This window comes from Kaistia nematophila (genome assembly GCF_026343855.1).
Lineage (GTDB): Bacteria > Pseudomonadota > Alphaproteobacteria > Rhizobiales > Kaistiaceae > Kaistia > Kaistia nematophila.
In genome coordinates, this window is sequence record NZ_JAPKNK010000002.1 from 1 (window position 1) to 113,741 (window position 113,741).

General features: G+C 66.4%; 99 protein-coding genes, 7 tRNA genes and 1 riboswitch (1 of these 107 running past the window's edge). Of the genes, 69 read left to right on the plus strand and 37 right to left on the minus strand.

Annotated features, from left to right (window positions below; all coding sequences use genetic code 11):
• Positions 1-101: 101 nt before the first annotated feature.
• The 3 genes from OSH07_RS04275 to OSH07_RS04285 all read right to left on the minus strand — a co-directional run bounded on the left by OSH07_RS04275 (position 102) and on the right by OSH07_RS04285 (position 3,254).
• On the minus strand, positions 102-1,364 hold the full coding sequence (locus OSH07_RS04275; RefSeq protein ID WP_266338166.1) for a Glu/Leu/Phe/Val family dehydrogenase: 1,263 nt from the start codon (positions 1,362-1,364) through the stop codon (positions 102-104).
• Between the two features lie 239 nt (positions 1,365-1,603).
• Complete coding sequence (locus OSH07_RS04280; RefSeq protein ID WP_266337388.1) at positions 1,604-2,491, minus strand: NAD-dependent epimerase/dehydratase family protein; 888 nt, start codon at positions 2,489-2,491, stop codon at positions 1,604-1,606.
• Positions 2,492-2,522: 31 nt separating this feature from the next.
• The gene (locus tag OSH07_RS04285) at positions 2,523-3,254 is read right to left on the minus strand and encodes a GntR family transcriptional regulator (RefSeq protein WP_266337389.1); all 732 of its coding nucleotides are present in this window, start codon (positions 3,252-3,254) and stop codon (positions 2,523-2,525) included.
• 95 nt (positions 3,255-3,349) lie between these two features.
• Between OSH07_RS04285 and OSH07_RS04290 the strand changes: the two genes are divergently transcribed.
• Both OSH07_RS04290 and OSH07_RS04295 read left to right on the plus strand, forming a co-directional pair.
• A complete protein-coding gene (locus OSH07_RS04290; protein ID WP_266337390.1) occupies positions 3,350-4,051 on the plus strand; it encodes an SDR family NAD(P)-dependent oxidoreductase in 702 nt (233 codons plus the stop codon).
• Between the two features lie 17 nt (positions 4,052-4,068).
• Positions 4,069-4,623, plus strand: a complete 555-nt coding sequence (locus OSH07_RS04295; protein ID WP_266337391.1) for a 2,4'-dihydroxyacetophenone dioxygenase family protein — start codon at positions 4,069-4,071, stop codon at positions 4,621-4,623.
• Between the two features lie 211 nt (positions 4,624-4,834).
• Here the strand turns inward: OSH07_RS04295 and OSH07_RS04300 are convergent, their stop codons facing one another.
• The 7 genes from OSH07_RS04300 to OSH07_RS04330 form a co-directional block, all read right to left on the minus strand.
• Complete coding sequence (locus tag OSH07_RS04300; protein ID WP_266337392.1) at positions 4,835-5,866, minus strand: amino acid ABC transporter substrate-binding protein; 1,032 nt, start codon at positions 5,864-5,866, stop codon at positions 4,835-4,837.
• A gap of 64 nt (positions 5,867-5,930) precedes the next feature.
• On the minus strand, positions 5,931-6,572 hold the full coding sequence (locus OSH07_RS04305; RefSeq protein ID WP_266337393.1) for a L,D-transpeptidase: 642 nt from the start codon (positions 6,570-6,572) through the stop codon (positions 5,931-5,933).
• Positions 6,573-6,626: 54 nt separating this feature from the next.
• Entirely contained in the window at positions 6,627-7,181 is a 555-nt protein-coding gene (locus OSH07_RS04310; RefSeq protein WP_266337394.1) for a hypothetical protein, read from the minus strand.
• Between the two features lie 142 nt (positions 7,182-7,323).
• Positions 7,324-8,859 carry a helicase HerA domain-containing protein gene (locus OSH07_RS04315; RefSeq protein WP_266337395.1) on the minus strand — a complete coding sequence of 512 codons (1,536 nt, stop codon included), beginning with the start codon at positions 8,857-8,859 and terminating at the stop codon, positions 7,324-7,326.
• Positions 8,860-9,041: 182 nt separating this feature from the next.
• Positions 9,042-9,116: transfer RNA gene (locus tag OSH07_RS04320), tRNA-Glu, on the minus strand.
• Positions 9,117-9,196: 80 nt separating this feature from the next.
• Positions 9,197-9,271 (minus strand) — tRNA-Glu (locus tag OSH07_RS04325).
• Between the two features lie 119 nt (positions 9,272-9,390).
• Entirely contained in the window at positions 9,391-9,807 is a 417-nt protein-coding gene (locus tag OSH07_RS04330) for a VOC family protein (RefSeq protein WP_266337396.1), read from the minus strand.
• Between the two features lie 328 nt (positions 9,808-10,135).
• Here OSH07_RS04330 and OSH07_RS04335 point away from each other — a divergent pair, with 328 nt between their 5' ends.
• The gene (locus OSH07_RS04335; RefSeq protein ID WP_266337397.1) at positions 10,136-10,711 is read left to right on the plus strand and encodes a cold-shock protein; all 576 of its coding nucleotides are present in this window, start codon (positions 10,136-10,138) and stop codon (positions 10,709-10,711) included.
• A 77-nt stretch (positions 10,712-10,788) separates the two neighbouring features.
• On the plus strand, positions 10,789-11,184 hold the full coding sequence (locus tag OSH07_RS04340) for a DUF192 domain-containing protein (protein ID WP_266337398.1): 396 nt from the start codon (positions 10,789-10,791) through the stop codon (positions 11,182-11,184).
• Positions 11,185-11,406: 222 nt separating this feature from the next.
• Here the strand turns inward: OSH07_RS04340 and OSH07_RS04345 are convergent.
• From OSH07_RS04345 to efp, 5 genes are all read right to left on the minus strand, one after another.
• Positions 11,407-11,483, minus strand: a tRNA-Arg gene (locus tag OSH07_RS04345).
• A 43-nt stretch (positions 11,484-11,526) separates the two neighbouring features.
• Positions 11,527-11,832, minus strand: a complete 306-nt coding sequence (locus OSH07_RS04350) for an ETC complex I subunit (RefSeq protein WP_266337399.1) — start codon at positions 11,830-11,832, stop codon at positions 11,527-11,529.
• A 34-nt stretch (positions 11,833-11,866) separates the two neighbouring features.
• Positions 11,867-11,943, minus strand: a tRNA-Pro gene (locus OSH07_RS04355).
• A 113-nt stretch (positions 11,944-12,056) separates the two neighbouring features.
• Complete coding sequence (locus tag OSH07_RS04360; RefSeq protein WP_266337400.1) at positions 12,057-13,562, minus strand: putative bifunctional diguanylate cyclase/phosphodiesterase; 1,506 nt, start codon at positions 13,560-13,562, stop codon at positions 12,057-12,059.
• Positions 13,563-13,962: 400 nt separating this feature from the next.
• A complete protein-coding gene (gene efp, locus OSH07_RS04365) occupies positions 13,963-14,529 on the minus strand; it encodes an elongation factor P (protein ID WP_266337401.1) in 567 nt (188 codons plus the stop codon).
• Positions 14,530-14,670: 141 nt separating this feature from the next.
• On the opposite strand from efp, the gene epmA reads away from it, so the two are divergent.
• The 3 genes from epmA (at position 14,671) to OSH07_RS04380 (ending at position 17,514) form a co-directional block, all read left to right on the plus strand.
• Complete coding sequence (epmA, locus tag OSH07_RS04370) at positions 14,671-15,714, plus strand: EF-P lysine aminoacylase EpmA (protein WP_266337402.1); 1,044 nt, start codon at positions 14,671-14,673, stop codon at positions 15,712-15,714.
• A gap of 15 nt (positions 15,715-15,729) precedes the next feature.
• Positions 15,730-16,800, plus strand: a complete 1,071-nt coding sequence (locus OSH07_RS04375) for a lysine-2,3-aminomutase-like protein (protein WP_266337403.1) — start codon at positions 15,730-15,732, stop codon at positions 16,798-16,800.
• 78 nt (positions 16,801-16,878) lie between these two features.
• On the plus strand, positions 16,879-17,514 hold the full coding sequence (locus OSH07_RS04380) for an FMN-binding negative transcriptional regulator (protein ID WP_266337404.1): 636 nt from the start codon (positions 16,879-16,881) through the stop codon (positions 17,512-17,514).
• A gap of 15 nt (positions 17,515-17,529) precedes the next feature.
• On the opposite strand, the gene OSH07_RS04385 is transcribed toward OSH07_RS04380, so the two are convergent.
• A complete protein-coding gene (locus tag OSH07_RS04385; RefSeq protein ID WP_266337405.1) occupies positions 17,530-18,195 on the minus strand; it encodes a YitT family protein in 666 nt (221 codons plus the stop codon).
• Between the two features lie 185 nt (positions 18,196-18,380).
• Between OSH07_RS04385 and OSH07_RS04390 the strand changes: the two genes are divergently transcribed.
• Complete coding sequence (locus OSH07_RS04390; RefSeq protein ID WP_266337406.1) at positions 18,381-19,916, plus strand: amidohydrolase family protein; 1,536 nt, start codon at positions 18,381-18,383, stop codon at positions 19,914-19,916.
• On the opposite strand, the gene OSH07_RS04395 is transcribed toward OSH07_RS04390, so the two are convergent.
• From OSH07_RS04395 to OSH07_RS04405, 3 genes are all read right to left on the minus strand, one after another.
• The gene (locus OSH07_RS04395) at positions 19,856-20,800 is read right to left on the minus strand and encodes a protein-methionine-sulfoxide reductase heme-binding subunit MsrQ (RefSeq protein WP_266337407.1); all 945 of its coding nucleotides are present in this window, start codon (positions 20,798-20,800) and stop codon (positions 19,856-19,858) included. The genes OSH07_RS04390 and OSH07_RS04395 overlap by 61 nt on opposite strands.
• A 67-nt stretch (positions 20,801-20,867) precedes the next feature.
• Complete coding sequence (locus tag OSH07_RS04400; protein WP_266337408.1) at positions 20,868-21,527, minus strand: chloramphenicol phosphotransferase CPT family protein; 660 nt, start codon at positions 21,525-21,527, stop codon at positions 20,868-20,870.
• A gap of 9 nt (positions 21,528-21,536) precedes the next feature.
• Positions 21,537-22,472 carry a carbohydrate kinase family protein gene (locus tag OSH07_RS04405; protein ID WP_266337409.1) on the minus strand — a complete coding sequence of 312 codons (936 nt, stop codon included), beginning with the start codon at positions 22,470-22,472 and terminating at the stop codon, positions 21,537-21,539.
• 182 nt (positions 22,473-22,654) lie between these two features.
• Here OSH07_RS04405 and OSH07_RS04410 point away from each other — a divergent pair, with 182 nt between their 5' ends.
• The 4 genes from OSH07_RS04410 to OSH07_RS04425 all read left to right on the plus strand — a co-directional run bounded on the left by OSH07_RS04410 (position 22,655) and on the right by OSH07_RS04425 (position 27,684).
• Entirely contained in the window at positions 22,655-23,392 is a 738-nt protein-coding gene (locus OSH07_RS04410; protein WP_266337410.1) for a cytochrome c biogenesis CcdA family protein, read from the plus strand.
• Positions 23,393-23,510: 118 nt separating this feature from the next.
• Positions 23,511-24,866: a bifunctional UDP-N-acetylglucosamine diphosphorylase/glucosamine-1-phosphate N-acetyltransferase GlmU gene (gene glmU / locus OSH07_RS04415; protein ID WP_266337411.1), complete on the plus strand. Its 1,356-nt coding sequence runs from the start codon at positions 23,511-23,513 to the stop codon at positions 24,864-24,866.
• Between the two features lie 129 nt (positions 24,867-24,995).
• The gene (gene glmS / locus OSH07_RS04420) at positions 24,996-26,816 is read left to right on the plus strand and encodes a glutamine--fructose-6-phosphate transaminase (isomerizing) (RefSeq protein ID WP_266337412.1); all 1,821 of its coding nucleotides are present in this window, start codon (positions 24,996-24,998) and stop codon (positions 26,814-26,816) included.
• A 133-nt stretch (positions 26,817-26,949) separates the two neighbouring features.
• Positions 26,950-27,684 (plus strand): DUF502 domain-containing protein, encoded by a 735-nt coding sequence (locus tag OSH07_RS04425; RefSeq protein WP_266337413.1) that lies wholly within the window; start codon positions 26,950-26,952, stop codon positions 27,682-27,684.
• A 62-nt stretch (positions 27,685-27,746) separates the two neighbouring features.
• Here the strand turns inward: OSH07_RS04425 and OSH07_RS04430 are convergent, their stop codons facing one another.
• From OSH07_RS04430 to recG, 3 genes are all read right to left on the minus strand, one after another.
• Positions 27,747-28,544 carry an outer membrane protein gene (locus tag OSH07_RS04430; protein WP_266337414.1) on the minus strand — a complete coding sequence of 266 codons (798 nt, stop codon included), beginning with the start codon at positions 28,542-28,544 and terminating at the stop codon, positions 27,747-27,749.
• A gap of 128 nt (positions 28,545-28,672) precedes the next feature.
• The gene (locus OSH07_RS04435) at positions 28,673-30,409 is read right to left on the minus strand and encodes a chloride channel protein (protein ID WP_266337415.1); all 1,737 of its coding nucleotides are present in this window, start codon (positions 30,407-30,409) and stop codon (positions 28,673-28,675) included.
• Between the two features lie 122 nt (positions 30,410-30,531).
• Positions 30,532-32,724, minus strand: coding sequence for an ATP-dependent DNA helicase RecG (recG, locus tag OSH07_RS04440; RefSeq protein ID WP_266337416.1), 2,193 nt, complete (start codon positions 32,722-32,724; stop codon positions 30,532-30,534).
• An 18-nt stretch (positions 32,725-32,742) separates the two neighbouring features.
• On the opposite strand from recG, the gene OSH07_RS04445 reads away from it, so the two are divergent.
• Genes OSH07_RS04445 through OSH07_RS04455 form a run of 3 tightly spaced genes read left to right on the plus strand, consistent with a single transcriptional unit; the run spans position 32,743 to position 35,611 of the window.
• Positions 32,743-33,660 (plus strand): class I SAM-dependent methyltransferase, encoded by a 918-nt coding sequence (locus OSH07_RS04445; protein ID WP_266337417.1) that lies wholly within the window; start codon positions 32,743-32,745, stop codon positions 33,658-33,660.
• Positions 33,657-34,418 (plus strand): pseudouridine synthase, encoded by a 762-nt coding sequence (locus OSH07_RS04450; RefSeq protein ID WP_266337418.1) that lies wholly within the window; start codon positions 33,657-33,659, stop codon positions 34,416-34,418. The genes OSH07_RS04445 and OSH07_RS04450 overlap by 4 nt, the downstream gene beginning before the upstream one ends.
• A 56-nt stretch (positions 34,419-34,474) precedes the next feature.
• Positions 34,475-35,611: a BaiN/RdsA family NAD(P)/FAD-dependent oxidoreductase gene (locus tag OSH07_RS04455; protein ID WP_420909608.1), complete on the plus strand. Its 1,137-nt coding sequence runs from the start codon at positions 34,475-34,477 to the stop codon at positions 35,609-35,611.
• A 280-nt stretch (positions 35,612-35,891) separates the two neighbouring features.
• Here OSH07_RS04455 and gfa read toward each other — a convergent pair whose 3' ends face one another.
• The 4 genes from gfa to rplM all read right to left on the minus strand — a co-directional run bounded on the left by gfa (position 35,892) and on the right by rplM (position 38,700).
• Positions 35,892-36,467 (minus strand): S-(hydroxymethyl)glutathione synthase, encoded by a 576-nt coding sequence (gene gfa, locus OSH07_RS04460; protein WP_266337420.1) that lies wholly within the window; start codon positions 36,465-36,467, stop codon positions 35,892-35,894.
• Positions 36,468-36,656: 189 nt separating this feature from the next.
• On the minus strand, positions 36,657-37,607 hold the full coding sequence (gene argC, locus OSH07_RS04465; RefSeq protein ID WP_266337421.1) for an N-acetyl-gamma-glutamyl-phosphate reductase: 951 nt from the start codon (positions 37,605-37,607) through the stop codon (positions 36,657-36,659).
• Positions 37,608-37,762: 155 nt separating this feature from the next.
• On the minus strand, positions 37,763-38,233 hold the full coding sequence (gene rpsI / locus OSH07_RS04470; protein ID WP_266337422.1) for a 30S ribosomal protein S9: 471 nt from the start codon (positions 38,231-38,233) through the stop codon (positions 37,763-37,765).
• Positions 38,234-38,235: 2 nt separating this feature from the next.
• A complete protein-coding gene (gene rplM, locus OSH07_RS04475) occupies positions 38,236-38,700 on the minus strand; it encodes a 50S ribosomal protein L13 (RefSeq protein WP_266337423.1) in 465 nt (154 codons plus the stop codon).
• Positions 38,701-39,377: 677 nt separating this feature from the next.
• On the opposite strand from rplM, the gene OSH07_RS04480 reads away from it, so the two are divergent.
• From OSH07_RS04480 to OSH07_RS04495, 4 genes are all read left to right on the plus strand, one after another.
• Positions 39,378-39,827, plus strand: coding sequence for a VOC family protein (locus tag OSH07_RS04480; protein WP_266337424.1), 450 nt, complete (start codon positions 39,378-39,380; stop codon positions 39,825-39,827).
• A complete protein-coding gene (locus tag OSH07_RS04485) occupies positions 39,824-40,630 on the plus strand; it encodes an SH3 domain-containing protein (protein WP_266337425.1) in 807 nt (268 codons plus the stop codon). The genes OSH07_RS04480 and OSH07_RS04485 overlap by 4 nt, the downstream gene beginning before the upstream one ends.
• A gap of 3 nt (positions 40,631-40,633) precedes the next feature.
• Positions 40,634-41,062, plus strand: a complete 429-nt coding sequence (locus OSH07_RS04490; RefSeq protein ID WP_266337426.1) for a CoA-binding protein — start codon at positions 40,634-40,636, stop codon at positions 41,060-41,062.
• Positions 41,063-41,223: 161 nt separating this feature from the next.
• Positions 41,224-42,510: an O-acetylhomoserine aminocarboxypropyltransferase gene (locus OSH07_RS04495; RefSeq protein ID WP_266337427.1), complete on the plus strand. Its 1,287-nt coding sequence runs from the start codon at positions 41,224-41,226 to the stop codon at positions 42,508-42,510.
• 196 nt (positions 42,511-42,706) lie between these two features.
• Here OSH07_RS04495 and OSH07_RS04500 read toward each other — a convergent pair whose 3' ends face one another.
• Positions 42,707-44,539 (minus strand): PHA/PHB synthase family protein, encoded by a 1,833-nt coding sequence (locus OSH07_RS04500; protein WP_266337428.1) that lies wholly within the window; start codon positions 44,537-44,539, stop codon positions 42,707-42,709.
• A 127-nt stretch (positions 44,540-44,666) separates the two neighbouring features.
• Between OSH07_RS04500 and OSH07_RS04505 the strand changes: the two genes are divergently transcribed.
• The 16 genes from OSH07_RS04505 (at position 44,667) to mfd (ending at position 65,261) form a co-directional block, all read left to right on the plus strand.
• The gene (locus tag OSH07_RS04505; protein WP_266337429.1) at positions 44,667-45,071 is read left to right on the plus strand and encodes a hypothetical protein; all 405 of its coding nucleotides are present in this window, start codon (positions 44,667-44,669) and stop codon (positions 45,069-45,071) included.
• 90 nt (positions 45,072-45,161) lie between these two features.
• Positions 45,162-46,382, plus strand: coding sequence for an LL-diaminopimelate aminotransferase (locus OSH07_RS04510; protein ID WP_266337430.1), 1,221 nt, complete (start codon positions 45,162-45,164; stop codon positions 46,380-46,382).
• A 24-nt stretch (positions 46,383-46,406) separates the two neighbouring features.
• On the plus strand, positions 46,407-47,732 hold the full coding sequence (locus OSH07_RS04515; protein WP_266337431.1) for a homoserine dehydrogenase: 1,326 nt from the start codon (positions 46,407-46,409) through the stop codon (positions 47,730-47,732).
• A gap of 18 nt (positions 47,733-47,750) precedes the next feature.
• The gene (gene glpX, locus OSH07_RS04520; protein WP_266337432.1) at positions 47,751-48,752 is read left to right on the plus strand and encodes a class II fructose-bisphosphatase; all 1,002 of its coding nucleotides are present in this window, start codon (positions 47,751-47,753) and stop codon (positions 48,750-48,752) included.
• 10 nt (positions 48,753-48,762) lie between these two features.
• Entirely contained in the window at positions 48,763-50,577 is a 1,815-nt protein-coding gene (recJ, locus tag OSH07_RS04525; protein ID WP_266337433.1) for a single-stranded-DNA-specific exonuclease RecJ, read from the plus strand.
• Positions 50,578-50,973: 396 nt separating this feature from the next.
• Positions 50,974-51,642, plus strand: a complete 669-nt coding sequence (locus OSH07_RS04530) for a helix-turn-helix domain-containing protein (protein ID WP_266337434.1) — start codon at positions 50,974-50,976, stop codon at positions 51,640-51,642.
• Between the two features lie 4 nt (positions 51,643-51,646).
• Positions 51,647-53,245, plus strand: a complete 1,599-nt coding sequence (locus OSH07_RS04535) for an ABC transporter substrate-binding protein (RefSeq protein WP_266337435.1) — start codon at positions 51,647-51,649, stop codon at positions 53,243-53,245.
• Between the two features lie 92 nt (positions 53,246-53,337).
• The gene (locus OSH07_RS04540) at positions 53,338-54,366 is read left to right on the plus strand and encodes an ABC transporter permease (RefSeq protein WP_266337436.1); all 1,029 of its coding nucleotides are present in this window, start codon (positions 53,338-53,340) and stop codon (positions 54,364-54,366) included.
• 3 nt (positions 54,367-54,369) lie between these two features.
• Positions 54,370-55,242 carry an ABC transporter permease gene (locus tag OSH07_RS04545; protein WP_266337437.1) on the plus strand — a complete coding sequence of 291 codons (873 nt, stop codon included), beginning with the start codon at positions 54,370-54,372 and terminating at the stop codon, positions 55,240-55,242.
• Position 55,243: 1 nt separating this feature from the next.
• Positions 55,244-56,149 (plus strand): ABC transporter ATP-binding protein, encoded by a 906-nt coding sequence (locus OSH07_RS04550; protein WP_266337438.1) that lies wholly within the window; start codon positions 55,244-55,246, stop codon positions 56,147-56,149.
• On the plus strand, positions 56,146-56,979 hold the full coding sequence (locus OSH07_RS04555; protein WP_266337439.1) for an ABC transporter ATP-binding protein: 834 nt from the start codon (positions 56,146-56,148) through the stop codon (positions 56,977-56,979). The genes OSH07_RS04550 and OSH07_RS04555 overlap by 4 nt, the downstream gene beginning before the upstream one ends.
• A 9-nt stretch (positions 56,980-56,988) precedes the next feature.
• Positions 56,989-57,549, plus strand: coding sequence for a GAF domain-containing protein (locus OSH07_RS04560; RefSeq protein WP_266337440.1), 561 nt, complete (start codon positions 56,989-56,991; stop codon positions 57,547-57,549).
• A 1-nt stretch (position 57,550) separates the two neighbouring features.
• Positions 57,551-59,629 (plus strand): hydantoinase/oxoprolinase family protein, encoded by a 2,079-nt coding sequence (locus OSH07_RS04565; RefSeq protein WP_266337441.1) that lies wholly within the window; start codon positions 57,551-57,553, stop codon positions 59,627-59,629.
• Positions 59,629-61,290, plus strand: a complete 1,662-nt coding sequence (locus OSH07_RS04570) for a hydantoinase B/oxoprolinase family protein (RefSeq protein WP_266337442.1) — start codon at positions 59,629-59,631, stop codon at positions 61,288-61,290. Before OSH07_RS04565 ends, OSH07_RS04570 begins: the two co-directional genes overlap by 1 nt.
• A gap of 174 nt (positions 61,291-61,464) precedes the next feature.
• Positions 61,465-61,758: an FAD assembly factor SdhE gene (locus OSH07_RS04575; protein ID WP_266337443.1), complete on the plus strand. Its 294-nt coding sequence runs from the start codon at positions 61,465-61,467 to the stop codon at positions 61,756-61,758.
• Complete coding sequence (gene mfd / locus OSH07_RS04580) at positions 61,758-65,261, plus strand: transcription-repair coupling factor (RefSeq protein ID WP_266337444.1); 3,504 nt, start codon at positions 61,758-61,760, stop codon at positions 65,259-65,261. The genes OSH07_RS04575 and mfd overlap by 1 nt, the downstream gene beginning before the upstream one ends.
• A 307-nt stretch (positions 65,262-65,568) precedes the next feature.
• Here mfd and OSH07_RS04585 read toward each other — a convergent pair whose 3' ends face one another.
• A complete protein-coding gene (locus tag OSH07_RS04585) occupies positions 65,569-67,404 on the minus strand; it encodes an extracellular solute-binding protein (RefSeq protein WP_420909597.1) in 1,836 nt (611 codons plus the stop codon).
• Between the two features lie 251 nt (positions 67,405-67,655).
• Between OSH07_RS04585 and OSH07_RS04590 the strand changes: the two genes are divergently transcribed.
• The 16 genes from OSH07_RS04590 (at position 67,656) to OSH07_RS04665 (ending at position 84,256) form a co-directional block, all read left to right on the plus strand.
• Complete coding sequence (locus OSH07_RS04590) at positions 67,656-68,342, plus strand: invasion associated locus B family protein (protein ID WP_266337445.1); 687 nt, start codon at positions 67,656-67,658, stop codon at positions 68,340-68,342.
• A gap of 158 nt (positions 68,343-68,500) precedes the next feature.
• Positions 68,501-68,986 (plus strand): formate dehydrogenase subunit gamma, encoded by a 486-nt coding sequence (locus OSH07_RS04595; RefSeq protein WP_266337446.1) that lies wholly within the window; start codon positions 68,501-68,503, stop codon positions 68,984-68,986.
• Positions 68,983-70,539 (plus strand): formate dehydrogenase beta subunit, encoded by a 1,557-nt coding sequence (locus tag OSH07_RS04600; protein WP_266337447.1) that lies wholly within the window; start codon positions 68,983-68,985, stop codon positions 70,537-70,539. Before OSH07_RS04595 ends, OSH07_RS04600 begins: the two co-directional genes overlap by 4 nt.
• A gap of 9 nt (positions 70,540-70,548) precedes the next feature.
• Positions 70,549-73,395, plus strand: coding sequence for a formate dehydrogenase subunit alpha (gene fdhF, locus OSH07_RS04605; RefSeq protein ID WP_266337448.1), 2,847 nt, complete (start codon positions 70,549-70,551; stop codon positions 73,393-73,395).
• Positions 73,396-73,399: 4 nt separating this feature from the next.
• On the plus strand, positions 73,400-74,218 hold the full coding sequence (fdhD, locus tag OSH07_RS04610) for a formate dehydrogenase accessory sulfurtransferase FdhD (protein ID WP_266337449.1): 819 nt from the start codon (positions 73,400-73,402) through the stop codon (positions 74,216-74,218).
• Positions 74,208-74,441: a formate dehydrogenase subunit delta gene (locus OSH07_RS04615; RefSeq protein ID WP_266337450.1), complete on the plus strand. Its 234-nt coding sequence runs from the start codon at positions 74,208-74,210 to the stop codon at positions 74,439-74,441. Before fdhD ends, OSH07_RS04615 begins: the two co-directional genes overlap by 11 nt.
• Before the next feature lie 208 nt (positions 74,442-74,649).
• A tRNA-Asn gene (locus OSH07_RS04620) sits at positions 74,650-74,725 on the plus strand.
• A 90-nt stretch (positions 74,726-74,815) separates the two neighbouring features.
• A tRNA-Asn gene (locus tag OSH07_RS04625) sits at positions 74,816-74,891 on the plus strand.
• 215 nt (positions 74,892-75,106) lie between these two features.
• The gene (locus OSH07_RS04630; RefSeq protein WP_266337451.1) at positions 75,107-75,364 is read left to right on the plus strand and encodes a hypothetical protein; all 258 of its coding nucleotides are present in this window, start codon (positions 75,107-75,109) and stop codon (positions 75,362-75,364) included.
• Positions 75,365-75,394: 30 nt separating this feature from the next.
• A riboswitch (cobalamin riboswitch) is annotated at positions 75,395-75,612 on the plus strand.
• Between the two features lie 30 nt (positions 75,613-75,642).
• Positions 75,643-75,843 carry a CbtB domain-containing protein gene (locus tag OSH07_RS04635; protein WP_266337452.1) on the plus strand — a complete coding sequence of 67 codons (201 nt, stop codon included), beginning with the start codon at positions 75,643-75,645 and terminating at the stop codon, positions 75,841-75,843.
• 16 nt (positions 75,844-75,859) lie between these two features.
• Positions 75,860-76,603: a CbtA family protein gene (locus OSH07_RS04640; RefSeq protein ID WP_277614161.1), complete on the plus strand. Its 744-nt coding sequence runs from the start codon at positions 75,860-75,862 to the stop codon at positions 76,601-76,603.
• 4 nt (positions 76,604-76,607) lie between these two features.
• A complete protein-coding gene (cobU, locus tag OSH07_RS04645) occupies positions 76,608-77,156 on the plus strand; it encodes a bifunctional adenosylcobinamide kinase/adenosylcobinamide-phosphate guanylyltransferase (protein WP_266337453.1) in 549 nt (182 codons plus the stop codon).
• Entirely contained in the window at positions 77,153-78,169 is a 1,017-nt protein-coding gene (gene cobW, locus OSH07_RS04650) for a cobalamin biosynthesis protein CobW (RefSeq protein WP_266337454.1), read from the plus strand. The genes cobU and cobW overlap by 4 nt, the downstream gene beginning before the upstream one ends.
• A 3-nt stretch (positions 78,170-78,172) precedes the next feature.
• Positions 78,173-82,015: a cobaltochelatase subunit CobN gene (gene cobN, locus OSH07_RS04655; protein WP_266337455.1), complete on the plus strand. Its 3,843-nt coding sequence runs from the start codon at positions 78,173-78,175 to the stop codon at positions 82,013-82,015.
• Positions 82,012-82,635, plus strand: coding sequence for a cob(I)yrinic acid a,c-diamide adenosyltransferase (gene cobO / locus OSH07_RS04660; RefSeq protein WP_266337456.1), 624 nt, complete (start codon positions 82,012-82,014; stop codon positions 82,633-82,635). Before cobN ends, cobO begins: the two co-directional genes overlap by 4 nt.
• Before the next feature lie 160 nt (positions 82,636-82,795).
• Positions 82,796-84,256, plus strand: coding sequence for a cobyric acid synthase (locus OSH07_RS04665; protein ID WP_266337457.1), 1,461 nt, complete (start codon positions 82,796-82,798; stop codon positions 84,254-84,256).
• Here OSH07_RS04665 and cbiB read toward each other — a convergent pair.
• Complete coding sequence (gene cbiB / locus OSH07_RS04670) at positions 84,228-85,211, minus strand: adenosylcobinamide-phosphate synthase CbiB (protein WP_266337458.1); 984 nt, start codon at positions 85,209-85,211, stop codon at positions 84,228-84,230. The two genes, OSH07_RS04665 and cbiB, sit on opposite strands and share 29 nt — an antisense overlap.
• A 4-nt stretch (positions 85,212-85,215) precedes the next feature.
• Positions 85,216-86,049, minus strand: coding sequence for an ABC transporter substrate-binding protein (locus tag OSH07_RS04675; RefSeq protein ID WP_266337459.1), 834 nt, complete (start codon positions 86,047-86,049; stop codon positions 85,216-85,218).
• 280 nt (positions 86,050-86,329) lie between these two features.
• Between OSH07_RS04675 and OSH07_RS04680 the strand changes: the two genes are divergently transcribed.
• Genes OSH07_RS04680 through OSH07_RS04690 form a run of 3 tightly spaced genes read left to right on the plus strand, consistent with a single transcriptional unit; the run spans position 86,330 to position 89,936 of the window.
• Positions 86,330-88,129 (plus strand): TonB-dependent receptor plug domain-containing protein, encoded by a 1,800-nt coding sequence (locus tag OSH07_RS04680; RefSeq protein ID WP_266337460.1) that lies wholly within the window; start codon positions 86,330-86,332, stop codon positions 88,127-88,129.
• Positions 88,117-89,163, plus strand: a complete 1,047-nt coding sequence (locus tag OSH07_RS04685; RefSeq protein WP_266337461.1) for a FecCD family ABC transporter permease — start codon at positions 88,117-88,119, stop codon at positions 89,161-89,163. The genes OSH07_RS04680 and OSH07_RS04685 overlap by 13 nt, the downstream gene beginning before the upstream one ends.
• Complete coding sequence (locus OSH07_RS04690) at positions 89,163-89,936, plus strand: ABC transporter ATP-binding protein (RefSeq protein WP_266337462.1); 774 nt, start codon at positions 89,163-89,165, stop codon at positions 89,934-89,936. Before OSH07_RS04685 ends, OSH07_RS04690 begins: the two co-directional genes overlap by 1 nt.
• 22 nt (positions 89,937-89,958) lie before the next feature.
• On the opposite strand, the gene cobD is transcribed toward OSH07_RS04690, so the two are convergent.
• From cobD to OSH07_RS04705, 3 genes are all read right to left on the minus strand, one after another.
• On the minus strand, positions 89,959-90,963 hold the full coding sequence (gene cobD, locus OSH07_RS04695; RefSeq protein WP_266337463.1) for a threonine-phosphate decarboxylase CobD: 1,005 nt from the start codon (positions 90,961-90,963) through the stop codon (positions 89,959-89,961).
• A 178-nt stretch (positions 90,964-91,141) separates the two neighbouring features.
• Positions 91,142-91,215 (minus strand) — tRNA-Cys (locus OSH07_RS04700).
• Between the two features lie 272 nt (positions 91,216-91,487).
• Complete coding sequence (locus tag OSH07_RS04705) at positions 91,488-92,354, minus strand: hypothetical protein (RefSeq protein WP_266337464.1); 867 nt, start codon at positions 92,352-92,354, stop codon at positions 91,488-91,490.
• 246 nt (positions 92,355-92,600) lie between these two features.
• Here OSH07_RS04705 and OSH07_RS04710 point away from each other — a divergent pair, with 246 nt between their 5' ends.
• The 4 genes from OSH07_RS04710 to OSH07_RS04725 all read left to right on the plus strand — a co-directional run bounded on the left by OSH07_RS04710 (position 92,601) and on the right by OSH07_RS04725 (position 98,563).
• Positions 92,601-93,269 carry a protein-L-isoaspartate O-methyltransferase family protein gene (locus OSH07_RS04710; protein WP_266337465.1) on the plus strand — a complete coding sequence of 223 codons (669 nt, stop codon included), beginning with the start codon at positions 92,601-92,603 and terminating at the stop codon, positions 93,267-93,269.
• Between the two features lie 247 nt (positions 93,270-93,516).
• Positions 93,517-94,860, plus strand: a complete 1,344-nt coding sequence (locus OSH07_RS04715) for a TolC family outer membrane protein (RefSeq protein WP_266337466.1) — start codon at positions 93,517-93,519, stop codon at positions 94,858-94,860.
• A 160-nt stretch (positions 94,861-95,020) separates the two neighbouring features.
• Entirely contained in the window at positions 95,021-95,638 is a 618-nt protein-coding gene (locus OSH07_RS04720) for a PopZ family protein (RefSeq protein WP_266337468.1), read from the plus strand.
• A 174-nt stretch (positions 95,639-95,812) separates the two neighbouring features.
• A complete protein-coding gene (locus OSH07_RS04725) occupies positions 95,813-98,563 on the plus strand; it encodes a valine--tRNA ligase (RefSeq protein WP_266337469.1) in 2,751 nt (916 codons plus the stop codon).
• 138 nt (positions 98,564-98,701) lie between these two features.
• On the opposite strand, the gene OSH07_RS04730 is transcribed toward OSH07_RS04725, so the two are convergent.
• The gene (locus tag OSH07_RS04730; RefSeq protein ID WP_266337470.1) at positions 98,702-100,567 is read right to left on the minus strand and encodes a DEAD/DEAH box helicase; all 1,866 of its coding nucleotides are present in this window, start codon (positions 100,565-100,567) and stop codon (positions 98,702-98,704) included.
• A gap of 168 nt (positions 100,568-100,735) precedes the next feature.
• Here OSH07_RS04730 and OSH07_RS04735 point away from each other — a divergent pair, with 168 nt between their 5' ends.
• The 11 genes from OSH07_RS04735 (at position 100,736) to OSH07_RS04785 (ending at position 111,497) form a co-directional block, all read left to right on the plus strand.
• The gene (locus OSH07_RS04735) at positions 100,736-101,233 is read left to right on the plus strand and encodes an FtsB family cell division protein (protein WP_266337471.1); all 498 of its coding nucleotides are present in this window, start codon (positions 100,736-100,738) and stop codon (positions 101,231-101,233) included.
• A gap of 180 nt (positions 101,234-101,413) precedes the next feature.
• The gene (gene pdhA / locus OSH07_RS04740) at positions 101,414-102,472 is read left to right on the plus strand and encodes a pyruvate dehydrogenase (acetyl-transferring) E1 component subunit alpha (RefSeq protein WP_266337472.1); all 1,059 of its coding nucleotides are present in this window, start codon (positions 101,414-101,416) and stop codon (positions 102,470-102,472) included.
• Positions 102,473-102,487: 15 nt separating this feature from the next.
• Positions 102,488-103,876 carry a pyruvate dehydrogenase complex E1 component subunit beta gene (locus tag OSH07_RS04745; protein ID WP_266337473.1) on the plus strand — a complete coding sequence of 463 codons (1,389 nt, stop codon included), beginning with the start codon at positions 102,488-102,490 and terminating at the stop codon, positions 103,874-103,876.
• Positions 103,877-103,880: 4 nt separating this feature from the next.
• Positions 103,881-104,177, plus strand: coding sequence for a DUF5076 domain-containing protein (locus tag OSH07_RS04750; protein ID WP_266337474.1), 297 nt, complete (start codon positions 103,881-103,883; stop codon positions 104,175-104,177).
• A gap of 7 nt (positions 104,178-104,184) precedes the next feature.
• Complete coding sequence (locus OSH07_RS04755) at positions 104,185-105,546, plus strand: pyruvate dehydrogenase complex dihydrolipoamide acetyltransferase (RefSeq protein WP_266337475.1); 1,362 nt, start codon at positions 104,185-104,187, stop codon at positions 105,544-105,546.
• A gap of 75 nt (positions 105,547-105,621) precedes the next feature.
• Positions 105,622-107,031 carry a dihydrolipoyl dehydrogenase gene (gene lpdA, locus OSH07_RS04760; protein WP_266337476.1) on the plus strand — a complete coding sequence of 470 codons (1,410 nt, stop codon included), beginning with the start codon at positions 105,622-105,624 and terminating at the stop codon, positions 107,029-107,031.
• A 24-nt stretch (positions 107,032-107,055) separates the two neighbouring features.
• The gene (locus OSH07_RS04765) at positions 107,056-107,298 is read left to right on the plus strand and encodes a GlsB/YeaQ/YmgE family stress response membrane protein (protein ID WP_420909598.1); all 243 of its coding nucleotides are present in this window, start codon (positions 107,056-107,058) and stop codon (positions 107,296-107,298) included.
• Positions 107,291-107,626 (plus strand): GlsB/YeaQ/YmgE family stress response membrane protein, encoded by a 336-nt coding sequence (locus OSH07_RS04770; protein WP_266337478.1) that lies wholly within the window; start codon positions 107,291-107,293, stop codon positions 107,624-107,626. The genes OSH07_RS04765 and OSH07_RS04770 overlap by 8 nt, the downstream gene beginning before the upstream one ends.
• An 18-nt stretch (positions 107,627-107,644) precedes the next feature.
• Positions 107,645-108,607: a lipoyl synthase gene (gene lipA, locus OSH07_RS04775; protein WP_266337479.1), complete on the plus strand. Its 963-nt coding sequence runs from the start codon at positions 107,645-107,647 to the stop codon at positions 108,605-108,607.
• An 8-nt stretch (positions 108,608-108,615) separates the two neighbouring features.
• Complete coding sequence (locus OSH07_RS04780) at positions 108,616-109,083, plus strand: type II toxin-antitoxin system RatA family toxin (RefSeq protein ID WP_266337480.1); 468 nt, start codon at positions 108,616-108,618, stop codon at positions 109,081-109,083.
• A gap of 224 nt (positions 109,084-109,307) precedes the next feature.
• A complete protein-coding gene (locus OSH07_RS04785; protein ID WP_266337481.1) occupies positions 109,308-111,497 on the plus strand; it encodes a SulP family inorganic anion transporter in 2,190 nt (729 codons plus the stop codon).
• 6 nt (positions 111,498-111,503) lie between these two features.
• Here OSH07_RS04785 and OSH07_RS04790 read toward each other — a convergent pair whose 3' ends face one another.
• The 3 genes in view from OSH07_RS04790 to OSH07_RS04800 are tightly spaced (at most 4 nt apart) and all read right to left on the minus strand, a layout consistent with a single transcriptional unit that may run on beyond the window.
• The gene (locus OSH07_RS04790) at positions 111,504-112,418 is read right to left on the minus strand and encodes a bestrophin family protein (RefSeq protein ID WP_266337482.1); all 915 of its coding nucleotides are present in this window, start codon (positions 112,416-112,418) and stop codon (positions 111,504-111,506) included.
• A 4-nt stretch (positions 112,419-112,422) separates the two neighbouring features.
• Positions 112,423-112,926: a CinA family protein gene (locus OSH07_RS04795; RefSeq protein WP_266337483.1), complete on the minus strand. Its 504-nt coding sequence runs from the start codon at positions 112,924-112,926 to the stop codon at positions 112,423-112,425.
• Positions 112,923-113,741: the 3' portion of a bifunctional 2-C-methyl-D-erythritol 4-phosphate cytidylyltransferase/2-C-methyl-D-erythritol 2,4-cyclodiphosphate synthase gene (locus tag OSH07_RS04800; protein ID WP_266337484.1), read on the minus strand. The gene runs 393 nt beyond the window's last position; the window shows 819 of its 1,212 coding nt (coding positions 394-1,212); its start codon lies off the right edge, out of view — the gene reads right to left on this strand; the stop codon is at positions 112,923-112,925. Before OSH07_RS04800 ends, OSH07_RS04795 begins: the two co-directional genes overlap by 4 nt.

A 113,741-nucleotide genomic window follows, 5' to 3' on the forward strand; every position in this document is an offset into this window, starting at 1 on the left:
GCGGGCCCTCGATCCCAATCTTTGCCGGCTCACCCAATGGCTGCGACGGCGTAGCGCCGGGGCGCTCCCGCCAGCCGGCGGGAGCGGCACCCGATCGCGGATCAGCTCGCGAAGAAGCTCTGCGTGCCGTGCGCTTCGATGGCGCCGGCGACACGCGACAGCGCATGCACGTAGGCCGCGCTGCGAACCGTGATGCCGCGATGCTGCGCCAGGTTCCACACGGCGCGACCCTCGCGGTCCATGGTTTCCTGCAGGCGCGAACGAACCTCTTCCGCCGTCCAGTAGAAGCCCTGGCGGTTCTGCACCCATTCGAAATAGGAGACGGTGACGCCGCCGGCATTCGCCAGGATGTCGGGAAGGACGACGACGTTCTTCTCGGCCAGGATGAGGTCGGCCTCCGGGGTGATCGGGCCGTTGGCGAGTTCGAGGATGACGCGTGCCTTGATAGCGGCGGCATTGTCCTTGTGGATCAGGTCCTCGAGCGCGGCCGGCACCAGGATCTCGCAGTCGACCGCGGTGATCGCGTCGGCGTCGATCGCCTGGATGCCGTCCGAGCCGGCCAGGGAGACGACCGAGCCGCTCTTCTTGGACGCGAGCAGCTTGGCGACGTCGAGGCCGGCCTCGCTGTGGATCGCGCCGCGCGAGTCGGAGACGGCGACGATCTTGTAGCCGTCTGCGGCGAGCAGGCTGGCGATGTGCTGGCCGGCATTGCCGAAGCCCTGGATCGCAACGCGGGCGCCGGGCGTCAGGCCCAGCTCGGAAGCGAGGTTGCGGACGAGGTAGTAGCCGCCGCGGGCGGTGGCGTCGTCGCGGCCGAGCGAGCCGCCGAGCGCAATCGGCTTGCCGGTGATGACGGCCGGCGTCGACTGGCCGACGATGGAGGCGTATTCGTCCGCCATCCAGCCCATGATCATCGAGTTGGTGTAGACGTCGGGCGCCGGGATGTCGCGGTCGGGGCCGACGATCTTCGAGAAGGCCTGCATGTAGGCGCGCGACAGGCGCTCCAGTTCCGCCTTCGACAGCGAATGCGGGTCGACGCGCACCGCGCCCTTGCCGCCGCCATAGGGCAGGTTCATCACGGCGCACTTCATCGTCATCCAGAAGGCGAGCGTCTCGACTTCCTCGATGGTCGATTCCGGATGGAAGCGGATGCCGCCCTTGGTCGGGCCGCGCGTGTCGTCATAGCGGCAGCGCCAGGCCATGAACGACTTCCGCGAGCCATCGTCCATGCGGATCATCAGCCGCACCTTGGTGGTCTCGCGCGGGTACTTGAGCTTCTCCAGGACATCGCCGTCCAGATTGAGATGGGCTGCTGCGTCGTCAAGGCGCGTCAAGGCCTGGTCGAGCATGGTGGCGTCGGTCATCCCGGCATCGCTCCGCTGGTTGGTGGTCATGATTTTCCCGCGTGGGTTATGGCGGCGGTTATGACCCCTCGGCAAGCGGAGGGCAACAAAATGTGATGCAGATTAGAGCAGTTATTGCATTTTTTGTGCAGTAACCTGCCTATACGTAAGTCATATCGATTACGAATTGCCCTTCTTTCTCTATCTCGCTGCCGACGTCGGGGAATGCAGGGTTTTCCGGACGAGTCGCCTGCCTAGAATCAGGGCAATATCGGCGTTGCGTCGTTCAGCCGTTCGGCGGCGTCGTCACCCGGCACGAAGCCGAGCCAGTCGGCTGCGTTCTTCAGGTTCCAGGCCATGCCGGCATTGTTCGATACCGCATTGACGACGATGCCGGGCGCCGGCCATCCGGCTGCGTCGGCACGCAGCGCGGCAGCGAAGACGGCGACGAGGTCGCGGTTCGAGAGCCACATGCCGCGGAACCAGGCGAGGTCGTGCCGGGCCGCGTCGTCGAGCGTGTCGAGCCGGCTGTTCGGCGTGCCGGATGCCGAGATGGTCGAGGGGTGGTTATCGCCAGGCTGGCACCAGCCGATCCGTAGCGCCACCGCCGTCAGCCCGCCGCGCTCGGCCAGCGAACAGCAGAGCCGCTCGCCCATCAACTTGGCGACGGCATAGGGCGTGCTGTCATTGCTGCCGGCGTCGTTGCGCCAGCGCGTGCCCGGGAGCGGCGGCAGCGCCTCGGTGAGCGAGCCCGGAGTCGTCGCGATCTCGGTGTCCTTGTAGCCGCCCATGACGTGGTTGGAGCTGGCGAAGACGAACCGGCCGGCGCCCGCCCGGCCGGCGGCGCGCAGCAGCAGCGCGGTCATGTCGAGGGAGGCGGCCGAGTCGGTCCAGTCCGCTTCCGGATAGGGATTTTGCGCCGCGAGGTGGACGACGGCATCGACCGAGGCGACCGTATCGAGCCAGCGACTGTCGTCCGGCTGGCGCAGGTCCGCCTCGACGCAGGCGAGATCTGAATGCGCCGGCGGCTCGATTGGATCGAAACGCCGGTCGAGCGCCACGAGCGCGCTGCACCAAGGCTCGGCCCCGAGGCCGGCGATCAGCTTGCGGGCGAGGTTTCCGTTACCGCCGGTGATGGCAATGCGCATGGCGAGGATCCGGTTCGAGGGCGAGGGACGGCTAGAGGCGGCCGCCATCCTGCGCCAGGTTGGCGACGATGCGGTCCCGCGTGACGAAAATATGCGCCGACATCGCCGCTTCCGCCGCCGAGAGGTCGCCGGCGCGGACGGCGTCCAGGATGGCGCGATGATCGGCCTTGATACGGATAGCTGCTTCTAGCTCGCGGAAATAGTGCACGCGCATGATGTGCAGATGCACATGGAGGTTGCCGTAGAGCTCCTCCAGCCGGCGATTGCGGCTCGCGGTCACGATGGCGCGGTGGAAGGCGCGGTCCCATTCGGTGAACAGGTCGTAGTCGACATAGACGTCGCCGGCGGTAGCCGCCTCCATCGCCTCGCAGGCGGTCGCCAGCGCGTCGGCGAGGGCGGCGTGCCGACCCTCGCGGATCGCGACGCGGACGCCATGCAGTTCGATCGCCTCGCGCACCCCGAAGATCTCGCTGACATCGTCGTTCGTCAGCGCCCGGACATAGCAGCCGCGCCGGGCCCGGATCTCGACCAGCCCCTCGGCGGCGAGCCGCTTCATCGCGTCGAGCACAGGGGTGCGGCTGACGCCTAGCTCGGCGGCGACGATGTCGATCGGGATCTGCTGGCCGGTTTCCAACTCGCGTCGGAGGATGCGCCGGCGGATCGCCGCATAAGTCTGTTCGCCGAGATCGGCGTGCCGCAACGGCTCGAAGCCGATACCGGCCGGTGCCGCGTCAGGATCGGAGAAGGGTCTTTCGCGGGGCAAGTCGAGCCTGTGTCGCAGAGTGGATGTCGGCTTGACATGTAACATCTGAAATTTTACCGATCAACTCATCCGTCTTCCAGTCTAGGGACTCGATCTTGAAACAGGCACTTGTTACCGGCGGCGCGCGCGGGATCGGCTTCGGCGTCGCCGAGGCGCTGCTTGCCGCCGGCTATGCCGTCACCGTCACAGGCGTGAGCGAGGCGGAGGTTGCGGCCGTGCCGGCGCGCGACGGCATCGCTGCCGTCGTCCTCGACGTCACCGACCAGGCGTCGGTCGATGCCGTTCTGGCGCGCTTCGAGCAGCTGGACGCGCTCGTGAACTGCGCGGGCGTGATCTTCCGGGGGCGGGAATACGACATCGACGTGTTCCAGAAGGTGATCGACGTCAACCTGACCGGCACGATGCGGATGTGCGTCGGGGCGCGGCCCTTGCTGGCGAAGCAGGGCGGCGCGATCGTCAACACGGCGTCGATGCTGTCGACTTTTGGCGGCCCACTGGTCCCCGGCTACACCGCCTCCAAGGGGGGCGTCGCGCAGCTGACCAAGGCGCTCGGTGTCGCCTGGGCGGAAGAGGGCATCCGCGTCAACGCGGTGGCGCCCGGCTGGGTCGCGACCGAGGTGACGCGCGGCATCGTCGAGGATCCCGTCCGCTCCGCCGGCATCCTGGCGCGCACGCCCATGAAACGCTGGGGCGATCCGCGCGATATCGGCGACGTCGTCGCCTTCCTGTGCTCCGACGCCGCCCGCTTCATGACCGGCGCCATCGTGCCTGTCGACGGCGGCTATGCCTCGGTTTGAGATGAAAGAGTGAGACAATGAGCGACAACACCACGGTCAACCATGCCGGCCTTGAAACCGATCCGGACACGAAGCGCATTCCCTATCGGCACCCGCAGCCGAAGGAATCCTTCCCTGAGATCGTCATCCCCAACGCGATCCCGACGGATGAGCGGCTCTGGGTGCCGCAGCAGGAAAATGTCTGGTTCCGCCCGCTCTGCCTTTCGGCAAGCCGCGGCTACTGGATGAACCTGCTGCGCGTGCGCAAGTCCGGCGTGCTGTCGCGCCACCGCCATCCGCAGCCGGTGCATGGCTGGGTGCTGAAGGGCAGCTGGCACTATCTGGAGCACGACTGGACGGCGGAGGAAGGCTCCTACGTCTACGAGGCGCCGGGCGAGACCCACACGCTCGTCGTCGAGCCGCATGTGACCGAGATGATCACGCTGTTCCAGGTCAATGGCGCGATGATCTATGTCGATCCCGACGGCGCCGTGCAGGGCTATGAGGACGTCTTCACCAAGATCGACCTCTGCCGCAAGCACTATACCGAGATTGGCCTCGGCGAGGGCTATATCGACCAGTTCATCCGATAGGGAAGGTGGTGTCTTCACCTCTCTCTGAGGAGAGGTCCACGGCCGCAGTCCGGCCGGTGAGGGGTTGGCCTGCCTGGAGATGCCGCAGCTCCTCACCCGGCTCGTCAGCCGCCCCCCCCTGGGAAAGGTGAAGGGAGAAGCGTCTTCATCGCCAAATGAATAGGCCGGCGTCGCGAGACGCCGGCCTTTGTATTCTGCAGTCCAGGGGATCCTAGCGGATCGGCGGTGCGTACTGGATACCGCCGAGCGACCAGAGCTGGTTCAGGCCGCGCGGGATGCCGAGCTTGGAGCCGAGGCCGAGGTTGCGCTCGTAGATCTCGCCGTAATTGCCGACCGTCTTGACGACGTTGATGGCCCAGTCGTTCGAGAGGCCGAGCTTCGCGCCGAAGGCCCCATCGGTGCCGACCAGGCGCATGACGTCGGGCTTCTTCGAGGCCTTCGCCTCGTCGACCCGCTCGGACGAGACGCCGAGTTCCTCGGCGTTCAGAAGCGCGAAATGCACCCAGCCGACCAAGGCGCGCCACTTGGCATCGTCCTGACGGACGACCGGGCCGAGCGGCTCCTTCGAGATCACGTCGGGCAGGATGACATGGTCGGCGGCGTCGGCGAGCGTCGCGCGCTCGGAATAGAGCTGCGACACGTCGGTGGTGATGACGTCGCACTTGCCGGTCTTGTAGTTTTCCAGCGACTGCTCGGGGCTGTCGGCGGCGATGGTCGTGAACGTCATCGTGTTGGTGTTGAAGTAGTCGACGAAGTTCTGCTCGCTGGTGGTGCCGCTCTGGACGCAGACCTTCGAGCCGTCGAGCTCCAGCGCCGAGATCTTGCCGCTGTCGCGCTTCACCATGAAGCCCTGGCCGTCATAGTAGGTGACGCCGACGAAGGCGAGCGGCAGGTCCGTCTCGCGCGACATCGTCCAGGTGGAGTTGCGCGACAGGAGGTCGACCTTGCCGTCCTTGAGCGCGTCGAAGCGCTCGGCGGCGGACAGCGGGACGTAGGTCACCTTTTCGGCGTCGCCGAAGATGGCTGTCGCCACGGCGCGGCAGAAGTCGACGTCGAAGCCGCTCCATTTGCCGGAATCGTCCTTGGCCGAGAAGCCGAGCAGGCCCTGGCTGACGCCGCAGACGAGGTTGCCGCGCTGCTTCACCGTGTCGAGCGTGCCCGCCTCGGCGACGGCTGCGCCGCCGAGCGTGACGGCCAGGGCAAGGGCCGCCACGCGGCCATAGATCACCTTTGCAGGAAACATCGTGGTCGCTTTCCCGTTGAATGCTCTCGGAAGCCGCCCCGAAAGGAGCGACCGGAGGATGCTGTTAGAGCTTCGCCTGCTGGCGGACGATGACCTTGGTCCCGACAGGGACGCGCTCATAGAGGTCCATGACGTCGTTGTTCACCATGCGGAAGCAGCCCGAAGACAGCGCATGGCCGATCGTCTGCGGCTGGTTGGTGCCATGGATGCGGTAAATGGTGTCGCCGAGATAAAGGGCGCGGGCGCCCATCGGGTTGCCTTCGCCGCCGGCCATGAAGCGCGGCAGGTAGGGCTGGCGCTGGATCATTTCCGCCGGCGGGCGCCAGTCCGGCCATTCCGCCTTGCGGGAGATCTTCAGCAGGCCAGACCACTGGAATCCGTCGCGGCCGACGCCGACGCCGTAGCGGATGGCGCGATTGTCGGACTGGACGAGATAGAGGAAGCGCTCGTCCGTATTGATGATGATCGTGCCCGGCGGCTCGTTGGAGCGGAAATAGACCGGCTGCGGCCGGAACTCGGGCGGAAGCAGGGATTCCTGCTTCGTCGGCACCACACCGGGCTGCTCGTTGATGTTGAGCATGTCCCGAATGCCGGCTTCCGCCGGCACGGCCGGCGCCAGCGCGACGACGGCGGCGCAGCCAAGCAGGGCCAGCGACAGTGGGCTTTTCAGGACCTTGCGGAAAATTTGGACCGCTTTGTCACGCATGGGAACCTCGAATCTCAGAAGGCGGATCGGATGGGTTAGCGGGCGGTCCCGCCCTTAGCCGGAAGCTGCCGGTTTCGTGGCGGCCGGCGCGGCGGCCTGGCCGCAACGCACGAATACCATGGTGCCATAGCGCGCGGTGACGCTCGGATCGACCCAGGGCGCGACGATGACGCCGTCCTGGAAGGAGGTGATCTGGCGGTCTTTCGGCGTGCCGGCGGGGCCGGGCGGTCCGATATAGACGCGACCGCCGGAATTCTTCAGCACCAGTTCGCTCGGCGTCGACTGGTCGGCCAGATACATCATCACGCCGTTGTTCGGCCCGCGCGTGATGACATAGGGATTGCTGCAGTAGCGGCGCGCCTCGTTGATCGTGCGCGGCAGGTCGGCTTCCTGACGGAACGAGCCGAGGCCCCAGTTGCCGACGAGATCCTCCGTGGTGATCGAGACGGAGGGCGTGGCCGGCGCGACGGACGGGGCGACCTTGTCGGTCACGGAGGCGCAACCCGATACGGCGAGCAGCGCGGCGGCACCGGCGAGCCAGGTCGCCGTTCTACGGTTCAGGTGCCCGGCAGGCCCCGCGTCTCCCGTCGACGTTACGGTCTGTTCCATCCGCTTCCCCCGTTCGAAGCTGTTCCGGGCCGGATCGGCCGGACACGACCCTATCCGCGCTAAGCCAGCGCGTGATTCTGGGCAGCATGATGGCGGGCATGGGGCAGGGAAAGCAACTGCCTGATGTATCTTCCGCAGCGTCCTATTCGGCCGGCCGCGAGGAAGGCATCGTCAGCATCGGCGCTCGCCGCAGCGGATCGACCTTCCGGATCGGTCCGGCCTTGGGCGCGCCGGGCAGGGTGCGCCAGTTGACGCCGGCGATCGTGACGATTCGGCTGCCGCGAAAATCCTCTTCGCTGCGAATATGCCCGTGCTCCGACATATAGGTGAGCAGCCAACGCCCGCGCGACGGCGAGCGGCTGCCATAGGCATTGGCTAGCGCCTCGTCGGTGGGGCAGGGAGCTTCCTCGCGCGCGGCGCGGGCAAGCAGCAGGAACACGCCCTGCATCTCTTCGGGCAGGCTCTCGGCGACTGCGAGAACCTGTTCCCAGGCGTCATCGCCGCGATCCGAGCTGACGCCAGCCCGCGCCATCGCCAGGCGCTTGCGGAAGCTCGGCATGTCCTGTCCGAAGGTGCCGAGCTTCTTGATCCGGCAATGGAAAAGGAAATCCTGGTAGATCAGCGGCGCCGGGCGGAACGCCGTCTCCGGGTCCGACATGATCTCGGCGTAGACGGAATCGAGCAGCTCCTGCTTCTCGGCCTCGGTGCGCGTATCGGCCTCGACCTCCGGCGTCGAATCGAGCGGGCCGGAAGTCTCGATGTCGCGCAGCAGCTCGGCCGTGCCGCGGGCGCGCGAAACCGGCGCCGGCATCGGCAGCAGGTCGTCCTCGCCGCCGACGAAGATCAGGTCCTGCATCTCAGCCTGCGGCATTTCCGGCAGCGGCATCAGCACGGGACGGCCGCTGCGACCAGCCGTATCGACGGCGCCGATGCGCACGGGAACCGGGCGCCGCGACAGAGCCGGTCCGAGAGCGACGAACTGGCCGGGCTCGAGATCGCGGAACCCTTCCGCCTGGCGGCGATCCATGCCGAGCAGGTCGGCGGCGCGCGCCATGTCGATATCGAGGAAGGTGCGGCCCATCAGGAAGTTGGACGCCTCGGCCGCGACGTTCTTGGCGAGCTTGGCGAGGCGCTGCGTCGCGACGATGCCGGCGAGGCCGCGCTTGCGGCCGCGGCACATCAGGTTGGTCATCGCGCCGAGCGAGAGGCGCCGCGCCTCGTCCGATACCTCGCCGGCGACGGCGGGCGCGAAGATCTGCGCCTCGTCGACGGTGATCAGCATCGGATACCAGACGCTGCGATCGGCATCGAAAAGGCCGTTCAGGAAGGCGGCGGCGCAGCGCATCTGCTCCTCCGCGTCGAGACCTTCGAGATTGAGCACGACGGAGGCCCGGTGCTGGCGGATGCGCAGCGCGATCCGCTGCAGTTCGCTCGGGCTGCGCTCGGCATCGACGACCGTGTGGCCGAAGCGCTCGGAGAAGGAAACGAAGTCGCCTTCGGGATCGATGATCGCCTGCTGCACCATGCCGGCGCTCTGTTCGAGCAGGCGCCGCAGCAGATGGGACTTGCCGGAGCCGGAATTGCCCTGCACCAGCAGGCGCGTCGAAAGCAGTTCCTCGAGGTCGAGAAGCGCCGGCTGGCCGGTCGTGTTCGTCCCGAGTTCGATTCCAGCCTTCATAGTGCTCCACTAGCCTTTTCGCGTTGGCCGGACCCTATCACGGGAGGCCGAGGCGTCGGGCCGCCTCATCCGAACTCCACAGGAGATCGCGCGCGGAAGGCGCAATCCGCCGGATGCTGTCGCAGCCCGCGTTTCCAGGCGACGCATCGTCCGGGTCATCTCGGTGTTCGGCTGCAGAGGAATGGTACGCCCTAGGGGAGTCGAACCCCTCTCTCCACCGTGAAAGGGTGGCGTCCTAACCGATAGACGAAGGGCGCATACCGATGCGCGTTATAGGTAGTCCACCTGAGCCTGACAAGCTCAAGTCTCTATTCCACCATTCACTCTACCGAGGGAATGGTACGCCCTAGGGGAGTCGAACCCCTCTCTCCACCGTGAAAGGGTGGCGTCCTAACCGATAGACGAAGGGCGCAGCGGCGAGGCGGTTTATAGGGGGCAAGCCCCGGAGAGACAAGACCGTTCGCCGGTCAAGTTTTACGCCTGTGGATAGAGTGCCGCCTCATCGCTGAGACGGCACGAATTCGTTTCGTTCTACCACTTGCCCGTATTCGGCATCGAGGCCCACGGCTCCTGCGGCGGCAGCGGATCGCCGGCCTGGATCAGCTCGACCGAGATGTTGTCGGGCGAGCGGATGAAGGCCATATGGCCGTCGCGCGGCGGGCGGTTGATGACGATGCCGGCCTTCTGCAGCTTGTCGCAGAGCGCGTAGATGTCGTCGACGCGATAGGCGAGGTGGCCGAAATTGCGACCTTCGCCGTAAACCTCTGGATCCCAGTTGAAGGTCAGCTCAACCTGCGCGTCCTCGTCGCCCGGGGCGGCAAGGAAGTAGAGCGTGTAGCGACCCTTCTCGTTGTCGATGCGGCGCACCAGGTTCAGGCCCAGCTCGTTATAGAAGGCGATCGACTTGTCGACGTCGGTCACGCGGACCATGGTGTGAAGATACTTCATTGGCGCGTTGTCCTTTCCCAGATGTGTCCGATCGGAGGCTCGCGCTTCGGATCCGGCGCGGCCGTCATATGGCGCCGACACCATAGCGGTCAGCGCGGCAAACAGAAACCCGCGCGCAACCGCGACTGCGCGCCTTCCTTCGGCAAGATCGCATTCCTTAACCAGCGTTAAGGAAATCCGTGGTTGTGGCCGGGATGTCACTGGTCACGGTCGGATCCGATGTTATTCTCATGACGGGAATCGGTCGCAACATTGCCGTAATGACGGTTCTGCGCGATCTGCCATGTGAAATGACGGCCTGAGAGAAGGCCTATCGGGGGCCGGCAAGATGGGTTCCAAGAACAGCGCTGAACCATCGTCCGCCGCAGGGCGCGAGGACGACGGCGGGCTGGATCTGTTCGAAGTAGCGGGATCGATCAAATGGTTCGATGCCTCGAAGGGGTATGGATTCATCCTGCCGGATGATGGTTCGCCCGATATTCTGCTTCATGTAACCTGTCTTCGTCGCGACGGCTTCCAGACGGCCTATGAGGGATCGCGCATCGTCTGCGAGGTCACCCGTGGCCAGCGCGGGTTGCAGGCCTTCCGCATCCTCAGCATGGATGATTCGACCGCCGTGCATCCGGCGCAGGCCGGTCCGCCGCGCACCCACACCGTCATCGTCCCGACCAGCGGCCTCGAGCGTTGCATCGTGAAGTGGTTCAACCGCGTCAAGGGATATGGCTTCGTTACGCGCGGCGAGGGGACGGAGGATATCTTCGTCCATATGGAGACGCTGCGCCGCTACGGTCTGACCGAGCTGCGCCCCGGCCAGACTGTGCTCGTCCGCTTCGGCGATGGCGACAAGGGCCTCATGGCCGCCGAGATCCGTCCGGATGACGGCTCCGGACCGTCGTCGCACTGATCGCCGTGGCGACGCCCCGCTCCCGTTTCTCCCTCCTGCCCGCCCTGTTCGCCGCGCTCGTCTTCGGACTAGCGTCCGTGAGCGGAGCCGCTTCTGCCGAGAAGCCGGGCGAAATCCACGTCACCACCAGGACGGGCAAGCACCGGCTCAGCGTCGAATGGGCCGTGACGCCCGCTGAGCGCGAGCACGGGCTGATGGGGCGCGAAAAGATGGCGCAGAACCACGGCATGCTGTTCGATTTCGGCAGCGAGCAGCAGCTCTATTTCTGGATGAAGAATACGCCGCTGTCGCTCGACATGATCTTCATCAAGGCGGACGGTCGCACCTCGCGCATCGAACACAACGCGACGCCGTTCTCCGAGGCTCTGATTCCGGGCGGTGAACCGGCACGCTACGTACTGGAGCTCGTCGGCGGCAGTGCCGATCGGCTGGCGCTGGCGCCTGGCGACCGCTTTTCCATTCCGAAGCACTGAGATCGGGATCGGCCGGGGGGGGCGGCAGGCTTGATCGTGCGGCCACGTCGCGCGACAGGGCGCGACGACGCGTGGACGCGCGGCAATTCCTGGAAGATGTAGAGGTTGGTTGTCGCGCCGGCGGGGGCGGAGAATCGGCTGCGGGAAGTAGTCAGCCAAAGGGCGGTGGCCAGAATGCGCGCCGCGCTCCAAGCCAAGCGATCCGATCCGGGCGGAAGGCGTTGGCGACCCCGGCAGGGCTCGAACCTGCGACCTGCCGCTTAGAAGGCGGCTGCTCTATCCAGCTGAGCTACGGGGCCGATCGTCTCGGCCCGTGTGACGGTGCCGATGCGCGTTCGGCGCTCAATGCGTCCAGGACTGCAGGCGGCCGAACTTGAAATTGTCGGAGTAGGAGATCTTCTTGCGCGTGTCGTCCTGCGCCGTCAGCACCTGGTAGGGGATGCCGTTCTTCTCGGCGTAGGCGATTGCCTCTTCCTGCGTATCGAAGCTGAGCTTGATCTGCCGCTTCATGTCGGAGGACGAGGTGTAGCCCATCAGCGGCTCGACCGAAACCGGGACTTCCGGCTCGTAGGAGAGCGTCCAACGCTCGGTCTTCGCCTTACCCGACTGCATCGCAGTCCGCGCCGGCCTGAAGATACGCGCAACCATGTCAGCTCGCCTCCATCAAATCTCTTCGGTCGATTGGTCGGGGCAGTAAGATTCGAACTTACGACCCTCTGGTCCCAAACCAGATGCGCTACCAGGCTGCGCTATGCCCCGACATTCACGACAGGGGTGGATTACACGGTCCGTCTCCGGTCTTCAAGGCGTCCGGCCGCGACAAATGCCGGCCTCAACAGCGCAGCCGCATTGTGACGCCGGCATCCGGTCCGTCAGGAGGCGAGAGCGGTGGGCAACGGCCGGCCAAGCAGCCAGAGGCTGGTCTGTTCGGCGGAAATCGGCTTGCCGAAGAGGTAGCCCTGGCCGATGTCGCAGCCCAACTCGCGCAGCGTCGACAGGATCTCCGGTGCCTCGATGCCTTCCGCCGTCGTGGCAAGGTCGAAGGTGCCGGCGAGCTGCACGATGGCGCGGACGATTCGCCAGCCTTCCTCGTTGAGGCGGGCGCTCTCGACGAAGCCGCGGTCGATCTTCAGCCGGTCCACGGGCAGGTCGCTCAGGTGCCGCAGGCTCGAGTAGCCGGTGCCGAAATCGTCGAGCGCGACCGAGACGCCGACATTGCGCAGCGTGGTCAGGATCAGGCGGGCCGAGGAGACTTCATCCACCAGCGCGTTCTCGGTGATCTCAAGCTCCAGCCGTGCCGGCGCGAAATTCTCCTTGGCGAGAATGTCGAGGATGCGCGACGCCATCTGCGGCTCCGCGAACTGGGTCGGCGAGATATTGACCGACAGGCGCAGGTCCGAGGGCCAACTGCGGGCGTCGCTGCAGGCGCGCACCAGCAGCTTGTCGAACAACTCGCCGATTCGGCCGATCTCCTCGGCCAGCGGAATGAACGCCGCGGGCGGAATGAGGCCGCGGGTCGGGTGCTGCCAGCGCGCCAGTACCTCGAAGCCGATCAGCCGGTCGCCATCGAGCGCGATCAGCGGCTGGTAGAAGGGAACGATTTCGTCTTCATCGAGGGCACGTCGAAGGTCGACCTCGAGCGCGTGGCGCTCCTTGAGCGCTTCCTCCATGCCCGCCTCGAACCGGCGCAGCGAGCCGTGCAGGCCCCGCCGCGTTCCGCGAAGGGCCAGTTCGGCGGCGCGCAATAGTTCCTCGCCGCTCACCTGCCGCTTTTCGGCGGCGGCGATGCCGATAGTGGCGCTGATGCGCACATTGCCGTTCGGAACCTGCACCGGCGCCGCGATGTCGTCGAGCAGGCGATGGCCGATTGTTTCCGGCGTGGCGGCGTCGCCTTCGAGCAGCAGCGCGAACTCGTCGCCACCGACGCGGGCGACGGTGGTGCCGGCCTGCTTGGCGGCGGAGATCCGCCGCGCCATCTCGATCAGAACCTGGTCGCCCACAGCGTGCCCATGCGCGTCGTTGACGGGCATGAAGTTGAGGTCGACCAGCAAAACAGCAACGGAAGGGCCGCCGTTCTGCCGGCGCGCCAGCGCCTTGTCGAGCGCCCGCATGAAGCTGGCGCGATTGAACATGCCGGTGAGCGGGTCGATCCGCGCGGTGGCGGACATGCGACGCTGCTTGTGATGTGAGCGGGTCAGCGCTCGGCGAAGCCGAACGAGGTTGCGCTGCATCCAGAGGCCGATGGCGAGGAAAAGCGCGAGGGCAGCCGCGAGATAGAGGGGCGATATGGCCGCACCCAGGCCGAGTGGCACCGCAAACATGCCGATGACGGCCAAGATAATGGCGCTCAATCCCAGAAGAAGGATGCCGATCAACATGATAACTGCCTACCGCGCCCTGGGGCTGTCATGCGCAAACAACGCCCGAAACTTCGCTGCGTTGCCCAGGACCCCCAAGTCCGACCCAACATCAGAGTCACGGATAATATGTAAACAAGTCAATAGAAGAATACCGGCGTGGGTCCAGTTTGGACCATGCTTCAGCATATTTTGATAGATGAACGCTAAGCCGGGTCCAGATCGGCGCGCTCCGGGGCGCGTAGAGTTGCAGGAGAAGCGGAGAAGATTGGCCCGCGCGCTCCCGTTCCCGATGTCCATCGTCGCGATCGGGCAGGACCACACCATCGCTATGCCCCAAATGAAACGGCGCCGGACTGCTTGTCCGGCGCCGCTCGAAACGGGTCCCTCCGGCGCCCTGACGAGACGCCTGCCGTGCGGCTTAGTCCTTGGCGCGTTCCACGTAGGAACCGTCTTCCGTCAGGATGACGATGCGCGTGCCCGGTCCGATATGCGGGGGGACCATGGCGCGAACGCCGTTCGACAGGATCGCCGGCTTGTAGGACGAGGAAGCGGTCTGGCCCTTGGTGGTGGGCTCGGTCTCGACGACTTCGAGCGTCACGCGCTGCGGCAGGACGATGCCGACAGCCTGCTCTTCGAAGATCGACAGGCGGACGACCATGCCTTCCTGGAGATAGGGAGCGGCGTCGCCGACGACGGCGTTCGGCACGATCAACTGCTCGTAGTTCTCAGTGTTCATGAAGGTGAAGCCTTCACCGTCCTGGAACAGATAGGAGAAGTCACGATCCTCGACGAAGGCGCGCTCGACCTGCTCGGTCGTCTTGTAGCGGTTCGAGATCTTCACGCCGTCGGCCAGGCCGCGCATGTCGATCTGCGTCGTCGGCGTGCCCTTGCCGGGATGGAAGCTTTCAGCGATCAGGACGGAGTAGAGCTTGCCGTCGATCTCGAGAACATTGCCCTTGCGGACCTGGCTGGCGATAACCTTCACGAATTAACCCTCAGATTGGCGTCGGCGCCCGTACAAGGGCGCGATAATGGCGCGCACCATAGCGATTCCGCTGGTTCGCGCCAGTCGAATTTCGCCGAAGCCGGCAGCCCGGCGCGGCATCGATGACAGGAGAAGCCGAGAATGACCCGTGCATCCCCCTGGTGGACGCCGCATGTCCATGCGGATCGCCGCCCCTTCCTGATGAAGCGCGGGCGCATCAAGGCAGCGGTGCACAACTGGTTCCAGCAGCGCGATTTCGTCGAGGTCGAATGCGGCATCGTCCAGGTCTCGCCCGGCAACGAGGCGCATCTGCATGCCTTCGCGACCGAGCGCGTCTTCCCCGACGGGACGCGTCAGCCGCTCTACCTGCATACCTCGCCCGAATTTGCGGCGAAGAAGCTGCTCGCCGCCGGCGAGAGCCGCATCTATACGCTTGGCCCGGTGTTCCGGAACCGCGAGCTCGGGCCGCGCCACGCCTGTGAGTTCACCATGCTGGAGTGGTATCGCGCGGCCGAACCCTATGAGGCGCTGATGCGCGATTGCGCCGAGCTTCTCGCCGTCGCGGCCGACGCCGCCGAAACGCGGCGCTTCACCCATCGTGGCTTCGAATCGGATCCGTTCGCCGAGCCCGAGCGCGTGACGGTGGCCGAAGCGTTCCTGCGCCATGCCGGCATCGATCTGCTCGCAACGCTCGACGCGAACGGCTCGGCCGACCGCGATGCGCTGGCGGCGCAGGCGACGGCAACCGGCATCCGCATCGTCTTCGACGACAGCTGGAGCGACATCTTCAGCCGCATCATCGCCGAGAAGGTCGAGCCCAATCTGGGGCAGGGGCGGCCAACGGTTCTCTGCGAATATCCTGTTGTCGAGGCGGCTCTGGCGCGCCCGAAGGCGGGCGATCCGCGTGTCGCCGAACGCTTCGAGCTTTATTGCTGCGGCGTCGAGCTTGCCAACGGCTTCGGCGAGCTGACCGACCCGGCCGAGCAGCGTCGTCGCTTCGTCGCCGAGATGGACGAGAAGGAGCGTGTCTATGGCGACCGCTATCCGCTTGACGAGGATTTTCTAGCCGCTCTCGCCATCATGCCGGAGGCGTCCGGCATCGCGCTCGGATTCGACCGGTTGGTCATGCTGGCGACCGGCGCGCCGCGTCTCGACGTTGTGATCTGGACACCGGCGGCCGAATGACCGAAAGAGTGCGGAATGTCGCGCTCACCCGTCATTCCGCTCGAAAAATCACTGACCCTGCGCTCCTCGGCCGCCTTGGTCGAGGCTGGCCTTGTGCCGCCTTCGGCGCGCGAGGGGCTGGACCGCGTGGCGGAACGCTATGCGGTGGCGGTGACGCCGGCGATGGCGAAGCTGATCGAGGCGAGCGATCCCAACGACCCGATCGCGGCCCAGTTCGTGCCGACAACGGCCGAGCTGACGACGCTGCCGGAGGAGCGGGCCGACCCGATCGGCGATGATGCGCATAGTCCCGTGCCGGGACTGGTGCATCGCTATGCTGATCGCGTGCTGCTGAAGCTCGTGCATGTCTGCGCGGTCTATTGCCGCTTCTGCTTCCGGCGCGAGACCGTCGGTCCCGGCGGCCCGACCATGCTGGGCGAGCAGGAACTGGAAGCGGCGCTCGACTATATCCGCGCGCGTCCGGAGATCTGGGAGGTCGTCTTCACCGGCGGCGATCCCCTGGTGATTGCGCCGCGTCGGCTGGCCGAGCTGCTGGAGCGGTTCCGCACCATCGAGCATGTCCGGATCCTGCGCTTCCATACCCGCGTGCCGGTCGTCGACCCCGCGCGGATCACGGCCGAGATCGTCGCCGCGCTGCGCAACACCGGCAAGACCGTCTATGTCGCCATCCATGCCAACCATCCGCGGGAGTTGACGGCGGAGGCCAGGGCGGCGCTGGCGCGGCTCGCCGATGCCGGCATCGCCATGGTCAGCCAGACGGTTCTCCTGAAGGGCATCAATGACGATCCCGAGACGATGGCGGCGCTGATGCGCGGTTTCGTCGAGGCGCGGGTGAAGCCCTATTATCTGCACCATGGCGACCTCGCGCCCGGCACCAGCCATTTCCGCACCTCGATCGCCGAGGGGCAGGCGCTGATGCGCACCCTACGTGGCCGCCTCTCCGGCCTGGCGCAGCCGACCTATGTGCTCGATATTCCGGGCGGCTACGGCAAGGTGCCGATCGGGCCGGACTATGTCGGCGAGGACGACACCGTTACCGACCCGAATGGCGGCGAGCACGCCTATCGCTTCAACGACGCCGTCTGAGAGACCGCGTCGCCGCCGCTTGCGATCCAACGGCGCGCGGTGGCAGTGTCGCGAGATAATTCCGCATGAGGTTCCATCGTGTACCAGCCGCCCGCATTCCGTGAAGACCGGCTCGACGTCCTGCACGGGTTGATGCGCGCCCATCCGCTCGCCATGCTGGTGACGGCGGGCGAGGGCGGCCTGATGGCCAATCTGATCCCGTTCCTGATCGATCCGGCCGGCGCCGAGAAGGGCCTGCTGCGCGCGCATCTCGCTCGCGCCAACAACCAGCTGGCGGCTCTCCGGGCCGGCTCGGAAGCCATGGTGCTGTTCCAGGGGCCGAACGCCTATGTGACGCCGAACTGGTATGCGACCAAGGCCGAGACCCACAAGGTGGTGCCGACCTGGAACTACGCCACGGTGCATGCCTGGGGCACGCCGCGCATCCTCGAATCGACCGACTGGCTGCGCCAGCAGGTCGGCGAACTGACCGACGAGAGCGAGAAGACGCAGGCGCATGCCTGGCGCGTCGACGACGCGCCGGAGCCGTTCGTCGCGGCGCAGATGAAGGGCATCGTCGGGCTGGAGATCCCGATCGCCCGCATCGAGGGCAAGTGGAAGGTCAGCCAGAATCGTCCGGCGGCCGACCGCGAAGGCGTCATCGAGGGGTTGGGCCAGAGCAGGCACCCGATGGGCGAACTGGTGGCTGAGCGTTACCGCGAAACCTCGGAGTAGCCGCGCGGCGCGACCTCAGGCCTTTTCGGCGCGCGCCACGCTCGCCGCCTTGGCCCGCCGGCGCTCGAAGCGGGCGAAGCCGGCATAGCGGCCGGGCTTGTGGTAGAACGCCAGCACGATGTTGAGGCAGATCACCGCGAAGACGGAGAGCGCCACCTGGCTCGGCTGGAGCAGCAGGAACGCCGCCGCCATGACGGAAAGATCGGCCGCCATCAGCAGCTTGCCGGCGCGCCAGCCATAGCGGTCCTGCAGATAGACCGCCGCCGTCGCGAAGCCGCCGATGCCGGCCTGATGACGGATCAGCGACAGCATGCCCATGCCGATCAGCAACCCGCCCATCGCCGCCGCCAGCACCGGGTCGATATGGCCGAAGGTGAGGAAGGACGGCAGCAGCGTCGTTTCGAGCGAAAGCAGCGCCGTGGCGATCACCGAGCGCAGCAGGTAGAGGGGCCCGAAGGCGAGATAAGCGAAGATGAAGAACGGCACGTTGATGACGAAGAAGACGCTGCCGAAATCGAGGCCGGTCGCCTTGTTGGTGAGGAAGGCGATGCCGGCGGTGCCGCCGATGCCGAGACCGGCCGCCTTCAGCATGGCGAGGCCGAGCGCGATGAACAGCGTGCCGATCAGGAAGGCGAGCGCGTCGTCATAGAGCGAATGAGCAAGCTGCCGTTCGTCGTCCATTGGCCATCTCTCCGAGGCGCACCGATGAAATAGGACAGTAATACTGTCTTATATCGCCGGCAAGCGGATATTGCGGTGCAGCATCGATCGGGCGATGCTGACGCTGCTGACGGATCGCCGGCGACGATCTAGCATGGCCGGCAGCGATGGGCCGGATTGACCACAGCCAGCCACAGGGGAAATCGATGAGCGAATTCAGGATTATCCGGGGTGGGCGCCTGCTCGACGCGGCGGGGCGGGCGGCGCCGCTGCGCGATATCCTGATCCGCGACGGCGCCATCCTCGAGATCGGCGCTCCCGGTCTTGCCGCGCCGGACGACGCGGAAGTCATCGACGCCGGCCGGCATTTGCTGCATGCGGGTCTCGTCAACGGCCACACCCATGGCACCGGCGCGCTGACGCGCGGCTATCGCGACCGCTTCAATCTGGAGCTCCTGCTGCTGGCGACGCCGGCGCGCTTCGCCAACCAGTCGCTGGAGATGAAGTACCTGAACACCTATCTCGGCGCGGTCGAGATGGCGATGAAGGGCTGCACGCTGGCCTTCGACCTGACCTTCGGCCTGCCGGTCGCCTCCATCGAGGAACTGGAGGCGATGGGCCAGGCCTATCGCGACGCCGGCATTCGCGCCGTGATGGCGCCGATGCTGGCCGACACCACGTTCTATCGCGGCATTCCGGGGCTGGTCGAAAGCCTGCCGGACGATCTGCGCGCGCTGGCCAGGATCGATGGCGCCCCGGCGACCGAACGCGTGCTGGCGCTGATGGGCGAGGCGCTGAAGCGCTGGCCGCATGACCGCGACCACGTCAAGCTCGGCATCGCCCCCACCATTCCGCTGGTCTGTTCGGACGAGCTGATGCTCGGCTGCGACCGGCTGGCGCGCGAGCACGGCACCGTCATCCAGAGCCATATCGGCGAGGCCAAGATGCAGGCCGTCTCGGCCATCGAAAAATATGGCAAGACCATGCTGGCTCGCGTCGACGACCTCGGCGTGCTCGGGCCGCATTTCTCCATCGCCCACGGCATCTGGCTCGACGACGACGACCTCCGTCGGGTCGCCGAAAAGGGCTCGTCCATCTCCCACAATGCCGGTAGCAACATGCGCCTCGGCTCCGGCATCGCCGATGCCCGGCGGATGCTGGAATTCGGCATCAACCTCGCCATCGGCACGGATGGCGCCGTCTCGTCCGATAACCAGAACATGTATGAGGCGATGCGCGCCGCCGGCCAGGTCGCCGCCGTCCGCCAGCCCGATCACCGGCGCTGGCTGACCGCGCCGGAGATCATCGACGCGGCGACGCGAGGCGGGGCGCAGATGGCAGGCTTCGACCATGTCGGCGCCATCGCGGTCGGCAAGCGGGCCGATATCGTCTTCCTGAGCCTCGATCATCCCAACTGGATGCCGATCAACGATCCCTCGACGCAGCTGGTCTTCGCCGAGGATGCGACCGCCGTGCGCCATGTCATGGTCGATGGCCAGTTCATCGTCCGCGACGGCCGCCATCTCGCCTCCGACATGGCGTCGCTCGCCGACAAGGCCGAGGCGGCGCGCGACCGGATGCTGGAGCTGAACGCCGCCGAGATTGCCAAGGTCGAGACGCTGGAGGACGCGGTGACCGGCTTCTGTCGCGGGCTGTCGATGAAGCCCTATCGCGTCGAGCGCTACGCGGCGTTTCCCTGCGGCTGCGAGGAGGCCTCCGGCTTCGCGGCGACGCCGGCCTGACGCGCGGCAGAGCGGCGCGCCGACGTCTTCGCCGGCAGCAGGCGGCGGAAGATCGCCACGGCCAGCACGGCGAGCACGATGCCGCCGATGATCCAGGCGGGGCGGATGCCGGCGGCGGGATTGAAGTTGGTCGGCAGCACGCGGCTGAAGGCGACGCCGATCTTCAGATAATAGTAGAGCGCCTCGCCGAAGGCCGTCGCCACCGTCACGGCGGCGCCGAGGAGGAAGGTCGCCGGCAGCGTCGCGATCCGCGCCTCGCCGAGCCAGGCCGCCAGCAGCCGCCAGCCGAGCAGCCAGACCGCGATCGCCGTGATGACGATCGGCTCGGTGACGCCGAGCTTCGACTGCAGGAAGAAGTGCAGCGCGGCCAGCAGGATGATCGGGTAGACGAGGTGGTGCAGGCGGCGCCAGTTGAGGCCACCCATGCGCTTCATCATGCCATTGGTCGAGGTGATCGCCAGCGGCGTCAGCAGGATCAGCACCATCAGCCCGATGGTGAGATAGACGCGGGCGAAGATCTCGGAGACGACCTTCGGGACGTCCCAGGCGAGGTCGCCGGCATAGGCGACGAGGTGGATGATTCCATAGGCGAACACCGCATTGCCGAGGGTGCGGCGGACGAACACCAGCTCCGGCCAGCGCCAGACATGGCGCAGCGGCGTGACCGCCAGCGTCAGCAGCAGGAAGCGGACGGCCCAGAGGCCGGTCTGGTGGTTGATCTCGATCATCTGGCGCGGGCCGAGCGTGCCCATCAGTGCGCGCGCGACCAGCCAGAGGCCGGGCAGGAACACGCCGGCGAAAACGATCGCCTTCAGTGGCGAGAAATCGCCCTTCCTGTCCTGCCAGGGATAGAGGCGGGCGGCCGGCGCGGCGGATCGATTCATCGGGACCTCATGCAATCGCTGTCAGTCCTCTTACGTGACCAGACGGCGATTTGTGTCTCCGGCGTGATCAGCTTTCCGTGAGCGGGCGCATTTCGGCCAGTCGTTCGAAGGCGGTGGGACGCGGCGGTTCGAGGCTCAGATGCGCCCGAATCCGCGCCGCGCACTCGGCCGGGCTGAGGCGGGACGTGTCGACTTCGAGGTCGTAGATGCCGGGAACATGGACTGCGTGTTGCCAGCGCAGGACGGGGGCGGGAACAGGCTCTTCCGCCGTGCCGACCGCGTAGAGGCCCTCGCGCCCCACCTGTCCGGCATTGCGCCGCGCCATGATCGTTTCGATCGGGCAATGGACGCCGACGAAAAGCACCGGCAGACCGGCCAGCCGGCGGGCGCAATCCGGCAGGATATCGAGCGGCTGCGAATAGTCGTCGTGATGGGCGATATCGACGACGACGTCGAAGCCGAGCCGGCTATGCGCCGCGATCGACTTGTAGAGCGCCGCGTAGAAGCGCGGCACCAGCGGTTCGAGATCAGGCCGCTCGCCGCCGGGCCGCAATCCGAGGCCAGGCCGAAACGGCGGCGGGGTGATGGCGTTGATGTAGCCGTCGACGCCGAGGTTCATCCAGGGACGACGGGCGTCTTCCTGCAGGGCGGCCGCGATGCTCGATTTCCCGGATCGCGGCGCGCCGTTCAGGATGACGATCTGTCCAGGGGCAGAACCCGGCTTCACGACCGCTGCCTAGGCGTCGACGCCGACCAGTTCGCTGCGCCAGGGCGGATTCGCGCCGGCGCGCGAGCAGGTGATGGCGGCGACGCGGTTGGCGAAGTCGAGCGCGTCCTTCAGGGCCTCGGGGTCGATGTTGCGCACGCCATCGATGGTGAGGTGGCCCTTCTCCGAAAGCCGCGCCAGCAGGCCGCCGGTGAAGCTGTCGCCCGCGCCGACCGTATCGGCGATGGTGACGGGGATGACGGGGCTGAACACCGAGCCGGTAGGCGTATAGGCGGTGACGCCATTGCCGCCCCGCGTGACGACGACGAGACCGGTGCCGGCGGCAAGCCAGCCGGCCGCGACCGTCTCCGCCGCGACGCCCGGATAGAGCCATTCGAGGTCGGCGCCGGAGATCTTCACGATGTCGGCGCCATGCGCGAACTTCTCGACATTGGCGCAGAAGGCGTCGCGGTCGTGGATCAGCGTCGGGCGGACATTGGGATCGTAGCAGATCACCCGCTTGCCGCGATTGGCGTCCATGACGGCGGAGAGGCGGCTGACGATCGGTTCGGGAATGAGCGAGATCGAACCGAAATGGATCGCCTCGACCTCGTCGCCGATTGGCTCATGCGCGGCGGGATCGTGCAGGCGGCCGGCCGAATTCTCGTCGAAGAAGGCGTATTGCGGCTCGTCATGCAGCAGGCTCACGAAGGCAAGCGTCGTCGGGCGCGCCGACAGGCCGGTATATTTCAGGCTGACCTGCGAGCGCTTCAGTTCCTCAACCAGCATTTCGCCGAAGAAGTCGGTCGAGATACCGCCCAGGAATCCGGTCGGAATGCCGAGCCGGCCGGTGGTGAGCGCCACATTGTAGGGCGAGCCGCCGACCTTCGGCTGATAGGAATCGTTCCCGCCAGTATCCTTGACCGGCAAGAAGTCGATCAGTGCCTCGCCGCAACTCACGATCATTCGGTGATCCTCCCGCTGGTCTCTATCGCCCATGCCCATTAGCGGAAGCGCGTCGCGCCGCCAAGCGGGGAGGCTGCGATCCGATGTCCGCGTGTGTCGCCCGCGCCTTTGCCCTATAACGGCCTTGCGACGGTGGCATCCGCCGGTCGTCGAACCATTTTGCCGGAAACGACCGAAAAGCCATGCCGTCAGACGTTACGCTCTGGGGCGCCCTGATCGCGGGGTTGCTGTCCTTCATCTCGCCCTGCGTGCTGCCGCTCGTGCCGCCCTATCTCTGCTACGTCACCGGACTCAGCCTCGACGAGGTGGTGGGGACGAAGGCCGACGCCCGCATCCGTCGCATGGTGCTGCGCTCGTCCTTCGCTTTCGTGCTCGGCTTCACCACCGTCTTCGTGCTGCTCGGCGCCACCGCCTCGGTGCTCGGCCGCATGGTAGCGCGGCAGCAGGAGATCCTCTCCGTCGTCGCCGGCCTCGTCATCATCGTCATGGGCCTGCATTTCCTCGGCGTCTTCCGCATCGCCTTCCTGCAGCGCGAGGCGCGCGTCCAGGTCGCGAACCAGCCGGGCGGCCTGGTCGGCGCCTATGTCCTCGGCCTTGCCTTCGCTTTCGGCTGGACGCCCTGCATCGGTCCGGTGCTGGCGGCGATCCTCGCCGTCGCCGGATCGCAGGATACGGTTGGCCGCGGCGCCGGGTTGCTGGCGATCTATTCGCTCGGCCTCGGCATTCCCTTCATGATCGCCGCCGGCTTCGCCGAGCGCTTCATCGGCGGGCTGCGCCGCTTCCGCCGCCATATGCCGATGGTGGAGAAGGCGATGGGCCTGTTCCTGATCCTTGCCGGCGTTCTGTTCCTGACCGGCCAGATGACGGCGATGTCGTTCTGGCTGCTCGAAACCTTCCCGGCGCTGTCGCGAATCGGCTGAACCTGCCATCGGATGGCGTGTTCTCGCTCGTTCTTTGTCGCCCAACTCTGGCGGCAATGGCCGGTTAGGCAATTCGCTTCATAGCTACGCCCAAGCTCTTCGCCCTTTCGGAGGAAACATGCCGGATCGCACTTCGCTCGCCATCGTTCTCGCCGCAGGTGAGGGCACGCGCATGCGCTCGGCCCTGCCCAAGGTGATGCATCCGGTGGCAGGCCTGCCGATGATCGGTCATGTGCTGAAGACCGCGACCGGCGCCGGCATCGATCGTTTCGCTGTGGTCGTCGGCAATGGCGCGGGCGCGGTGCGCGACTTCGCCGCCAAGGCGGCGCCTTCCGCGGTCCTGGTCGAGCAGGTCGAGCGGCTCGGCACGGCCCATGCCGTGCTGGCGGCACGCGAGGCGCTCGAAATCGCAGCCGATGACGTCCTGGTGCTCTACGGCGACACGCCGCTCGTCACCGCCGAGACGCTGGCACGGATGCGGGCGGAGCTCGCCAAGGGCGCCAGCGTTGTGGTGCTCGGCTTCCGCCCGGAGGTTCCGACCGGCTATGGCCGCCTGATCGAGCGCGACGGGCAGTTGATCGCGATTCGCGAGGAGCGCGAGGCGAGCGACGACGAGCGGGCGATCGGCTTCTGCAATGCCGGCCTGATGGGCTTTCGCGGCGAGACGATCCTGGCGCTGCTCGACGCCGTCGGCAACGACAACGCCAAGGGCGAATTCTACCTGACCGACGCCGTCGAGATCGCCAATGCGCGCGGCCTCGGCGTCGTCGCCATCGAGGCGGACGCGGCCGAGGTCGGCGGCGTCAACACACGCGCCGAGCTCGCCGATGTCGAGCGCATCTGGCAGGGGCGGGCGCGGCAGGCGGCGCTGCTTGCCGGCGTCACCATGACGGCGCCGGAAACCGTGTTCCTGGCGCATGACACCAAGCTTTCACGCGACGTCGTCATCGAGCCGAACGTCTTCTTCGGTCCCGGTGTCACCGTCGATGAAGGCGTCGTCATCCACGCCTACTCGCACCTGACCGGCGCGCATCTGGAGCGCGGCGCCGAGATCGGCCCGTTCGCGCGGCTGCGCCCGGGCGCGCAGCTCGGCCCGAAGAGCAAGGTCGGCAATTTCGTCGAGGTGAAGAACGCCGAGATCGGCGCCGGCGCCAAGATCAGCCACCTGACCTATATCGGCGACGCCAAGGTTGGCGCCGAGGCGAATGTCGGCGCGGGAACGGTCACCGGCAACTACGATGGCTACGACAAGGCGCTGACCGTTATCGGCGAGGGCGCCTTCATCGGTTCGAACAGCGTTCTGGTCGCGCCGGTGACGATCGGCGACGGCGGCTATGTCGCCTCGGGCAGCGTCATCACCGAGGATGTGGCGCCGGATGCGCTGGCGATCGCGCGCGGGCGGCAGGTGGAGAAGCCCGGCTGGGCGGCCCGCTTCCGCGAGTTGAAGGCCAAGACGAAGCGGGTCCGCGTCTAGGGCTGCGCCTTTCGGTGTAGGCGCGAAACAGGAAGTGATTTCCGGCACTTGGCCCGAAAGGCTAAGAGGCGTCAGGATTTGACTTGGACTAGGGTGCCCGTTTGGGCGCCGCGAACGGGGATGAGCTACATGTGCGGAATTATCGGCATTCTGGGTCGGACGCCCGTCGCGCCTCTTTTGGTCGATGCGCTGAAGCGCCTGGAATATCGCGGCTATGATTCCGCCGGCATCGCGACCCTGGAAGACGGTCATCTCGACCGGCTGCGCGCCGAGGGCAAGCTGCGCAATCTCGACCTGAAGCTGGCCGGCTCGCCGCGCTTCGGCCTCGCCGGAATCGGCCACACCCGTTGGGCGACGCATGGAGCGCCCACGGAGCGCAATGCCCATCCGCACGCGACCGAGCGCCTCGCCGTCGTCCACAACGGCATCATCGAGAATTTCCGCGAGCTTCGGCTGGAGATGGAAGCGGCCGGCCGCACCTTCTCGTCCGATACGGACACCGAGGTGATCGCCCATCTGGTGACGGTCAATCTCGCCGCCGGGATGGCGCCGAGGGATGCCGTGCAGGCCGTTCTCGGCCGGCTCACCGGCGCCTTCTCGCTCGCGTTCCTGTTCGAGGGCGAGGGGGACCTGCTGATCGGCGCCCGTCGCGGCAGCCCGCTCGCAATCGGCTGGGGCGATGGCGAGATGTTCCTCGGCTCCGACGCCATCGCGCTCGGCCCGTTCACCGACGAGATCACCTATCTGAACGATGGCGACTGGGTCGTGCTGACGCGGTCGAGCGCCGAAATCTACGACGAGGCCGGCAACCCGGTGTCGCGCCCGCTGACGCAGTTGCATGGCACCACCCATGTCGTCGACAAGGGCAATCACCGCCATTTCATGGTCAAGGAAGTCCATGAGCAGCCCGAGGTCGTCGGCCACACGGTCGCGCACTACCTGGATCTCGTGAACGGCAGCGCCAAGGTGCCGGCCGGCATCGACTTCGCCGCCATTGACCGGCTGTCGATCACCGCCTGCGGCACGGCCTTCTATGCCGGTTTCGTCGCCAAGTACTGGTTCGAGCGCTATGCGCGCCTGCCGGTCGATATCGATATCGCTTCCGAGTTCCGCTATCGCGAGCAGCCGCTCTCGAAGGATGGCCTCTCCATCGTCATCTCCCAGTCGGGCGAGACGGCGGATACGCTGGCGTCGCTGCGCTATGCGAAGGGCGAGGGCCAGAAGATCGCGGCCATCGTCAACGTGCGCGAATCGACCATCGCCCGCGAGGCCGATTTCGTGCTGCCGACGCTCGCCGGCCCCGAGATCGGCGTCGCCTCGACCAAGGCCTTCACCGCCCAGCTCTCCGTGCTTGCCGCGACGGCGGTAGCGGCCGGCAAGGCGCGCGGCGTGCTCTCCGGCGACGAGGAACACGCGCTCGTGCGCGCGCTCAGCGAGGTGCCGCGCCTGATGCACGAGGCGCTGAAGCTGGAGGATCAGATCGAGGCGCTCGCGCGCGACCTCGCCAAGGTCAAGCATTGCCTTTATCTCGGCCGCGGCACCAGCTATCCGATCGCGCTCGAAGGCGCGCTGAAGCTGAAGGAAATCTCCTATATCCATGCCGAGGGCTATGCGGCCGGCGAGCTGAAGCATGGTCCGATCGCGCTGATCGACGAGGACATGCCGGTCGTCGTCATCGCCCCTTTCGACCACATCTTCGAGAAGACCGTCTCGAACATGCAGGAAGTCGCGGCGCGCGGCGGCCGAATCATCCTGATCACCGACAGGAAGGGTGCCGAGGCCGCCGCCATGGATACGATGGCGACGATCATCCTGCCGGAAATGCCGGCCAGCGTGACGGCCCTCGTCTACACGATCCCGGTGCAGCTGCTCGCCTATCATACGGCGGTGTTCATGGGCACGGACGTCGACCAGCCGCGCAATCTGGCGAAGTCGGTTACCGTCGAATAGCGCGCGGCGTAGGGGAGCCTCGCCGGAACGAATCCTCCGACGAGGCCGTTGCTAACGAGTATCTTCTGGTCATCCGTATGCCAGCCGTCATAATGGCGGAGGGCAGGCAGGAATCAGGCGCGCGGGCGGTGGAATGAGCCTTCAGGATCCTCAACTCCCTCCGGTCGGCGAGACGGGCGGCAGTCGGCTGATCAAGCGGCTGCGAAACTACTTCCTTACCGGCCTCGTCATCGCGGCGCCGATCTCGATCACGATCTACCTGACCTGGTCGCTGATCAAATGGATCGACGGCTGGGTGAAGCCGGTCATTCCGCTAGAATACAGCCCGGACGCCTATCTGCCGTTTTCCGTGCCCGGCTTCGGCGTGTTCGTCGCTGTGGTGGCGCTGACGCTGCTCGGCTTCCTGACGGCGAATTTCGTCGGCCGCTCGCTTGTCCGCTTCGGCGAGCAGCTGCTGAACCACACGCCGCTCGTGCGCAATCTCTACAGCGCGCTGAAGCAGTTGTTCGAAACGGTGCTGTCCGGCAAGGGCGGCAAGTCGTTCCAGAAGGCGGCGCTGTTCGAATTCCCGCGAAAGGGTGTGTGGTCGATCGTCTTCATCGCGACGGAGACCAAGGGCGAGATCCGCCAGCGGATCAGTGAGAATGGCGAGGAATGGGTCACCGTCTTCCTGCCGCCAACGCCGGCGCCGACGGCCGGCTTCATGATGTTTGTCCGGCGCTCCGAACTGATCGAGCTCGACATGACGGTGGAAGAGGCGGCGAAGCTCGTCATTTCGGCCGGGCTCGTCGCCCCTGATTACGAGCCACCGGACCGCGTGCCGGTCGATCCGCCGGCTCCCGTGCTGACAAGGCGATCCGGCGGTTGATTGCAGAAACAAAGGAGGGCCCGGTCGATGACCGGGCCCTCCTTGTTTGGATCGCTCCGCGATCAGAAGCGGTAGTTGAGACCTGCGCGGACGATGCTGGCCGAGACGTCGCCACGGCTCGATGCCTTGTCGCCGGCGCCGAAATCAAAGTCGAACGTCTTCGAGCCGAAGTCGGTGTAGAGGTATTCCGCCTTGACCGACCAGTTGCTGTGGGCGATCGCCCATTCCGCGCCGGCGCCGATGGCGTAGCCGACCATGGTCTTGCTGTTCGACTGCGAGAATTCCGGTCCGGTGAAGGCGCCGGGAACGCCGCCCTGGACGCTGAGGCCGGCCTTGGCCTGGCCGACGGCGAGACCGCCGGTGCCGTAGATCAGGACGTTGTCGATGGCGTAGCCGACGCGGGCGCGCAGCGTGCCGAACGACTGTAGCTCGGCGGAGGTCTGGTAGTACGGGCCCTGCACCGAACCGAGGAAGCTGGACGACGTCTTCAGGTCGGCGGCCTGATAATCGGCCTCCGCGCCGAACACCCAGCTGTCCACCTGGTAGTTGTAGCCGATCTGCGCGCCGCCGAGGATGCCGTCGACGCTGGACGAGCTGTCCGCGCCCGGGAAGGTCTGGGCGGGATTGAAGGTGCCCTGGCCGATGCCGACGAGCCGGCCGGTGGTGGTCATCGAGTTTTCGGTGGTGTCGATGTCGCCCCAGCCATAGCCGGCGTTGAGACCGATGTAGAAGCCGGTCCAGGAGAACGGGGCGGCCGCTGCCACCGGCGCCGCTGCCGGCTCATAGGTGAGGTCGGCGGCCAGCGCGGGCGAGGCGACGAGCAGGGTCGTGGCGAGCAGGGCGAGCTTGGAGGCGGTCATGGCGGGTTCCCAGCAATTGTGTGAACCAACCCTAGCGAAACTCATTCAAAATGCTGTTGCATCTGCGCAACTGAATCGCTGGCAATATCATATGGTTGACGAAATATTTCAGTCGACCTGAGGCTGGGTCAGCCCTCGCCGGCCAGGCTCCGGCGGGCCTTGTCCAGCTCTTCGGCATAGCGCCGGAACAGATGCGCCTCTGTCAGCAGGCCGACGACGTGCCGGCTGGACGCGTCGTCGACGACGACCAGTTCTTCGCTCTCGGCCTCGTCGAACACCTTGGCCGCCGTCTGCGCGCTCATGTTCGGAAACAGCATCTTGTCGGGTTGTCGGCAGAAGGGCTGGATCGTCGCGTCCTCCGCTTCGTCGGGCAGCGGCGTCGAATGGATCTCGGCCACCAGGATGATGCCGGCATAGCGCCCGCTCGTGTCGGTGACGATGACGCGCTGGGTCGAGCCGAGCGGGAACAGGCTGCGGAAGGCGTCGACGGGCATGGTCGCGAGCACGCTGCGCACGTCGGTTCGCATCATCCGCCCGACGGTCAGGCCGCGCAACCAGCCGACGTCGATGGCGCTGCGGATCGTCTCGCCGCGCAGGTGCAGGCGCCAGGTCGAGAACGAATAGCCGAAGAATTCGCGCACGGTGATTGCCGAGAGGATCGAGGCGGCCAGCACGATGCCGGTGATGGCGAGGTCGCCGGTCGCCTCCAGCGCCAGGAAGGTCATGGTGAGCGGGCCGCCGACGATGCCGACGCCAAGCGCGCTCATGCCGACGATGGCGGCGGCGATGGGGTCGACCCCGGCCGAGGGCGCCAGCCAGGTCACCAGCATGGCGAACAGCTTGCCGACGATGACGCCGAGGAACAGCGAGGCGAAGAACATGCCGCCGCGAAAGCCGGATCCGAGCGAGATCGACACGCCGGCGATCTTGAGCGCAAGGACTGTCAGCAGCAGACCGACCGGCACGACCTCGACCAGGTTGAGGTGCATGGCGCCATGGCCGGCGGCGAGCACCTGCGGGCTGTAGAGGGCGAGCGCGCCGATGATGGCGCCGCCGACCGCCGGGCGAATGGCCCGGGGAAGACGGCTCTTCTGGAAGGCCAGTTCGACCAGCGTCACCAGCCGCATGATGCCGATGGCGGCGAAGCCGGCGACGACGCCGAGAACGAGATAGGGCGGATAGTCGGCCGCATGCATCGTCAGCGCGTTCGGCACCTCGATCGAGTAGGCCGCGGCGCCGAGGCCCTGCGCCACGAGGAACCCGGCGATCGAGGCGGTCATGACCGGCGCGATGTTCGCCACCGTATAGACGCCGATGATCAGCTCGAAGCCGTAGAAGGCGCCGGTCAGCGGCGCGCTGAAGGCAGCCGCGATGGCGCCGGCGGCGCCGCAGCCGACGACGGTGCGCAGGTCCGTGCGGCGCAGGTGCAGCCGCTGGCCCAGGCGCGAGGCGATGGCGCTGCCGACCTGGGTGTAGCCGGCCTCGAGGCCCACCGAGGCGCCGGAGCCGTTGGAGATGATGGCTTCCACCGCGACGCGCAGGCTGTCGCGTAGCGACATGCGTCCGCCGTGCAGCGCATTGGCCTCGATCGGGTCGACGATCTGGCGGGCGCGGCGGAAGAACAGAAGGTAGAGCGCGCCCAGCAGCAGGCCGCCGCCGGCCGTGGCGGCGGCGCGCCAGGGCGGAGAGATCAACGCCGAGGCGCTGAGATAGCCGTCCGGCGCGATATCGAACAGGAGGACGTGCAGCCATTGCGCCAGCCGGCTCATCACCGTCACCGCAATGCCCGCGAGGCTGCCGATCAGCGCCGCGACGATCAGCAGCGACGGTTCGCGCGTGCGGATCAGGGCGCGTGCGCGGCTCATGGCTCGTTCGGGGAGGGTGGAAAGTCCCATGTCCGTCGGGATTTCTCGGTGATGACGTCCGTTGATAGCCGCGCGCCGGTTGATACGCACGCTTGATGTCACAATCACGCTGCGAAACGGCTTCAGCCGGCGCGCAGCAGCTTGATCGCCTCGTCGCGGCCGAAGAGATAGAGCAGAAGCTGCAGCGCCTTGCCGCGCGGCGATTGCAGTGCCGGATCCTTCTCGACGATCAGGCGCGCATCGTCGCGGGCGATCTCGAGCAGGTTTGCATGATGCTCGAAGCGGGCGATCTTGAAGCCCGGCGTACCCGACTGGCGCGTGCCGAGCAGCTCGCCTTCGCCGCGCAGGCGCAGGTCCTCCTCGGCGATGCGGAAGCCGTCCTCGGTGTCGCGCATGATGGCGAGGCGATCATGCGCCACTTCGCCAAGCGGACCCTTGTAGAGCAGCAGGCAGGTCGACGCCTTCGAGCCGCGTCCCACGCGGCCGCGCAGCTGGTGCAACTGGGCGAGGCCGAAGCGCTCGGCGTGCTCGATTACCATGATGGTCGCGTCCGGCACGTCGACGCCGACCTCGATCACCGTGGTGGCGACGAGGATGCGGGTTTCGCCGCGCTGGAAGCGCTTCATCGCCTCGTCCTTCTCGGCCGCCTTCATCCGGCCGTGGACGAGGCCGACGACGGGTCCGAGCGCGGCCTGTAGATCGACGAAACGATCCTGCGCGGCGGCGGCGTCGACTTCTTCCGATTCCTCGACCAGCGGGCAGACCCAATAGGCCTTGGCGCCCTCGGCGATGGCGGCGCGGATGCGCTCCACCACCTGGTCGAGGCGCTCCAGCGGCACGGTGCGGGTTTCGATCGGCTGGCGGCCGGCCGGCTTGTCGGGCAGTTTCGACACGTCCATGTCGCCGAAGGCGGTCAGCACCAGCGTGCGCGGGATCGGCGTCGCCGTCATCACGAGGATGTCGGTGGCAGCGCCCTTGGCGGAAAGGGCGAGGCGCTGATGCACGCCGAAGCGGTGCTGCTCGTCGACGATCGCCAGCGCAAGGTCGTGGAACTCGACGCCGGCCTGGAACACGGCATGGGTGCCGACAACGAGATCGATGCTGCCGTCATCCAGTCCGGCGAGGATCTCGGCCCGCTCCTTGCCCTTCTCTCGGCCGGTGAGGATCGCCATGCGGATGCCGGCGGAGTCGGCGAGCGGCTGCAGCGTCTTGGCGTGCTGGCGGGCGAGAAGCTCGGTTGGCGCCATCAGCGCGGCTTGGCTGCCGGCCTCGATGACGATCGCCGCCGCCATCAGACCGACCATGGTCTTGCCGGAGCCGACGTCGCCCTGCAGCAGGCGCAGCATCCGTTCGCCGGAAGCAAGATCCTTCTCGATGTCGGCGATCGCCGCCTGCTGGCTGCCGGTGAGCGAAAAGGGCAGGGCGGCGGTGATGGCGCGGCGCATCCGTCCGTCGCCGACCCGCGCGCGTCCGGCGGCGCGGCGCAGATTGGCGCGCGTCAGCATCAGCGCCAGCTGGTTGGCGAGGAATTCGTCATAGGCGAGGCGGCTGATCGCCGGCCCCTCCGGCGCCAGCTCGGCCGGCGTCGCCGGCGTGTGCACGGTTTCGAGCGTCGGCTTGAAGGCGGCCCAGCGCTGGCGCGACATCAAGGTGGGGTCGAGCCATTCCGGCAGTTCGGGCAGGCTGTCGAGCGCCCCGCGCAAGGCGCGGCCAAGCGTCTTGCGCGCCAAGCCGGCGGTCATCGGATAGACCGGCTCGACCATCGGCAGCTGTTCGAACGCCTCGCGGTCGACGATATGGTCGGGATGGACCATTTGCGGCCGGCCGTTGAACCATTCGACCTTGCCGCTGACGAAACGCGTCTCGCCGACCGGCATGGTGCGTTCGAGGAAGCTGTTGTCGCTGCGGAAGAAGACGAGCGCGATCTCGCCCGTGTCGTCATGCGCCATGACCCGATAGGGCACGCGCCGGTTGCCGCGCGGCGCCGGCATGTGGCGGTCGATGCGGACTTCGAGCGTGACGATGGCGCCTTCCGGCGACAGCGCGATGCCGGGCTGGTTGCGGCGGTCGATCAGGCCGACGGGGATATGCAGCAGCAGGTCCGCGACGCGGGGCGGTTCCGGCGCGTCGCCGCCGACGAGCAGGCGCCCCATCGCCTCGCCGATCTTCGGGCCGACCCCGGCCAGGCTGGTGACGGGGCGGAACAGCGGATTCAGGATTTCGGGACGCATCGCGGCATGATTCTCCTCGGCCGGGAGATTAGAACGTTCTGGCAACCTTTCGCCATGGCGGAGGGCAGGGTAGGAACAGCACAAATTGTGCGTGAGAGACCGATGAATCAGGAAGCAACCACCGGCGTCTATGGCAACCCACCGGCTGAGCTGGCGGACGTGCCGCGCGAGGCCGTCCAGTTTTCGCCGCTGATGCCGGGCAGCGCGGCGCTCGAGCGCTGCGCGGAGGGTTCGCTCGCCGGCATGGTGATGCTGGCGCCGCCCGGCACGATCGAGCGCCGGCACGACATCGCGCTGGCGCTGCGCGCGTTGCAGCCCGGCGCCCAGCTGACCGTGATGGCGCCGAAGGACAAGGGCGGCTCCCGGCTCGCCAAGGAGCTGAAGGCTTTCGGCTGCGAGATGAGCGAGACGGCGCTGCGCCATCACCGCATCCTAGTCGGTCCCCGGCCGGAGGATCTCTCGCTTCTCGCCGAAGCGATCGCGGAAGGCTCGATGCGGCTGGTGGAGGAGACCGGGCTCTGGTCGCAGCCGGGCGTGTTCTCGTGGAACCGCGTCGATCCCGGCAGCGCCCTGCTCCTGAAGCACTTGCCGCAGCTTTCCGGCCGCGGCGCCGATCTCGGTTGCGGCGTCGGTTATCTGGCGCGCGCCGTGATGGAGATGCCGGCCGTCGAATTGCTTGCCATGGTCGATATCGACCGGCGCGCCGTCGAGGCGGCGGCGAAGAACATCACCGATCCCCGCGCCACCATGACGTGGGCGGACGTGCGCAAGGCCGGAACGATCCCGGAAGGCCTCGATTTCATCGTCATGAACCCGCCCTTCCACGACGGCGGCGCCGAGGACCGCTCGCTCGGCCAGGCCTTCGTCCGGCGCGCCGCCGAGAGCCTGCGCAAGGGTGGCCGCCTCTGGCTGACGGCCAACCGGCACCTGCCGTATGAGGACCATCTGAAGACGCTGTTCGCCCGGGCCGATCTGGTCGCCGAAGCGGAAGGCTTCAAGATCTACGAGGCACGCAAATGAACAAGTCCGGCGGCAAGGCAAGCTTCCCGACGGCCCGGCTCGACCGGCTACTCGCCAATCTCGGCTATGGTTCGCGGCGCGAGGTGCAGGGCCTGATCCAGGGCGGTCGTGTCATCCTGGATGGCGAGGCGGAGACCGATCCGGCCCAGCATGTCTATGTGAAGCCCGATCTCGCCACTCGCATGACGGTGGCGGGCGAACCGCTCGATCCGCCGCCCGGCATGGCGCTGATGATCCACAAGCCGCTCGGCGTCACCTGCTCGCACAAGGAAACCGGCGCGCTGATCTATTCGCTGCTGCCGGAACGCTGGCGCCGCCGCGATCCCGTCATCTCCACCGTCGGCCGTCTCGACAAGGAGACGTCGGGCCTGCTGCTGATGACCGATGACGGCGCGCTGCTCCATCGCATCATTTCGCCGCGCCACCATGTGCCCAAGCGCTACCAGGTGACGCTCGACCGGCCGCTCAATGGCGACGAGGCGGCGCTGTTTGCGGCCGGTGGGCTGATGCTCGAGGGCGAGGACAAGCCGCTGCTGCCGGCCGAGATGGAGAGCGCCGGCCCGAAGCAGGCGACGCTGACCCTGCATGAGGGCCGCTATCATCAGGTCCGCCGCATGTTCGCCGCCGTCGGCAACCATGTCGTGGCGCTGCATCGCGACCGCATCGGCCTGCTCGACCTGCCGGCGGATCTGGAAGCCGGCTCGTACCGTCTTCTGACCGCCGCCGACATCGACGCGGTGTTCGGAGCCTCGGCGTGACCCTTCCCGGTTCGAAATTCTACGACGTCGTCGTGCTCGGCGCCGGAGCCGCCGGCATGATGTGCGCCATCGAGGCGGGCAAGCGCGGCCGCTCCGTCGCCATCGTCGACCATTCGCCCTCGGCCGGCGACAAGATCCGCATTTCCGGCGGCGGCCGCTGCAACTTCACCAACATCAACGCGTCGGCGAAAAACTTCATCTCGAAGAATCCGCGCTTCGCCATCTCGGCGCTGTCGCGCTATACGCAGCGCGATTTCATCGCCCTCGTCGAGCGCTACGGCATCGCCTATCACGAGAAGACGCTGGGCCAGCTCTTCTGCGACGGCTCGGCCAAGCAGATCATCGAGATGCTGGTTGCCGAGATGCTGCGCCATGGAGTCGAGCTGCGGCTGGGCACCGAGATCAAGCGCGTCGAGCACCGCGTCGATGGCGGCTTCCGCGTGGCGCTTTCGACCGGCGACGTCGTCTGCAAATCGCTGGTGATCGCCACCGGCGGCAAGTCGATCCCGAAGATGGGTGCCACCGGCTTCGGCTACGAAATCGCCAGCCAGTTTGGCCTGAAGCTGGTCGAGACGCGGCCCGGCCTGGTGCCGCTCACCTTCGACCCGGCGACATTGGCGCGCCTGGAGCCGCTTTCCGGCATCGCCGTTGACGCCGTCGCCCAGCATGGCAAGACGCGTTTCGCCGAGGCGATGCTCTTCACCCATCGCGGCCTTTCCGGGCCTGCGATCCTGCAGATCTCGTCCTATTGGCGGGAGGGCGACGAGATCACGCTCTCCATGCTGCCCGGTATCGACGTATTCGCAACGCTGAAGGCGGCGAAGGCGGAGCGCGGCAAGCAGGCGCTGCAGACCGTTCTCGCGACGCTGTTGCCGAAACGGCTGGCGCAGCTGATCGCCGAGGCGGAGCAGGGGCCGGCCAACCTCGCCGACTTTTCCGACAAGGCGCTCCGCCGTGTCGAGGCGGCGACCAATGCCTGGCGCGTTAAGCCGCTGGGCTCCGAGGGCTACCGCACCGCCGAAGTGACCCTCGGCGGCGTCGACACCGACGAACTGGACCCGAAGACGATGGCGGCGAAGGCGGTTCCGGGCCTCCATTTCATCGGCGAGGTCGTCGATGTCACGGGTTGGCTCGGCGGGTACAATTTCCAGTGGGCCTGGTCGTCCGGCTGGGTGGCGGGGCAGGCGGTTTAGGGTCCGTACTCCATTGGGAATGAGGCAGCGTTGGGCCAAAATCGCGCGCGGGCAGGAGCCGACCACAGCCGATGGCTGTCCATCGGCGCGGATCGGCGACGCACCCGCGCACGATTTTCGCCCAACCCGAAGGGCTTGACGGAAACCGGGCCATTTCGGCGTCGCTACCGGCTTGTTGGGTGAGGCCCAACGTCGCCGTCATCTCCTTGAACTGACCCGATTTCCATCAAGCGCTGCCTCGTTCCCAATGGAGTACGGACCCTGGCCTGCCCCTTTTCATTCATTCGGCGAGAACTCCGGATTTCTTCGCCGCGAAAATCGCCAGCGCGTCCATCAGCGGCGGCGACAGGCAGTCATAGGGTTCGAGGCCGAGTTCACGGATGCGCGCGCGGACCGCGCCCATGCTGTCCGGCTTCACGCCTCCCTCGATCAGCGACGAGATGAAGGCGCCGAACTGCGGCGCCTGCCAGCCTTCCTCGCGCGAAAGCTCGGTATGGACGAAGGTCAGGCCCTTGAAGGCATGATCCTTTTCGACCGGCCCGTGCATGTGCACGCCGCAGACCTTGCAGGCATGGCGCAGGATGGTGGCGGCCGGATTGACGATGGCGAGCTTGTCGCCGTTCTCCGCCACGCGGACATCGGCGGTCGGCGCGACAGCGACGATCGAGACAATGGCGCCCTCGGGCTTCCAGCACTGGGTGCAGCCACAGGCATGGTTGTGGGCGACCTGGCCCTTGATCTCGACCTTCACCGGCTTGTCGAGACAGTGGCAGACCAGCGTTCCGCCGGCGAAATCGTCCGCGCCCTTGCGGAGGCCGTGATCGATGGCGGGGTGCAGAAGGACCGTGGCAGGCATTTCAGGCTCCCTCGTTCGTTCTTGCCGGAGGATCCGGTTCGAGCAAGGTAGCGCTGACGTAGCGTCAAGGAAACGGGTTGGCAGTCGGCCCGCGAAGAATTGCATGCGCGGGCGCGCAGACGAAAACGGCCATGCCGGGGGGCGAAGCTCCGCGACATGGCCGTTGAAGTGTCGTCCAGTGAGGCCGACCTAGCTCAGGCCGCTCGCCTCGTCGAGGCCGAGAACCAGGTTCAGGTTCTGCACGGCGGCGCCCGAGGCTCCCTTGCCGAGATTGTCGAGCAGGGCGACGAGGCGCGCCTGACCGGCGCCTTCGGTGCCGAAGGTGAAGAGCTTCATCCGGTTGGTGCTGTTCAGCCCTTCGGGATCGAGGCCTGTCATGGCGCCCGATTCCGCGAGGCTAGCGACGGTGACGAAGCGCTCGCCGGCATAGTGGGCGGAAAGCGCCTCGTTCAGCGCGGCCAGCGACGGCTTGCCGGGGATCAGGTCCAGATGCAGCGGGATCTCGACGATCATGCCCTGCGCATAGCGGCCGACGGAGGGCGCGAAGATCGGGCGCAGCTCAAGCTGGCCATGCTTCTGGATCTCCGGAACATGCTTGTGCTGCAGCGGCAGCGCATAGATGCGGAAATTCTCCTGCGTGTAGTTCGGCGCGTTCGGATCCTCGAACTCGGCGATCATCGACTTGCCGCCGCCGGAATAGCCCGAGACGGCGTTGATGGTCACCGGCCAGGAGCCGGGCAGGAGACCTGCCGACACCAGCGGCCGCAGCAGCGCGATGGCGCCGGTGGCGTAGCAGCCCGGGTTGGAGATCCGCGTCGAGCCGGCGATCTTCGCCCGCTGCGCCTTGTCCAGCTCGGCAAAGCCATACGTCCAGTCGGCAGCCGTCCGGTAGGCGGTCGACGCGTCGATCACCTTGACCGCCGGATTGTCGATGAGGCTGACGGCTTCCTTGGCCGCGGCATCCGGCAGGCAGAGGATGATGGCGTCGGCGCCGTTCAGCAGCTCTGCCCTGGCCGCCGTCTCCTTGCGACGCTCGGGCGCGATCGACAAAAGCTGGATGTCGTCGCGGCCTTCCAGGCGCTGGCGGATCTGCAGACCCGTCGTGCCGGCTTCGCCGTCGATGAAGACCTTGGATACCATGGGCTTGTCTCCGTTCAGGCACCAGAAGATGGGGGCTTCAGCGCCACCCGCAAGAATGCCGCGTCAGCATGACCCTGCGATGAAGCAGGACCGCATAGAAAAAGGGCGCTGCGGTTGCCCGAAGCGCCCTTTCGAAAACGTCGCGAGGACGCTGATTAGCGCTTCGAGAACTGGAAGCTGCGGCGGGCCTTGGCGTGGCCGTACTTCTTGCGCTCGACGACGCGGCTGTCGCGGGTCAGGAAGCCGCCCTTCTTGAGGACAGTGCGCAGCTCGGGCTCGTAATAGGTCAGAGCCTTCGAGATGCCGTGACGGAGCGCGCCGGCCTGGCCGGAAAGACCGCCGCCGGCGACCGTCGCGTTGATGTCGTACTGGTCGGTACGCGAGGCAACGCCGATCGGCTGCTGGACGAGCATCTGCAGAACCGGGCGAGCGAAGTAGCCGCGGTATTCCTTGCCGTTCACGGTGATCTTGCCGGTGCCCGGCTTGATCCAGACGCGGGCAATGGCGTTCTTGCGCTTGCCGGTCGCGTAGGCGCGGCCCTGGGCGTCAAGCTTCTGCACATGGACAGGAGCCGCGTTCTCGGTCGAGATGACGGCGAGGTCCTGGAGGGACTGGAGATCAGCCATGTTCAGGCAATCCTCTTGTTCTTGGCATTCAGGGCGCCGACGTCCAGCACTTCCGGCTGCTGGGCTTCATGCGGATGCTCCGAGCCGGCATAGACGCGCAGGTTCTTGAGCTGGCGACGGCCGAGCGGACCCTCGGGGATCATGCGCTCGATGGCCTTCTCCAGAACGCGCTCGGGGAACTTGCCCTCGATGATCTGGCGCGGGCTGCGCTCCTTGATGCCGCCGATGTAGCCGGTGTGCCAGTAGTACCGCTTGTCGGTGTACTTGGCGCCGGTGAAGACGACCTTGTCGGCATTGATGACGATGACGTTGTCGCCGTCGTCGACATGCGGGGTGAAGCTGGCCTTGTGCTTGCCGCGAAGGCGGTTCGCCACGACGACGGCGAGACGGCCAACGACCAGCCCTTCAGCGTCGATCAGAATCCACTTCTTCTCGACATCCGCCGGCTTGGTGGAAATGGTGCTCATTGTTGAACTCGTTTTCTCGTGCCCTTCGCGGGCAGGATTAGCGGCAACAGGACGCGTGGTCCTGTCGTTCGTGGCCGGTGTTTAGCTTGGAGCACGGATTCCGTCAAGCATCGCGGAAAAGTCGATGTTTGAAATAGACGTTTGATATCAATGGTTTGCGTATGTGGTATTATTTTACCCTATAGCGCGATCCGTTTGCGCCGTCTAAGCGGGCTCAATCTATCGCGGATGAGCGTGGCGGGCACCCGAAATGCGCGAAGTCGGAGGATAGCCGGCGAGGGGGCGCAGCCGCCATCGCGAAGCGTGCTATGGGATGGTTCGGGGTGAGCCGCGTCGGCTCGCAAGGCTTTTGGGGGATTGGATCATGTGGACGGTCTGGAAGCATCCGCTGGTGAAGTGGATCGTGTTGCTGGTGCTGCTGGGCGCGACCGGCGCCTTCATTCTCGCGACGACGTAGCGGGGAGGCGGGCTTCCCGCTCCATCCGGCGCCGTCCAGGCGGGACGGTGCCGGTCGGGCGGATTGTCGCGTGGCGGAGCTGGTTGACCGAAGGGGCCGGCCACCGGCCGCGCGAACGTCACGCTGTCATGCTGCTGTGCGGTGAATGACGGAGAACGGACCCTGTACCCGGCGGGCTGATCGGCTATGCTGCCGGCCGTATCGTGACGGGGAAGACCAGATGACGGATGTAGGCCTCGCACCAAGGCTCAGCATTGTGACGCTCGGTGTCGCCAACGTGCAGAAGGCACGGGCATTCTACGAATCGCTTGGCTGGCAGGCTTCGGCAGTGAGCCAGGAAGAGATCGTGTTCTTCCAGCTTTCCGGCGTGGTGCTGGCTCTTTTCCAGCGCAACGCCCTTGCCGACGACGCGAATGTCTCGCCGGCCGGCGACGGTTTTCGCGGCGTGACGCTGGCGCATAATGTGGAGAGCGAAGCCGAGGTCGATGCGGCGCTGGCGCATGCCGAGAATTGCGGCGCGCGCATCATGAAGCCGGCCACCAAAGTGTTCTGGGGCGGCTATTCCGGGTATTTTTCCGATCCGGACGGCCATCTCTGGGAGGTGGCCTACAATCCCTTCTTCCCGTTTGATGAGGCCGGTCGCCTCGCACTGCCAGGGCCCCAGTCATGAAGCATCTTCTTTGCAGTTGCGCGTTCGTCGCCCTTTTCGGTTCGGCCGCCTTCGCCGCCGAGGATCCGGCCAACCAGGCCAAGCCCTATGAGGCGGTCACCGTCACCTATGACACCACGGGAACGGACGACGCCGAGCTGAAGGCGCTCGTCGAAACGCTGAAGACGGCGATCTCCACCGGCGACGTCGGCACGCTCAAGGCCAATGCCGCGCCGGAGGTGAAGATCTATTCGCCGATGATCGGATTTCCCGACGCGACCCCGCCGGCGGCGCTGCCGGACCCGGAGAAGCATCCGGGCGACCAGCGGCTCGACGAGGCCGCGACGCTGACGGCGACGGGCGATGTCGACTACAGCCGCGAGGATCTCGACGGGCTGGTCGTCGACCTGTTTGGCAATGCGCTCGATTCGGGAACGATCGGCCATTCCAAGACGGCGGGCGGCGCCATCTGCTCGCCGGCCGAGCCGATCTTCGACCGCGACAAGGCGATCGCCGTGGCGGATGCCGCCGGCGTGCCGTCCGGCAATCTCTGGATCCTGTCGGAAGATACCGAGTTCCACGAAAAGCCTTCCGAGACTTCTGCCGTGCTGGTGAAGCTGCCGGCCGGCACCATCGTGCCGTTCGTCGAGGGCTCGGTCGATGGCGAGGATGGCGATGCCGACTGGTATTCCGTGGCGCTGCCGTCCGGCAAGATCGGCTACTCGACCAATGACATCTCGCTCGGCTTCCAGGCGACCAGCGTCTGCTACGGCAAGGTCGACGGTAAGTGGATGGTCACCGCCGTGGTTGTGCCCGGTCTCTGACGCATGGACCATGATCACTACGACGACGCCTATCTTCGCGACATCCTGACCGCGACGAAGACGATCGCCCTGATCGGCGCCAGTCCGAACCCGGCCCGTGCCAGCCATGGCGTGCTGGGCTACCTGACGCGCGAGGGCTACGAGACCTATCCGATCAATCCCGGCATCGCCGGGCGGGAACTGTTCGGCCGCATGGTCTATCCGCGCCTGGCCGACGTGCCGGTTGCGATCGACATGGTCGATGTCTTTCGCAATTCGGAGGCGATCGGCGGCGTCGTCGACGAGATCCTGGCGCTTCCGGTGCTGCCTAAGGTCATGTGGCTGCAACTCGGCATCCGCAATGATGCGCAGGCGGCCCGACTGGAGGCGAGGGGCGTCCGGGTCGTCATGAACCGTTGCCCGGCGATCGAGCGACCGCGTCTGATCGGCTGAAGGATTTTTGCGGCCGGGGCCGCGATGGGAGGATGAATTTTCGACGGGCGCGGCTTCCCGGCGAAATGCATGGCTGCGATTTGCAACTCTGCCGGGTTATCGGTGGAGTTGAGGACCGTTCCGGCGGAACCATCAAAATCAAGAGAGTGGAGGAGACAAGAATGTCTGAAGACAGGCTTCCCGGTTTCGCGACGCTGGCAGTCCATGCCGGCGCCCAGCCCGACCCGACCACGGGCGCGCGCATAACGCCGATCTACCAGACGAGCTCGTTCGTCTTCGAGAATGTCGACCATGCGGCGTCGCTGTTCGGCCTGCAGGCCTTCGGCAACATCTATACGCGCATCACCAATCCGACGACCGCCGTGCTCGAGGAGCGCGTCGCGGCGCTGGAAGGCGGCACCGCCGCGCTCGCCGTTGCCTCCGGCCATGCCGCGCAGCTTCTTGTGTTCCACACGCTGCTGCAGCCGGGCGACGAGTTCATCGCCTCGACCAAGCTCTATGGCGGCTCGATCAACCAGTTCAATCACTCGTTCAAGAGCTTCGGCTGGAATGTCGTCTGGGCCGATCCCGACGACATCGCCTCGTTCGAGCGGGCGATCACCCCGAAGACCAAGGCGATCTTCATCGAGTCGATCGCCAATCCCGGCGGCATCGTCGTTGACATCGCCGCGATCGCCGCGGTCGCCAAGCGCGCGGGCGTGCCGCTGATCGTCGACAACACGCTGGCGACGCCGTATCTCTGCAAGCCGTTCGAGCACGGCGCCGACATCGTCGTGCATTCGCTGACGAAATTCCTCGGCGGCCATGGCAATTCCATGGGCGGCGTCATCGTCGACGGCGGCCGGTTCAACTGGACGCGCGAGGCGCGCTACCCGAAGCTGTCGCAGCCGCTGGCCGAATATAACGGCATCGTGCTTGCCGAGACCTTCGGCAATTTCGCCTTCGCGATCGCCTGCCGCGTGCTCGGCCTGCGCGACCTCGGCCCGGCCATCTCGCCGCAGAATTCGTTCCTGATCCTGACCGGCATCGAGACGCTGCCGCTGCGCATGCAGAGGCATTCCGACAATGCCCGCGCCGTCGCCGAACACCTGATCGACCACCCGGCCGTGGCCTGGGTGAGCTATGCCGGCCTGCCGGGCGACCGCTACCACAATCTCGCCCGCCGCTACGTGCCGAAGGGCGCAGGCGCGGTTCTTACCTTCGGTCTGAAGGGCGGCTACGACGCCGGCGTGAAGGTCGTCTCGACCGTCAAGCTCTTCTCGCATCTCGCGAATATCGGCGATACGCGCTCGCTCATCATCCATCCGGCCTCCACCACGCACCGCCAGCTGAGTGACTCGCAGAAGGTGCTGGCCGGCGCCGGCCCGGACGTTGTCCGCCTGTCGATCGGCATCGAGGACAAGGAAGACATCATCGCGGATCTCGACCAGGCGCTTGCCGCCACCTGATCCGGCTCGAGGTCCAGAAGACCCTCACCCCAACCCTCTCCCGCAAGCGGGAGAGGGAGTTCTGCCCACCCCGTCGGGCTTGGGGTGTTTCCCAAAATGTCCTCGAAAATGGCTCGCTGGCCGGATGGCACGCAGGCTTAAAACCCTCGCCCGCTTGCGGGAGAGGGCAGGGTGAGGGGCTTACTCTACCCTCGCCCTACGCCATCACCTTCACATAGCTTCCCGGCGCGTCCTCGATAGCCTTGACCTTGCGGCCGCCGGGCGTGCGTGCCTTGACGCGCGTATTGTCCTGCGCCTCGATCCAGGCCTGCCAGTGCGGCCACCATGAACCCGGCTGCTCCTTGGCGTGGCCGAGCCAGTCCTCCAGGGCGTCGCCATGCGGTGCTCGACCGGTCCAGTACTGGTACTTGCCGCGCGAGGGTGGGTTGATCACGCCGGCGATATGGCCGGATCCGGCCAGCACGAAAGTGACGGGACCGCCGAAGAAGGATGAGCCGTAGAAGACGGAGCGTGGCGGCGCGATGTGGTCGTCGCGGGTGGCGAGGTTATAGATCGGTATCGTCACGTCGCCGAGCGACAGCGGCTTGCCGTCGACCGTGAGTTCGCCCTCGGCCAGCTTGTTGTCGAGATAGCAGTTGCGCAGATAGAAGGAGTGGTTCGCTGCCGGCATGCGCGTGGCGTCGGAGTTCCAGTAGAGCAGGTCGAACGGGATCGGTTCCTTGCCGCGGAAATAGTTGTTCACGACATAGGACCAGATCAGGTCGTTGGAACGCAGCATGTTGAAGGAGGCGGTCATGTTCTTCCCCTCCAGATAGCCACGCACGCTCATCTTCTTCTCGACGGCCTCGATCTGTTCCTCGTCGATGAAGACCTTCAGGTCGCCGGCATGGGTGAAGTCGACCTGGGTGGCGAACAGGGTCGCCGAGGCGATCCGCGTGTCGCCGACGCCCGCCATGTAGGCGAGCGTATAGGAGAGCAGGGTGCCGCCGACGCAATAGCCGATGGCATTGATCTCCGTCTCCCCGGTGATCTTCTGCACCGTGTCGAGCGAGGCGAGGATGCCCTCGCGCATGTAGTTCTCGAAGCTCTTCTCGGACTGCCTTTCGTCCGGATTGATCCAGGAGATCACGAAGACCGTATGGCCCTGCTCCACCGCCCAGCGGACGAAGGATTTTTCCGGGTTGAGGTCGAGGATGTAGAACTTGTTGATCCAGGGGGGCACGATCAAAAGCGGCCGCTTCAGCACGTCCTTGGTGTTCGGCTTGTACTGGATCAGTTGGCAGACATCGTTCTGCAGGATGACCTTGCCGGGTGACAGCGCCAGGTTCTTGCCGATGGCGAAGTGCGAGTTGTCGGACTGGCGGATGATCAGCTCGCCATTTCCCGCCGCGATGTCCTCGGCCAGCATATCCATGCCGCGCACGAGATTGTCGGCGCTCGAATCAAGCGTATCGCGCAGGATCTCGGGATTGGTGAACAGGAAATTCGACGGCGAAACCGCATTGGCGATCTGGCGGACATAGAAACCGGCCTTGAGCCGTATATGCGGATCGAGGTCGTCGGCGCGCTCGACCATCTCCTCCGCCCAGCGCGTCGTGATCAGGTAGAACTGCTTCACGAAATCGAAGAACTGGTTCTGCGTCCACTGCGGGTCCTTGAAGCGACGGTCGCGCGGGTCTGGCACGGCGACAGGCGGCATCTGCACGCCGCTCATGCGCTGCATCGTGCTCGTCCACAGCATGAAATATTGGCCGTAGAGCTTTGATTGCGCTTGTATGCTTCGGCCAGGTTCGGCGGTCCAGTACTCGATCACCTTGGCAAGCGTGCGGACGATCTCGGCGATCTCGTCGGTCAGGTCAGCCGAGAGTCGGCCGTCTTCCCGGGGTTTCAGGAAGGCGTTGGCGGCCTTGGTCATGCCCTCGATCATCTTCGCGATGTTCTGGGCGAATTTCTCGGGATCTTTGATGATCAGGCTGATCGGGGCTCCGTCGGAGGTCGTGCGGTCGCTTCCGGTCTTGTCTTTGGCCATCATGTCCCCGAATGCCATTCTACCATCGGGAAGGCTGCGCTGCTTTCCCCGACGCGCGGAGTGTAATAGCTTCGCCCTCACAGGGATATGATGCGCATGCTATCGGCCCGCTTACCACAATGAGTTCATGATGAATCCGATCGGAATCAAGCGGTCTCGTTCCGCGTCGCTCTCTTTCATGCTGGCGCTGTCGGTTTCGCTGGCGGCGTGCTCGCCGCAGCTATCGAGGACGCTCGACAACACGCCCGATCCGGAGTTGACCCGCCAGGGTGCGTTCCCGAACATCAACGTCGCCGGCCAGCAGCCGCCCGGCAAGCTGATGACGCCGGACGAACTCAAGCAGGCGACAGCGAGCCTGAAGGCCCAAAGCGCCCGCAACAACCCGCAGGCGGCGCAGGCGGCGCTGAAGCAGAGCGCGGCCTCCAACGCCGCGCTGGAGAAGACCGCGGCGACCCATGCCAAGAAAACCTTGTCGGAAATTCAGGAGCGATGTGGCGAACCGGGAGCAGACGCCACGAAATGCCCTCAATAAGGGTGCTTTCATAGTTCGCGGTTCGGTGTAGAACCGCCCTGCGCCAGGTGAGGCGCATCATAACTATCCAAGAGAGATGGATTCGGAGCGATGAGCGAGTTCCACAGCGTGCGGCGTCTGCCGCAGTACGTCTTTGAGCAGGTCAACCGGCTTAAGGCGAGCGCTCGAGCCGCAGGCGCCGATATCATCGATCTGGGCATGGGCAATCCCGACCTTCCGACGCCGCAGCATATCGTCCAGAAGCTCGCCGAGACGGCGGGCCGGCCGGACGTCCACGGCTATTCGGCGTCGCGCGGCATCAACGGTCTTCGCAAGGCCCAGGCTGCCTATTACGAGCGCCGTTTCGGCGTGAAGCTCGATCCCAACACGCAGATCGTCGCGACGATCGGCTCGAAGGAAGGCTTCGCCAACATGGCGCAGGCGATCACGGCGCCGGGCGACGTGATTCTGGTCCCCAATCCGAGCTACCCGATTCATGCCTTCGGCTTCCTGATGGCAGGCGGCGTGATCCGCTCGGTGCCGGTCGAGCCGGGTCCAGAGTTCTTCCATGCGATGGAACGTGCCGTCATGCACTCCATCCCGAAGCCGCTCGCGGTCGTCCTCTGCTACCCGTCCAATCCGACGGCGCATGTTGCGGACCTTGACTTCTATCGTGACGTCGTCGCCTTCGCCCGCAAGCACGACCTTTTCGTGCTGTCGGATCTCGCCTACGCCGAAATCTACTTCGACGATTTCCCGCCGCCCTCGATCCTGCAGGTTCCGGGCGCGATGGACGTCGCGGTCGAGTTCACCTCGATGTCGAAGACCTATTCGATGGCCGGCTGGCGCATGGGCTTCGCGGTCGGCAATGAGCGCCTGATCGCCGCGCTGTCGCGCGTGAAATCCTACCTGGACTATGGCGCCTATACGCCGATCCAGGTCGCGGCAACCACCGCGCTGAACGGCCCGCAGGACTGCATCGAGGAGATGCGCCAGATCTACAAGCATCGCCGCGACGTGCTGGTCGACAGCTTCGGCCGTGCCGGCTGGCAGATCCCGGCGCCGCGCGCCAGCATGTTCGCCTGGGTTCCGATCCCGGACGCGTTCAAGTCGATGGGCAGCCTCGAATTCTCGAAGCTCCTGATCGAGAAGGCCGACGTTGCCGTGGCCCCGGGCGTCGGCTTCGGCGAGCATGGCGACGACTATGTGCGCATCGCCCTCGTCGAAAACGAGCAGCGTATTCGGCAGGCCGCGCGCAATGTCCGTCGCTTCCTTGAAACGGCGGACAAAACGTTGCACAACGTCGTCCCGATCAGCAGCGCCCGGCGATAAGCCGGGCCCCCCTGGGGCGTTTATATGAATCAAGCACTTCGGCTGGGTGTCGCCGGCCTCGGCACCGTCGGCGCGTCCCTGCTGCAACTGACGCAGCGCCATGCCGATGAACTGGCGCTGCGTTGCGGCCGCCCGGTCGTCGTGACCGCCGTCACGGCCCGCGATCGCTTCCGCGATCGCGGCGTCGATCTGTCTGCCGTCGCCTGGTACGACGACCCGATCTCGCTGGCCCAGTCTCCCGACATCGACGTCTTCGTCGAACTCATGGGCGGCGCCGACGGCTCGGCTGCTGATTCCGTGCGCGCCGCGCTCGACGCCGGCAAGCATGTCGTCACCGCCAACAAGGCCCTTCTCGCCAAGCACGGGACGGAGCTGGCTCGCCGCGCCGAGCAGAACAGCGTCTCGCTGAATTTCGAGGCGGCCGCCGCCGGCGGCATCCCGATCATCAAGACGCTGCGCGAGTCGCTTGCCGGCAATCGGGTCGGCCGCGTCTATGGCATCCTCAACGGCACCTGCAATTACATCCTCACGCGCATGGAGCGGGAAGGCATCGCGTTCGACGTCTGTCTCGCCGAGGCGCAGCGGCTCGGCTATGCCGAGGCCGATCCGACCTTCGACGTCGACGGTTTCGATACGGCCCACAAGCTGGCGCTGCTGACGGCGATCGCCTTTGGCACCGAGATCAATGCCGACGCCATCTATGTCGAGGGCATCCGCTCGATCTCGACGGCGGACATCGAGGCGGCCGACGAGCTAGGCTACCGCATCAAGCTGCTTGGCGTCGCCACCCGCACGGAGAGCGGAATCGAGCAGCGCGTCCATCCGACCATGGTGCCGAAGTCCTCGCCGATCGCCCGCGTCGATGGCGTCACCAACGCTGTGGCGGTCGAGGCCGATTTCGTTGGCCGGCTGGTTCTGTCGGGCCCGGGCGCCGGTGGTGATGCGACCGCCTCGGCCGTGATGAGCGACATCGCGGATCTCGCCCGCGGCGACGTGGTCGGCACGTTCGGCCGGCCCGCCCACACGCTGAAGCCCTATCAGCAGGCCGTCATGCGTTCGCATGCCGGCGGCTACTATATCCGCCTTGCGGTCTATGACCGGCCGGGTGCCTTCGCCTCCATCGCCAAGCGCATGGCGGAGAACAACATCTCGCTGGAATCGATCGTGCAGCGGCGCCGGGCCCCCAAGGCCGATGCTCCGGAACATCCGCAGCCGCAGGCGCCACAACCGGTTATGCTCATTACCTACGAGACGACCGAGTCGCAGGTCAAGGAAGCGCTCGATCGGATTACGGCGGACGGTCATATTGCGGAGAAGCCGCAGATGATACGCATCGAACAACTGGCCTGACAGCGGAGCAGCAACACCATGGCGATGACGGGGAACGCGAAGGCAGCGGGTCTGGACCGGATCCTGACGCTCGAGCTCGTGCGCGTGACGGAGCGCGCGGCCGTTGCGGCGGCGCGCTGGCGCGGGCGCGGCGACGAGATGGCCGCCGACCAGGCCGCCGTCGACGCCATGCGCCGCGAGCTCAACCGCTTGCCAATCGAGGGCACCGTCGTCATCGGCGAGGGCGAACGCGACGAAGCGCCGATGCTCTATATCGGCGAGAAGGTCGGCAAGGGTTCCGGCCCGAAGGTCGACATCGCGCTTGATCCACTCGAAGGCACGACGATCTGCGCCAAGAACCAGCCCAATTCGCTGGCCGTGATCGCCATCGCCGAAGGCGGCAGCCTGCTCTACGCGCCCGACGTCTACATGCAGAAGATCGCCATCGGCCCCGGCTATGCCAAGGGCGTCGTCGATCTCGACGCGTCGCCGCTGGAGAACATCCAGGCCCTGGCGGCCGCCAAGGGCGTTCCGGTCAACGAGATCACCGCCTGCATCCTCGACCGCCCCCGTCATGCCAAGCTGATCGAGGACGTGCGCGCCACCGGCGCCGCGCTCCGCCTGATCGGCGACGGCGACGTCGCCGGCGTCATTCACACGACCAATCCGGACGAGACCGGCATCGACATCTATCTCGGCATCGGCGGCGCGCCCGAGGGCGTGCTGGCTGCGGCGGCGCTCCGTTGCATCGGCGGCCAGATGCAGGGCCGCCTCGTCACCCAGTCGGACGCGCAGCGCGAGCGTGCCGCCAAGATGGGCGTCAAGGACTTCGACAAGAAGTTCACCCATGACGAGATGGCCAAGGGCGACGTGCTGTTCGCCGCGACCGGCGTGACCGACGGCAACCTGCTTTCCGGCGTCCGCTTCGCCCGCAATGGCGAGATCACCACCGACACGGTCGTGATGCGTTCTTCGTCCGGCACGGTTCGCTGGATCAAGGCGACGCACCGCGATCTCGAGAAGTTCGACAACGAGGGCTGATCCGGCTCCCATGTCCATGACATCCAGCGACGCACGGCGCGCCTTTCTCGGCGTTGAGGGATCCGTGACGGGGCGCCGCTGGACCGAGCGGGTCGACGCGACCTCCAGCTTGGCCGCGACCGCCATGGCGCAGCGCCATGAGATCCCCGAGTTGGTTGCGCGCGTGCTGGCCGGCCGGGGCGTCGCCATCGACGACGCGGCGCATTTCCTCGATCCGAGCCTGCGCCGCCTCATGCCGGATCCTTCGGTGCTCGCCGACATGGATGCGGCAGCGGCTCGCATCGCCGACGCCGTGGAGGCCGGCGAGCATGTCGCGATCTTCGGTGACTACGACGTCGACGGGGCGACGTCTTCGGCGTTGCTCGCCCGCTTTCTGCGCCATCAGGGCGTCGAGACGCGGATCTACATTCCCGACCGCATTTTCGAGGGCTACGGCCCCAACCCCGACGCCATCCGCACTCTGGTGGAGGAAGGCGCCGGCCTCATCGTTACTGTCGATTGCGGCTCGACCAGTCACGAGGCGCTCGGCGTCGCCCGCGATCTCGGTCGCCTCGCCGTTGTGCTCGACCATCACCAGATGGGCGCGGAACTGCCGCCGGCGCTCGCCGTAGTCAATCCGAACCGGCAGGACGACCTGTCTGGCCTCGGCCATCTCGCCGCCGTCGGCATCACCTTCCTCTCCATCGTTGCCGTCAATCGGGAACTGCGCAGGCGAGGCTGGTATGGCGAGAGCCGGCCGGAGCCGGACTTGCTGCAGTGGCTGGATCTCGTCGCGCTCGGCACGGTCTGCGACGTGGTGCCTCTCATCGGGCTGAACCGGGCGTTCGTCACCAAGGGGTTGCTGGCGGTGCGCCGTCGCGCCAATCCGGGTCTCGCGGCACTGTCGCAATGTGCCCGCATCGACGTGCCGGTCGCGCCCTATCATCTGGGCTTCCTGCTGGGGCCGAGGATCAATGCGGGCGGCCGCATCGGCGACGCCGCGCTGGGCGCACGACTGCTGTCGCTCGACGATCCGGCGGAAGCAGAGCGGATCGCCGTCGAACTCGACGATCTCAACAAGCAGCGCCAGGCCATCGAGACGGCGATGCTGGAGGAAGCCGTCGCGGAGGCGGACGCCGAGATCGGTGCGGGCGAGGGACCTGCCGTCATCGTCACCGCGAGCGAGCGCTGGCATCCCGGCATCGTTGGCCTGATTGCCGCCCGCCTGAAAGAGCGCTTCCGCCGTCCGGCCTTTGCGGTCGCGCTGATGCCCAATGGCATGGGCACTGGTTCCGGCCGTTCGGTTTCCGGCGTCGATCTCGGCGCGCTCGTGCGCGGCGCTGTCGAGAACGGCATTCTGGTCAAGGGCGGCGGTCACGCCATGGCCGCAGGCCTCACCATTGATCCCGCGCGCTTCGGTGAATTCCGGGCGTTCCTGGAAGCCGGCGCCGCCGAGGCTTCTCGCCGGGCCCGACAGGCCGACCAGTTGCTGATAGACGGAGCGCTCACCGCCCGCGCGGCGACCCCCGACTTCATCGACATGGTGGAGAAGGCCGGGCCCTTCGGCGCCGGTCATGCCGAGCCAGTCTTCGCGCTTCCGGCGCATGTCGTCGGCTACGCCGACACCGTCGGCAACGGCCATGTCCGGGTGACGCTTTCCGGCGGCGACCAGAACATCAAGGCGATCGCCTTCCGCGCCGCCGACAGCGACCTCGGCCGGATGCTGCTGGGGTCGCGCGGTCGCCCGCTGCATGTCGCCGGCTCCCTGTCGATCGATCATTGGCAGGGCAGGCGGCAGTCGAGCTTGCGGATTCTTGACGTCGCGCAGCCGCAACCGCTGCGCTAGCACTAGAGAGTCGCGGGGCGTTGCCTTCCGCCGACGCCGCGTTAGCTCCCTTCTTGTCCGGTATCAGCAGCCTTCCGGTGTGCCGAGCGCGGTTGCAATTTTTTCCTGAGACTGTTGAACTAATTCCGTAGGAATTGAATCGCCGAATGATCGCTCGTCATGCGAGTGTATCGATGGAAGGCGGTCGTGCCGGAGCGGAAGGCGCCCGGACGGACCTACATGACGTCCCGCAGACCTGGAATTCGCCCTGAAGTCCTTACCAGGCCACCGACCCGGAATGCGCATGAGCAAAAAAGAGTGGCAGAACAAGGTCGTAGAACTGCGCGGGCGAAGGAACTTGTTTTAAGATTTTAGCTATGGTGAAATAATTCAACCCGGAATGGCGGGGAGGCCGGCATGAGCAGCGAGCCCTTGAAGGTAGGATTGAAGATCAGAGATGCGCGCAAGCAGCGCCGGCTGACATTGCAGCGGGTCGCGGAGGCGACCGGTCTCTCGATCGGCTTCTTGAGCCAGGTCGAGCGCGATATCACAACCCCGTCGCTGTCGTCCCTGGTGACGATCGCCAAGGCCCTGGATCTTCCCGTCAGTTCTTTTCTGCACCAGCCGGATATCCCCAATGCGGTGTCGCGGCGTGATGGCAGGGTGACCTACGGCATCAATCCGGCCTGGATTTCCTATGAGCGGCTTTCGACGACGTTCCCGGGCCAGATGCTCAACGCCGTCAAGATGAACGTGCCGCCGCGCTATCTGTCTGAGACGACGTCGCACGAGGGCGAGGAGATCGTCTACGTGCTGGCGGGAACCATCCGCTACGTCATCGACGAGGTCATCTACGAATTGCATGCGGGGGACACCCTGCATTTCTCGGCCCATCGTCCGCACCGCGTCCAGAACGCAACGGACCATGTCGCCGAGGTTCTTTCTGTCGGGACACAGCAGCTCTTCTCGGATTCTCCCCGCCATCGCGGCCCCTCGCACGGCAGCGGTGCGGAGTTCCGCAAGAACCAGGACAAGAGCCAGGAAAAGACTGCGGTGCCCGGCGTATCCGAGGGTGAAACGAGGTAATATGATGAAGAAGTTGCGTGCATCGCTGCTTTTGGCGGCTCTTTCCGTCCCCGCCCTCATGACGGCGGCGGCTCACGCGGAGACGGTGCTGCGTCTCGACGAGGCGCCGATCGGCGAGCTCGATCCGGCCAAGGCGACCGACTACGCCGACTCGATCCTGATGTTCAACGTCTATGACACGCTGGTGGCGCCTACCGCCGGCAAGCCCGGCACGCAGCCGCTGCTCGCGTCGAGCTGGACGGTCGACGGCAACGCCTACACCTTCACGCTGCGCGATGACGTCAAGTTCCACTCCGGCAATCCGCTGACGGCGGAAGACGTGGTCTATTCGTTCGATCGCATGATCGCGCTCGGCCAGGGCTTCTCGCACCTCTTCGTCGATAGCGTCGAGAAGGTCGAGGCCGTCGACGGCAAGACGGTGAAGTTCACGCTGAAGGGTCCCTATGCGCCCTTCCTCTCGGCGCTCGTCCGCCTGCCGGTCGTCGATTCCAAGCTCGCCCGGCAGCATCAGGCGGATGGAAAGTATGGTGCGTTCGGCGATTATTCCGAGGCATGGCTCTCCGCCAACGACGCCGGCTCGGGCGCCTATGCGGTGGTGAAGCAGAACCCGCAGGAAGAGACCGACCTGGTCAAGTTCAAGGACTACTTCCTCGGCGCCACGCCGAAGTCCCCGGACAAGGTCCGCTTCCGCTATGGCCTCGAGGCCTCGACGGTGCGCGCGCTGCTCTCGAAGGGCGAGCACGACATCGGCTCGCAGTGGTTGCCGCCAGAGGTCGCCAAGTCCTTGGCCGCCGACGACAAGATGCAGCTTCTGACCGAGGTCGGCACCAACGTCTTCTACATCAAGCTGAACACGGCGAAGCCGCCGCTCGACGACGTGCATTGCCGCCTGGCGCTGACCTACGCGTTCGACTACGCGACCGCCGCCAAGATGGTCGCCGTCACCGACAAGGTCTCGCTCGGCAAGCCGGCCAACGGGCCGATCCCGCACGGCATGCTCGGCTCGTCGAGCGACGTGCCGAACTACGCGCAGGATCTCGACAAGGCCAAGGCCGAACTGGCGCAGTGCAAGTACAAGCCGGAAGAGACGCCGCTCGAGATCTCCTGGATCGCCGAAGTGCCGCTCGAGGAGCGCTTCGCGCTGCTGATGCAGGCCAATTTCGCCAAGCTCGGCTTCAAGCCGGAAGTGAAGCGCGTTCCCTGGGCGCTGTTCACCGAGATGGTGACCAAGCCGGAGACGACGCCGAACATCTCGCAGATCTTCAACAGCGCCACGACGCCCGACCCGGATTCCCTGCTTTACAACACCTACCATTCGTCGGCGAAGGGCACCTGGCAGTCGCCGGAGTATCTGCAGGACGCCGAGGTGGACAAGCTGCTGGCGGCCGGCCGCGCCGAGGTCGATCCGGCCAAGCGCCAGAAGATCTACGAGGATCTGAGCCAGCGCCTGCGCGATCTCGCGCCGACGATCTACGCCTATGACCAGGTCGCGGTCTTCCCGGCCCGCAAGGCGGTGACCGTGCCGGCGCTGTCGAACGATGCGGATCGCTATGCGCTTTCCGCCTTCGGATTCACGTTCCGCAACATGGAGATGGCCGAGTAAGGCCATCCTCGATCCGACCCCGGTCGTGGGCGCTTTCGTGCCCACGACCTCGTTTCTGGCCAAGGCGCGACAGCGCGGGCGAGCGGTAGGAAATGTCCAATATCTTCAGATCCCTTCTGCATCGTCTCGGTGCCGCGCTGATCGTCATGATCGGCATCTCCATGCTGATCTTCGCGATCGCCCGCGTCATGCCCGGCGATCCGGCGCGCATTGCGCTCGGCCCGAATGCGACGGCCGAGCAGGTCGCGGCGCTCCGGGCCGAACGCCATCTCGATGCCTCGCTGCCGGTGCAGTACTGGGAATTCGTCAAGTCGGTCGCCCATGGCGATCTCGGCAAGTCGCTCTATACCAACCGGCCGGTCACCACGGACATCGCGCAATTCCTGCCGGCGACGCTGGAACTGGTCTTCGTATCCGGAATCCTGATGGTGCTGATCGGCCTGCCGATCGGCATCCTGTCGGCGCATTTCCGTGGCCGCTTTCCGGATCATGTCGGAAGGCTGATCTCGCTGCTCGGCGTCTGCACGCCGGCCTTCGTCTGGGGCGTGATCCTGCAGCTGGTGTTCGGCTATTTCTGGGGCTGGTTCCCGATCGAGGGGCGGCTTCTCGAAGGCACGCCAATCCCGCCGGGCCCGACGGGCTTCTATCTCATCGACATGGCCATGGCCGGCAACGGCGCGGGCTTTCTCGACGCGCTGCACCACCTGATCCTGCCGGCGCTGGCGCTCGCGATGTCCGGCCTCGGCCAGACCGCGCGGCTCACCCGTTCCAACATGAACGAGGTCTATGAGCGGCCCTATGTCGAGATGGCGCGCGCCTACGGATTTCCCGCCAGGCGGATCGCCACGCGCTATGCCTTCCGGCCTGCGCTGATCCCGACGCTGACCATCCTCGGCCTTGAATTCGCGGCGATGCTGGGCAACGCCTTCCTGGTGGAAAAGGTGTTCGGCTGGCCCGGTCTGTCGCGCTACGGCGTCGAAGTGATCCTGCGCAAGGACCTCGACGCGATCGTCGGGACGGTGCTGATCATCGCGGCCGCCTTCCTGATCGTGAACATCATCGTCGACATCCTGGTGAACGTCATCAACCCGCGCATCCGCCTTGCATCGGGGAGGGCATGAACCATGTCGGAGCCTGATTCCCCCGTCATCGCCTCGCGCACCCGTTCCAAGGCCTGGACGGCTTATGCAGCCGATCCCCTTTCGGTCATCGGTCTCTTCATCGTCGTGGCGATTGTCCTGCTGGCGATCTTCGCGCCCTTCGTCACGCCCTATCCCGACCATGTCGGCCCGACCGGTGATTTCGCCGCCATGACCGCGGCGCCAAGCGGCGACTACTGGTTCGGCACCGACATGATCGGCCGCGACCTCTTCACCCGCATCATCTTCGGCTACCGGCTGTCGCTGATCATGGCCGTCGTGGTGCTGGCGATCGCCACACCGATCGGCGTGGTCGTCGGCCTCGTCGCCGGCTACAGGGGCGGCTGGACCGACTACATCCTGATGCGGATCACCGACGTCTTCCTGGCCGTGCCGCCGCTCGTGCTGGCGATGGCTATCATGGGATTCCTGCAGCCGACACTTTTGAACGGCATGCTCGCCATCACCGCCATGTGGTGGCCGTGGTATGCGCGCCTGATCTACAATGTCACCCGTGCCGAGGCGCAGGAGGGCTATGTCCTGGCCGCCGAGACGGTCGGCGCCTCGACGGCGCATATCCTGTTCCGCGAGATCCTGCCGAACTGCTGGCCGTCGATCCTGACCAAGATGACCCTCGACGTCGGCTTCGTCATCCTGATGGCGTCGTCGCTGTCCTTCCTCGGCCTTGGCGTCCAGCCGCCGACGCCGGACCTCGGTTCGATGGTCGCCGACGGCGCAAAGTACATGCCGGATGCCTGGTGGCTGACGGTGTTCCCGGCGATCGCGATCCTCCTGGTCGTGCTCGGCTTCAATCTCGTCGGCGACGGCCTGCGCGAAGCGTTCGAGGCGGAGAGCTGAGATGGCCGACAGCACGATCCAGAAGCCGGTCCTGACCATCCGCGACCTGCGCCTTGCCTTTGGCGACCACCGGCACGCGACGCATGTGCTGCACGGCATCTCGATGCATATCCAGCCGGGCGAAAAGGTGGCCCTTGTCGGCGAGAGCGGATCCGGCAAGTCGGTGACGGCGCGCCTCGCGATGGGGCTCCTGCAGGATTCGAAGCGGGCCCATGTGTCCGGCTCGATCTGGTTCGACGGCATCGATGCCGCCAGGGGCGGGCCGGCGATTGCGGCGAAGCGGGGAAACCGCGTCGCCATGATCTTCCAGGACCCGACCTCTGCGCTCAATCCGACATTCAAGATCCGCGGCCAGTTCCGCGACGTGCTGCGTTCGGGCGATCGCTCGATCTCGAAGGTCGAGGCTGACCGGCGCGCCGAGGCAGCGCTGGCCGAGGTTTCGATCCCGGATCCGAAGCGCGCGCTCGACAGCTACGCCTTCCAGCTCTCCGGCGGCATGAACCAGCGCGTGATGATCGCGATGGCGCTCGCCAACCGGCCGCAACTGCTGATCGCCGACGAGCCGGGAACCGCCCTCGACGTCACCGTGCAGGCGCAGACGCTGAACCTCATGCACCAGCTGACAGAAAAGACCGGCACGTCCGTCTTGCTGATCTCGCACAATCTCGGCGTCGTGCGCGAATTCGCCGATCGCGTCTATGTCATCTATCGTGGTCGCATCGTCGAGCACGGCACGACGGCGCAGCTGTTCCACGATCCGCGCCATCCCTATACGCGGGCGCTGCTCGCCGCGATCCCGAAGATCTCGGGCGGCGGCCTGCCCGACCTGCCGGAGCGCAGCCCCGAATTCGAGAGCCCGATCATCGTGCACGAGGGCTGCGGCGAGCCGACGGAGGCCTTTGCATGACCACCGCCAACGCCCCGGTCCTCGAACTCGACCGCCTCGGCAAGGTCTTCTCCGCCGATGGTCACAAAGTCACGGCGCTCGACGACGTCTCGCTGTCGTTCGCGCGCGGCGAGTGCCACGCCATCGTCGGCGAGAGCGGCTCGGGCAAGACCACGCTCGCCAATCTGGTTCTCGGCCTGATCGGCGCGACTTCGGGCTCTATCCGCTTCAACGGCACGGCGCTCGGCCGCAGCCGGACGCGCGAGCAGAAGCGGGCGATCCAGCTGGTCCAGCAGAACCCGCTCTCGGCGCTCAATCCGCGCCGCAGCGTCGGCGCCTCGATCCGCCTGCCGCTCGACGTGCATGACCTCGGCAGGAGCTCCGAGCGCAATGACCGCGTCGCCTCGCTGCTCAGGGAGGTGGGGCTCGAGGCCGAGCACGCGAGGCGTTCGCCGCGCGGTCTATCCGGCGGCCAGCGCCAGCGCATCGCCATCGCCCGCGCGCTCGCCTGCGAGCCGGAGCTCCTGGTGCTCGACGAGCCGACCTCGGCCCTCGACGTGCTGGTGCAGGCGAGGGTGCTCGACCTGCTGCAGCGGCTCCGCCGGGAGCGCGGCCTGACCTATCTCTTCATCACGCACGACCTCGCCGTCGTGCGCGCCATCGCCGACCGGGTGAGTGTGTTCCAGAAGGGGCGCCTCGTCGATACCGGTCCGGTCGAGACCATCTTCTCCGATCCGAAGAGCGCCTATACGCGCGAGCTGATCGGAGCCATTCCCGTCGTGACGGAGGCCGAGGCCGCGCTGCGCGCCGCCATACGAGCCGGGACGCCAATCCCGGCCGAGGCCGAATAGGAAGGAAGCATGATGAGCACTACCGCAGAGCTGATGTCGGTCGATCCCGTGTCGGATCGGAAGGCATGGGACGCGCTCCTCGCCGCGCTCGGCGAGGACAACCAGCCGGCCGCGACGCTCGCTAGGGTCGAGGAACTCTACCAGCGCGAGGTGGGCGCGATCATCTTCACGGTGATGAGCGCGGACTTCGACACCGGCATGTCACGCCGCCTCTATTCCAACCATCCGGAAGAGTATCCGACTTCGGGCTACAAGCAGTCGGCCGCCGGCAAGTGGAACGATCTCGTCTTCGGCGAGAAGAAGCCCTATGTCGCCAACACGATCGAAGAGATCGCGACCGTCTTCCACGATCATGAGCTGATCCAGTCGCTCGGCTGCGGCTCTTGCATCAATGTGCCGATCGTGTTCGAGGGCAGCGTCCTCGGCACGGTCAACATTCTCGACAAGACCGGTGCCTATACGCCCGACAAGGTCGAGCGCGCCATGGCTCTGCGCCCCTTCGCGGCGATCGGCATCCTGGCCGCGACGATCACCGAGCAGGCCGAGAAGATCCGCGAGGCGAAGGGCTGACATGAGCGACAAGACCATCCGTGTCGCCACCGACGTCGGCGGCACCTTCACCGACCTCGTCTATTTCGAGACGGACAATGCGACGGGCCGGCAGACGATCCGCACCGCGAAGTCCGACACGACGCCGCCGAACTTCGAGCAGGGCGTGCTGAACGTGCTCGCCAAGGCCGATGTCGATCCTGCCGACATCGCCTTCTTCGCGCATGGCACCACCGTCGTCATCAATGCGCTGACCGAGCGCAAGGGCGCCCGCACGGCGCTGATCACGACCGAAGGCTTTCGCGACGTGCTGGAGATCGCGCGCGGCAACCGGCCCGATTTCTTCAACTTGCAATATGTGAAGCCGCAGCCCTTCGTGCCGCGCTATCTCTGCCGCGAAGTGCCGGGCCGCATCGCCTATACCGGCGAGGAGCGCAGCCCGCTCGATCTGTCCGGCCTCCCGGCGATCCTCGAGGACTTCCGCGCCGAGGGCGTCGAGGCGATCGCGATCTGCCTGTTGCATTCCTACGCTGATCCCAGCCATGAGGAAGCGGTGGCAGCCGAGATCCGCAGGCTCTGGCCCGAGGTCTCCGTCGTCGCCTCGCACCAGATCACCCGCGAATGGCGCGAATATGAGCGCGCCTCGACAGCCGTGCTTTCCGCCTATGTCCAGCCGGTCGCCAGCCGCTATCTCGGCCGGCTCGAGGACGGCCTCGCCTCGAAGGATTTCGGCGGCCAGCTTTACGTCATGCAGTCGAACTGCGGCGTCGACTCGCTGTCGGCGACGCGCGAAATCCCGATCACCATGGTCGAGAGCGGCCCGGCCTCGGGTTTCTGGGGGGCGGCCGAGCTTGGCCGCATCATCGGTGAGCCCAACGTACTGGCGCTCGATATCGGCGGCACGACGGCGAAGTGCTCGCTGATCGAGAACGGCCACGTCAAGATCATGACCGACTACTGGATCGAGCGCGACCGTACCTCGTCCGGCTATCCGATCATGGTGCCGGTGGTCGATCTCGTCGAGATCGGCAATGGCGGCGGCTCGATCGCCTGGGTCGACGATTTCGGCAAGCTGCATGTCGGCCCGCAATCGGCCGGCGCCAAGCCGGGTCCGGCCGCCTATGCCCGCGGTGGCACGCAGGCGACGACGACCGACGCCAACCTCGCGCTCGGCCGCATCGACAAGGACTATTTCTGCGGCGGCACCATCACCGCCGACATGAAGGCGGTCGACGGCGCACTCGGCGCGCTGGCGGAAAAGCTCGGCATCGCCCCGATCGAGGCGGCGCGCGGCATCGTCCGCATCGCCAACAACAACATGATCAATGCGCTGAAGCTCGTGTCGCTCAACCGCGGCCACGACCCGCGCGACTTCACGCTGGTCGCCTTCGGTGGCGGCGGCGCCATGCATGCGGTGGCGCTTGCCACCGAGCTCGGCATGAAGAAGGTCGTAATCCCGCGTGGCGCGTCGGTGTTCTCGGCCTGGGGCATGATGATGTCCGACCTGCGCCGCGACTACTTTGTCACCCGCCTGATCGAGGGCGGTGACGCCCGCACGGCGGCGCTCGCCGCCCTCGTCGGCGAGACGCGCGACCGGGCGCTGCGTCAGTTCGAGGCGGAAGGCGTGGCGGCCGACAAGGTCAAGCTCGTGCCGTTCATCAAGTGCCGCTACCAGAACCAGGAACACGCGGTCGAGGTCGAGCTGCCGGCTACGTTCGTCGATGACGCGGCGATCCAGTCGATGATCGAGCATTTCCACGCGGCCTATGAGCGCGAATACACCTATCGCCTCGACGCGCCGGTGGAGATCGTCGGCCTGCATCTCGTCGCCTCGGCCGAAGTCGGCAAGCTCGAGATGGTGGCGCTGCCGACGACGGGCGCCACGGTCGGGCAGGCGGTCAAGGGCCGCCGCGATGTCGATTACGCGCTGGAGGGCGTCCACCCGGCGACGATCTACGACCTCGAGAAGCTGGAGCCCGGCATGTCCTTTGCCGGTCCCGCCATCCTCGAGGATCCCGGCACCACCGTGGTGATCCACCCCGGCAACCGCGTGTCGATCGACGCCTATGGCAACACCCATATCGAGCTGGGGGCCCATTGATGAGCACTCCGACCCACGATCCCGTCACCTTCGACATCATCCAGAACTCGCTGCAGGCGATTTCGGACGAGATGTTCGCGGCGATGCGCAAGACGGCGATGAGCGCCATCATCTACGAAGTGCTCGACATGGGCACCGGCATCTGCGCCGCCGACGGCGAGATCGCCTCGTCCGGCGCCGGCATTCCGGCCTTCATCGGCGTGCTCGACAAGGCGGTGAAGGCGGTGCTGCGCAAGCATCCCGTCGCCGCGATCCATCCGGGCGACGTCTTCGCCACCAACGATCCGTTCTATGGTGGCGTGACCCACCTGAACGACATGGTGCTGGTGATGCCGGTCTTCGCCGAGGGCGAGATCGTCGCCTGGACGGCGAACATCGCCCACTGGAACGATGTCGGCGGCATGGTGCCCGGCTCGATGTCGACCGACGCGGTCGAGATCTACCAGGAGGGGCTGCGCGTCCCGGCGATCAAGATCATCGAGAAGGGTGTCGCCAACCAGTCGGTGATGGACCTCCTGATGGTCAATTCCCGCCTGCCGGCCTTCCTGAAGGGCGATATGTGGGCGGCGATCGCGGCCGTCCGTATCGGCGACAAGCGTATCCTCGACCTCGTCAACAAGTACGGCAAGGACACCTTCATTGCCGCCATGAACCACTTCATGGACTATGGCGAGCAGGTGACGCTGAAGGCGCTCAAGGATCTGCCGAACGGCAAGTATTCCTTCGCCGAGGAGCAGGACAGCGGCCAGATCTACAAGGTGACGGTCGAAATCACCGACGATCAGTTCATCGTCGATCTCACCGACAATCCCGACCAGACGCCGACGCCCAACAATGCCAGCCGCGACGGCGTCATCGTCGCCTGCCAGATGGCGATCAAGGCGGTCACCGACGTCACCGCGCCCGCCAATGGCGGCTCGTTCCGGCCGCTCGTCGTCAAGACGCGCCCGGGCTCGATCTTCGACGCCCAGGAGCCGGCGGCGCACGCCTTCTACTACGAAGTCGAGATCCGCGTGTTCGACCTGATCCTGCGTTGCCTGGCGCAGCATGTGCCCGACAAGCTCTCGGCCGGCAGCTTCGCCTCGATCTGCGGCACCGTCGTCGGCGGTCCGCATCCCGATACCGGCCGCCACTACACGATCGTCGAGCCGGAAATCGGCGGCTGGGGCGCCATGCCCGGCCGCGACGGCAACAACGCGATCTTCTCCGGCTTCCACGGCGAGACCTTCAACTGCCCGGCCGAAATCGCCGAGGCCCGCTACGGTCTCTTCGTCGACCAGCTGGCGCTGAACCCGGAGGAGGGCGGCGAGGGCCAGTGGCGCGGCGGCAAGGGCATCCGCATGGATTACCGCGTCCGCGCCGACGGCAACTTCCTGACCTGTGGCTATACCCGCTCGAAGATCCTGCCTTGGGGCATGGAAGGCGGACATGACGGCACCGGCAACCATGTCGATGTCATCAAGACCGACGGCAGCCGCAAGCGCTATGCCTTCGCCACCGGCGTCGAGCTGAACAAGGGCGACATCGTCCGTGTCGTCACCGGCAATGGCGGCGGCTATGGCGATCCGAAGAAGCGCGCCCGCGCTGCCGTGCTCGAGGACATCAAGAACGGCTATCTGAGCGCCGAGCGCGCCAAGGTGGTTTACGGCGTCGATCTCTGACGTCTGGCAGCGATCCGGGCGTCACGCATTGAATGTTGGCCGCGTGACGCCCGGTTCGCAACTCCAATCCGCCCGTCGGGGCGGAGCGCTTCGACCCGTTGCTCTTCCAAGGCTGACAAGTCCGGGCGAGAGGGCTATATCACGCCGCATCGGATATCAGCGGCGGAGTTTGAGATGAGCGGCACCACCTTGTCGAGCGATGGGCTGGACGTTCGCCGCCGGCGCACCCATTTTCGCTGCTGGCATCGCGGCATGCGCGAAATGGACCTGATCCTTGGCCGCTTCGCCGACGCCCATATCGCAACTCTTGATGATGGCGAACTCGACCTCCTCGAAACCCTGATGGAGGAGCAGGATCGCGATCTGCTGATCTGGCTGACGGGCGAGGCCCCGACGCCGGACGACGTCAACACTGCATTCTTCCAGAAGCTCGCCGCCTTCACCGGCGCCAGCCCCCGTCAGGCGTAATGGTCACTTTCCCGTATATTCTCGGCCGTCCGTCGACGGTGCTTTCGGGCGTTCCCGATGGCTTCGACGGCAAGGTCGTCGCGGACATCGCCGCGCTGGCGGCGCGCGAGAGCCTTCCCTATGTGCTGGTCGTGGCGCGCGACGGCAACCGCATGGCCGATCTCGAGCAGGCGATGCGCTTCTTCTCGCCGGGCACCGAGGTCGTCGCCGTGCCGGCGTGGGACTGCATGCCCTATGACCGCGTGTCGCCGAACACCGCCGTCGTGGCGCGGCGCATGGCGGCGCTGTCCTATCTCGCCAACTACCAGCCGGTGAAGGGCCGCGCGCTCGTCGTGCTCACCACCGTCAATGCCGCCGTGCAGCGCTTGCCGCGCCGCGACCAGGTCGCCCGCCAGAGCATCTCGATTGCCAGTGGCAACCAGATGTCGATGGACCGGCTCATCGCCTGGCTGGAGGATAATGGCTTCCTGCGCACCTCGACCGTGCGCGAAGCGGGCGAATATGCCGTTCGCGGCGGCATTATCGACCTGTTCGCCGCCGGCCAGGGGGAGCCGGTCCGCGTCGATTTCTTCGGCGACACCGTCGATTCGATCCGCACCTTCGACGTCGAGAGCCAGCGCACCGTGGCGCAGAAGAAGCGCCTCGACCTGGTGCCGATGAGCGAACTGGTGCTGTCGCCAGAGGCGATAGCCCATTTCCGCGAGCGCTATGTGGCCTTGTTCGGCGCGACCGACCGCGAGGACCTGCTCTACCAGTCGGTCAGCGAGGGCCGCCGCTATACCGGCGTCGAGCACTGGCTGCCGCTCTTCGTCGATGGCCTCGACACGCTGTTCGATTATGTGCCCGAGGCACCGGTCGTCCTCGATCATCTGGCCGAGGAGGCCATCGCCGAGCGCTTCGACGACATCCAGGACCACTATGATGCGCGCAAGAGCGGCATGGGTCAGGGGCAGGGCGGCGTGCCCTACCGGCCGGTGCCGCCCGATCAGCTCTATCTGACGCCGGACGAATGGAGGGCGCGCGAGAAGACGGCGCCGCTGCTCCGGATGACCCCGTTCGCCGAGGCGGACGACACCATGGTCGCCGATCTCGGCGGCCGGCATGGCCGCACCTTTGCGGCCGAACGCACCGCCGGCGACGTCAATGTCTTCGACGCGGTCATCGCCCATATCGGCGGCCTGCGCGAGAAGAAGCGCGTCGTCATCGCCTCGTGGAGCGACGGCGCGCGTGACCGCCTGGCGCAGGTGCTCGACGATCACGGCCTGAAGCGGGTCGAGCGCATCGAGGACTGGGCCGCGGCGGAAAGACTCGCCAAGGGCGTCGTTGGTCTCGGCGTGCTCGGCCTCGAAGCCGGCTTCGAAACGCCGGACATGGTTGTCATCGGCGAGCAGGACATCCTCGGCGACCGCCTGGTGCGGCCGCGCAAGCGGTCGAAGCGCGCCTCTGATTTCCTGAGCGAGGTCACGGGGCTTTCGGAAGGCGACATCGTCGTCCATGTCGATCACGGCATCGGCCGCTTCACCGGCCTGAAGACGATCACGGCCGCCGGCGCGCCGCATGACTGCCTGGAGATCGTCTATCACGGCGGCGACCGGCTCTATCTGCCGGTCGAGAACATCGAACTGCTGTCGCGCTATGGCTCGGAAGATACCGAGGCCGTGCTCGACAAGCTCGGCGGTGTCGCCTGGCAGGCGCGCAAGGCCAAGCTGAAGCAGCGCATCCGCGACATGGCGGGCCAGCTGATCAAGGTCGCCGCTGCCCGCGCCATGCGCCATGCCGAGCCGCTCGCTCCGGCCGATGGTCTCTATGACGAATTCGCCGCCCGCTTCCCCTATGAGGAGACGGAAGACCAGCTCGCGGCCATCGAGGCGGTCATCTCCGACCTCGGCGCCGGCACGCCGATGGATCGCCTGATCTGCGGCGACGTCGGCTTCGGCAAGACGGAAGTGGCGCTGCGCGCCGCCTTCGTCGCCGTGATGAGCGGCAAGCAGGTCGCCGTCGTCGTGCCGACGACCTTGCTGTCACGCCAGCATTTCAAGACCTTCTCGAACCGCTTCGCCGGCTTCCCGGTCCGGGTCGAACAGGCCTCGCGGCTCGTTTCGGCCAAGGATCTCGCCGAGACCAAGAAGGGCATCAAGGAAGGCCAGGTCGACATCGTCGTCGGCACCCATGCCCTGCTCGGCAAGGCGATCGAATTCAAGGATCTCGGCCTGCTGATCATCGACGAGGAGCAGCATTTCGGCGTCAAGCACAAGGAGCGACTCAAGGAGCTCCGCGCCGACGTGCATGTGCTGACGCTGTCCGCCACCCCGATCCCGCGCACGCTGCAATTGGCGCTGACGGGCGTTCGCGAACTGTCGCTGATCACCACGCCGCCGGTCGACCGCATGGCGGTCCGCACCTTTATCTCGCCCTTCGACGCGCTTGTCGTGCGTGAGGCGCTGCTGCGCGAGCGTTATCGCGGCGGCCAGAGCTTCTATGTCTGCCCGCGTCTGTCGGATCTCGCCGACCGCAAGGAGTTCCTGGAGAAGTTCGTGCCGGAGGTGAAGGTCGCGATCGCGCATGGCCAGATGCCGCCGACCGAGCTCGAGGACATCATGACGGCGTTCTACGAGGGCGCCTACGACGTGCTGCTTTCGACGACGATCGTCGAATCCGGCCTCGACATCCCGACTGCCAACACGCTGATCGTGCATCGCGCCGACATGTTCGGCCTGGCGCAGCTCTACCAGCTGCGCGGTCGTGTTGGCCGTTCGAAGACCCGCGCCTATGCGCTGTTCACAGTGCCGGCCGAGAAGCGGTTGACCGCGATGGCCGATCGCCGCCTCAAGGTGCTGCAGTCGCTCGATACGCTCGGCGCAGGTTTCCAGCTCGCGAGCCACGATCTCGACATCCGCGGCGCCGGCAACCTGCTCGGCGAGGAGCAGTCGGGCCATATCAAGGAAGTCGGCTACGAGCTTTACCAGCAGATGCTGGAAGAGGCGGTGGCGGCGCTCCGCGATGGCGGCGCCGAGGAAGCTGAGGCCGATGGCCGCTGGTCGCCGCAGATCACGGTCGGCACGCCGGTCATGCTGCCGGAGACCTATGTGCCCGACCTGCAGCTGCGCCTGTCTCTCTATCGCCGGCTGGGCGACCTGGAGGAGCCCGAGCAGATCGACGGCTTCGGCGCCGAGCTGATCGATCGCTTCGGTCCGCTTCCGGACGAAGTCGAGCATCTTCTGAAGATCGTCTACATCAAGGCGCTCTGCCGAAAGGCGAATGTCGAGAAGGTCGACGCCGGCCCAAAGGGCATCGTCATCGCCTTCCGCAATTCGACCTTCGCCAACCCGGCCGGCCTGATCCGCTACATCGCCGAGCAGGGCAGCCTCGCCAAGGTCCGGCCCGACCAGAAGATCGTGCTCATCCGCGACTGGGAGAAGCCGGAGCAGCGGTTGAAGGGCACCGCCGTGGTCCTGACCCAACTCGCCCGCATGGCGGCGGAGGGCGGCAAGAAGGCGGCGTGATCGGCCTTCTTCACCTCTGCCCGTGGGGGAGAGGTGAAGGATGGAATGGAGCCTGCGATTCACGCCCTGCCGTCATCCCTGCGAAAGCAGGGATCCATGCATCGGGATGCGCGGGGGCGGCACGGCGCGGCGTCGGATCCGCGTCTCCCCCCGCGCCAAAATGCCAGCCGCCTCGGGCTGCGGATGGATCCCGGATCGACGCTGCGCTGCGTCCGGGATGACGGCGAGGGGGACGAGGCCTGCGCTCCACTCGATACGTGCAGGCGCCGGCTCTCAGCAGCGGGGGAGACCACGCCCGCCCGCTCCCTTACTTTGCCGGCGTCGCGTACCAGGTCGGATAGGTGTAGCCGCTGATCGACTGCCTCTCCGGATGGCCGACGCCGGTCCAGCGCGCGACCCATTGCTCGGGCAGGTAATAGAGCGGCACGACATAATGCTGCGAGATCAGGACGCGGTCGAAGGCGCGTACCGATTCGACGAAATCCTCGCGCTTCTTAGCCGCCAGGATGTCGTTCAATAGCGCATCGATGGCAGCATTCTTGGCGCCGACGAAGTTATATGAGCCGGGAACATCCGCCTGGCTGCTCGACCAGCGGAAGTTCTGCTCGTTCCCGGGTGACAGCGACGCCGGCCAGGATGTCATGATCATGTCGAAATCGAATTCCTGCACGCGGCGCTCGTATTGCGCCGAATCGACGGTGCGGACGGTCGCCTTGATGCCGACGCGGGCGAGGGTCCGCGCATAGGCGAGGCCAACGCGCTCCTGCTCGCGATCCTTGAGCAGGATCTCGAAGGTCAGGGGCTGGCCGGTCGCCGTGTTGACGAGCGCGTTGCCCTTGAGCTCATAGCCGGCCGATTTCAGGAGCTCGAGAGCCGCCCGCAGCTGGTTTCGGTCGCTGCCGGAGCCGTCGCTTTTCGCGGGCCGGTAAGTTCCATCCAGCACGTCGGGTTCGACGGCATCGGGGAACTTCGCAATCAGCGCCTTTTCCTTGTCGGAAGCCGGGATGCCGATCGACGACAGTTCGGAGCCCTCGAAGTAGCTCGCGTTCCTCTTGTAGACGTCGAAGAACAGGTTCTTGTCGAGCCATTCGAAGTCGAGCAGCGCGGCGAGCGCCTTGCGGACGCGGATGTCCTCGAAGGTCGGCCGGCGGGTGTTCATGGCGAAGCCGAGCATGCCCTTGGGCAGGCCGGTCTCGAAGCTCTCCTTCACGACGCGCCCGTCTGCCACCGCCGGGAAATCATAGCCATTGCGCCAGGTGGCGGGATCGGACTCGGCGTTGACGTCGTAAAGGCCCTTCTTGAAGGCTTCGAACATCGAGCTGCGGTTGCGGTAATAGTCGACGCGGATCTCGTCGAAATTGTCGAAGCCGCGCTTGATCGGCAGGTCTTTGCCCCAGTAGTTCGGGTCGCGTTTCAGCGTGAAGCGCTCACCCGGCTTGATCTCGCCCATCAGATAGGGCCCGCTGCCGATCAGGGGCTTCAACGTCGAACGGTCGAAGTTCTCGATGTCGGTGGCGTGTTTCGGCAGGATCGGCATCAGGCCGATCAGAAGCGGCAATTCGCGATCGGCGCCGTCGGCGAAGGTCATGTGCACGCCGTGCTCACCAACCTTCTCGATCTTCTTCACCTTCGAATACCAGGAGCGGTAGTTCGGCCGCCCCTTCTCGCGCAGCAGTTCGAGCGTGAAGATCACGTCCTCCGGGGTCACCGGCTGGCCGTCCGAGAATTTCGCTTTCGGATTGAGGTTGAAGGTGATCGAGCTGCGATCGTCCGGCACGTCGACGCTCTCGGCCAGAAGGCCATAAAGCGTGAAGGCCTCGTCGCGGTTGCGCGCCAGCAGGGCCTCGAACACGTTGTTGCCGAGCGACGCATCCCAGATTCCGCGCGCCGTCGTCTCCGCGCCCTTCACGATGAAGGGGTTGAGGCTGTCATAGCTGCCGACGAAGGCGTAGGTTACTCTGCCTCCTTTTGGCGCGCTCGGGTCGGCATAGGGCAGGTGGTCGAAATCGGCGGGCAGGGCCGGCTCGCCATGCATCGCCAGCCCATGCCTTGGTTCGGCCCCGACCGGCAGGGAGAGCGGCAGTGTCGCGGAAACCGCGAGCGCGAGGACGGCCGCCTTGGGCCAGCGGGTGCCGATTGGCATGGCAAATTCCCCCAGATGAGGCTCGGGCAACGAATCGAATGAAAAAAATCGTAGCACGGCTACTGGGGCAATCTTGTGCCCGCTAGAAATCCTGCCTCGGCCCCGCTATTGATGCGGCATAGCTTCACCGTCACCGTGTCGCCTCATTTGCTGGTCATCCAGCCTCGGCGCGCGGCCAGCCTGTGACGTTTGCAGGCGGACCGTCGGTCGCCGAAGCGCAGGGTTTTGAGATAAACGCAAGGACACGCTCGATGTCGCATCGTTGGAATTCTGGCCTGGTTCGGGTGCCGCATCTGGCTGCCGCCGCGCTCATCATGGCGCTGTCCGCACCGGCGGCTTTCGCCCAGGATGCCGCGCCGGCTGACGCTCCGGCCGCCAAGGCCCCTGCCGCGGCCGCGAATGCCGCTCCGCCGGCTTCTCCGTGGATCAAGGAATGCGGCCAGGACCCGCAGTCCAAGAAGAAGCTCTGCATCACCTCGCAGGAGCTCCGCGCCGAGACCAACCAGTTCATCGCTTCGCTGCAGATCCGCCAGCTCGAGGGCGAGCCGAAGATCGCGCTCACCGCGGTCGTGCTCACGGGCCAGCTGATCCAACCGGGCCTGCGCGTCCAGGTGGACCAGAACAAGCCCGCCGAGCTGAAGTACGTCGTCTGCGAGCCGAGCGTCTGCTACGCCCAGGCAGAGATCGACACCGCCTTCATCTCGTCGATGAAGAAGGGCAGCAAGGTCGTTGCGATCTCGCTGAACCCGCAGGGCAAGCCGATGGTCTTCCCGTTCTCGCTCGCCGGCTTCACCAAGGTCGTCGATGGCGAGGGTCTCGACCGCGCCGCCGGCAAGGCCCGTCGCGACGCCCTGCAGGACCAGCTGCAGAAGAACGCCGAAGAGAATCGCAAGAAGCTCATCGAGCAGCAGAACAAGGAGCGCGGCTCGACCAACTGAGCCGTCGATCCAGCGAATTCCAGGAACGGCGCGCCCGCAGGGGCGCGCCGTTTTTGATTCGCGCCCGGACGGATCGACATCCTGCGACGTCGGCGTAGCAATCCGTCGGTTGATTGCGCCGAGGAATACCGGCACCTTGCGGCGATTCTAAATTGTGAGTGGTCGTCGTCGTGAATTCCTACGAGCCATGGAGCGCCAAGCGCGCCGCCGAGATCATCGCTGCCCATGCCGGCTGTGAGGGGCCCGCCCTGCCGATCCTCCATGCCATCCAGGCGGCGTTCGGCTTCGTGCCGGAGGCGGCCGAGCCGATGATCGCGGAAGCGCTCAACCTGTCGCGCGCGGAAGTGCATGGCGTCGTCACCTTCTATCACGACTTCCGCCGCAAGCCGGCAGGCCGCCACGTCCTGAAGCTCTGCCGGGCGGAGGCCTGCCAATCGATGGGTGCCGAAGCGCTGGCCTCGCGCGCCGAGCAGGCGCTGGGCATCCGCTTCGGCGAGACGACGGCCGATGGCCGCGTCACGCTCGAGCCCATCTATTGCCTCGGTCTCTGTGCCACGGCTCCCTCTGCCATGCTCGACGGCCGCATCATCGGCCGGCTCGATGATGCGCGGCTAGACCGGTTGGTTGCGGAGGCGCAACGATGATCACCCGGATCTTCATTCCCGGCGACGCCGGTGCTGTCGCCGTTGGCGCCGACGAGGTCGCGGGGGCTTTCGAAGCGGCGGCACGGACGCGGGGGCTGGCGCTCGATATTGTCCGCAACGGTTCCCGCGGCCTCTACTGGCTGGAGCCGATGGTCGAGGTCGAGACATCGGAGGGCCGCGTCGCCTATGGCCCCGTGGCGGCCGAGGACGTTCCGGCTCTGGTGGATGCCATGCTCGCGGGCGAGCCCCACGCGCTGCGGGTTGGGCCGACGGAGGAAATTCCGTGGCTGAAGCGGCAGACGCGCCTGACCTTCGCGCGTTGCGGCGTCGTCGACCCGCTCTCGCTGGACGATTATCGCGCCTATGGTGGCTACAGGGGGCTGGAGCAGACGCTCGCGATCGGTCCCGACGCGACCATCGAGGAAGTGGTGCAGTCAGGCCTGCGCGGTCGCGGCGGCGCAGGCTTCCCGACCGGCGTGAAGTGGCGCACGGTCGCCGGGACCCGGGCCGAGCAGAAATACATCGTCTGCAACGCCGACGAGGGCGACAGCGGCACCTTCGCCGATCGCATGCTGCTCGAGGGCGACCCCTTTGTCATGATCGAGGGGATGACCATCGCGGGTATCGCTGTCGGCGCGACGCGCGGCTACATCTACATCCGCTCCGAGTATCCCCATGCCGTCGCGGCGATGAAAGCCGCGATCGAGACGGCGCGCCGGCATGGTTATCTGGGCCGGGAGATCGCGGGCTCGGCGTTCGATTTCGACATGGAGGTGCGGGTCGGCGCCGGCGCCTATGTCTGCGGCGAGGAGACGGCGCTGCTGGAAAGCCTGGAGGGCCGGCGCGGCGTCGTCCGCGCCAAGCCGCCGCTGCCGGCGCATAAGGGCCTGTTCGGCCAACCGACCGTCATCAACAACGCCATCTCGCTGGCCACCGTGCCATGGATCCTCGCCGAGGGCGCGGCCGCCTATCGCGATTTCGGCATGGGCCGCTCACGCGGCACGATGCCGATCCAGATCGCCGGCAATGTGAAGCATGGCGGGCTATACGAAGTCGCCTTCGGCGTCACGCTCGGCGAACTGGTCGACGAGATCGGCGGCGGCACGGCGTCCGGCCGCCCGGTCCGCGCCGTGCAGGTCGGCGGCCCGCTCGGCGCCTATTTCCCGCGTGCGCTGTTCGACACGCCGTTCGACTATGAGGCCTTTGCCGGCAAGGACGGGTTGATCGGCCATGGCGGCATCGTCGTCTTCGACGACACGGTCGACATGGCGAAGCAGGCGCGCTTCGCGATGGAGTTCTGCGCGCTCGAATCCTGCGGCAAGTGCACGCCCTGCCGCATCGGCTCGACGCGTGGCGTGGAGACGATGGACAAGATCCTGCGCGGCGAGGAGCGCGACAAGAACCGCGTCCTGCTCGAAGATCTCTGCCACACGATGAAATTCGGTTCGCTCTGTGCACTCGGCGGCTTTACGCCCTATCCTGTGTTGAGTGCGCTTCACCATTTCCCAGAGGATTTCGACGCGCCGGCGCCGAGCCTCGAAGAAGCCCGATAGGAGGTCGCCATGTCGCTGATCCACGAGATCGACTACGGCACGCCGCGCTCGACGTCGGAGACGATGGTGACGCTCACCATCGACGGCGAGACCCTGACGGTGCCCGAGGGCACATCCATCATGCGCGCCGCCGGCGAGATGGGCACGGCGATTCCGAAGCTTTGCGCTACCGACATGCTGGACGCCTATGGCTCCTGCCGCCTTTGCCTCGTCGAGATCGAGGGCAGGGCGGGGACTCCCGCTTCCTGCACCACGCCGGTGATGCCGGGCATGGTGGTGAAGACCCAGACGGAGCGGCTGAAGCGCCTGCGCAAGGGCGTCATGGAGCTCTACATCTCCGACCACCCGCTCGATTGCCTGACCTGCGCGGCGAACGGCGATTGCGAGCTGCAGGACATGGCCGGCGCGGTCGGCCTGCGCGACGTCCGCTATGGTCATGAGGGGCACAACCATCCGAACCCCGGCAAGGACGAGTCGAACCCCTATTTTACCTACGACCCGTCGAAATGCATCGTCTGTTCGCGCTGCGTGCGCGCCTGCGAGGAAGTGCAGGGCACCTTCGCGCTGACGATCGCCGGTCGCGGCTTCGACAGCGTCGTCTCGCCCGGCATGGAAGAGAGCTTCCTTGGTTCGGAATGCGTCTCCTGCGGCGCCTGCGTGCAGGCCTGCCCGACGGCGACCCTGACCGAGAAATCGGTGATCGAGATCGGCCAGCCCGAGCATTCGGTCATCACCACCTGCGCCTATTGCGGCGTCGGCTGCACCTTCAAGGCCGAGATGCGCGGCAACGAGGTCGTCCGCATGGTGCCGTGGAAGGACGGCAAGGCCAATCGCGGCCATTCCTGCGTCAAGGGACGCTTCGCCTGGGGCTATGCCAGCCACAAGGAGCGCATCCTCAACCCGATGATCCGCGCAAGCATCACCGACCCGTGGCGCGAAGTGTCGTGGGAAGAGGCGATCGCCTATACGGCGTCGGAGTTCAAGCGCATCCAAGCCAGGTATGGTCGCCTCTCGATCGGCGGCATCACCTCGTCGCGCTGCACCAATGAAGAGACCTTCCTGGTCCAGAAGCTGATCCGCGGCGGCTTCGGCAACAACAATGTCGACACCTGCGCCCGCGTCTGCCATTCGCCGACCGGCTATGGCCTCAGCCAGACCTATGGCACCTCGGCCGGCACACAGGATTTCGACTCCGTCGAGCAGGCCGATGTTATCCTGCTCATCGGCGCCAATCCCACCGACGCGCATCCGGTGTTCGGCTCGCGCATGAAGAAGCGGCTGCGCGAGGGCGCCAAGCTGATCGTCGTCGATCCGCGCCGCATCGATCTCGTGCGTACTCCGCATGTCGAGGCAGCCCATCACCTGCCGCTGAAGCCCGGCACCAATGTCGCGGTGCTCACCGCCATGGCGCATGTCATCGTCACCGAGGGGCTGGCCGACGAGGCCTTCGTGCGCGAGCGCTGCGACTGGGACGAGTTCCAGGACTGGGCCTCCTTCGTCGCCGACCCGCGCCACAGCCCGGAGGCGATCGAGGCGGTTTCCGGCGTTCCGGCGGCGGATCTCCGCGCCGCCGCCCGGCTCTATGCCACCGGCGGCAATGGCGCGATCTATTACGGCCTCGGCGTCACCGAGCACAGCCAGGGCTCGACCACGGTGATGGCGATCGCCAATCTCGCCATGGCGACCGGCAATATCGGCCGGCCCGGCGTCGGCGTGAACCCGCTGCGCGGCCAGAACAACGTCCAGGGCGCCTGCGACATGGGCTCGTTCCCGCACGAGTTCTCCGGCTATCGCCATGTCTCGGGCGACGAGACGCGGCAATTGTTCGAATCGCTCTGGGGCGTGCCGCTCGACAGCGAGCCGGGCCTGCGCATCCCCAACATGCTCGACGCCGCTGTCGATGGCGTCTTCAAGGGCCTCTATGTCCAGGGTGAGGACATCCTGCAGTCCGACCCCGACACCCGCCATGTCGCGGCCGGTCTCGCCGCCATGGAGTGCGTCGTCGTGCAGGACCTGTTCCTGAACGAGACGGCCAACTACGCCCATGTCTTCCTGCCGGGCTCGACCTTCCTGGAAAAGGACGGCACCTTCACCAATGCGGAGCGCCGCATCCAGCGCGTCCGCAAGGTGATGCCGTCGAAATCCGGCAAGGCGGACTGGGAGATCACGCTTGCGCTCGCCCACGCCATGGGCTTCAACATGAATTACGCTCATCCGTCCGAGATCATGGACGAGATCGCGCGGCTGACGCCGAGCTTCGCCGGCGTTTCCTATGCCAAGCTGGAAGCCGAGGGCTCGGTGCAGTGGCCCTGCAACGAGAAGGCGCCGCTCGGCACGCCCGTCATGCATATCGACGGATTCGTGCGCGGCAAGGGGCGCTTCATGGTCACCGAATATGTCGCGACCGACGAGCGCACCGGCCCACGCTTCCCGCTGCTGCTCACCACCGGCCGCATCCTGTCGCAGTACAATGTCGGCGCGCAGACGCGGCGCACGGAGAACGTCGTCTGGCACGAAGAGGACCGGCTGGAGATGCACCCGCACGATGCCGAGCAGCGCGGCGTGCAGGACGGCCAGTGGGTGAAGCTCGCCAGCCGCTCCGGCGAGACGAGCCTGCGCGCGCTGATCACCGAGCGTGTTGCGCCCGGAGTCGTCTACACGACGTTCCATCATCCGGGCACGCAGGCGAACGTCGTCACGACGGATTTCTCCGACTGGGCCACCAATTGCCCGGAATACAAGGTGACGGCGGTGCAGGTTTCCGCCTCCAACGGCCCGACGGCCTGGCAGGAGAGCTACGAGGACCGCGCCCGCAGCAGCCGTCGAATCCTGCCGGTCGTCGAGGCGGCGGAGTAGGGCCATGAAATCGCCCGTCCGCCGCGTGCCGAGGATGCTCTGGCGCGCCGATGGCGCGGCGGCGGGCGAGCGCGCGATCCCGGAGGAGGTAGCTGTCGCCCTGACCTATGACGGCAGCACGCAGGCCGTGATGATGGCGACGCCGGCGGACCTCGAGGACTTCGCCGTCGGCTTCAGCCTCTCGGAAGGCATCGTCGCGGATGCGCCCGAGATCGAGCGGCTTGAAATCGTCGAGCAGGAGATCGGCGTCGAGCTGCGCATGTGGCTCGCCGCGTCTCGCGGCCAGGCGCTGGCGCAGCGTCGGCGCTACATGGCCGGGCCGACCGGCTGCGGCCTCTGCGGCATCGACAGCCTCGCCGAGGCGATGCGCCGTGTGCCGCCGGTCGACCAGGCCACGCGCTTCAGCGCGCGGGAGATCCGCGGCGCGCTGGCGGCGCTGGCGCCGCTGCAATTGTTGAACGGCGAGACCCATTCCATGCATGCCGCCGCTTTCGCGCTGCCGGGGAAGGGCGTCGTTGCATTGCGCGAGGATGTCGGTCGCCACAATGCGCTCGACAAGCTCTGCGGTGCGCTGGCGCGGGACGGCATCGACGGGGCGTCCGGCATGGTGATCCTGACCAGCCGCGTCTCGGTCGAGATGGTGCAGAAGACGGCCATGATCGGCGCGCCGTTGATTGTCGCCGTGTCGGCGCCGACCGCGCTCGCCGTCCGCACAGCCGAGGCCGCCGGCATCACGCTGGCGGCCATCGCGCGCGGCGACAGCTTCGAAGTCTTCACCCATCCGCATCGGATTGCCGAGGAAGTTGCAGCCCATGTCGTCTGATACGTCCGAGAAGCTCGTCTACATGGCGAACCAGATCGGCAAGTTCTTCGCCAGCCAGGGCGCGGAGAAGGCCCCTGCGGCGATCGCCGAGCATCTGCGCAAGTTCTGGGACCCCCGGATGCGGGCCGGCATTCTCGCCCATCTCGACGCCGGCGGCGCCGGGCTCGACCCGCTCGTCCGCCAGGCGGTGGAGAGATTGCGCGAGATGGCGGCGGCGCGATAGGCGCGTTCGGGCGGCCGGGAGACCGCCCGGCGATATTTATGCGGCTGCGGATCCGGGTTCGATCGTTCGAGTTATCCCCACGCCAAACCCGCGGGAACGCTACGTTTTGGCGCCCCTTGCCCTATATGGGCGGAAAACATGCGTTTTAGGTCTTTGCAAGCCGATACGGGCTTTGCTATAGCCTCGCTCACAGCAGCGGCGACGCTGTTCCGCGATAGCTCAGTTGGTAGAGCAGGTGACTGTTAATCACCGGGTCGTTGGTTCGAGTCCAACTCGCGGAGCCAAATTCGATCAAGGGGTTGGATGGATAGCCATCTAGCCCCTTGATTGTTTCCGAGCCTCGACGAGGCGAGGAAAGGGGCCGCATACGCTGTTCCGCGATAGCTCAGTTGGTAGAGCAGGTGACTGTTAATCACCGGGTCGTTGGTTCGAGTCCAACTCGCGGAGCCAGTTTTGATCAAGGGGTCGGATGGATAGCCATCCGGCCCCTTGATTGTTTTCCGCCTCGCGCTTGGCGCTCGGCGTCTCTCCCGGTTCACTGCGGACGGCAGGACGGGGTGTTGCAATCGGGCCGGCCTCTTCCACATAAAAGGACAGCCTCGAGCCTCCCGCGACGCGGGTTGATGGCGGGCTTTGAACAATCCTCCCGGGAGTGCCCGACCCGCATGGCATCCATTCGTTTCGGCAAGAAGGCGATCTCCCTCCCGCGCAGCCGCACGGCGCGCGTCGCCATCGGCGGCGGCTTCCTGCTGGGCGGCGTGCTCGGATTCCTGCCGGTGCTCGGCTTCTGGATGGTGCCGGTCGGGCTGGTGGTGCTGTCGCACGATTTTCCGCGCGTGCGGCGCCTGCGCCGGCAATCCGAAGTCGCGATCCTCCGCCGCTGGGCCCACTTTCGCAACAAGGGCACCGCCGCCGCCAAATGAGCGGCGACTTGCGCCGGAGCGGCAATCCATCTAGCGTCATTTTGCGTCGGTTCCCCCGATGGACCCAAGGTTCAGGGGGATGAAATGGGAATTCGGTACGGAAGGACCCCTAGCGGGATTCCAATGCCGAAGCTGCCCCCGCAACTGTATGCGGCGAGCGACCTCGCGATGGCCACTGGGAAACCGGGAAGGCGTCGAGGAAGCTGCGACCCGCGAGCCAGGAGACCAGCCAGCGCCTCATACCAGTCAGCCGTCGGTGGGACGGCCAAGGAGACGCTATGTCCAATCTTTCCAAGGCCGCAACGCGGTCCACGTCGATTTCCGGTGTAGAGGCGCAGGCGGGTTCCCGCATCGTCCCGGCCCTGTTCGCCGTCGCCTTCGGTCTGTTCCTGTTCATCGGCACCGGCTTCGCCGCGCCGAGCCTGATCCACAACGCGACTCACGACACCCGGCATTCCCTCGGTCTGCCCTGCCACTGACGCCATAGGGATCAACATGTTCAAGACGATCATCCTCAGCGCCTTCGGCGCGGGGCTTGCCGTGGGCATTGCGCTGTCCGTCGTTCAGGCGGTCACCACCGAGCCTCTGATCCTCCACGCCGAAACCTTCGAGAACGCCGAGCCGGCGCCGGCCGCCGCCGCCGCGCCGCACGAGCACTCGACGACCGAGGCCCATGCGCATGAGGCGGCCGCTCCCGAAGCCGCTCCGGCGCATCAGCATGACGAGGACGCGTGGTCGCCGGCGGACGGCTTCGAGCGCTCGGCCTACACGCTGCTCGCCAACCTGCTGATGGGGGTCGGCGTTTCGGCCGTTCTGCTCGGCCTGATGTCGATCCGCGGCGGCAAGATCGACGCGCGCACCGGCGTGCTCTGGGGCGTGGCCGGCTTCTTCGCCGCCTCGCTGCTGCCGTCGCTCGGCCTGTCGCCGGAGCTTCCCGGCACGGCAGCCGCCGAGGTCACCTCGCGGCAGGTCTGGTGGCTCTCGACCGTCGCTGCCTCGGCGATCGGCCTTGCGCTGATCGTTTTCAGCGGTTCGTGGCTGCTGAAGGCTGCCGGCCTTGTCATCGGCGTGCTGCCGCATGTGATCGGCGCACCGGTGCCGCCGACGCTCGAAGCCTCCTATCCGGCTGGCCTCGGCGGCGAGTTCGTCGCGGCCTCGCTGGTGGTCAGCGCGCTGCTATGGGCGCTGTCGGGCCTCTTCTCCGGCTGGCTCTATCAGCGCCTGTCCCGGACGGCCTGAGATCGTGGCACCTTCCGCGCCGCGCACGGCGCTCGTCCTCGGCGGCGCCCGCTCCGGCAAGAGCCGCTTCGCCGAGGAACTGGTGGCCCGCACCGGGTTGCCGGCCACCTACCTCGCCACCGCCGAGATCCGCGATGCTGAAATGCAGGCGCGGATTTCGGCGCATCGCGACCGGCGAGGCCTCGACTGGACGACGGTGGAAGAGCCGCTCGACCTGACAGCCCGGCTGGCTGATCTCGCCGATCCCGGCCGCGTCATCCTCGTCGATTGCCTGACGCTCTGGCTCTCCAACCTGATGGAAGCGGAACGTGACGTCGTCAGTGAGGGCGACGCGCTGGCGGCCGCGCTCGCCGAAGCGAGGGGGCCGGTCGTGCTGGTCTCCAACGAGGTCGGTTCCGGCATCGTGCCGATGAACGCGCTCGCTCGTCGCTTCGCCGACGAGCAGGGCCGCCTCAATCAGAAGATCGCCGCCGCCGTGCAGACCGTCTTTCTTGTGGCCGCTGGCCTCCCGGTGCGCCTGAAACCCAATCCGAACCCGGAGTTCGTCCTTTGACCGCCCGTATTCCCGCCACCATCGTCACCGGCTTCCTGGGAGCCGGCAAGACCACGCTGATCCGCAACCTGATCGCCGGCGCCGAAGGCCGCCGCATCGCGCTGATCGTCAACGAATTCGGCGACATGGGCTTTGACGGCTCGCTGCTGTCGGATTGCGACGACGACGACTGCAAGCCGGATACGGTGATCGAGCTCACCAATGGCTGCATCTGCTGCACCGTCGCCGACGATTTCCTGCCGACGATCGAGCAACTGCTCGCCCGCGAGCCGGCGCCCGATCACATCGTCATCGAGACATCCGGGCTGGCATTGCCGCAGCCGCTCGTGCGCGCCTTCACCTGGCCGACCGTCCGCCATCGCGTCACCATCGACGGCGTCATCACCGTCGTCGATGCCGAGGCCGTCGCGGCCGGCCGCTTCGCCCATGACGAGGAGGCCGTGGCCGCCCAGCGCGCCGCCGACGAATCCCTCGATCACGAGGATCCGATCGAGGAACTCTTTGAAGACCAGCTTTCCTGCGCCGATCTGATCGTCTTTTCCAAGACCGATCTGGTCGACGCCAAACAGATCGAGGAAGTGGCCGAGATCGTCGCCCGCGATGCCCGCAAGGAAGCGCGCGTCGTTCATGCCAATGCATCGGGCCTGCCGGCATCGGTGCTGCTCGGCGTGGGGGCGGCGGCGGAAGACGACGCCTTCGAGCGCAAGAGCCATCACGACCTTGAAGGGGAGGAGCACGATCACGACGATTTCGACACCTTCATCGTCGATGTCGCCGAACTGCCGTCGATCGAGGCGCTGGGCAGCCGCGTCCGCGCTGCCATGGCGGAAAAGGGCGTGCTGCGCATAAAGGGCAGGGCGTCGGTCGCCGGCAAGGCGGCGCCCGCCGTCGTGCAGGCCGTCGGCCCCCGCGTCGACACCTATTTCGCGCCGGGCGGCAATGCCGGCCGTCTCGTGGTGATCGGCGAGCGCGGCCTCGACGCGGCTGCCATCTCGGCCCATTTCAAGGCCTGAGCCATGCATCTTGTCGCCGGCGAAATGGAGCGGATCGACGATGGCGGCAGCGCCGTCGATCTCGACCAGTCGCCCGGCGACATCATCATCCTGTCGGCGGCGGATACGGAACTCGCCGCCTTCGCCTCGGCCTTCGCGCGTGAGCCGGAAGGGCCGTCGCTGCGTCTCGCCAATCTGATGCAGCTGACGCATCCCTATTCGGTCGATCTCTACCTCGAAAAGACGGTCACCAAGGCGAAGCTCGTCTTCATCCGCATGATGGGCGGCGTCGGCTACTGGCCCTATGGGCTGGAGGCATTGCGGGCGCTTTCGCGCGCCGGCGGGCCGCAGATGGTCGTCGTGCCGGGTGAGGATCGCTGGGACGCGGCGCTGGAGGCGTACACGACCGTGGCGCCGGAGATCGCCCAAAGACTCTGGCGCTATTGCGCCGAGGGAGGCGCGGTCAATATCGGCCGGGCGCTCGCCTATTGCAGACACGTCATCGGCGAGGGCGAACAGCCGCCGGAGCCGCAGGTTCTGCCGGAAGTCGGCTTCTACCGGCCGGGCGAGGGCGTGGTCTCGGAGCCCTTGCGCCGCAGCGAGGCCGGCCGGCCCGTGGCGCTGCTGACCTTCTATCGCTCCGTCATTCCCGGCGGCTCGACCGAGCCCGTCGACGCGCTGATCGAGGCGCTCGACCGCGAGGGGATTTCGACCGCGGCGATCTTCGCCTCCAGCCTGAAGAACGAGGCGGCCGCCGCCTTCGTCGAAAAGGCGGTCGACGATCTCGCGCCTTCGATCGTGCTCAATGCCACGGCCTTTGCCATCTCGCGTCCCGGCCGCGCACACGAGACAACCGTGCTCGACCGCGCCGGGCGGCCGGTGCTGCAGGTCGTCTTCGCCGGTACCAGCCGCGAGGCGTGGCTGGAATCGAGCCGGGGGCTCGGCCCGCGCGACCTGATCATGAATGTCGTGCTGCCGGAGGTGGATGGCCGCATCGGCACCCGCGCTGTCTCCTTCAAGGAGGAGATCGAGAGCGACGGCCGGACCGACAGCCGCATCGTCGTCTACCGCGCCGACCGCGAGCGAATCGCCTTCGTGGCGGCGCAGGCGAAGCGCTGGATCCGGCTTGGCGCGGCGGCACCGTGCGATCGCAGGATCGCGCTCGTGCTTTCCAACTATCCTGACCGCGACGGCCGGCTCGCCAATGGCGTCGGCCTCGATACGCCGGAGAGTGCCGCGCGAATCGCAACCGCCATGAAGGCCGCCGGTTATGCGTTGCCTGATTTCCCGGAGACGGGCAGGGCGCTGATGGAGCTGCTGCTCTCCGGCCCGACCAATGCGCTGGCGAAGCGGGTCGGTGAGGGCTCATCTTCACCTCTCCCAGAGGGAGAGGTCGGCCCGCAGGGCCGGGTGAGGGGGTCGGACCTGTCCAGTGAGGGCGAAACCCCTCACCCGCCGGCTTCGCCGTCGACCTCTCCCTCTGGGAGAGGTGAAGGGGTATCCCTTTCCCTCGCCGACTACCGCGATTTTCATGACGCGCTGCCGGACAGCGTAAAGGACAGCCTCGCCGAGCGCTGGGGCGAGGCCGAATCCGATCCGTTCTTTGCCGATGGCGCTTTCCGGCTCGCCATCCATCGCTTCGGCAATGTCGTCGTCGGCATCCAGCCGGCGCGTGGCTATGGCATCGATCCGAAATCGACCTATCACGATCCTGATCTCGTGCCGCCGCACCACTATCTGGCCTTCCATGCCTGGCTGCGGCGGAGCTTCGACGTCGACGCCATCGTCCATGTCGGCAAGCACGGCAATCTCGAATGGCTGCCCGGCAAGGCGCTCGGCCTGTCGAATGCCTGCTGGCCGGAGGTCGTGCTCGGCCCGACACCGCTGATCTATCCCTTCATCGTCAACGATCCCGGCGAGGGCGCGCAGGCGAAGCGCCGCGCCTCGGCCGTCGTCGTCGATCACCTGATGCCGGCGCTGACGCGGGCCGAGGCGCATGGCGCCTTCGCCGAGATCGAGACGCTGATCGACGAATATCACCTGGCGCTAGGCGCCGACCCGCGCCGCCGCGATCATCTCGAACGCGAGATCCTCGATCAGGCGGTGCGCCATGGCATCGACCGCGACCTCGGCATTGGCGGCGACGCCGATCAGGGCAGCGCGCTGCGCGCCATCGACGCGCATCTCTGCGAGATCAAGGAACTGCAGATTCGCGACGGGCTGCACATCTTCGGCAGCAGCCCGGTCGAGGAGCATCGCCTGGACACGCTGGTCGCGATCGCCCGCATCCCGCGCTCCGGCGGTCGGCCGGAAGACGCCTCGCTGCATCGGGCGATATCAGCCGATCTCGGCCTGGAAGGCTTCGATCCGCTCGTCTGCGACCTTGCCGAGGCATGGACCGGCAGCCGGCCGGCGGTACTGCTCGCCGCCACCGACGCGCCTTGGCGGACGAATGGCGACACGGTCGAGCGGATCGAGTGGGTCGCCAAGCAGGCGGTTCAATCGTTCCTGCACGGCGATGCAGCCACCTCCACGCCCGGGCCGCAGGCCGCGCCCGTGCTCGGCTGGATCGCCGAATCTCTCGCGCCGTCGCTGGATCGCAGCGGCGGCGAGGAGATCGCGTCCGTGCTTACCGCGCTCGATGGCCGTTTCGTAGCCCCCGGCCCCTCCGGCGCGCCATCGCGCGGCCGGCCGGACGTGCTGCCGACCGGCCGGAACTTCTATTCGGTCGACACCCGCGCCGTGCCGACCGCCGCCGCCTGGCGGATCGGCAAGCTGGCGGCCGAGGCGCTCGTGCTGCGCTACATGCAGGACGAGGGCGAGTGGCCGCGTTCGGTGGCGATTTCCGCCTGGGGCACGGCCAACATGCGCACCGGCGGCGACGACATCGCGCAGGTGCTGGCGCTGATCGGCGCCGAGCCGGTCTGGGAAACCGGCACCGGCCGCGTCACCGGCTTTCGCGTGCTCACGCTCTCCGAGCTGAAACGTCCTCGCGTCGATGTCACGCTGCGGATTTCCGGCATGTTCCGCGATGCCTTCCCGGAACAGATCGACCTGATCGATTCCGCCATCCGCGCCATCGCCGCGCGCGAGGAGCCGGCGGACGCCAACCCGATCGCGGCGGCGCATGGGGCAGGACAGGATCTCGCCCGCATCTTCGGCGCCAAGCCGGGCGCCTATGGCGCCGGCCTGCAGGCGATGATCGACGAGAAGATCTGGGACAGCCGCGCCGATCTCGGCGAGGCCTTTCTCGCCTGGTCCAGCTTCGCCTATGGCGGCGGCGCCGAGGGAGAGGCGGCCGGCGACCGGCTGCGCGCGCGGCTGGCCGCGACCGACGCCGTCGTGCACAACCAGGACAATCGCGAGCACGACATCCTCGACAGCGACGACTACTACCAGTTCCAGGGCGGTCTCGCGGCCTCGATCGAAGCGCTGAAGGGTGTCGCGCCCCGCCTCTATCACGGCGATCATTCGCGCCCCGAAAGCCCGGTCGTGCGGCCCTTGGCGGAGGAGATCGGCCGCGTGGTGCGCGGACGGGCGATCAATCCGAAGTGGATCGCGGGCTGCATGCGCCACGGCTACAAGGGCGCCTTCGAGATGGCGGCGACGCTCGACTATCTCTTCGCCTTCGCCGCCACGACCCACGCCGTCGGCGATCATCATTTCGATGCGCTCTACGACGCCTATATCGCCGATGACGGCGTGCGCGATTTCATCGCCGACGCCAACGAGCCCGCCCTCGCCGAGATGGCCGACCGCTTTCTCGAAGCCATGGATCGCGGCCTCTGGTCGCCCCGCGCCAACAGCGCGTATGAACGGCTGGCAGCGCTCGCTTCCCGCCGCGACGCAGGAAAGGAAATCGCATGACCATCGAAATGACAGAAGAAGAGCTGAATGCGCGTCATGCCGAGAAGATGCGCAAGAAGAAGGTCGTGCGCGACAAGATCCTCGCCTCGAAGAATGTCGAGAAGGGCCTGATCATCGTCCATACCGGCAAGGGCAAGGGCAAGTCGACCGCCGCCTTCGGCATGGCGTTCCGCTCGCTCGGCCACGGCCTGCCGGTCGCCGTCGTCCAGTTCGTCAAGGGCGCGATCGATACGGGCGAGCGCATGGCGCTGGAGCGCTTCGGTGATCTCGTCTCGATCAACCGGCTCGGCGAGGGCTTCACCTGGGAGACGCAGGACCGCCAGCGCGACATCGCCGCCGCGAAGCATGCCTGGGAAACGGCCAAGGAGCTGATCCGGAGCGGCGCCTATCACCTGGTGCTGCTCGACGAACTCAACATCGTGCTGCGCTATGACTATCTCTCGGTCGACGAGGTGGTCCAATTCCTGACGACCGAGAAGCCGGCCGACGTGCATGTCGTCATCACCGGCCGCAACGCGCCCGAGGCGCTGATCGAGGTCGCCGATCTCGTCACCGAAATGGAGCTGGTGAAGCACCCGTTCCGCTCCGGCGTGAAGGCGCAGCAGGGCATCGAGTTTTGAGTTTGAGCAAGACCCTCATCCCGACCCTCTCCCGCTCGTGGGAGAGGGGGCGCCAACGATCGGCCGCGAGGTCGGTCACAGGCGCGGCGGAAAAGCCCTCGCCCGCATGCGGGAGAGGGTTGGGTGAGGGGCTAGCTTCCTTCGTGGCGGACTAGACCCCATGACCGCGGCGATCATGTTCCAGGGCACCGGCTCGAATGTCGGCAAGTCGGTGCTCGTCGCAGGCCTGGCGCGGCTCTATGCCCGGAAGGGCATCCGTGTCGCGCCGTTCAAGCCGCAGAACATGTCCAACAACGCCGCCGTGACGGCGGATGGCGGCGAGATCGGCCGCGCACAGGCGCTGCAGGCGCGCGCCGCTGGCCTGCTCCCCACTGTTCACATGAACCCGGTCCTGCTGAAGCCGGAGAGCGACACCGGCTCGCAGGTCATCCTGCAGGGCCGTCGCTTCGGCACCATGCGGGCGCGCGAGTTCGGCCAGCGAAAGCGCGAGCTTTTGCCGAGCATCCTCGAAAGCTTCGAACGGCTGAAGCAGGACGCCGACCTGATCCTCGTTGAAGGCGCCGGCAGCCCGGCCGAGATCAACCTTCGCGTCGGCGACATCGCCAATATGGGCTTTGCCGAAGCCGCCGACCTGCCGGTGGTGCTGATCGGCGACATCGATCGCGGCGGCGTCATCGCCAGCCTCGTCGGCACGCGCGCCGTGCTGCCGCAGGCGGACCGCGACCGGATCAAGGCCTTCCTCGTCAACAAGATGCGCGGCGACGCCAGGCTGTTCGATGACGGCGTCGCCGCGATCCGCGCCGCGACTGGCTGGCCGTCGCTCGGAGTCGTGCCGTGGTTCGCCGAAGCGCACCGGCTGCCGGCGGAGGATATCCTCGATCTCTCCGGCGGGGCGGCGCGGCCGGGCACGCTGACGGTCGCCGTGCCGGTCCTGCCGCGCATCGCCAATTTCGACGATCTCGATCCGCTCACGCTCGAGCCTGGTGTTTCGGTGGTGCTGGTGCGGGCGGGCGAACCGATCCCGATCTGCGATCTCGTGCTCATTCCCGGCTCGAAATCGACCATCGCCGACATGGCGTTCCTGCGCGCGCAGGGCTGGGACATCGACATCCTGGCGCATCGGCGGCGTGGCGGACGCGTCATCGGCCTCTGCGGCGGCTATCAGATGCTGGGACGGACGATTTCCGATCCCGACGGGCTGGAAGGGCCGGTTGCGAGCGTGCCCGGCCTCGGTCTGCTCGACGTCCAAACCACGCTCGCCGCTGACAAGACCACGGCGCCGTTCTCCGGCCGCGACGCGGCCTCCGGTCTCGCCGTGTCGGGCTATGAAATCCATCTCGGCCGCACCGAGGGGGCCGATTGCGCGCGCCCGTGGCTGCAACGCGACGGACTTGGCGAAGGGGCGGTCTCGCCGGATGGCCGCGTGCGCGGCAGCTATGTGCATGGCGTCTTCGGCGATGACGCCTTCCGTCGTGATTTTCTTGCGAAGATCGGCGCGGAAACCTCTGATCTTGCTTACGAACGAGAGGTTGACCGCACGCTCGACCGGCTCGCCGATCACCTCGAGGAGCATCTCGATACCGGGGCGATCCTCAGGATTTCAGCCAAAGCCACAGCATGAGCACGGTGGTGCCGCCGAGCACCGTCGCCGCGCGCAGCACCTTCAGCGCGCGGCCGATATCGCCGGGGCCGGCTTCATGCCGGCCAGCATCGTTCAGATAGGGATCCTCGACCACCCGCTCGCCATAGCGGCGCGGACCGGCAAGCGCGATGCCGAGCGCGCCGGCCATTGCCGCCTCCGGCCAGCCGGCATTGGGTGAACGATGCTTGCGCGCATCGTCCAGCATGGCGAGCGCGGATTGCCGGATGGTGCCACCGGCGAAGGGCGCGGCCATCGCGATCAGGAAGCCGGCAAGGCGACTGGCCGGCAGATTGACCAGATCGTCCAGCCGGGCGGCGGCCCAGCCAAAGGCCTCATGCCGGGCCGAGCGATGGCCGATCATCGAATCGGCCGTATTGATCATCTTGTAGGTGAACAGGCCCGGCAGTCCGAAGACGGCAAACCAGAAAGCCGGCGCGACTCCGCCGTCGGAGAAGTTCTCGGCCGTCGATTCGATGGCGGCGCGGGCGACGCCGGCCTTGTCGAGGCTGTCGGGGTTGCGGCCGACGATCATCGACACGGCTTGCCGCGCAGCCTCGAGGCCGCCGGAATGAAACGCGTTCAGCACCCGGGCGACATGGTCGTAGAGGCTGCGGCTGGCGAGGAACACCGAGGCGATGAGCGGGACCAGCACGACGCCATAGGGGACGCCGGCGAGGACGCGTTCGATCGCGACGCCGGCGAACCAAGCGATGGCGACGAGGACGATCACCACGGCCACGCCGGCGGCGCGGCGAACGCCCGAAGCGGCCGTGTCGCGATTGAACGTCCGGTCGCAGAAGCCGATGAGCGCGCCGAACCAGGTGACCGGATGCGGCAGGCGGCGCCACAGCCAGTCGGGATCGCCGACGAGACCGTCGATGGCAATGGCGGCGATCAGGAGCAGCAGCCGGATGTCGAAGGGAAATTCGGTCATGCCGTCACGAACCGCCGCCAAGGCGCGCGCGTTCGGCCGCCAGCGTCTCGATCGCTTCGGGCAGCGACGGCCCCGCGCAGATCGTCAGCCGGCCGGGCAGGGCGATGCGCCGCTCGGGCGGATAGAGCTCGCGCAGCGCCGGATGGGCAAGCAGCGCGCTGCCCTGATCGGCGGCGACGACATGCGGGTCGGCGACGACCAGGAGATCCGGCCTGGAGGAGACGATGCGCTCAAGCGGCACGAAGCCGCCTGTCTTGCCGGCGAGCTTGCCGCCCATGTCGGCGAAGCCCGCAAGGCGCAGCAACTCGCCCGTCAGCGTGTTCTGGCCGGTGACATAGCCGCGGCGCTGGTAGACGGCGACGGTCGGTTGATGCGTCCCGGCCGGAACGGCGGCGGCCGCCTTCGTCCGCGCCGCCTCGATGCGGGCGATCAGGGCGTCGCCGCGCTCGGAGTGGCCGAGCATGGCGGCGACGTCGCGGATCTGCTGGATCGAATCGTCGACGGACTTGACCGTGTCGAGCTCGACCACCTTGAAGCCGAGGCGCTTCAGCATCGACCGCGTCTCGCGCTTGGTGAAGCGGCCGGCGAAGACGAGGTCGGGCTCGTGCTGGATCACCGTCTCCGCCACGCCGGCATCGTGCGGAAACGCCTTCGCCTGGTCGGCGAGATAGGAATAGGCCGGGTCCGTCGCATAGATCGACAGCGCCGCGATCTGCGCCGGGTCGGCAAGCGCCAGCAGCAGTTGGTCGGCGCAGGCGTTGATCGAGACGATCCGCTGTGGCGCGGGGGCGGGTGCCGATTCGGCCAGCGCGGAGCCGGAGAGTGCCCATGCGGCCACAATCAGACCGAACCTGTTGACCCATGCGCGCATGAGGTGCGCTCCCGCTTGCAGTGACATGGGTCCTCGTCTACCGCTTCTCGAGCGGGCGGCAAAGCCGCCGCGCGGGGTCCGGTACACAAACGTGACGGGCGCGACGACCAGATCGATCCAAACCGAGGTCTGCCTGATGAGTTTTCTTGAACGGCGCCGGGGGCGCGCCGCTCTTTCGCTTCTTGCTACTCTTCCCATTCTTCTGGCCGCTCATGCGGCCCGAGCCGACGATCTGGAAGAGATCGTCGTGACGGCCTATCGCAGCCCGACCGATATCACCAAGTCCGGCAGCGCGATCACCGTCATCCCGGGCGACAAGATCAATAACGCCTCGCCCGGCTCGCTGGTCGATGTCCTGCGCCAGGTGCCAGGCGTCACGGTCACCCAGTCGGGCGGCCCTGGCGGCACGACCGAAGTGAGCATCCGCGGCGCCGAGGCGGGCCATACCCTCGTCATGATCGACGGCGTCCGCGTCAACGATCCCGCCAGCGCCCGCAACAGCTTCGACTTTGCCGTCTTCTCGCCGACCGACATCGAGCGAATCGAGATCCTGCGCGGACCACAGAGCGCGCTCTATGGCTCGGATGCACTGGGCGGCGTGATCAACATCATCACCCGCAAGCGCACCGGCGCCATGTCGATGACGGTCGCGGCCGAGGGCGGCAGCTACAACACCTTCGGCGGCAACGCCGCGGCGGGCGGCAGCATCGGTCCGGTCAGCCTCTCGGTCAGCGGCACGCTGTTCGACACCAACGGCTTCTCCCGCGTCGGCGACCGCGACAATGGCGAGGCGGACGGCACCAAGAAGTTCGCCGGCACCGCGCGCACCAGCTACAATTCGGGCGAGGGGCAGGCGTTCGATTTCGGCGTCACCGCGTATCACCAGAAGTCCGAGGTCGATGGCGGCTCGGCCGCCAAGTATGACTTGCCGGGCTATGAGCGCGACCGCGATGTCCTCACCGGCTTTGCCCGCTTCAATTTCGAGGGCTACGACGGCAAGCTCAACAACCAGTTCTCGTTCTTCGGCTCCCAGACGACCAGCGCCTATATCGAGCCGAACCCGCGCTCGACCGATACGGACGGCAGCGATGTCGGCCTCGAATATCAGGGCACGCTCGACATGGGACAGGCGGGCACGTTGATCTGGGGCGCCCGCGCCGAGCAGGAGGCGGCGACGCAAAGCACGACCACCAGCGTCGCGACCGCCAGCAGCTTCGACATGGAGCGCACGCTGCTCGCCGTCTTCGCGATGCAGCAGTTCACCCTGTTCGACCGGCTGAACCTGTCGCTCGGCGGGCGCTATGACGAAGACGTCGACGGGCAGGGATTCCTGACCGGGCGCGCCACGGCGGCCTATCTGATCGACGAAACTGGCACGAAGTTTCGCGGCAGCTTCGGCAACGCCGCCAAGCGGCCGACCATGTTCCAGCTGTTCGACGGCCAATATGGCAATCCCGATCTCGTCGACGAGCAGAGCTATGGCGGCGACGTCGGCATCGATCAGGAGCTGTTCGACGGCCGGCTGACCTTCTCGGCGACCGGTTTCTACAACAACTTCACCAACCTGATCGAGTATCAGTCGAAGCTGCTGCCGGACTATCCGAAGTCGGGCTACTACAACATCAAGAGCGCCGAGACATCGGGCCTCGAACTGTCGGCCGATGCGATCCTCTGGCCATCCGTGTTGAAGGCGACGGGCTCCTACACCTATCTGCACGCCGTCAATCTCGACACTAACCTGCCGCTGTCGCGGCGGCCGGAGAATAGCGGCTCGCTGACGCTGACCTATACCGGCATCGAGGATTTCGAGTTCGGCGTCATCGCGACCTATGTCGGCGACCGCTACAACAATGACGCGAAGACGGCTGCGGCTCTGGTTCCGCTCGATGCCTATACCAAGGTTGATCTGACCGCGTCCTACAAGCTCAATCCCGAGACGACGCTCTATGCGCGGCTGGAGAACCTGACGAACGTCGAATACCAGGACGCGTTCGGCTACAACAATGCCGGCCGTTCAGGCTATGTCGGATTGAGATGGACGCATTGACCGCAGCGAGGCCGGATCTGTTGCGAGCGAGGGCGGCGAGCCGCTGGCTCGTGCCCGGCCTCGTCGCGCTCGTGATCGTCCTGTTCCTGCTGTCGCTCGGTGTCGGGCCGGTTCTGCTGTCACTCCGCGCGGTGGTGGACGGGCTCCTCGGCACCGGCGATGAGGCATCCCGCCTGATCGTCCGCGAGATCCGTCTGCCGCGCGCCATTCTGGCTGTGGCGATCGGCTTCTCGCTCGGCCTGTCCGGCGCCGCGCTGCAGGGGCTGCTGCGCAATCCGCTGGCGTCGCCGTCGCTGTTCGGCGCGCCCTCGGCCGCCGCCTTCGGCGCGGTGCTGGTCATCGCCTTCGGCGTGTTCGATGCGCTGTCCTTTTTCCTGCCGATCGCGGCGATGCTGGGCGCGCTGCTCTCGGTCGGTCTGTTGCTCCTGATCGCCGGCCCGCGCGCCAGCCTGCTCGTCATCATCCTCGCCGGCCTCGCCATCTCGAGCCTAGCGGGCGCCGCGACGTCGCTGGCGTTGAACCTGGCGCCTAATCCCTTCGCGGCGCTGGAAATCGCCTTCTGGCTGCTCGGTTCGCTGGAGGACCGCAGCATGCAGCATGTCTTCATCGCGCTGCCCTTCATCATTGCCGGCTGCATCCTGCTTTCCATCGATGGCCGTGCCTTCCGCGCCCTGACGTTGGGCGAGGACGCTGCGGCAAGTCTCGGCATTCGCCTCAATCGAGTCCGCCTGCGCGTCGTGCTCGGCGTGGCGCTGGCGGTGGGCGGCGGTGTCGCGGTCGCCGGCACGATCGGCTTTGTCGGTCTCGTCGCGCCGCATCTCGTGCGCCCCTTCGTGCGCCATGACCCGGCGCGGCTGATGTGGCCGGCAGCGCTTTCCGGAGCGGCGCTGCTGACGGCGGCCGATATCCTGGTCCGCATCATTCCGGCGCAGAACGAGATCAAGGTTGGTGTGGTGACGGCGCTGATCGGCGCGCCGCTCTTCATCGTGCTCGTCTTCCGCCATCGCCGTGAGCTGACCGGGGAGGTGACGTGATGAGCGCTCTCCTTCGCGCCGTGAACGTCGGCGCCACGCTTGGCCATCGCCCCATCCTCGGCGGTGTCGATCTGTCCGTTGCGGCCGGCGAGATGGTGGTGGTGATCGGACCGAACGGCGCCGGCAAGACGACACTGGTGCGGCGCTTGGCAGGCCTGCTCGACGGCGATGGAGCTGTCTATCTAGGCGACCAGAAGGTCGAGGCAGTCGCGCCGCGGCTGCGGGCCCGCAAGATCGGCTATCTGCCGCAGGGCCATGTCTTCCACTGGCCGCTTTCGGTCGCCGATGTGGTGGCGCTCGGCCGCATTCCGCATGGAACCGGCGCCGGCGAACTCGGCGGCGTGGATCGCGTCGCCGTGCTCGCCGCGCTGGAGGCGACGGGCACGCTTGACCTCGCCGACCGCACGGTGACGACGCTCTCCGGCGGCGAGCGCGCCCGCGTGGCGCTGGCGCGCGTGCTGGCCGGCGAGCCGCAGATCATCCTCGCCGACGAGCCGGTGGCCGCCCTCGACGCGCGCTACCAGTTCCTCGTGCTCGATCTCCTGCGGGCCCGCGCCAAGGCGGGCGCCGCCATCGTCGCCGTCCTGCACGATCTTTCGCTGGCCGCCCGTTATGGCGATCGGATCGTCTTGATGAAGGACGGGCGGATCGCGGCGGAAGGGGCGCCGGCGGCGGTTCTAACCCACGAAAACCTGGCGGCGACCTTCGGCATCCGCGCCGCGATCGAGACCCTCGAGGGACGGCTGGTCGTCACGCCGCAGGCCGCGCTCTGAACCTTCTGGTCGGCCAGCGCGTCTAGCGCTGCGCCAGTGCCTTCTCCAGCCGCGCGAGGCCGATCTCGTCGGGCACACCGAAACGGATCCGTCCCGGCTGGTCGGAGAAGATTCGGGTCCAGATGCCCAGCCGGGCAAGCGCTTCGTGCAAAGGCACCGCGCGCGGGGTGTCGACGAGGACGAATAGGTCAGTGCCGCCGACGACATCCAGGCCACTCGCCCGAAGACAGTTTTCGAGCCGCAGGCGTGTCGCCCGCAGCCGGATCCGCGTTTGCGCCTGCCAGGCAGTGTCCAGCAGGGCCCGGCATCCGAGCGTGATCGCAGGTCCCGAGACGGGCCAGTCCCCGACAAGTGCCTGCAACCGGCCCACGATGTCGTCGGGACCGACGACGAAGCCGAGCCGCAGGCCCGCCAACCCGTAGAACTTGCCGAACGAGCGCAGCACGACGATCCTTTCGCCCGCGCTTCGCGGCAGGACGCCGGGGGCCGGGTCGACGTCGCCAAAGGCCTCGTCGACGATCAGGACGCCGCCGCGCGCGGCCAGCGTCCGCGCGGTCGCGACGAGTGCATCGGCTTCGACGATCCGGCCATCCGGATTGTTCGGATTGACGACGACGACGATCGGAGCGCGGCGAGAACCGTCTTCCAGCGAGGCGACGGCGCTGACCGTCCTCCCGGCCAGGCGCCAGGCCTCGGCATGGCCGGAATAGGTCGGCGACAGGATCGCGACGTCGCCGGCCGGGCAGAGGAGCGGCAGCAGCCGGAGCGCGAAGTCCGAGCCGGGCACCGCCGCGATCGCGCTGGCCGGCGGGACGCCATAGGCGCCCCGGGCGACATCGACGAGCGTGCCCAGGCCAGCCGGATCGGGCAGGCGGTGGAAGTCGGCGGGCGGGAACGCGGGGACGGGGTAGGGGTGCGGGTTGATGCCGGTCGACAGGTCGAGCCACTCCCCGACCGCGACGCCGTAGCGTTGGGAAGCCGCCGCGAGAGCGCCGCCATGGCGAGGAGCAAGGTCCGGATCGAGCATGGCCGACTTATCGCCTCGGGCGACGCGGCATGCAATCGCCGTTATCGCCCTCCTTCTCGTACGGGAAGGTCAAAAACCAACGCAGCCGTTTCAAAGCGCAGGCATGCGGGGGAAAACCGGTGTCGGGATTGCGGAGCGCTGGGGGATCAGGAGCCGTAAATTCCGCCTGATCGGATAGTGGAGGCCTCGCCCGGAATCGAACCGGGATGCAAGGATTTGCAGTCCTCTGCGTAACCATTCCGCCACGAGGCCATCTCGCTGACAGTCCATCCGAAATCCGATTTCGAACGACCTGTCCGGCAGGCACAGCGCCAGGAAGCAAACGGGCCACCCGAGCTGCGTGTCGATCCGGAAACCAAGCTTCCGAGACCGTCTGGCGGCTTCTACAAGCTCGCGGCGGCGGCGTCTAGTCCGAACGTCGACGACGCCGTCGCAAGGCTGTGGAGGAAATCGCCGGCCGAAGCCGCCGGCGGCAGCCGGAAAGGCAGGGCGATCCGCGACCGCCCCGCCCCGCCGGAAGGCGATCAGCGCGTGACCGTCTTGCCGGTGGCGACGTCGAGCACGGCGCCGGTCTCGAGGTCGACGCGGTAGATCTCGCGCGTGACGTTGCCCGAGAAGGCAAGCTCGACGATCGAGACCGTCTTGAAGGTTGCCGGGATGCCTTCCGGGAGGATCTGGTTGAACTCATCCGCCAGTTCGCCCATCGACTGCTGGATCTCCGGCGAGAACGGCTTGGTGCTGTAGACGAGCGTGTTGTGCGGATTGTGCGAGCGCACTTCCTCGCCGTTCTTCACCACGTTGACGCCGCTGACGCCCACCGTCTTGACCAGTTCCTTGCCGGCATCGGCCATCTTGCCGAAGACAGGGCCGGTGACACGCGGCAGCGGGCCGTCGCGCAGCGGGGTGAGGGCGGCGGTGGCGGCAGTGTTGTAGGCCATCATCTGCTCGAAGCCGTCGCCTTCCTTGACGACGCCGAGATCGAGCCACCAGGGCTGGCCGGCGCCCTTGGCGGCTTCGGTGGTGTAGAACTTCTTGAGCGTGACGTTGAGCGGCTTCGGCGGCGTCGGCAGCGCTTCCAGCATCTTGGCCGGCGTGGTCGGGTCGGCGTTGTGGATGTGGACGACCGTCACATGCGGGATGTTGGTGCGGATCGCCTCCGTCTCGAGGCCGAGCGTCAGCAGCCTTTCGTTCAGCATGCCGCCGAGCGAGCGGTGCAAGGTCTCGTTGACCTCGGCCGGCATCGTATAGACGAGGCCGAACGTGCGCGCGTGCGGACGAAAATCAGTCGATTCAAGTGCACTATTGTCGATCTTCGGCTCTGCAACAGCAGCCTGGATGGTGGAAAGGCTCAGGAGGGCAAATGCGGCGCCATACAGTGTCTTGCGTACCATCGTCTCTATCCTTTTTCAGATTGGCCTGATCGAACGACGGCCGTGCATCCGGGGATCTCTACGCGTCGTTTCACGGCGTCGTATGGACAGCCCATGTAACAGGACGATGATGGTCGATGGCGAGGGGGATCTGATGGCGGATCCGCGACGTGCTGCGGCGCCAGCGCCGCGCGGAATGGCTTGTCACCTTGCCGAACGCCCGGTATTGGATCGTCCATTGCCACATACGATAAAGGGTCCGGAATCATGGTCGATTTCGCCAAGGCGCGAACCACGATGGTGGACTGTCAGATTCGCACCGTCGACGTCACCGAGTACGATGTGCTCGACGCGTTCTCGGCCGTGCCGCGCGAAGTCTTCGCGCCGGATCATCTGAAGCCGCTTGCCTATATCGACGAGGATATCCTCGTGTCCGCCCCCGGCGCGACGCCGCGCTACGTCATGGAACCGGGACCGCTGGCCAAGCTGGTTCAGCTCGCCGAGGTGGGGCCTACGGATCGCGTGCTCGATATCGGTTCGACGACCGGCTACTCCGCCGCCATCCTGAGCCATCTCGCCGCCTCGGTGGTCGCGCTCGAATCGGACGAGGGTCTCGCGGCCGCCGCGCGTGAGAATCTTGCCTCTCTCGGCGTCTCGAATGTAGAGGTCGTGGTCGGCCCGATGGAAGCCGGCCTTGCCGGCAAGGCGCCCTTCGACGTGATTCTGCTGGAAGGCGCGATCGAAGTCCTGCCGCAGGCGCTGATCGACCAGATCGGCGAGGGTGGACGAATCATCGCCGTTGTCGGGGCGAACGGTCTGGCGGCGAAAGCCACGATCTATACCCGTTCCGGTGGTTCCGTCAGCGGTCGTCCCGCCTTCAACACCTCTGTCCGCACGCTGCCCGGATTTGCCAGACCCAAGGCGTTCGTATTCTAATTCCCCTTTTGAAAACAGTCGGTTAAGTCATAGTTGCCGCTTATTATTTTGGGCGGCAGCTGTGGCTTTCCCGTCGCACGGCGCGCATTATCGAACTGTTCGAGCCCCATGCCATTTGACCGTCACCGGGGCTCGCGTAAATTAACGATGTATTGTCCGACGGTGGACGTCCGGTAGGGGGGCGTCGCCTCGCAACGCCGAGGTTTCGAACGTGGTTTTTTCCCGGGTCTATCTGGCAACCGTAGCTATGGCTGCGGTTATCGTAGCTGCCCCCTCGGTGTATGCCGAAACTCTGACATCCGCTCTTTCGCAGACGTATAACAACAACCCCACGCTGAATGCGATGCGCGCCCAGCTGCGCGCGACCGACGAAAACGTTCCTCAGGCGCTGTCGGGCTATCGCCCTGTGCTCACGGGCAATGCCTATGTCGGTCCGTCCTATGCACGGGGTCGTTCCTCGTCTCAGCTTCCGGTCAGTTCGTCGACGACCTGGCCGCGCGGTTACAGCCTCACCATCGAACAGCCGATCTTTCGCGGATTCCGTACCCAGAACTCCGTGAAGCAGGCTGAATCGGCGGTTCTGGCCGGGCGCGAGCTTCTTCGCTCGACCGAGCAGGATGTGCTGCTGGATGCGGTTGCGGCCTACACCAACGTCCTCTACTACAAGGGCATCGTCAGCCTTCGCGAGCAGAACATCGCCTTCCTGCGGGAGCAGCAGCGCGCCGCTGCCGATCGCCTGAAGGTCGGTGAAGGCACGCGCACCGACCTCGCGCAGACCGACGCCGCCCTGAGTCAGGGGCAGACCGAATACGACGTGGCGATCGCGAACCTGAACTCGGCCAACGCGACCTATGTCCAGATCATCGGCACCGCGCCGAAGAGCCTTCAGATTCCGTCGGTCAACTCGCGCCTCCTGCCGAAGTCCGAGAGCGCCACGGTTTCCGCCGGCCAGTCGCGGCATCCGACAATCCGCGCTGCGAGCTACAACCTCGACACCGCCGCCTTCAACGTGAAGGTCATCGAGGGACAGCTGCTGCCGACCGTGTCGCTGCAGGGCCAGCTGGCGCATACGGACGATTCGTCGCTGACCGGCTCTTTCGGCGATTCGGCCACGATCACCGCGAATCTGACGGTGCCGATCTATGAAGGCGGCGTGGTCTACTCGCAGACCCGACAGGCCAAGGAAACGCTGGGCCAGTATCGCATCCAGCTCGACTCGGCCCGTGATCAGGTTCGCGCCGCCGGCGTCTCGGCCTTCGGCCAGCTCGAAGCCGCACGCGCTTCGATCACCTCGGCTCAGGAGCAGATCCGCGCCTCGCAGCTCGCTCTCGAGGGCGTGATCGAGGAGCAGAAGGTTGGTCAGCGCACCACGCTCGACGTGCTGAACCAGCAGCAGTCGCTGCTGCAGGCGCGCGAGACGCTGATCCTGGCGCAGCGCACCGAAGTGGTCGCTTCCTATACGCTGATGTCGACGACGGGCTCGCTCTCGGCCGATAATCTCGGCCTCAAGGTCCAGCGCTACGAGCCGAAGCAGCACTACCAGGCTGTCCGCGATAAGTGGATCGGCTTGCGTACGCCGGACGGTCGCTAGTCGGTTCTCCAGTCGGGGAAAAGCGACCGGCCTTGTTCCGGCCGGTCGTCCTTTTCGCTACTCTGGCCCGTGAAATCGTCTGATTTTCTGGGCGATTCGCCAGGGTTCGGTGGGTTGTGGGGTAGCGATGGCCAAAGTCAGTGCGGCACAAGAGCCTTCGATGGAGGAGATCCTCGCCTCCATCCGCCGCATCATCTCCGAAGATGAGCTCGGCCTCGGCGCTTCTGCAGCCGTGGTGCCGAAGGCGCCGGATCCGGCGCCCGTGCCGTCCACGCTTCCGAGCGTTCCCGTTTCCGCCGCCGATATCGACGCGCTGTTCAGCGCTCGCGTGGCCGAGTTCGCCGCGCCACAGCCAGCGCCCGAGCTTCGGGTCGATCTGCCGCGCATCGAGCCGGAGCCTGCGCAGGCCCCGCTGAGCGAACCGCGCATGCTGCGCCCGGTTGCGCCGCCCTCCGTTTCCCATGTGCCCGCGCGCGCTCCCGAGCCGGTCCGGGCGGCCGAGCCGCCGCGCGCCACGCTCCCGGTTCGCCCCGCCGCGTCGCCCGTCGACGAATTGCCGGCCGGTGCGCCGCTGCTGTCGCCGGCCGCCGACGCGATCGTGAGTTCCGCCTTTGGCAGCCTCGCCAGCACCGTTCTCGCCGGCAATGCCCGCACGCTCGAAGATCTCGTCAAGGACATGCTGCGGCCGATGCTGAAGAGCTGGCTCGACACCAACCTGCCGCCGCTCGTCGAACGGCTGGTACGGGACGAGATCGAGCGGGTTTCGCGCGGCCGCTGAGTCGGCGCAGCCGAACGTCGTTTCGGGGGGATCGCGGTCGCCCTTCCCGAACGCAGTCCAGCTCCCTAAATGCAGGATCTGACGCAGGCGGTGCTTGGCTTCCGCCGCAGCGCGGTTGACTCACCCTCGGCCATCCGATTTACACCAGTTCAAATTCCTCATCCGGAAACGGTCATGCTCGACAAGAACTATGACGCGGCCGCGGTCGAGCCGCGCATCTATGAGACTTGGGAAGGCCAGGGTGCCTTCAAGGCCGGCGCGGGCGCGAAGCCCGGCGCCAAGCCCTTCTCCATCGTGATCCCGCCGCCGAACGTCACCGGCTCGCTGCATATGGGCCACGCGCTCAACAACACGCTGCAGGACGTTCTCGTCCGCTTCGAGCGGATGCGCGGCAAGGACGTGCTCTGGCAGGTCGGCCTCGACCATGCCGGCATTGCGACGCAGATGGTCGTCGAACGTCAGATGGCCGAGCGGCAGGAGCCGAACCGGCGCGATATCGGCCGCGACGCCTTCGTCGAGAAGGTCTGGAAGTGGAAGGCCGAATCCGGCGGCACGATCATCGGGCAGTTGAAGCGCCTCGGCGCCTCGGCCGACTGGTCGCGTGAGCGATTCACCATGGACGAGGGCCTTTCGAAGGCCGTTCTCAAGGTGTTCGTCGAGCTCTATCGCGGCGGCCTGATCTACAAGGACAAGCGCCTCGTCAACTGGGACCCGAAGCTGGAGACGGCGATCTCCGACCTCGAGGTCATCCAGGTCGAGACCAAGGGCAAGCTCTATCACTTCCGCTATCCGATCGAGGGCAAGACCTTCGATCCGGACGATGCGACCACCTACATTACCGTTGCGACCACGCGTCCGGAGACGATGCTGGGCGATACGGCGGTTGCCGTGCATCCGGAAGACGAGCGTTACCAGGCCTTCGTTGCGGCCGGAGCGCATGCGATCCTGCCGCTCGTCGGCCGGCGTATTCCGATCGTCGCCGACGAATATTCCGATCCCGAGAAGGGCTCGGGCGCAGTCAAGATCACGCCGGCGCACGACTTCAACGATTTCGAGGTCGGCAAGCGGCACAACCTGCCGATGATCTCGGTGCTCGACCGCCAGGCGAACATTATCATCGCCGGCAATGCCGATTTCCTCGCCGATCTGCCGAAGACGGCGGCGCTTTCCGACACCATCGCGGCGCTCGACGGCCTCGACCGCTTCGCGGCGCGCAACGCCGTCGTCGCGATGCTGGAAGAGCAGGGCTATCTCGCCGAGATCGAGGACCACGGCCACACCGTGCCGCATGGCGACCGTGGCGGCGTGCCGATCGAACCGTTCCTGACCGAGCAGTGGTATGTCGACGCGCATACGCTGGCGCAGCCGGCGATCGCCTCGGTTCGCGAGGGCCGCACCGACTTCGTGCCCAAGAACTGGGAAAAGACCTACTTCGAGTGGATGGAAAACATCCAGCCCTGGTGCATCTCGCGCCAGCTTTGGTGGGGCCATCAGATCCCGGCCTGGTACGGCCCGGACGGCAAGGTCTTCGTCGCCTATGACGAGGCCGAGGCGGCGTCGCTCGCAACCGCGCATTATGGCTCGACAGTTGCGTTGACGCGCGACGAGGACGTGCTCGACACCTGGTTCTCGTCGGCGCTGTGGCCTTTCTCGACGCTCGGCTGGCCGGACGAAACCAACGAACTCGCCCGCTATTATCCGACCAGCGTGCTGATCACCGGTTTCGACATCATCTTCTTCTGGGTCGCCCGGATGATGATGATGGGCCTGCACTTCATGAAGGACGAGAACGGCACGCCGGTCGAGCCCTTCAAGGACGTCTACATCCACGCCCTCGTCCGCGACGAGAAGGGCGCCAAGATGTCGAAGTCGAAGGGCAACGTCATCGATCCGCTGACGCTGATCGACGAATACGGCGCCGACGCGCTCCGCTTCACGCTGACCGCCATGGCGGCGCAGGGGCGCGATATCAAGCTGGCGACCTCGCGCGTCGAGGGCTATCGCAACTTCGCGACCAAGCTCTGGAACGCTTCGCGCTTCGCCGAGATGAACGGCGCGACGCGCGTTGCCGGCTTCGAGCCCTCGACGGCCAAGGAGCGGCTGAACCGCTGGATCGCCACCGAGACGACGCGCACCGCGCGCGCCGTCACCGAGGCGCTCGAGGCCTATCGCTTCAACGACGCCGCCAACGCGCTCTACCGCTTCGTCTGGAACTCGTTCTGCGACTGGTATCTCGAGCTGGTCAAGCCGGTGCTGAACGGCGAGGACGAGGCCGCCAAGGCCGAGACCCGCGCCACGATCGGCTGGACGCTCGACCGCATCGTCACGCTGTTGCACCCGTTCATGCCCTTCATCACTGAAGAGCTCTGGGACCGCACGGCGGACGAGGGATCCAGCCGCGACCAGCTCCTGGTCCTGACCGAATGGCCGTCGCTCGATTTCGAGGACGAGGCGGCCGCGGCCGAGATCAACTGGCTCGTCGACCTCATCTCGTCGGTCCGCTCGGTCCGCTCCGAGATCAACGTGCCGCCGGGCGCCATGGTGCCGCTGATCATCGTCGGGGCCTCGGCCGAGACGTCGACCCGTCTCGCCACGCATGACGCGCTGATCAAGCGTCTCGCCCGCGCGTCGGAGATCACCGCCGCCGACGCGGCGCCGAAGGGCGCCGTGCAGACCGTGCTTGGCGAAGCGACGATCGCGCTGCCGCTCGCCGGCGTCATCGATCTCGATGCCGAACGCGGCCGCCTCGGCAAGGAGCTCGACAAGGCCGCCAAGGAGATCGCCAAGATCGAGGCAAAGCTCGGCAACGAGAACTTCGTTTCGCGCGCGCCGGAAGAGGTGATCGAGGAGCAGCGCGAGCGACTCGCCGAGGCGCAGGAGCTGACGGCGAAGATCAAGGCCGCCCTGGAGCGCCTGAAGGACTGATCCGTTCCGCCGAACCGAACTGAAAAGGCCCCGCTCGTCCGCGAGCGGGGCCTTTTCTTTACGAGGATCGCCCCCGCCGAAAAAAGAAGCCCGCGACGATGTCGCGGGCTTCCTTGTATTCAACTATGTCGGGCCGGCTCAGCCTTCGGCGCGGTCGCGCTTCTTGCCGCCGGCCTTGAAGCCGCCCTTGAAACCGGGCTTGCCACCCGGCTTGAAGCCGCCGCGCGGCTTGCCGGGGCCGTCGCCACGGGGCGGACGCTTGCCGCCGCCGCCCGCCGGGGCGCCATCGGCCGGCTCGATGCGGATCTCTTCCTCGCCGCCACGACGCAGCGCGACAGTGAATCTCTCAGCCGCCTCGGCGACGATCTCGAAGCGCGTGTCGCGCTCGAAGATCTTGATCGCGCCGATCTCGTTCTTGGTGACGTGGCCACGACGGCAGATCAGCGGCAGCAGCCACTTGGGATCGGCGTTCTTCTGGTGGCCGACGCTCATGCGGAACCAGACCATGTCCTGCTGCGGGCGCTCGGGCCGGCCGCCCTGGCTGCCGGGGCCGCCTTCGGGCCAGCCGCCGTCGCGCTCGCGCGGCGGGCGCGGACCACGCTCGCGCGGTGCGTCGCCATAGCGTTCCTCCCGCTCGTGCCGGCGCGGCTTGCCTTCCCGGCCTTCGCGCGGCGGACGACGCTCCTGCTGCGGGCCGGGATCGAACAGATCTTCCGGTGCCGCCAGGCGGGCGCGGTGCATGCGGATGAGCGCGCCGGCGATCTCCTCGGCCGAGCGCTGGCCGACCAGCTCGCGCACCAGAACCGCATCCTCCTCGGACGGTGGCTCGACGCGCAGCACGCTTTCGAGCAGCCGCTCGTGGTCCTTGGCGCGGATCTCGTCGGCCGAAGGCGCGGCGGTCCAGTAGGCGTCGACGCCGGCGGCGTTGATCAGGCGGAGCGCCTTGGAGCGATTCGTGTAGGGCACGAGCATCGCCGAGACGCCCTTGCGGCCGGCGCGGCCAGTGCGGCCCGAACGATGCAGCAGCACGGCGGGGCCGGTCGGCAACTCGGCGTGAATGACCAGGCCGAGATCGGGCAGGTCGAGGCCGCGGGCGGCGACGTCGGTCGCGACGCAGACGCGTGCCCGGCCGTCGCGCAGCGCCTGCAGCGCATGCATGCGCTCGGTCTGGCTCAGCTCACCCGAAAGGGCGACAACCTGGAAGCCGCGCTCCTGCAGGCCGGCATGAACGCGCTTCACCGATTCGCGCGTCGAGCAGAAGACGAGGGCGGCGGGCTGGTCGTAGAAGCGCAGCACGTTGACGACGGCGAGGTCGATTTCGTTCGGAGCGACGCGGAAGGCGCGATATTCGATGTCGCCATGCGGCTGGCTCTGGTCGATCGTGTCGATGCGCATGGCGTCGCGCTGATACTGGCGGGCCAGGCGCACGATCTCGCGCGGCAGGGTCGCCGAGAAGAGCAGCGTGCGGCGCTCCTGCGGCGCGGCGTCGAGGATGAGCTCGAGATCCTCGCGGAAGCCGAGATCGAGCATCTCGTCCGCCTCGTCGAGCACGACGACCTTGAGCTTGGAGATGTCGAGGCGGCCGCGTTCCAGATGGTCGCGCAGGCGGCCGGGGGTGCCGACAACGATATGCGCGCCCATGTCCAGCGCGCGTGCTTCGCGACGAACATCCATGCCGCCGACGCAGGAGGCGATCTTCACGCCCGTCTCGCCATAGAGCCAGGCGAGTTCGCGCTGCACCTGAAGCGCGAGTTCACGCGTCGGGGCGATGACGAGCGCCAGCGGCTCGTTCGCCGCGCCGAAGCGCTCTTCCGTGCCGAGCAGAGTGGTTGCGAAGGCAAGGCCATAAGCGACTGTCTTGCCCGAGCCGGTCTGGGCCGAGACGAGCAGGTCGCTCTCGCCGACCTGCGGCTCGACGACGGCCGCCTGGACCGGGGTGAGGGACTGATAGCCTTTTTCCGCGATGGCGCGGGCGAGGGCCGGATTCTGGACGAGCGAAACCATAAGGAACGGAAGCCTGAAATTGGAGAAGCATTCCGGGCCGCGACCGGTTGGATCGCGAGCGGTGAAGGGTCATGCGGAATGCGAGTTGGCCCTCCCATACTCTGAGTGGGGCCAATAGCCAAGGATTCTCTATGGCAGGGACGGTTCTAGGAGGGGTCGCTTCAACGCATGGCTGCGATAGGGAAGGGCGTTTCGGCGTGGGATCCGCCGGAAGAAAGCGGTGCGTATCCCGCCTCGACCTCTTTTTCCTCCCGTCGCAGACGCGGCGACCATGGGCGGAAACCCGGCGTTAATCGTCTTGCGCCATGCTTTATTCATCATGTTGCACCGCGTTCAGATCCTCGCATGACGACCAAACAGCGCAAGCATTCGAAGCTCCGGCGACTCATTCTGCCGCTCGGCTCGCTCGCCGTGATGGGCTACTTCGCCTATCATTCCTTCAACGGCGATTACGGCATCTGGTCACGCGAGCGCATGGAGCGCGAAGCCATTGGCCTCGAAAAGGAATTGGCGGAAATGAAGGCGGAGCGGCTGTCGCTGGCGGCGCGCGCGCAGCTCCTCCGGCCGGAGAGCCTTGATCCCGACATGATCGACGAGAGGGCCCGTGCCAAGCTCAATGTCGTCCAGGCGGACGAATTGGTGATCGGGATTGCTGCATCGCAATAGACCCCGCAGCATTGAAGCGGTGGCTAAATATGCGATGAACCAAATTTCAGTTCATTAGGATTTTGGTAGTCAAGTCATGTAGTTGGCGCATGGCTCCGATGCTTGGCGTGCATCTTGGAATGCCAATCGGCTTCGGCTAACGTCCCGCATCAGTTTGGGACACGCCCCGGAGAACAAGGCATGGCCGTAGCCAAAGCGAAAGTCGGCAGCAAATCTGCGCCGGCCGCCGGACGGAAGACTGCAGCGGTAAAGTCGGCGAAGCCGGCGCCTGCAGATAATTTCTCCAAGGAGCAGGAACTTTTCGCCTACCGCGAAATGCTCCTTATCCGCCGCTTCGAGGAAAAGGCCGGCCAGATGTATGGCATGGGCCTCATCGGCGGCTTCTGTCACCTCTATATCGGCCAGGAAGCTGTCGTCGTCGGCATGCAGATGGCGATTCGGACGGGTGAAGATCAGACCATCACCGGATATCGCGATCACGGCCACATGCTCGTCGCGGGCATGGACGCGAATGGCGTGATGGCGGAGCTGACCGGCCGGCGCGGCGGATATTCGCGCGGCAAGGGCGGCTCGATGCACATGTTCTCGATTGAGAAGCAGTTCTTCGGCGGCCACGGCATCGTCGGCGGCCAGGTATCGCTCGGCACCGGCCTCGCCTTCGCCAACCGCTACCGCAAGAACGACAATGTCTGCCTGACCTATTTCGGCGACGGCGCCGCGAACCAGGGCCAGGTCTACGAGAGCTTCAACATGGCGCAGCTCTGGAAGCTGCCCGTCGTCTACATCATCGAGAACAACCGCTACGCCATGGGCACGTCCGTGTCGCGCTCCTCTGCGCAGACCGACTTCTCCCGTCGCGGTCTCTCCTTCGGCATCCCTGGCGAGAAGGTGGACGGCATGGACGTCCGCGCCGTCAAGGCCGCCGGCGACAAGGCCGTCGCCTGGTGCCGCGCCGGCAAGGGCCCCTATATCCTCGAGATGGAAACCTACCGCTATCGCGGCCACTCCATGTCCGACCCGGCCAAGTACCGGTCGAAGGACGAAGTCCAGAAGATGCGCAACGAGCACGATCCGATCGAGCAGGTGCGTTCGCGCCTGCTGGAGAAGGGCTGGGCGACCGAGGACGAGCTGAAGAAGCTCGACGCCGAGGTGCGCGACATCGTCAACAACGCGGCGGAATTCGCCCAGAACGATCCGGAGCCGGATGCATCCGAGCTCTGGACGGACATCGTGAAGTAAGGTCGGGAGACAGCCATGCCCATCGATATTCTGATGCCGGCCCTCTCGCCGACCATGGAGGAGGGTACGCTCTCCAAATGGCTCAAGAAGGAAGGCGACAAGGTCAAGTCCGGTGATGTGATCGCCGAGATCGAGACCGACAAGGCGACGATGGAAGTCGAAGCCATCGACGAAGGCACGATCGCCAAGCTTCTGGTGCCGGAAGGCACCGAGAACGTGAAGGTGAACACGCCGATCGCCGTGATCGCCGCCGACGGCGAGGACGTTTCGGCCGCCGCCAGCGCCCAGCCGGCGCCGCAGCCTGTCGCTGCGCCTGCCGCCGAGGCTCCCGCTGCGGCTCCGGCCGCCGCGCCTGCGCCTGTCGCCGCCGCGCCGATCGCTGTCCAGGTCGCAGCCGACCCGGCCATCCCCGCCGGCACCACCTTCGTCTCGACCACGGTCCGCGAAGCGCTGCGCGACGCGATGGCTGAGGAAATGCGCCGCGACGCCGACGTCTTCGTCATGGGCGAGGAAGTCGCCGAGTACCAGGGCGCCTACAAGATCACGCAGGGCCTGTTGCAAGAATTCGGCGACGATCGCGTCATCGACACCCCCATCACCGAGCACGGCTTCGCCGGCCTCGCGACGGGTGCGGCGCTCGCCGGCCTGAAGCCGATCGTCGAGTTCATGACGTTCAACTTCGCCATGCAGGCGATCGACCAGATCATCAACTCGGCCGCCAAGACGCTCTACATGTCGGGCGGCCAGCTCGGCGCGCAGATGGTGTTCCGTGGCCCGAACGGCGCCGCGGCCCGCGTCGCGGCCCAGCACAGCCAGGATTATTCGTCCTGGTACAGCCACATCCCGGGCCTCAAGGTCATCGTCCCCTACACGGCGGCCGACGCCAAGGGCTTGCTCAAGGCGGCGATCCGCGATCCGAACCCGGTGATCTTCCTCGAGAACGAGATCCTCTACGGTCACTCGTTCGACGTGCCGCAGCTGGATGACTTCGTCCTGCCGATCGGCAAGGCGCGCATCCACAAGACAGGCAAGGACGTGACGATCGTCTCGTTCGGTATCGGCATGACCTATGCGACCAAGGCCGTGGCCGAGCTCGCCGAGCAGGGCATCGACGCCGAGCTGATCGACCTCAGGACGCTCCGTCCGCTCGACATCGACACGGTCATCGAGTCGGTCAAGAAGACCGGCCGCTGCGTGACGGTGGAAGAGGGCTGGCCGCAGAACTCGATTGGTTCGCACATCGCGTCCGAGCTGATGGAAAAGGCGTTCGATTTCCTCGACGCGCCGGTTCTCAAGGTCACCGGCAAGGACGTTCCGATGCCCTACGCCGCGAACCTCGAGAAGCTCGCGCTGCCGAACGTCGGCGAAGTGATCGCGGCCGTCAAAGCCGTAACGTACCGGTAGCGTCATGGCCGGTCACAAACGCGAGCTGGAAATCCCGCCCGGCGCCCTGGAATCGGAAGATGCGGCGGAGGTGTTCCGCGCCTGGATCGTCGACAAGGGGCTGGATGTCAGCTTCCGCACGGCCTTTGACAGCCCGTCTACTTGGGGCATCCTGCTGGTCGACATAGCTCGTCACGTCGCGCACGGCTTTGCCAGGGACGGCGTCTGCTCGGAAGAGCAGGCGCTGGAACAGATCAAGGCCATGTTCGACGCGGAATGGGACCGTCCGACCGATCTGGGCACGACAGACACACGCCAATAGGTGCTTTATGCCGATCAATATTCTGATGCCCGCGCTTTCGCCGACCATGGAAGAGGGCAACCTCGCCAAGTGGAACGTGAAGGTTGGCGACAAGGTCAAGTCGGGCGACGTCATCGCCGAGATCGAGACCGACAAGGCGACGATGGAAGTGGAATCCATCGATGAAGGCACCGTTGGCCAGCTTCTCGTGCCGGAAGGCGCGCAGGGCGTGAAGGTCAATGCGCTGATCGCCGTGCTGCTCGCCGATGGCGAGGATGCGAGCGCCATCGGCGCCGCGCCTGCCGCCGCTCCGGCGCCCGCGGCTGCTCCGGCCGCTGCCGCGGTTCCGGCTGCTGCGCCTGCGGTCGCTCCGGCTCCCGCCGCTGCGCCGGCGCCTGCTGCCGCACCGGCCCCGGCGGCTGTTCCTGCCGCCGCTTCGGGCGAGCGCGTGTTCGCCTCGCCGTTGGCGCGCCGCATCGCCAAGGAGGCCGGTATCGATATCGCCAAGGTTGCCGGCACCGGTCCGCATGGCCGTGTCGTCCAGGCCGACGTCGAGGCAGCCAAGAAGGGCGGCGCCGCCAAGGCTGCGCCGGCTTCTACGGCCGTAGCTCCGGCGGCTGCCGCCCCGTCGGCTCCCGCTCACGCCGGACCGACCGACGCGCAGACGCTCAAGCTCTTCGCCGAAGGCTCCTACGATCTCGTGCCGCATGACAACATGCGCAAGACGATCGCCCGCCGCCTGACGGAATCGAAGCAGAACGTCCCGCACTTCTACGTCACCGTCGATTGCGACCTCGACGCGCTGCTGGCGCTGCGCGAGCAGATCAACGGTGCCGCGCCGAAGGATGCCGACGGCAAGCCCGGCTACAAGGTCTCCGTCAACGACATGGTCATCAAGGCCATGGCGCTGGCGCTGAAGAAGGTTCCGGGCGCCAACGCCTCCTGGACCGATGGCGGCATGCTCGTCCACAAGGTCGTCGATGTCGGCGTCGCCGTCTCGATCCCCGGTGGCCTGATCACGCCGGTCGTGCGCAACGCCGACCAGAAGTCGCTGTCCACCATCTCGAACGAGATGAAGGATCTGGCGAAGCGGGCGCGCGATCGCAAGCTGAAGCCCGAAGAATACCAGGGCGGCACCACCTCGGTCTCCAACCTCGGCATGTTCGGCGTCAAGGATTTCGCGGCGATCATCAACCCGCCGCACGCGACGATCCTGGCGGTCGGCGCGGGCATCCAGCAGCCGGTCGTGCGCAATGGCGAGATCAAGGTCGCGACCGTCATGTCGGTCACGCTCTCGACCGACCACCGCGTCGTCGACGGTGCGCTCGGGGCCGAGCTTCTGCAGGCCTTCAAGGGCTACATCGAGAAGCCCATGGCGATGCTGGTCTAGCCAACACCGTCGTTCCGGCTCCCTTCTCCAGGCGGGAAGGGGGCCGCAAGACCTTCAACGCGCAGCGAGACGAACATGGCCTACGACGTCATCATCATCGGATCCGGCCCGGGCGGCTATGTCGCCGCCATCCGCGCAGCCCAGCTCGGCCTCAAGACGGCCGTTGTCGAGAAGAGCCATCTGGGCGGCATCTGCCTGAACTGGGGCTGCATCCCGACCAAGGCGCTGCTGCGCTCGGCCGAGGTCTACCACTATTTCGAGCATGCCTCCGACTACGGCCTCTCGGCCGACAAGGTCGGCTACGACATGGCCGCCATCACCAAGCGTTCGCGCGGCGTCGCCGGCCAGCTGAACCAGGGCGTCACCGGCCTGCTGAAGAAGAACAAGGTCGACGTCATCTGGGGTACGGCCGAAATCACGGCTCCGGGCAAGATCAGCGTCAAGGCGGCCGAGAACCCGCCGAAGAACGCGCTCGGCGGCGGCGACTACGAGGCCAAGAACATCATCGTCGCGACGGGCGCCCGTCCGCGCGCGTTGCCCGGCATCGAGCCCGACAAGAAGCAGATCTGGACCTATTTCGAGGCCATGGTGCCCGACAGCCTGCCGAAGTCGCTGCTGGTCATGGGCTCCGGCGCGATCGGCATCGAGTTCGCCTCGTTCTATCGCACCATGGGCTCCGACGTGACCGTGGTCGAGGTGCTGCCGCAGATCCTGCCCGTCGAGGACGAGGAAATCGCGGCGCATGCCCGCAAGCGCTTCGAGAAGCAGGGCATCAAGATCCTGACCGGCGCCAAGGTGACCAAGGTTACCAAGACGGCCAATTCCGTTACCGCCACGATCGAGACGGCGGACGGCAAGACGCAGGACATCACCACCGAAAAGATGATCTCGGCAGTCGGCGTCGTCGGCAACATCGAGGGCCTCGGCCTCGAGAAGCTCGGCGTCAAGACGGACCGCGGCTGCGTCGTCATCGACGGCATCGGCAAGACCAATGTCCCCGGCATCTGGGCGATCGGCGACGTCGCCGGCCCGCCGATGCTGGCGCACAAGGCGGAGCACGAGGGCGTCATCGCCGTCGAGGCCATCGCCGGCCTGCATCCGCACCTGATGGACAAGGCCAAGATCCCGGGCTGCACCTACTGCAACCCGCAGATCGCGTCGGTCGGCTTGACCGAGAAGAAGGCGAAGGAAGCCGGCTACGACGTGCGCGTCGGCAAGTTCCCCTTCATCGGCAATGGCAAGGCGATCGCGCTCGGCGAGCCCGAGGGCCTGGTCAAGACCGTCTTCGACAAGAAGACCGGCCAGTTGCTCGGCGCCCATCTCGTCGGCGCGGAAGTGACCGAGCTGATCCAGGGCTTCGTCATCGCCATGAACCTCGAAACCACCGAGGAAGAGCTGATCAACGCCGTGTTCCCGCATCCGACCCTGTCGGAGACGATGCACGAGAGCGTGCTGGCGGCGTATGGCCGGGCGATCCACATCTAGGCACGCGGCGCGATGGACCCTCAAATGAAGGCGATCCTGATCTGGGTCGCCATCGGCCTGATCGCCGGCTGGCTCGCCAGCATCGTCGTCGGAGGCGGCGGCTTCATCCGCAACATCATCACGGGGCTGATCGGCGCCGTGGTGGGCGGGTTCCTCGTCCGCTACTTCAACATCCCGGTCGATCTCGGCAACGAGTTCGTCAACCAGATCGTGATCGCGGCGGTTGGCGCGGTCATCGTCGTCGGAATCGCCAAACTGATTGCATGACGGCCATGCGCGACACAAAGCTGGTGTTGCGCATGGACTTCCACCATATGTTCTGAAACAGGAACGGCCAGGGCTCAACATGAACGGTGTCGGCATCTTTGCGACGATCTTGATCGGCATTCTCGCCGGCTGGATCGCGTCCCGTGTCATGGAGCGCCGCCAAGGCCTGATCATCAACCTGATCGTCGGTCTCGTCGGCGCCTGGATCGGCGCCGCGCTGGCCGGGGCCTTCAACATCCATTTTGCTGGCTTCGTCGGCAGCCTCGTCGTCTCGACGGTTGGCGCGATCGTTCTCCTGTTCCTGCTCAGCCTCCTACGCCGCGCGTAAGGGAAGATCGGAGTTTCCATGGTCGTCGTTCTGGATACCCGTCCCGGCAAGGACCTTCGCCCTCGCCACCCGGAAAAGGCCAACCGGCCGGAAACGCCGCTGCTGCGCAAGCCCGAATGGATCCGTGTTCGCGCGCCGGGGTCGCCCGTTTATCGCGAGACCCAGGATATCGTGAAGAAGAACGGCCTCGTGACGGTCTGCGAGGAGGCCGGCTGCCCGAATATCGGTGAGTGCTGGTCGAAGAAGCACGCCACCTTCATGATCATGGGCGACACCTGTACGCGCGCCTGTGCCTTCTGCAACGTCCGCACCGGCATGCCCGAGGCGCTCGATCGCGCCGAACCGGAGAAGGTCGCCGAGGCGGTCGCCAAGCTCGGCCTTCAGCATGTCGTCATCACCTCGGTGGATCGCGACGATCTCGCCGATGGCGGCGCGCAGCATTTCGCCGACGTGATCTATGCCATTCGCCGCGCCGCGCCCGGCACGACGATCGAGATCCTGACGCCCGACTTCCTCCGCAAGCCCGGCGCGCTGGAAGTCGTCGTCGAGGCCCGTCCGGATGTCTTCAACCACAATCTCGAGACCGTGCCGTCGAAGTACCTGAAGGTTCGGCCCGGCGCCCGGTATTTCCACTCGCTCCGCCTGCTGCAGCGGGTGAAGGAACTCGATCCCAACATGTTCACCAAGTCCGGCATCATGGTCGGCCTCGGCGAGGAGCGGAACGAGATCCTGCAGCTGATGGACGATCTGCGCGTCGCCGAGGTCGATTTCATGACCATCGGCCAGTATCTGCAGCCGAGCCGCAAGCATCACCCGGTCATCCGCTTCGTCACGCCGGAGGAGTTCAAGTCCTTCGAGACGATCGCCTATGCCAAGGGCTTCCTGATGGTTTCGTCGAGCCCGCTGACGCGGTCCTCGCATCATGCTGGCGAGGATTTCGATCGTCTGCGTGCGGCCCGTCGGGCGCAGCACCAGGGCTGAGGTCGACGATGCCGAGCTTTGCGACCGAACGACGTGTCGGTCACTCCGCAGAGGAGATGTTCGCGCTCGTCGCGGATGTCGAGAAGTATCCGCAGTTCGTTCCGCTCTGCGAGCGGCTCGTCATCCGCGGCCGCAAGCCGGATGGCGCCCGCGAGGTGCTGATCGCCGACATGACGGTCGCCTACAAGATCGTCCGCGAGACCTTCACCACCAAGGTGGTGCTCGACCGCGATGCCGGCACGATCCGGGCCGAATATCTCGACGGTCCGTTCAAGCATCTCGACAATCTGTGGACCTTCGCCGCGCTCGACGGCGGCCACAGCAACATCAGCTTCACGATCGACTACGAGTTTCGTTCGCGCACGCTTTCGGCACTGATGGGCACCGTCTTCGACAAGGCGTTCCGCAAGTTCGCCGACGCCTTCGAAAAGCGCGCCGACGCGATCTACGGGGCGGCAGTGCTGCCTTCTGCCTAGAGCGTTTTCGAGCGAAGTGGATAGCGGTTCGCGTGAAGACAACGCGACCCGACAAAGAGCTAGAGTCATTCCGTTTTTCCATGAAACACGGAATGACCCAGCGGCCCGATGGACCGGCCTCGGGCAGGTGCAAAGCTTTTGCGCGAGCTTACGTTCACGTCATTGACTTGCCCGGATTTGTCCCAGACAAATTCAGCCGTGCTCGTCCTCCGGTCCGAAGCCAAATGAATCAGTCATCCCCCGGTCGTTTTGTCTCGGTGCTTGTCGCCGGAATCGTGTGTGGGTTTCTGGCGGTCGTCGTGACGATCGGCCATGGCAGCCTGCTGTTCTCAGGTGAGCTGCAGGGCTTGATGCCGATAGCCCTCGGGCTGGCGCTCTTCTCGACGACGGTGATGACGATCTTCGCCGTGCTGGGCGGTTCGAAGAGCGACATCATCCCGATCGCCCAGGAGATTCCCATCGTCGCCATGGTCTCGATCGTCTCGGCGGTTGCCGCGGCGATCGATCCCACCGTCTCGGGCGAGGCAAGGGCGGCGACGATCTTCGCGGCCGTGGCGGTGACCACGATGGCGACGGCGCTCGTGACGCTCATCCTGGGCTATTGCCGGCTTGGCGGCCTGATCCGCTTTGCGCCCTATCCGGTCATCGCCGGGTTTCTCACCGGTACCGGCTGGCTGATCCTGCTCGGCGGCATCAGCGTCACCACCAATCAGACGCCTTCCTTTTCGCTGCTGCCGCAACTTCTGCAACCGCCGCTGCTGCTGCAGTTCGGGCTGATGATCGCGCTCGTCGTCGTGCTGTTCGCGACCGAACGGTTGTTCAAGAACGTCTTCGCCGTGCCGGCCGTGCTGCTCGCGGTGCTCGTCATCTTCAATCTCGTCGTCTTGGCGCGCGGCGAGGGCTACGAGCCGTTCCGGGCGGCCGGCTGGCTGATCCGAATGCCGGAGGCCGGAAAGTTCTGGCCACCGGTCCGGCTCTCCGCTCTGGCTTCGGTCGATTGGTACGCCGTCCTCCACGGCATGATCACGCTGCCGATCATGATCGTCATCACCATCGTTGCTCTCCTGATGAATACGACCGGGATTGAACTCCATGCCGACCGCGACATGGATCTCAATCAGGAGATGCGCTCCAACGGTCTGATGAATCTTCTTGTCGGCCTCGGCGGCGGCTTGCCCGGTTATTCCTCGGTCTCGCTGACCTTGATCATCCACCAGCTCAACGCGGTCAGCCGCTGGGTCGGCGTCATCGTCGTGGTGATGATGCTTTCGGCGCTGTGGTTCGGTAGCGTCCTCATAGCCGCCGTGCCGGCGCTGCTGCTCGGCGCTGTGCTGGTCTGGGTCGGCGGGTCTCTCATGTATGACTGGCTCGTGCGCGCCCGGCGGCGGCTCGACCCGTTCGAATATGCCGTGATCCTCCTGATCGCGCTCGTCATCGTGCTGGTCAGCTTTCCCGTCGGCATCCTGGTCGGCCTGATCGCGGCGATCTTCCTGTTCGCCTTCCAGTATGGCCGGGTCGATATCGTCCGCCACGAGCTGACGGGCGCCGACTGGCACACGAGCGGCCAGGTATCCGGCGAGCGGCAGCAATTGCTGCGCCAGCATGGCGCGGGCATCGTGATTGTCCGCCTGCAGGGCTTCCTGTTCTTCGGCACGGCCGATCGGTTGCGCAAACGGGTCCAGGACCGGATGGAGGACGGCGGCCGTTTCCTCCTTATCGACTTCCACCGCGTTTCCGGCATGGATTCCTCGGCCGTCCAGAGCTTCATCCGCCTGAGCCAGGTGGCCTCGAAGCGCGAGTTCACCGTCATCCTGACCGGCCTTTCGGAACGGCTGCGACAAGCGTTGATCCGCAACGGCCTCGCCATCGGGGCAGGCAGCTCCGTTCGAATCGAGCCAGATCTGGAAAGAGGGCTGCGCTGGAGCGAGGACGCCTTGCTGTCGGAGCTGGGAGCCGTTTTGGTCCCCGCCGAAGGCTGGACACTCCACAGTCTGCTGCGCGCCTTCCTAAAACGGGATACGCTCGCGACGACGATCGGCGCCTATTGCCAGAAGCTCGACATTGCGGAGGGGGATCCGCTGATCGTGCAGGGCGGGGCGTCGAGCGACATCTTCTTCATCGAATCCGGCACCGCCACGGTCGAAATGGCCGGCGATGGTGGCATCTCGGTCTCGCTGGCGACGATCGGTCCGGGGGACGCTGTGGGCGAGATCTCTTTTTATCTGCACGAGCCGCGCACGGCGTCGATCGTGGCGCGAAATGCCCTCGTCGCTTGGCGCTTCTCCCGCGAGGATCTCGAGCGTCTGGCGTCCGATCTTCCCGAGGCCGCGGTCGGCTTCCACACGGCCATGGCGGCGCTGTTGTCGCGCCGGCTCGCCGTCACCAACCGCCTGGTCGGCTTCCTCGCGGACTAACCCGCCTCAAGTCAGCACATAGCCGACCGGCTTGACCGGTGCCGGCAGCTCGGTCTCGCCCTGCATCTCCTTAAGCGTCGTCTCGATCATGGTCGCCATGCCGTCGAGGGCGAGATCGTTGGCATCCGTGCCGAAGGGCTCCTCCAGCTGGTCGCTGAGCGCTTCCAGCGCGTAGAACGTATAAGCGAGGAACGCGACGATCAGCGGCGTCAGCACGCCGATCGAATCGACCAGGCCGAAGGGCAGCAGGAAGCAGTAGAGATAGATCGTGCGGTGCAGGATCACCGAATAGGTGAAGGGCAGCGGCGTGCCGGCGAGACGTTCGCAGGCGCCGAGCACGTCCGACAGCGCATCGAGATGCCGCTCCATAGCCGCGACGAGGATCGGATCGATCTTTCCCGAGCGGCGGAGGTCGGCGATCTCTCTGCCGATGTGGAGCAGGATGAGGGCCGGGCGGAATTGGGCCCGCGCCAGCTCGCCATCGACGAAATCTGCCGGCAGGAAGGCGCGCAGTTCCGGCAGCGGATCGGTGCGGCGCAGCTGATGGCGCAGCGCGTGGGTGAAGGCGATCGTCGCGCGGATGATGGCGCGCGCCGCCTCGGGGTCGTCCTGCAGCGTCATCGCCTGGCGGGCGAGCGAGCGGGCATGGATAAGCAGCGCGCCCCATTGTTTGCGCGCTTCCCAGAAACGGTCGTAGCTGGCGCTATTGCGGAAGCCGAGGAAGATCGCGATGGCGATGCCGATCAGCGAGAACGGCACGAAGGTCAGCGTCACCTTGAACGAGAACAACTGGCCGTGCAGCAGCGTCACCAGCGTGGCGAATGCGGCGGTCAGAAGAAGCTGCGGTAGGATCACCGGCAGCACCGACCCGCGCCACACCAGCATCATGCCGAACCAGTTCGGGCGCTCGCGGACGATCATCGGTTCAGGCCTCTTGGGCTGCCGTTTCGCGCAGCAGCTTCAAAGCCTCGACGACGGTCGCGAAGCGCACGCCGGAACGGTCGCGGTCGGCGAAGACACGCACTGCATGACGCGCCGGAGCGCCGCGCAGCATGACGCCGAAATGGACGAGGCCGACCGGCTTCTCGGCCGAGCCGCCGGTGGGGCCGGCAATGCCGGTGACGGCGACGGCAAGGTCTGCGCCGGACTTCGCCAGCGCGCCGGCCGCCATGGCGAGCGCGACTTCCTGGCTGACGGCGCCGACACGCTCGATCAGTTCCTTCGGCACGCCGAGCATCTCGGCCTTCGCCGCGTTGGAATAGGTGACGAAGCCTCGATCGACGACGGCGGAGGAGCCGGAGATCTCGGTCAGTGCGCCGGCGATCAGGCCGCCGGTGCAGGATTCGGCCGTGGCGATCTTCAGGCCGCGGGCGATGCAAAGCTCGATCAGCGCCTGGGCATCGCCCTGCAGGGGCGTAAGGTCGGTCATGCGTCTTCCTCCGTGAAGGGCAGGCGGATCGTGGCGGTCGCGATCGCGGCGATGCCTTCGCCGCGGCCGACAAAGCCCATCTTCTCGTTCGTCGTCGCCTTCACGCCGACACGGCCGGCGCCGATCCCGGCGATTTCGGCGATCCGCGCCCGCATGGCGTCGCGATGCGGTCCGATCCGGGGTTCCTCGGCAATGATGGCGAGGTCGAGATTGACGATGACGCCGCCGCGGGCGCGCACCCGCTCGGCCGCGAAGGCGAGGAACCGATCCGAGGAGGCACCGCGCCATTGCGGGTCGGATGGCGGGAAATGATCGCCGATGTCGCCGTCGGCGATCGCGCCAAGAACCGCATCCGTCAGCGCATGCAGGGCGACATCGGCGTCGGAATGGCCGGAGAGCTTGCGATCGTGCGGGATCTCGACGCCACCGAGCCAGACGCTCGAACCCTCGGTGAAGGAATGGACGTCGTAGCCGGTGCCGACGCGGGTTTCGCCGGCCCGCAATTGCTCTTCCATGCGTAGGCGCGTGTCGGCCACCTCGATGTCCTCCGGCAGGGTCAGCTTGATGTTGGAGCGCTCGCCCAGCACGAGCCTGACCGGGATGCCGGCCCACTCGGCGATGCCGGCGTCGTCCGTGAAATGCTCCGGCGCGCTCGCCGCGCGGCGATGCGCCTCCAGGATCGCGTCGAGGCGGAAGCCCTGCGGCGTCTCGGCGGCGTGAAGATTGTCGCGTGACACGGTTCCGCTGACGATGGCGCCGGCGTCGGCGCGCTTCAGCGTGTCGGTGACGGGCGAGGCGGCGAGCACGGCGTCGGA

Coding starts and splice junctions, on each gene's coding strand:
- OSH07_RS04275 (WP_266338166.1), bottom strand. CDS start 1,364: ATGACCGACGCCACCATGCTCGACCAGGCCTTGACGCGCCTTGACGAC.
- OSH07_RS04280 (WP_266337388.1), bottom strand. CDS start 2,491: ATGCGCATTGCCATCACCGGCGGTAACGGAAACCTCGCCCGCAAGCTG.
- OSH07_RS04295 (WP_266337391.1), top strand. CDS start 4,069: ATGAGCGACAACACCACGGTCAACCATGCCGGCCTTGAAACCGATCCG.
- OSH07_RS04300 (WP_266337392.1), bottom strand. CDS start 5,866: ATGTTTCCTGCAAAGGTGATCTATGGCCGCGTGGCGGCCCTTGCCCTG.
- OSH07_RS04305 (WP_266337393.1), bottom strand. CDS start 6,572: ATGCGTGACAAAGCGGTCCAAATTTTCCGCAAGGTCCTGAAAAGCCCA.
- OSH07_RS04310 (WP_266337394.1), bottom strand. CDS start 7,181: ATGGAACAGACCGTAACGTCGACGGGAGACGCGGGGCCTGCCGGGCAC.
- OSH07_RS04315 (WP_266337395.1), bottom strand. CDS start 8,859: ATGAAGGCTGGAATCGAACTCGGGACGAACACGACCGGCCAGCCGGCG.
- OSH07_RS04330 (WP_266337396.1), bottom strand. CDS start 9,807: ATGAAGTATCTTCACACCATGGTCCGCGTGACCGACGTCGACAAGTCG.
- OSH07_RS04335 (WP_266337397.1), top strand. CDS start 10,136: ATGGGTTCCAAGAACAGCGCTGAACCATCGTCCGCCGCAGGGCGCGAG.
- OSH07_RS04350 (WP_266337399.1), bottom strand. CDS start 11,832: ATGGTTGCGCGTATCTTCAGGCCGGCGCGGACTGCGATGCAGTCGGGT.
- OSH07_RS04360 (WP_266337400.1), bottom strand. CDS start 13,562: ATGTTGATCGGCATCCTTCTTCTGGGATTGAGCGCCATTATCTTGGCC.
- epmA (WP_266337402.1), top strand. CDS start 14,671: ATGACCCGTGCATCCCCCTGGTGGACGCCGCATGTCCATGCGGATCGC.
- OSH07_RS04375 (WP_266337403.1), top strand. CDS start 15,730: ATGTCGCGCTCACCCGTCATTCCGCTCGAAAAATCACTGACCCTGCGC.
- OSH07_RS04385 (WP_266337405.1), bottom strand. CDS start 18,195: ATGGACGACGAACGGCAGCTTGCTCATTCGCTCTATGACGACGCGCTC.
- OSH07_RS04390 (WP_266337406.1), top strand. CDS start 18,381: ATGAGCGAATTCAGGATTATCCGGGGTGGGCGCCTGCTCGACGCGGCG.
- OSH07_RS04395 (WP_266337407.1), bottom strand. CDS start 20,800: ATGAATCGATCCGCCGCGCCGGCCGCCCGCCTCTATCCCTGGCAGGAC.
- OSH07_RS04405 (WP_266337409.1), bottom strand. CDS start 22,472: ATGATCGTGAGTTGCGGCGAGGCACTGATCGACTTCTTGCCGGTCAAG.
- OSH07_RS04410 (WP_266337410.1), top strand. CDS start 22,655: ATGCCGTCAGACGTTACGCTCTGGGGCGCCCTGATCGCGGGGTTGCTG.
- glmU (WP_266337411.1), top strand. CDS start 23,511: ATGCCGGATCGCACTTCGCTCGCCATCGTTCTCGCCGCAGGTGAGGGC.
- glmS (WP_266337412.1), top strand. CDS start 24,996: ATGTGCGGAATTATCGGCATTCTGGGTCGGACGCCCGTCGCGCCTCTT.
- OSH07_RS04425 (WP_266337413.1), top strand. CDS start 26,950: ATGAGCCTTCAGGATCCTCAACTCCCTCCGGTCGGCGAGACGGGCGGC.
- OSH07_RS04430 (WP_266337414.1), bottom strand. CDS start 28,544: ATGACCGCCTCCAAGCTCGCCCTGCTCGCCACGACCCTGCTCGTCGCC.
- OSH07_RS04435 (WP_266337415.1), bottom strand. CDS start 30,409: ATGAGCCGCGCACGCGCCCTGATCCGCACGCGCGAACCGTCGCTGCTG.
- OSH07_RS04445 (WP_266337417.1), top strand. CDS start 32,743: ATGAATCAGGAAGCAACCACCGGCGTCTATGGCAACCCACCGGCTGAG.
- OSH07_RS04450 (WP_266337418.1), top strand. CDS start 33,657: ATGAACAAGTCCGGCGGCAAGGCAAGCTTCCCGACGGCCCGGCTCGAC.
- OSH07_RS04455 (WP_420909608.1), top strand. CDS start 34,475: ATGATGTGCGCCATCGAGGCGGGCAAGCGCGGCCGCTCCGTCGCCATC.
- gfa (WP_266337420.1), bottom strand. CDS start 36,467: ATGCCTGCCACGGTCCTTCTGCACCCCGCCATCGATCACGGCCTCCGC.
- argC (WP_266337421.1), bottom strand. CDS start 37,607: ATGGTATCCAAGGTCTTCATCGACGGCGAAGCCGGCACGACGGGTCTG.
- rpsI (WP_266337422.1), bottom strand. CDS start 38,233: ATGGCTGATCTCCAGTCCCTCCAGGACCTCGCCGTCATCTCGACCGAG.
- rplM (WP_266337423.1), bottom strand. CDS start 38,700: ATGAGCACCATTTCCACCAAGCCGGCGGATGTCGAGAAGAAGTGGATT.
- OSH07_RS04480 (WP_266337424.1), top strand. CDS start 39,378: ATGACGGATGTAGGCCTCGCACCAAGGCTCAGCATTGTGACGCTCGGT.
- OSH07_RS04485 (WP_266337425.1), top strand. CDS start 39,824: ATGAAGCATCTTCTTTGCAGTTGCGCGTTCGTCGCCCTTTTCGGTTCG.
- OSH07_RS04490 (WP_266337426.1), top strand. CDS start 40,634: ATGGACCATGATCACTACGACGACGCCTATCTTCGCGACATCCTGACC.
- OSH07_RS04495 (WP_266337427.1), top strand. CDS start 41,224: ATGTCTGAAGACAGGCTTCCCGGTTTCGCGACGCTGGCAGTCCATGCC.
- OSH07_RS04500 (WP_266337428.1), bottom strand. CDS start 44,539: ATGGCCAAAGACAAGACCGGAAGCGACCGCACGACCTCCGACGGAGCC.
- OSH07_RS04505 (WP_266337429.1), top strand. CDS start 44,667: ATGATGAATCCGATCGGAATCAAGCGGTCTCGTTCCGCGTCGCTCTCT.
- OSH07_RS04510 (WP_266337430.1), top strand. CDS start 45,162: ATGAGCGAGTTCCACAGCGTGCGGCGTCTGCCGCAGTACGTCTTTGAG.
- OSH07_RS04515 (WP_266337431.1), top strand. CDS start 46,407: ATGAATCAAGCACTTCGGCTGGGTGTCGCCGGCCTCGGCACCGTCGGC.
- glpX (WP_266337432.1), top strand. CDS start 47,751: ATGGCGATGACGGGGAACGCGAAGGCAGCGGGTCTGGACCGGATCCTG.
- recJ (WP_266337433.1), top strand. CDS start 48,763: ATGTCCATGACATCCAGCGACGCACGGCGCGCCTTTCTCGGCGTTGAG.
- OSH07_RS04530 (WP_266337434.1), top strand. CDS start 50,974: ATGAGCAGCGAGCCCTTGAAGGTAGGATTGAAGATCAGAGATGCGCGC.
- OSH07_RS04535 (WP_266337435.1), top strand. CDS start 51,647: ATGAAGAAGTTGCGTGCATCGCTGCTTTTGGCGGCTCTTTCCGTCCCC.
- OSH07_RS04540 (WP_266337436.1), top strand. CDS start 53,338: ATGTCCAATATCTTCAGATCCCTTCTGCATCGTCTCGGTGCCGCGCTG.
- OSH07_RS04545 (WP_266337437.1), top strand. CDS start 54,370: ATGTCGGAGCCTGATTCCCCCGTCATCGCCTCGCGCACCCGTTCCAAG.
- OSH07_RS04550 (WP_266337438.1), top strand. CDS start 55,244: ATGGCCGACAGCACGATCCAGAAGCCGGTCCTGACCATCCGCGACCTG.
- OSH07_RS04555 (WP_266337439.1), top strand. CDS start 56,146: ATGACCACCGCCAACGCCCCGGTCCTCGAACTCGACCGCCTCGGCAAG.
- OSH07_RS04560 (WP_266337440.1), top strand. CDS start 56,989: ATGATGAGCACTACCGCAGAGCTGATGTCGGTCGATCCCGTGTCGGAT.
- OSH07_RS04565 (WP_266337441.1), top strand. CDS start 57,551: ATGAGCGACAAGACCATCCGTGTCGCCACCGACGTCGGCGGCACCTTC.
- OSH07_RS04570 (WP_266337442.1), top strand. CDS start 59,629: ATGAGCACTCCGACCCACGATCCCGTCACCTTCGACATCATCCAGAAC.
- OSH07_RS04575 (WP_266337443.1), top strand. CDS start 61,465: ATGAGCGGCACCACCTTGTCGAGCGATGGGCTGGACGTTCGCCGCCGG.
- mfd (WP_266337444.1), top strand. CDS start 61,758: ATGGTCACTTTCCCGTATATTCTCGGCCGTCCGTCGACGGTGCTTTCG.
- OSH07_RS04585 (WP_420909597.1), bottom strand. CDS start 67,404: ATGCCAATCGGCACCCGCTGGCCCAAGGCGGCCGTCCTCGCGCTCGCG.
- OSH07_RS04590 (WP_266337445.1), top strand. CDS start 67,656: ATGTCGCATCGTTGGAATTCTGGCCTGGTTCGGGTGCCGCATCTGGCT.
- OSH07_RS04600 (WP_266337447.1), top strand. CDS start 68,983: ATGATCACCCGGATCTTCATTCCCGGCGACGCCGGTGCTGTCGCCGTT.
- fdhF (WP_266337448.1), top strand. CDS start 70,549: ATGTCGCTGATCCACGAGATCGACTACGGCACGCCGCGCTCGACGTCG.
- fdhD (WP_266337449.1), top strand. CDS start 73,400: ATGAAATCGCCCGTCCGCCGCGTGCCGAGGATGCTCTGGCGCGCCGAT.
- OSH07_RS04615 (WP_266337450.1), top strand. CDS start 74,208: ATGTCGTCTGATACGTCCGAGAAGCTCGTCTACATGGCGAACCAGATC.
- OSH07_RS04630 (WP_266337451.1), top strand. CDS start 75,107: ATGGCATCCATTCGTTTCGGCAAGAAGGCGATCTCCCTCCCGCGCAGC.
- OSH07_RS04635 (WP_266337452.1), top strand. CDS start 75,643: ATGTCCAATCTTTCCAAGGCCGCAACGCGGTCCACGTCGATTTCCGGT.
- OSH07_RS04640 (WP_277614161.1), top strand. CDS start 75,860: ATGTTCAAGACGATCATCCTCAGCGCCTTCGGCGCGGGGCTTGCCGTG.
- cobN (WP_266337455.1), top strand. CDS start 78,173: ATGCATCTTGTCGCCGGCGAAATGGAGCGGATCGACGATGGCGGCAGC.
- cobO (WP_266337456.1), top strand. CDS start 82,012: ATGACCATCGAAATGACAGAAGAAGAGCTGAATGCGCGTCATGCCGAG.
- OSH07_RS04665 (WP_266337457.1), top strand. CDS start 82,796: ATGACCGCGGCGATCATGTTCCAGGGCACCGGCTCGAATGTCGGCAAG.
- cbiB (WP_266337458.1), bottom strand. CDS start 85,211: ATGACCGAATTTCCCTTCGACATCCGGCTGCTGCTCCTGATCGCCGCC.
- OSH07_RS04685 (WP_266337461.1), top strand. CDS start 88,117: ATGGACGCATTGACCGCAGCGAGGCCGGATCTGTTGCGAGCGAGGGCG.
- OSH07_RS04690 (WP_266337462.1), top strand. CDS start 89,163: ATGAGCGCTCTCCTTCGCGCCGTGAACGTCGGCGCCACGCTTGGCCAT.
- cobD (WP_266337463.1), bottom strand. CDS start 90,963: ATGCTCGATCCGGACCTTGCTCCTCGCCATGGCGGCGCTCTCGCGGCG.
- OSH07_RS04705 (WP_266337464.1), bottom strand. CDS start 92,354: ATGGTACGCAAGACACTGTATGGCGCCGCATTTGCCCTCCTGAGCCTT.
- OSH07_RS04710 (WP_266337465.1), top strand. CDS start 92,601: ATGGTCGATTTCGCCAAGGCGCGAACCACGATGGTGGACTGTCAGATT.
- OSH07_RS04715 (WP_266337466.1), top strand. CDS start 93,517: ATGGCTGCGGTTATCGTAGCTGCCCCCTCGGTGTATGCCGAAACTCTG.
- OSH07_RS04720 (WP_266337468.1), top strand. CDS start 95,021: ATGGAGGAGATCCTCGCCTCCATCCGCCGCATCATCTCCGAAGATGAG.
- OSH07_RS04725 (WP_266337469.1), top strand. CDS start 95,813: ATGCTCGACAAGAACTATGACGCGGCCGCGGTCGAGCCGCGCATCTAT.
- OSH07_RS04730 (WP_266337470.1), bottom strand. CDS start 100,567: ATGGTTTCGCTCGTCCAGAATCCGGCCCTCGCCCGCGCCATCGCGGAA.
- OSH07_RS04735 (WP_266337471.1), top strand. CDS start 100,736: ATGGCTGCGATAGGGAAGGGCGTTTCGGCGTGGGATCCGCCGGAAGAA.
- pdhA (WP_266337472.1), top strand. CDS start 101,414: ATGGCCGTAGCCAAAGCGAAAGTCGGCAGCAAATCTGCGCCGGCCGCC.
- OSH07_RS04745 (WP_266337473.1), top strand. CDS start 102,488: ATGCCCATCGATATTCTGATGCCGGCCCTCTCGCCGACCATGGAGGAG.
- OSH07_RS04750 (WP_266337474.1), top strand. CDS start 103,881: ATGGCCGGTCACAAACGCGAGCTGGAAATCCCGCCCGGCGCCCTGGAA.
- OSH07_RS04755 (WP_266337475.1), top strand. CDS start 104,185: ATGCCGATCAATATTCTGATGCCCGCGCTTTCGCCGACCATGGAAGAG.
- lpdA (WP_266337476.1), top strand. CDS start 105,622: ATGGCCTACGACGTCATCATCATCGGATCCGGCCCGGGCGGCTATGTC.
- OSH07_RS04765 (WP_420909598.1), top strand. CDS start 107,056: ATGAAGGCGATCCTGATCTGGGTCGCCATCGGCCTGATCGCCGGCTGG.
- lipA (WP_266337479.1), top strand. CDS start 107,645: ATGGTCGTCGTTCTGGATACCCGTCCCGGCAAGGACCTTCGCCCTCGC.
- OSH07_RS04780 (WP_266337480.1), top strand. CDS start 108,616: ATGCCGAGCTTTGCGACCGAACGACGTGTCGGTCACTCCGCAGAGGAG.
- OSH07_RS04785 (WP_266337481.1), top strand. CDS start 109,308: ATGAATCAGTCATCCCCCGGTCGTTTTGTCTCGGTGCTTGTCGCCGGA.
- OSH07_RS04790 (WP_266337482.1), bottom strand. CDS start 112,418: ATGATCGTCCGCGAGCGCCCGAACTGGTTCGGCATGATGCTGGTGTGG.
- OSH07_RS04795 (WP_266337483.1), bottom strand. CDS start 112,926: ATGACCGACCTTACGCCCCTGCAGGGCGATGCCCAGGCGCTGATCGAG.